Origin of the sequence: Candidatus Accumulibacter sp. ACC012 (genome assembly GCF_907163155.1) — a bacterium.
Lineage (GTDB): Bacteria > Pseudomonadota > Gammaproteobacteria > Burkholderiales > Rhodocyclaceae > Accumulibacter > Accumulibacter delftensis.
The window spans coordinates 515623-630965 of the sequence record NZ_CAJQUC010000002.1 but is presented as its reverse complement, the minus strand read 5'-3'; the positions used below and the strand labels follow the sequence as shown (position 1 = coordinate 630965).

Annotated in this window: 87 protein-coding genes, 5 tRNA genes, 3 rRNA genes, 5 pseudogenes and 1 CRISPR repeat array (2 of these 101 only partly in view); of the genes and pseudogenes, 60 read left to right on the top strand and 40 right to left on the bottom strand. The window is 62.7% G+C overall.

Annotated features, from left to right (window positions below; translation table 11 throughout):
• From QZ648_RS03360 to QZ648_RS03340, 5 genes are all read right to left on the bottom strand, one after another.
• On the bottom strand, positions 1–2118 hold the 5' portion of the coding sequence (locus QZ648_RS03360; RefSeq protein WP_169067672.1) for an FtsX-like permease family protein. Its footprint begins 543 nt before the window's first position; 2118 of the gene's 2661 nt are visible here — the first part of the coding sequence; its start codon is at positions 2116–2118; its stop codon lies off the left edge, out of view.
• Positions 2115–2798 (bottom strand): ABC transporter ATP-binding protein, encoded by a 684-nt coding sequence (locus QZ648_RS03355; RefSeq protein WP_169067673.1) that lies wholly within the window; start codon positions 2796–2798, stop codon positions 2115–2117. Before QZ648_RS03355 ends, QZ648_RS03360 begins: the two co-directional genes overlap by 4 nt.
• Positions 2799–3003: 205 nt before the next feature.
• The gene (locus QZ648_RS03350) at positions 3004–4215 is read right to left on the bottom strand and encodes a lytic murein transglycosylase (protein ID WP_169067674.1); all 1212 of its coding nucleotides are present in this window, start codon (positions 4213–4215) and stop codon (positions 3004–3006) included.
• Between the two features lie 177 nt (positions 4216–4392).
• Entirely contained in the window at positions 4393–4803 is a 411-nt protein-coding gene (locus tag QZ648_RS03345) for a hypothetical protein (protein WP_291996101.1), read from the bottom strand.
• A gap of 424 nt (positions 4804–5227) precedes the next feature.
• Positions 5228–5959 carry a hypothetical protein gene (locus QZ648_RS03340; RefSeq protein WP_169067676.1) on the bottom strand — a complete coding sequence of 244 codons (732 nt, stop codon included), beginning with the start codon at positions 5957–5959 and terminating at the stop codon, positions 5228–5230.
• A 311-nt stretch (positions 5960–6270) separates the two neighbouring features.
• Between QZ648_RS03340 and QZ648_RS03335 the strand changes: the two genes are divergently transcribed.
• From QZ648_RS03335 to QZ648_RS03320, 4 genes are read left to right on the top strand one after another with little or no spacing between them, the layout of a single operon-like run.
• A complete protein-coding gene (locus QZ648_RS03335; protein WP_291996100.1) occupies positions 6271–7725 on the top strand; it encodes a coniferyl aldehyde dehydrogenase in 1455 nt (484 codons plus the stop codon).
• A complete protein-coding gene (locus QZ648_RS03330) occupies positions 7722–8225 on the top strand; it encodes a hypothetical protein (RefSeq protein ID WP_291996099.1) in 504 nt (167 codons plus the stop codon). The genes QZ648_RS03335 and QZ648_RS03330 overlap by 4 nt, the downstream gene beginning before the upstream one ends.
• Positions 8225–9832, top strand: a complete 1608-nt coding sequence (locus QZ648_RS03325) for a GMC family oxidoreductase (RefSeq protein ID WP_169067679.1) — start codon at positions 8225–8227, stop codon at positions 9830–9832. Before QZ648_RS03330 ends, QZ648_RS03325 begins: the two co-directional genes overlap by 1 nt.
• Before the next feature lie 15 nt (positions 9833–9847).
• Positions 9848–10828 carry an alpha/beta fold hydrolase gene (locus QZ648_RS03320; RefSeq protein ID WP_291996098.1) on the top strand — a complete coding sequence of 327 codons (981 nt, stop codon included), beginning with the start codon at positions 9848–9850 and terminating at the stop codon, positions 10826–10828.
• Here QZ648_RS03320 and QZ648_RS03315 read toward each other — a convergent pair.
• A complete protein-coding gene (locus QZ648_RS03315) occupies positions 10825–11400 on the bottom strand; it encodes a VTT domain-containing protein (RefSeq protein WP_169067680.1) in 576 nt (191 codons plus the stop codon). The genes QZ648_RS03320 and QZ648_RS03315 overlap by 4 nt on opposite strands.
• 149 nt (positions 11401–11549) lie before the next feature.
• On the opposite strand from QZ648_RS03315, the gene QZ648_RS03310 reads away from it, so the two are divergent.
• The 6 genes from QZ648_RS03310 to lon all read left to right on the top strand — a co-directional run bounded on the left by QZ648_RS03310 (position 11550) and on the right by lon (position 21239).
• Positions 11550–12947: a sodium:solute symporter gene (locus tag QZ648_RS03310; protein ID WP_291996097.1), complete on the top strand. Its 1398-nt coding sequence runs from the start codon at positions 11550–11552 to the stop codon at positions 12945–12947.
• Positions 12948–14082: 1135 nt separating this feature from the next.
• Complete coding sequence (locus QZ648_RS03305) at positions 14083–14937, top strand: hypothetical protein (RefSeq protein ID WP_291996096.1); 855 nt, start codon at positions 14083–14085, stop codon at positions 14935–14937.
• A gap of 434 nt (positions 14938–15371) precedes the next feature.
• Entirely contained in the window at positions 15372–16730 is a 1359-nt protein-coding gene (tig, locus tag QZ648_RS03300; protein ID WP_291996095.1) for a trigger factor, read from the top strand.
• A 32-nt stretch (positions 16731–16762) separates the two neighbouring features.
• On the top strand, positions 16763–17392 hold the full coding sequence (clpP, locus tag QZ648_RS03295) for an ATP-dependent Clp endopeptidase proteolytic subunit ClpP (protein WP_291996094.1): 630 nt from the start codon (positions 16763–16765) through the stop codon (positions 17390–17392).
• Between the two features lie 59 nt (positions 17393–17451).
• Positions 17452–18723, top strand: coding sequence for an ATP-dependent Clp protease ATP-binding subunit ClpX (gene clpX, locus QZ648_RS03290; protein WP_291996093.1), 1272 nt, complete (start codon positions 17452–17454; stop codon positions 18721–18723).
• Between the two features lie 83 nt (positions 18724–18806).
• Positions 18807–21239: an endopeptidase La gene (gene lon / locus QZ648_RS03285; protein WP_169067686.1), complete on the top strand. Its 2433-nt coding sequence runs from the start codon at positions 18807–18809 to the stop codon at positions 21237–21239.
• Between the two features lie 134 nt (positions 21240–21373).
• Here lon and QZ648_RS03280 read toward each other — a convergent pair whose 3' ends face one another.
• Together QZ648_RS03280 and QZ648_RS03275 are read right to left on the bottom strand one after the other, a co-directional pair.
• The gene (locus QZ648_RS03280) at positions 21374–22048 is read right to left on the bottom strand and encodes an ISAs1 family transposase (RefSeq protein ID WP_291996092.1); all 675 of its coding nucleotides are present in this window, start codon (positions 22046–22048) and stop codon (positions 21374–21376) included.
• 38 nt (positions 22049–22086) lie between these two features.
• Positions 22087–23088, bottom strand: coding sequence for a Druantia anti-phage system protein DruA (locus QZ648_RS03275; RefSeq protein ID WP_291996091.1), 1002 nt, complete (start codon positions 23086–23088; stop codon positions 22087–22089).
• A 241-nt stretch (positions 23089–23329) separates the two neighbouring features.
• Between QZ648_RS03275 and QZ648_RS03270 the strand changes: the two genes are divergently transcribed.
• The 3 genes from QZ648_RS03270 to QZ648_RS03260 all read left to right on the top strand — a co-directional run bounded on the left by QZ648_RS03270 (position 23330) and on the right by QZ648_RS03260 (position 25491).
• A tRNA-Val gene (locus tag QZ648_RS03270) sits at positions 23330–23405 on the top strand.
• 23 nt (positions 23406–23428) lie between these two features.
• Positions 23429–23505: transfer RNA gene (locus QZ648_RS03265), tRNA-Asp, on the top strand.
• 75 nt (positions 23506–23580) lie between these two features.
• Positions 23581–25491 (top strand): SurA N-terminal domain-containing protein, encoded by a 1911-nt coding sequence (locus QZ648_RS03260; protein ID WP_169067687.1) that lies wholly within the window; start codon positions 23581–23583, stop codon positions 25489–25491.
• 374 nt (positions 25492–25865) lie between these two features.
• Here QZ648_RS03260 and groL read toward each other — a convergent pair whose 3' ends face one another.
• Positions 25866–27521 (bottom strand): chaperonin GroEL, encoded by a 1656-nt coding sequence (gene groL, locus QZ648_RS03255; protein ID WP_291996090.1) that lies wholly within the window; start codon positions 27519–27521, stop codon positions 25866–25868.
• 97 nt (positions 27522–27618) lie between these two features.
• On the bottom strand, positions 27619–27909 hold the full coding sequence (groES, locus tag QZ648_RS03250) for a co-chaperone GroES (protein ID WP_169067689.1): 291 nt from the start codon (positions 27907–27909) through the stop codon (positions 27619–27621).
• Positions 27910–28241: 332 nt separating this feature from the next.
• Between groES and QZ648_RS03245 the strand changes: the two genes are divergently transcribed.
• The 7 genes from QZ648_RS03245 (at position 28242) to rrf (ending at position 34713) form a co-directional block, all read left to right on the top strand.
• Positions 28242–28859, top strand: a complete 618-nt coding sequence (locus QZ648_RS03245; protein ID WP_169067690.1) for a hemolysin III family protein — start codon at positions 28242–28244, stop codon at positions 28857–28859.
• A gap of 427 nt (positions 28860–29286) precedes the next feature.
• Positions 29287–29363, top strand: a tRNA-Met gene (locus tag QZ648_RS03240).
• A gap of 161 nt (positions 29364–29524) precedes the next feature.
• Positions 29525–31062 (top strand): 16S ribosomal RNA (locus tag QZ648_RS03235).
• Positions 31063–31124: 62 nt separating this feature from the next.
• Positions 31125–31201 (top strand) — tRNA-Ile (locus QZ648_RS03230).
• Positions 31202–31285: 84 nt separating this feature from the next.
• A tRNA-Ala gene (locus QZ648_RS03225) sits at positions 31286–31361 on the top strand.
• A gap of 241 nt (positions 31362–31602) precedes the next feature.
• A 23S ribosomal RNA gene (locus QZ648_RS03220) occupies positions 31603–34493 on the top strand.
• A gap of 106 nt (positions 34494–34599) precedes the next feature.
• A 5S ribosomal RNA gene (gene rrf, locus QZ648_RS03215) occupies positions 34600–34713 on the top strand.
• The 16S, 23S and 5S rRNA genes sit together here with 3 tRNA genes alongside, the layout of an rRNA operon.
• 173 nt (positions 34714–34886) lie before the next feature.
• Here rrf and QZ648_RS03210 read toward each other — a convergent pair.
• The 7 genes from QZ648_RS03210 to QZ648_RS03180 are packed head-to-tail and all read right to left on the bottom strand — an operon-like array spanning position 34887 to position 41998.
• Positions 34887–35810, bottom strand: coding sequence for a 4-deoxy-4-formamido-L-arabinose-phosphoundecaprenol deformylase (locus tag QZ648_RS03210; protein WP_291996089.1), 924 nt, complete (start codon positions 35808–35810; stop codon positions 34887–34889).
• A 15-nt stretch (positions 35811–35825) separates the two neighbouring features.
• Positions 35826–36869, bottom strand: coding sequence for a bifunctional UDP-4-keto-pentose/UDP-xylose synthase (locus tag QZ648_RS03205; RefSeq protein WP_291996088.1), 1044 nt, complete (start codon positions 36867–36869; stop codon positions 35826–35828).
• Positions 36866–37846 carry a formyltransferase gene (locus QZ648_RS03200; protein WP_291996087.1) on the bottom strand — a complete coding sequence of 327 codons (981 nt, stop codon included), beginning with the start codon at positions 37844–37846 and terminating at the stop codon, positions 36866–36868. The genes QZ648_RS03205 and QZ648_RS03200 overlap by 4 nt, the downstream gene beginning before the upstream one ends.
• On the bottom strand, positions 37843–38781 hold the full coding sequence (locus QZ648_RS03195) for a glycosyltransferase (RefSeq protein ID WP_291996086.1): 939 nt from the start codon (positions 38779–38781) through the stop codon (positions 37843–37845). Before QZ648_RS03195 ends, QZ648_RS03200 begins: the two co-directional genes overlap by 4 nt.
• A gap of 28 nt (positions 38782–38809) precedes the next feature.
• Positions 38810–39949, bottom strand: a complete 1140-nt coding sequence (locus tag QZ648_RS03190; RefSeq protein WP_291996085.1) for a DegT/DnrJ/EryC1/StrS aminotransferase family protein — start codon at positions 39947–39949, stop codon at positions 38810–38812.
• A gap of 8 nt (positions 39950–39957) precedes the next feature.
• Positions 39958–40329 carry a 4-amino-4-deoxy-L-arabinose transferase gene (locus QZ648_RS03185; protein ID WP_291996084.1) on the bottom strand — a complete coding sequence of 124 codons (372 nt, stop codon included), beginning with the start codon at positions 40327–40329 and terminating at the stop codon, positions 39958–39960.
• A 1-nt stretch (position 40330) separates the two neighbouring features.
• Complete coding sequence (locus QZ648_RS03180; protein ID WP_291996083.1) at positions 40331–41998, bottom strand: glycosyltransferase family 39 protein; 1668 nt, start codon at positions 41996–41998, stop codon at positions 40331–40333.
• Positions 41999–42326: 328 nt separating this feature from the next.
• On the opposite strand from QZ648_RS03180, the gene cas3 reads away from it, so the two are divergent.
• From cas3 to cas2, 8 genes are all read left to right on the top strand, one after another.
• Positions 42327–44552 (top strand): CRISPR-associated helicase Cas3', encoded by a 2226-nt coding sequence (cas3, locus tag QZ648_RS03175; RefSeq protein WP_291996082.1) that lies wholly within the window; start codon positions 42327–42329, stop codon positions 44550–44552.
• The gene (cas5c, locus tag QZ648_RS03170; protein ID WP_291996081.1) at positions 44549–45298 is read left to right on the top strand and encodes a type I-C CRISPR-associated protein Cas5c; all 750 of its coding nucleotides are present in this window, start codon (positions 44549–44551) and stop codon (positions 45296–45298) included. Before cas3 ends, cas5c begins: the two co-directional genes overlap by 4 nt.
• The gene (cas8c, locus tag QZ648_RS03165; protein WP_291996080.1) at positions 45295–47052 is read left to right on the top strand and encodes a type I-C CRISPR-associated protein Cas8c/Csd1; all 1758 of its coding nucleotides are present in this window, start codon (positions 45295–45297) and stop codon (positions 47050–47052) included. The genes cas5c and cas8c overlap by 4 nt, the downstream gene beginning before the upstream one ends.
• A gap of 12 nt (positions 47053–47064) precedes the next feature.
• Positions 47065–47967: a type I-C CRISPR-associated protein Cas7/Csd2 gene (gene cas7c / locus QZ648_RS03160; RefSeq protein WP_291996079.1), complete on the top strand. Its 903-nt coding sequence runs from the start codon at positions 47065–47067 to the stop codon at positions 47965–47967.
• An 82-nt stretch (positions 47968–48049) separates the two neighbouring features.
• A complete protein-coding gene (locus QZ648_RS03155; protein ID WP_291996078.1) occupies positions 48050–48304 on the top strand; it encodes a DUF433 domain-containing protein in 255 nt (84 codons plus the stop codon).
• 96 nt (positions 48305–48400) lie between these two features.
• Positions 48401–49030, top strand: coding sequence for a CRISPR-associated protein Cas4 (cas4, locus tag QZ648_RS03150; RefSeq protein ID WP_291996077.1), 630 nt, complete (start codon positions 48401–48403; stop codon positions 49028–49030).
• A gap of 6 nt (positions 49031–49036) precedes the next feature.
• The gene (cas1c, locus tag QZ648_RS03145) at positions 49037–50068 is read left to right on the top strand and encodes a type I-C CRISPR-associated endonuclease Cas1c (RefSeq protein WP_291996076.1); all 1032 of its coding nucleotides are present in this window, start codon (positions 49037–49039) and stop codon (positions 50066–50068) included.
• A 5-nt stretch (positions 50069–50073) separates the two neighbouring features.
• A complete protein-coding gene (cas2, locus tag QZ648_RS03140; RefSeq protein WP_291996075.1) occupies positions 50074–50364 on the top strand; it encodes a CRISPR-associated endonuclease Cas2 in 291 nt (96 codons plus the stop codon).
• Positions 50365–50555: 191 nt separating this feature from the next.
• Positions 50556–52894: a CRISPR direct-repeat array (repeat unit 37 nt; unit sequence GACACGCTCCCCGGCGACGGGGAGCGAGGATTGAAAC).
• 361 nt (positions 52895–53255) lie between these two features.
• On the opposite strand, the gene QZ648_RS03135 is transcribed toward cas2, so the two are convergent.
• Both QZ648_RS03135 and QZ648_RS03130 read right to left on the bottom strand, forming a co-directional pair.
• Positions 53256–53639 (bottom strand): hypothetical protein, encoded by a 384-nt coding sequence (locus QZ648_RS03135; RefSeq protein WP_291996074.1) that lies wholly within the window; start codon positions 53637–53639, stop codon positions 53256–53258.
• A pseudogene (locus QZ648_RS03130) lies at positions 53623–54974 on the bottom strand (ISL3 family transposase). Before QZ648_RS03130 ends, QZ648_RS03135 begins: the two are co-directional and overlap by 17 nt.
• Before the next feature lie 906 nt (positions 54975–55880).
• On the opposite strand from QZ648_RS03130, the gene QZ648_RS03125 reads away from it, so the two are divergent.
• A complete protein-coding gene (locus QZ648_RS03125) occupies positions 55881–57251 on the top strand; it encodes a hypothetical protein (protein ID WP_291996073.1) in 1371 nt (456 codons plus the stop codon).
• Between the two features lie 176 nt (positions 57252–57427).
• On the opposite strand, the pseudogene QZ648_RS03120 reads toward QZ648_RS03125, so the two are convergent.
• The 3 genes and pseudogenes from QZ648_RS03120 to QZ648_RS03115 all read right to left on the bottom strand — a co-directional run.
• Positions 57428–57819, bottom strand: a pseudogene (locus tag QZ648_RS03120) (ISAs1 family transposase); the annotation flags it as partial.
• Entirely contained in the window at positions 57809–58126 is a 318-nt protein-coding gene (locus QZ648_RS24795; protein WP_366144047.1) for a transposase family protein, read from the bottom strand. The pseudogene QZ648_RS03120 and the gene QZ648_RS24795, both read right to left, overlap by 11 nt.
• Before the next feature lie 169 nt (positions 58127–58295).
• A complete protein-coding gene (locus QZ648_RS03115; RefSeq protein ID WP_291996072.1) occupies positions 58296–59144 on the bottom strand; it encodes a LysR family transcriptional regulator in 849 nt (282 codons plus the stop codon).
• Between the two features lie 100 nt (positions 59145–59244).
• Between QZ648_RS03115 and QZ648_RS03110 the strand changes: the two genes are divergently transcribed.
• Positions 59245–60474 (top strand): YbfB/YjiJ family MFS transporter, encoded by a 1230-nt coding sequence (locus tag QZ648_RS03110; RefSeq protein WP_291996071.1) that lies wholly within the window; start codon positions 59245–59247, stop codon positions 60472–60474.
• A gap of 331 nt (positions 60475–60805) precedes the next feature.
• Here QZ648_RS03110 and QZ648_RS03105 read toward each other — a convergent pair whose 3' ends face one another.
• The 5 genes from QZ648_RS03105 to QZ648_RS03085 all read right to left on the bottom strand — a co-directional run bounded on the left by QZ648_RS03105 (position 60806) and on the right by QZ648_RS03085 (position 63996).
• Positions 60806–61276, bottom strand: a complete 471-nt coding sequence (locus tag QZ648_RS03105) for a hypothetical protein (RefSeq protein ID WP_291996070.1) — start codon at positions 61274–61276, stop codon at positions 60806–60808.
• A gap of 91 nt (positions 61277–61367) precedes the next feature.
• On the bottom strand, positions 61368–61571 hold the full coding sequence (locus QZ648_RS03100; protein WP_291996069.1) for a hypothetical protein: 204 nt from the start codon (positions 61569–61571) through the stop codon (positions 61368–61370).
• Between the two features lie 130 nt (positions 61572–61701).
• Positions 61702–61917, bottom strand: a complete 216-nt coding sequence (locus QZ648_RS03095) for a glycine zipper 2TM domain-containing protein (RefSeq protein WP_169068435.1) — start codon at positions 61915–61917, stop codon at positions 61702–61704.
• 362 nt (positions 61918–62279) lie between these two features.
• Positions 62280–62975 (bottom strand): Crp/Fnr family transcriptional regulator, encoded by a 696-nt coding sequence (locus QZ648_RS03090; protein WP_291996136.1) that lies wholly within the window; start codon positions 62973–62975, stop codon positions 62280–62282.
• Between the two features lie 283 nt (positions 62976–63258).
• Positions 63259–63996 (bottom strand): Crp/Fnr family transcriptional regulator, encoded by a 738-nt coding sequence (locus QZ648_RS03085; protein ID WP_169068437.1) that lies wholly within the window; start codon positions 63994–63996, stop codon positions 63259–63261.
• 243 nt (positions 63997–64239) lie between these two features.
• Here QZ648_RS03085 and QZ648_RS03080 point away from each other — a divergent pair, with 243 nt between their 5' ends.
• The 7 genes from QZ648_RS03080 to QZ648_RS03050 all read left to right on the top strand — a co-directional run bounded on the left by QZ648_RS03080 (position 64240) and on the right by QZ648_RS03050 (position 68300).
• Entirely contained in the window at positions 64240–64530 is a 291-nt protein-coding gene (locus QZ648_RS03080; protein ID WP_291996068.1) for a hypothetical protein, read from the top strand.
• Positions 64531–64914: 384 nt separating this feature from the next.
• Complete coding sequence (locus QZ648_RS03075) at positions 64915–65133, top strand: osmotically-inducible lipoprotein OsmB (RefSeq protein ID WP_169068439.1); 219 nt, start codon at positions 64915–64917, stop codon at positions 65131–65133.
• A gap of 76 nt (positions 65134–65209) precedes the next feature.
• Entirely contained in the window at positions 65210–65380 is a 171-nt protein-coding gene (locus QZ648_RS03070) for a hypothetical protein (protein WP_291996067.1), read from the top strand.
• Between the two features lie 656 nt (positions 65381–66036).
• Positions 66037–66705 (top strand): carboxypeptidase-like regulatory domain-containing protein, encoded by a 669-nt coding sequence (locus QZ648_RS03065; RefSeq protein ID WP_291996066.1) that lies wholly within the window; start codon positions 66037–66039, stop codon positions 66703–66705.
• A gap of 238 nt (positions 66706–66943) precedes the next feature.
• A complete protein-coding gene (locus QZ648_RS03060) occupies positions 66944–67147 on the top strand; it encodes a general stress protein CsbD (protein WP_291996065.1) in 204 nt (67 codons plus the stop codon).
• 294 nt (positions 67148–67441) lie between these two features.
• Complete coding sequence (locus QZ648_RS03055; RefSeq protein ID WP_169065567.1) at positions 67442–67732, top strand: GlsB/YeaQ/YmgE family stress response membrane protein; 291 nt, start codon at positions 67442–67444, stop codon at positions 67730–67732.
• Between the two features lie 283 nt (positions 67733–68015).
• Positions 68016–68300, top strand: coding sequence for a hypothetical protein (locus QZ648_RS03050; protein ID WP_169065568.1), 285 nt, complete (start codon positions 68016–68018; stop codon positions 68298–68300).
• A gap of 293 nt (positions 68301–68593) precedes the next feature.
• On the opposite strand, the gene QZ648_RS03045 is transcribed toward QZ648_RS03050, so the two are convergent.
• The 5 genes from QZ648_RS03045 to QZ648_RS03025 form a co-directional block, all read right to left on the bottom strand.
• Positions 68594–69883 carry a cation:proton antiporter gene (locus QZ648_RS03045; RefSeq protein WP_291996064.1) on the bottom strand — a complete coding sequence of 430 codons (1290 nt, stop codon included), beginning with the start codon at positions 69881–69883 and terminating at the stop codon, positions 68594–68596.
• A gap of 109 nt (positions 69884–69992) precedes the next feature.
• The gene (locus QZ648_RS03040) at positions 69993–70805 is read right to left on the bottom strand and encodes a transglutaminase family protein (RefSeq protein ID WP_169065570.1); all 813 of its coding nucleotides are present in this window, start codon (positions 70803–70805) and stop codon (positions 69993–69995) included.
• Positions 70806–70859: 54 nt separating this feature from the next.
• A complete protein-coding gene (locus QZ648_RS03035) occupies positions 70860–71627 on the bottom strand; it encodes an N-formylglutamate amidohydrolase (protein WP_291996063.1) in 768 nt (255 codons plus the stop codon).
• Positions 71593–72321: a peptidase gene (locus tag QZ648_RS03030; RefSeq protein WP_169065571.1), complete on the bottom strand. Its 729-nt coding sequence runs from the start codon at positions 72319–72321 to the stop codon at positions 71593–71595. The genes QZ648_RS03035 and QZ648_RS03030 overlap by 35 nt, the downstream gene beginning before the upstream one ends.
• A 195-nt stretch (positions 72322–72516) precedes the next feature.
• Complete coding sequence (locus QZ648_RS03025; protein ID WP_291996062.1) at positions 72517–72720, bottom strand: CsbD family protein; 204 nt, start codon at positions 72718–72720, stop codon at positions 72517–72519.
• Between the two features lie 386 nt (positions 72721–73106).
• Here QZ648_RS03025 and QZ648_RS03020 point away from each other — a divergent pair.
• The 4 genes and pseudogenes from QZ648_RS03020 to QZ648_RS03005 all read left to right on the top strand — a co-directional run.
• Positions 73107–73211, top strand: a pseudogene (locus QZ648_RS03020) (GlsB/YeaQ/YmgE family stress response membrane protein); the annotation flags it as partial.
• Between the two features lie 124 nt (positions 73212–73335).
• On the top strand, positions 73336–73650 hold the full coding sequence (locus tag QZ648_RS03015; RefSeq protein WP_291996061.1) for a BON domain-containing protein: 315 nt from the start codon (positions 73336–73338) through the stop codon (positions 73648–73650).
• A gap of 158 nt (positions 73651–73808) precedes the next feature.
• Positions 73809–75005, top strand: a complete 1197-nt coding sequence (locus QZ648_RS03010; RefSeq protein ID WP_169065574.1) for an AI-2E family transporter — start codon at positions 73809–73811, stop codon at positions 75003–75005.
• A gap of 305 nt (positions 75006–75310) precedes the next feature.
• Positions 75311–78376, top strand: a pseudogene (locus QZ648_RS03005) (cyclic beta 1-2 glucan synthetase); the annotation flags it as partial.
• 95 nt (positions 78377–78471) lie between these two features.
• Here the strand turns inward: QZ648_RS03005 and QZ648_RS03000 are convergent.
• Positions 78472–80316 carry an IS1634 family transposase gene (locus QZ648_RS03000; RefSeq protein WP_291995907.1) on the bottom strand — a complete coding sequence of 615 codons (1845 nt, stop codon included), beginning with the start codon at positions 80314–80316 and terminating at the stop codon, positions 78472–78474.
• 160 nt (positions 80317–80476) lie between these two features.
• Here QZ648_RS03000 and QZ648_RS02995 point away from each other — a divergent pair.
• Positions 80477–86044 (top strand): annotated as a pseudogene (locus tag QZ648_RS02995) (glucoamylase family protein); the annotation flags it as partial.
• A 145-nt stretch (positions 86045–86189) separates the two neighbouring features.
• On the opposite strand, the gene QZ648_RS02990 reads toward QZ648_RS02995, so the two are convergent.
• The 3 genes from QZ648_RS02990 to QZ648_RS02980 are packed head-to-tail and all read right to left on the bottom strand — an operon-like array spanning position 86190 to position 89278.
• The gene (locus tag QZ648_RS02990) at positions 86190–87536 is read right to left on the bottom strand and encodes a GGDEF domain-containing protein (protein WP_291996060.1); all 1347 of its coding nucleotides are present in this window, start codon (positions 87534–87536) and stop codon (positions 86190–86192) included.
• Positions 87536–88468: a transporter substrate-binding domain-containing protein gene (locus QZ648_RS02985; RefSeq protein WP_291996059.1), complete on the bottom strand. Its 933-nt coding sequence runs from the start codon at positions 88466–88468 to the stop codon at positions 87536–87538. The genes QZ648_RS02990 and QZ648_RS02985 overlap by 1 nt, the downstream gene beginning before the upstream one ends.
• 15 nt (positions 88469–88483) lie before the next feature.
• Positions 88484–89278, bottom strand: a complete 795-nt coding sequence (locus QZ648_RS02980) for a transporter substrate-binding domain-containing protein (RefSeq protein WP_291996058.1) — start codon at positions 89276–89278, stop codon at positions 88484–88486.
• A gap of 149 nt (positions 89279–89427) precedes the next feature.
• Here QZ648_RS02980 and QZ648_RS02975 point away from each other — a divergent pair, with 149 nt between their 5' ends.
• Both QZ648_RS02975 and QZ648_RS02970 read left to right on the top strand, forming a co-directional pair.
• Entirely contained in the window at positions 89428–91995 is a 2568-nt protein-coding gene (locus QZ648_RS02975; RefSeq protein WP_291996057.1) for an FtsX-like permease family protein, read from the top strand.
• A 222-nt stretch (positions 91996–92217) separates the two neighbouring features.
• Positions 92218–93219, top strand: coding sequence for a histidine phosphatase family protein (locus tag QZ648_RS02970; RefSeq protein WP_291996056.1), 1002 nt, complete (start codon positions 92218–92220; stop codon positions 93217–93219).
• Between the two features lie 112 nt (positions 93220–93331).
• Here the strand turns inward: QZ648_RS02970 and QZ648_RS02965 are convergent, their stop codons facing one another.
• Both QZ648_RS02965 and QZ648_RS02960 read right to left on the bottom strand, forming a co-directional pair.
• Complete coding sequence (locus tag QZ648_RS02965; RefSeq protein WP_291996055.1) at positions 93332–94504, bottom strand: phosphoglycerate dehydrogenase; 1173 nt, start codon at positions 94502–94504, stop codon at positions 93332–93334.
• Positions 94505–94684: 180 nt separating this feature from the next.
• Entirely contained in the window at positions 94685–95800 is a 1116-nt protein-coding gene (locus QZ648_RS02960; protein WP_169065581.1) for a phosphoserine transaminase, read from the bottom strand.
• A gap of 311 nt (positions 95801–96111) precedes the next feature.
• Here QZ648_RS02960 and QZ648_RS02955 point away from each other — a divergent pair, with 311 nt between their 5' ends.
• The 11 genes from QZ648_RS02955 to QZ648_RS02905 all read left to right on the top strand — a co-directional run bounded on the left by QZ648_RS02955 (position 96112) and on the right by QZ648_RS02905 (position 107318).
• A complete protein-coding gene (locus tag QZ648_RS02955) occupies positions 96112–97743 on the top strand; it encodes an ATP-binding protein (protein ID WP_291996054.1) in 1632 nt (543 codons plus the stop codon).
• Positions 97743–97943: a hypothetical protein gene (locus QZ648_RS02950; protein WP_291996053.1), complete on the top strand. Its 201-nt coding sequence runs from the start codon at positions 97743–97745 to the stop codon at positions 97941–97943. Before QZ648_RS02955 ends, QZ648_RS02950 begins: the two co-directional genes overlap by 1 nt.
• Positions 97944–97945: 2 nt before the next feature.
• On the top strand, positions 97946–98395 hold the full coding sequence (locus tag QZ648_RS02945; RefSeq protein ID WP_169065584.1) for a response regulator: 450 nt from the start codon (positions 97946–97948) through the stop codon (positions 98393–98395).
• Positions 98396–98502: 107 nt separating this feature from the next.
• The gene (locus tag QZ648_RS02940; protein ID WP_169065585.1) at positions 98503–99825 is read left to right on the top strand and encodes a diguanylate cyclase; all 1323 of its coding nucleotides are present in this window, start codon (positions 98503–98505) and stop codon (positions 99823–99825) included.
• Between the two features lies 1 nt (position 99826).
• Positions 99827–102916, top strand: a complete 3090-nt coding sequence (locus tag QZ648_RS02935) for an EAL domain-containing protein (RefSeq protein ID WP_291996052.1) — start codon at positions 99827–99829, stop codon at positions 102914–102916.
• A gap of 229 nt (positions 102917–103145) precedes the next feature.
• Positions 103146–103832 carry a tRNA (adenosine(37)-N6)-threonylcarbamoyltransferase complex dimerization subunit type 1 TsaB gene (gene tsaB, locus QZ648_RS02930; RefSeq protein ID WP_169065586.1) on the top strand — a complete coding sequence of 229 codons (687 nt, stop codon included), beginning with the start codon at positions 103146–103148 and terminating at the stop codon, positions 103830–103832.
• Positions 103829–104305 carry a ribosomal protein S18-alanine N-acetyltransferase gene (rimI, locus tag QZ648_RS02925; protein WP_291996051.1) on the top strand — a complete coding sequence of 159 codons (477 nt, stop codon included), beginning with the start codon at positions 103829–103831 and terminating at the stop codon, positions 104303–104305. The genes tsaB and rimI overlap by 4 nt, the downstream gene beginning before the upstream one ends.
• Positions 104302–105189: a uracil-DNA glycosylase gene (locus QZ648_RS02920; RefSeq protein ID WP_169065587.1), complete on the top strand. Its 888-nt coding sequence runs from the start codon at positions 104302–104304 to the stop codon at positions 105187–105189. The genes rimI and QZ648_RS02920 overlap by 4 nt, the downstream gene beginning before the upstream one ends.
• A 104-nt stretch (positions 105190–105293) precedes the next feature.
• The gene (locus tag QZ648_RS02915) at positions 105294–105923 is read left to right on the top strand and encodes a LemA family protein (protein ID WP_169065588.1); all 630 of its coding nucleotides are present in this window, start codon (positions 105294–105296) and stop codon (positions 105921–105923) included.
• 13 nt (positions 105924–105936) lie between these two features.
• A complete protein-coding gene (locus tag QZ648_RS02910; RefSeq protein ID WP_291996050.1) occupies positions 105937–106821 on the top strand; it encodes a TPM domain-containing protein in 885 nt (294 codons plus the stop codon).
• The gene (locus tag QZ648_RS02905) at positions 106821–107318 is read left to right on the top strand and encodes a TPM domain-containing protein (RefSeq protein ID WP_169065589.1); all 498 of its coding nucleotides are present in this window, start codon (positions 106821–106823) and stop codon (positions 107316–107318) included. Before QZ648_RS02910 ends, QZ648_RS02905 begins: the two co-directional genes overlap by 1 nt.
• 204 nt (positions 107319–107522) lie before the next feature.
• Here QZ648_RS02905 and QZ648_RS02900 read toward each other — a convergent pair whose 3' ends face one another.
• Positions 107523–108050, bottom strand: a complete 528-nt coding sequence (locus QZ648_RS02900) for an Lrp/AsnC family transcriptional regulator (protein ID WP_169065590.1) — start codon at positions 108048–108050, stop codon at positions 107523–107525.
• Positions 108051–108171: 121 nt separating this feature from the next.
• On the opposite strand from QZ648_RS02900, the gene ipdC reads away from it, so the two are divergent.
• Complete coding sequence (gene ipdC / locus QZ648_RS02895; protein WP_169065591.1) at positions 108172–109788, top strand: indolepyruvate/phenylpyruvate decarboxylase; 1617 nt, start codon at positions 108172–108174, stop codon at positions 109786–109788.
• Between the two features lie 142 nt (positions 109789–109930).
• On the opposite strand, the gene lplT is transcribed toward ipdC, so the two are convergent.
• The gene (lplT, locus tag QZ648_RS02890; protein ID WP_291996049.1) at positions 109931–111193 is read right to left on the bottom strand and encodes a lysophospholipid transporter LplT; all 1263 of its coding nucleotides are present in this window, start codon (positions 111191–111193) and stop codon (positions 109931–109933) included.
• Positions 111194–111374: 181 nt separating this feature from the next.
• On the opposite strand from lplT, the gene QZ648_RS02885 reads away from it, so the two are divergent.
• The 4 genes from QZ648_RS02885 to QZ648_RS02870 all read left to right on the top strand — a co-directional run.
• Entirely contained in the window at positions 111375–112277 is a 903-nt protein-coding gene (locus tag QZ648_RS02885) for a LysR family transcriptional regulator (protein ID WP_291996048.1), read from the top strand.
• A complete protein-coding gene (gene alr, locus QZ648_RS02880; protein WP_291996047.1) occupies positions 112277–113389 on the top strand; it encodes an alanine racemase in 1113 nt (370 codons plus the stop codon). The genes QZ648_RS02885 and alr overlap by 1 nt, the downstream gene beginning before the upstream one ends.
• Before the next feature lie 2 nt (positions 113390–113391).
• Positions 113392–114774 carry a DNA repair protein RadA gene (radA, locus tag QZ648_RS02875; protein ID WP_291996046.1) on the top strand — a complete coding sequence of 461 codons (1383 nt, stop codon included), beginning with the start codon at positions 113392–113394 and terminating at the stop codon, positions 114772–114774.
• 253 nt (positions 114775–115027) lie between these two features.
• Positions 115028–115343, top strand: the 5' end (the start) of a protein-coding gene (locus QZ648_RS02870) for a DUF3365 domain-containing protein (RefSeq protein WP_169065593.1). The gene runs 557 nt beyond the window's last position; 316 of the gene's 873 nt are visible here — the first part of the coding sequence; it begins with the start codon at positions 115028–115030; its stop codon lies off the right edge, out of view.

The following is a 115343-nucleotide window of genomic DNA, read 5'->3' as shown; positions in this document are numbered from 1 at the left end:
GGTGGGCTGGAAATCACCGCCGAGTTGCTGATAATCCTCCCTGCTGATGACCACGGCGCCGAATTGCCGGCCGTAGTCGCGCCAGACGCCGCCAATGAAAACTGGAACCTGGCGTCCGAGCAGCGGCAGCTGTAGCGTCTGAGCGGGCGCCAGGCGGTAGATTTCGGCCATTGGTTCGCTGATCCAAACCGCGGGCATGGCGGCCGGCGGCGCCAGCAGCGGGCCGGTAAACGGCAGGCGTGCTGCCGGGTCGCGAGGCTCGATTTCGCGTATCAGGAGTGCCACCTGCGGTCGCTGCGGGTCGATGGTCAGCGCGGCATTGGCCATGCGCTCGACTTTGGCGAAGGGTGCGTCGGGCTGTGTCAGGGCGCCGAGCAGGTCCTGCGGCAGCGGCGTGGCCTTGCTGCGCAGGTAGAGCGGCGCCGGCAGGACGTGATCGAGCCATTCGTCGACGGCGATGCGAAAGCTGGAGACCATGATCACCATGCTCGCAGTCAGGGCGAAACTGACGATCAGCCCACTGGCCGCCACCTGCGCCATCAGCGGCGCCTGTGCGACATTCTGCAGCGCGATGCGTTGCGGCGCCGGCAGGGGCTGCGCGCTGAGCCAGCCGAAAAGCAGTTGCGTGAGCAGCGGCGCGCTGGCGATGCCGACGACCAGCACCAGGGCGATCGACGCATAGCCGGCGAGCGGCAGTTCGAACAACGGCGGCAGCTGCGCCAGCGCGAACGCGGCCAGCGCCAGTAGCGGCGGCTGCAAGGGCAGCGACGACAGAGTTCGCAGCCGCGCCAGCCAGGAATGCCGAGAATGCCAGGAAGTCCCGGAATGCGCGGCGAGCGCTGCCTCAGCAGGTGGCCGTTGTGCAAAGCCGGTCTTCAGTGCCTGCGCCAGCGGCTGCATGCGGTTCAGGTAGGCCGGGTAGCTGGCGCCGGCCAGGCTGGCCAGGCAACCGAGTGCCAGGAAGAGCAGCGCCGGTGCCGGCGCCGGGACGATCAGCGGGGCGCTGCCGGCGAAGTAGCCACCGCCGAGATCGCCGCCGAGCAGCTGGGTGAAGGCGACGGCCAGCGTGTAGCCGAGGGCCAGCCCGAGCAGCGCTCCCGGCACGCCGATCGCCACACCTTCGAGCAGGACCTGCAACAGGCGCATGCGCGGCGAAAGGCCAAGGACGCCGAGCAGGGCAAACTGCGTCGAGCGCTGGGCAACCGCGGTCAGCTGCGTGGCAAAGACCAGGAAGGTGCCGGTGAGCAGGGCGACCAGCGCCAGGACGTTGAGATTGACGCGATAGGCGCGTGAGAGGTTGGAGACGCGTGCGCTGTCGTCGTCGGCGGCGCGAATCAGCAGCCCCGCCGGCAGTCGCTGCGCCCACGCCTGGCGCCAGCTTGCCAGATCGGTATCCGGCGCCAGGCGCACGCGGCCCTCGCTGACTGCGTCGGCCGGGCCGAATCGCGCCTGCACCCAGGCAATGTCGGCGACCAGCAGCAGGTCGCCAGGGCGCGCCGCCGGCAGGTCGCCGGCGAGCGTCGCCAGCCACTGCTGCTCGCCACGCAGCAGCTTCAGGGTGTCCCCTGCGCGTGTGCCGGAGTCTTTGCCTTCCTTGCCCTGGCTGCCTTTGACTCCGTGGGAAAGCTGGTCGAGCAGGGCCGGCGAGGCGTAAACGCCGCCGTCGAGGATATTCGGCGCGGCGGCCTGCTCATCCTGGCGCGGCAGCAGGTCGGGCATTACCGCCGCGGCGCTGAAAACGTCGATGCCGATCAGGCGCACCGGGGTAGGCGCGTTGTCGATGCGCACGCGCGTTTCGATGACCGCGGCGACGAGCAGCACCGCCGGGTCGCGGGCGATGGCGTTGATTGTCGCCAGCGGCACGCTGCCAGCGCTGTCGCGCGCCGCGATGACCGCGTCGGGGTCGCCCTGGACGCTCTTCATCGCCCGTGAAAAGTCGCTCAGCGCGGCGTCGTTGATCAGATGGATCGCGTAGCCGAGCGCGACACCGAGCGCGATGGCCAGCATCGAGAGCAGGGTCGCTGCGCGCCGCGTCTTGAACTGGGCGCAGATCAGCCACCAGGAAAGCGTGCTCAGCGCCCGCATCCTGCCCGCTGGCAGCCCCTTACTGCTGATCATTCCCCGGCGCGCCGGCATCCCAGCAGGCCGTCCGGGGTCAGCGTCAGGATGCGGTCGCAGGACTGTGCGACGTGCTGCGAGTGAGTGACGACCAGCGCGCTGGTCTGTTGCTCGCGGACCCGTTCGAGCAGCAGCGCGAGGACCTCGTCGGCGGTGCGTGGGTCGAGGTTGCCGGTCGGTTCGTCGGCCAGTACCAGCGCCGGACGGTGCACCAGCGCGCGGGCAATGGCCACGCGCTGCAGCTCGCCGCCCGACAGCGACGCTGGCCAGCGCGGCCCAAAATCCGCCAGACCGACGCGTTCGAGCAGCGCCTGCGTGCGCGGCGTATGCTCGCCGGCGGGTACTCCGCAGAGCAGCAGCGGCACGGCGATGTTCTGCGCGACGGTCAGCGTGGGCAGGACATGAAAGGCCTGGAAAACGAAACCGATGCTGCGCGCGCGCAAGGCGGCGCGCGCCGTCTCGTCGAGAGCGACGATGTCGAGGGCCTGCGGGCCGATGGCGATAGCGCCGCGGTCGGCGGTATCGAGTCCGGCGATGCAGTTCAGCAGGGTGCTCTTGCCGACGCCTGATTCGCCGACAAGAGCGACGATTTCACCGCTGGCGATGGCGAAGGAGAGGGCGCTGAAGAGCGGCCGGCTGGCCCTGCGGTACTGTTTGGCGAGGTCGGCGACGCGCAGCATCGATCAGCCGCCGCCTGCCGCGGTGCTCGATCCAGGGGATCGGCAGCCGGACATGCACCCCCGCACACAGTTGCCTTGCGTCGATGCAGATCTCGCCGAGGTGCGGAGTGACAGCATCTTCTCCTCTCTGGTGCGCAGTGCGCTGTTCGGGTGCCCGGCGTGGTCCCGGACGTGGCTTGTCGCCGGCCGCCGGGTGGGCGACCGCCTATTTACTCGTCGAATTGGCCCGCAGGCCGCTCAAGATTTTCTGCCCGGCGCGGCCGTCGGCAGTCATGCCCAGGCGTTGTTGCTCGACCTTGATCGCTTCGCGGGACTTGGCGCCGATCATCCCGTCGGCTTCTCCGATCGGGTGTCCGCGGGCGAGCAGCAGGGTCTGTAACTCGCGGCGTTCGAGGCGCGACAGGCCCAGGTCATCAGTCGGCCAGGGGGTGACGAAGCCTTTGCCGCCCCTGATGCGGTCGGAAAGGTGGGCAATGGCCAGGGCGTAGCTTTCGGCGGCGTTGTAGCCATAGATTACGTCGAAGTTGCGGAACACCAGGAAAGCCGGACCCTCGGGGCCGGCCGGCAGGAGGAGTCCGGCGGCGCTATCGGTAGCGGCGATCGCTTGGCCGTCGGCACGGCGAACGCCGCGTGCCGTCCAGTAGGACAGCGGGCGCTTGTCGCGGCGGCCGGAAACGCTGCTGTCGAAGCCGGCCGGCAGCAGGACCTCGTAGCCCCAGGGCTGGCCTTCGCGCCAGCCGCCCTTGTGCAGGAAGTTGGCGGTCGAGGCCAGCGCATCAGGGACGTTGCCCATCAGGTCGCGCTTGCCGTCGCCGTCGCCATCGACCGCCAGGCGCAGGAAGGTGGACGGCATGAACTGGGTATGGCCAAAGGCGCCGGCCCAGGACCCGACCAGCTTATCCGGTTCGATGTCGCCGGAGTCGAGAATCTTCAGCGCACTCAGGAATTCGCCGCTGAAATACGATTGCCGGCGGCCGAAGCAGGCCAGCGTGCCGAGCGAAGTGAGCAGCGGGCGGCTGCCGAAGTTGCGTCCGTAGTTACTTTCGACGCCCCATACGGCAACAACCGTCGCCGCGTCGACCTGGTAGCGCTCACTGACAATGGCCAGGGTGTCGGCCCATTTGGCGCGCATTGCGAGGCCGTCGGCGACGCGTTCCTCGTCGACCAGGCCGGAAAGGTAGTCCCAGATCGGCGAGCGGAACTCGGGTTGGTAGTCGAGAAACTCGAGCACGCTGAGGTCGGGCGACAAGCCGCTGGTCAGACGGTCGAAGGAGGCTGTCGAAATGCCTCGCTTTGACGAAGCGACGGCACGCTGCGTCTTCATGCATGAGCTGAAGCGATCGTTCGGATCGACTTCCTGGGCGGCGACGGCGCTGGTCATCAGCGCCAGGGAAATGGCGAGGCAGGTGATTTTCATGGCAGGTCTGTGATCAGTGGGGACTTGGAAGGGAGGCTTGCGGCTAGCGAGTGCGTCAGGCTCGGCAGCTACCATGGAGAGGCGACAGCGAGGCAGGCGGTCGTGAATTCGCGCGTTCGATCGTGAGTGTCGCAGATTCAGCCGAAGTCAGGACTCGCGACTCGCGACCGGAAAAACTCAGGGCGTGCCGGGAGTGCGCGGACGACCCGTGGCGCGGCCCTGGTCGTCGTTCGACGACTGTGCGGGCGCGGTGCTCGCGCGGTACTCGTCCTCGCTGATGACTTCGCCCTCGATTACCCGTCCGCCCGCTGGTGGCGTTTGGTAGCCGCCTTGGCGGCCGGCCTGCTCCTGCATGCGTTCGTGCAGGTCGCGCAGGTGTTGCGGCAGGTGGCGCGTTTTCCACTTGAGGTAGGCGAAGATCAGCACGCCGACGACGAGCACGACGCCGAGCGCGAGGATCGAAAACATGAAAGCGACGACCAGAATCAGAATGCCGGCTGCAATCGTCAGCAGCTTGCCGACGACGCTCGTCGGGGGGCCTGCCAGCGGCGCTCGGTAGGCGCCGGATTGTTGCTCATTGATTTTCATCGAAATCCTTGTGGGTACGTTCCGTGAGGAAGCGCTAGGTCTGCTGCGCATTGTAAAGTGTCCGTGGCGCGGCGGCCAGTCACCTCTCCTGGACCGCGTCGGCGGCTGGCCACGGCGGATGGAGTGGCGTTGGCTCTCCACTCAGGGCAAAAAAAAGGCCCGCCAGGGGGGACTGGTCGGGCCTGTGCTGCCGCCGTTGCAGTATTCCCAACGAGGGGAGGGGAGGAGGAACACCGCAGCGACAAACGAATACTATCGGTACCCGTGCCCCGAGTCTGTGTGCTCTCTGTCTCGCTATGTGACAGCGTGTAAGAAGTCGCTTCAAAACTTCAAGTGATAGGCGAAATAAACACCACAAACTACTGATGCAAAGTATAAGAAAGACTCGTGCTATCTCGATTCGGTGAGGGTTTCGGGGCTGTGCCTAGATCCGAAAGGGATCGTCGACGCCGTCAAAAAGGCGGCTCAGGACTTGCTGCTCCCTGTCTTCGATGGCGTCCAGAAAGTCGCTGCTCGAGCCCATGCCCCGAAAGGCATTGAAGCCGCGGTCCAGGAACTGGTGCAGGTCGCCGAGACCAGCGAGTTGCGCGGGGTGACGCATCATTTTGAGAAGACTGCTCAGCAGCGGCTTTTTTGTCAGCCTGTCGAGTGCTTGGCCGGTTTCGCGAATCAGGACGATTTGGCGCTGGCGCTCGGCCCGGCAGGCGACGGCACGGTAGGCCGCGGCGTAGGCGGCTTCGTCGATGTGCTCGATCTGCCCGGCGCGACAGAGTTCAGTGACCATCGCCGAGTCGAGTTCTTCGGTCAAGGCGTCGAGTTCGACAGCCAGCGCGATGGTGCGCAGCGCCGACGCCGGCAACATCTTGATCAGCAAGGGCAGGATGCGCTCGACTTCCTCGTCGCGGCAGCTGAAGTCCTTGGGCCCGTAGAGGTCCGAGATGAAGAAGCTGGCGGCGGGTCCGAAGCGCGGACTGCCAAGCAGTTGGCGATGGCTGCGCACCAGGCGGTCGGCCTGCCATTCCCGCAGGTACAGGCGCGCGCGTGCTGCCGCCGGATCCACCTTCGCCTGCTGGCGCAGATTCTTCGCTGCTTTCAGGTGTCGGCGCAGTGCTGCGGCGCTTTGCTGTTTCTCTATTGAGGCTGTCGGATCGTTCATGGAGAGGATTATGCCCGGCCGCGCGGAGGCTGTTTAGAGGGCTTCGCCTAACGAGAAGCGCCGCTGCAACATACACTAGCTCTGCACCACAGCTTAGTGTGGAAGTAGTGTACGCGACTCACCAACCTTCCTTCGCCCGTCGTGGGAGAAGGGTCCGGGGTGAGGCGGGGAGTTCAGGAAGCATGCTCCCTGCCCGGCGAACGATTCCGGCGTGCAAGCCGGAATGCGCACTGCAAGTGAGAGGAGGGCGGTCATGACTTCCATGATCCGGTGTTTCTCGGCAGGTCATGATCGTTAGCAAGGAGTACTTGATGCCTCATTCTGAAACGTCGACCGCGCGCTTGGCCCAGCTCCAGGCGCAGCCGCTGGCCGAGCGCTTTGCCCTGCAGCAGGGTGCGGCACGCGGTGACCCGAATCCGCAGCGCGCGGTCCGCGAACGCCGTTTGGCGGCTCTCGATCAGATGCTGCGTGATAACGCGGTGGCGATTGGCGAAGCGGTCAGTTGCGATTTTGGCCACCGCTCGCCGGCTGAAACGCGTTTGCTCGAGCTCTTCCCGAGTTACGAAGCGATTCGCTACGCACGCCGCCACCTGCGCCGCTGGATGCGTCCGCAGCGGCGCTCGGTGTCGCTGTGGTTCCAGCCGGGGCGGGCAGAAGTTCGCTATCAGCCACTCGGCGCCGTGGGCATCATCGTCCCCTGGAACTATCCGATTCTCCTGGCCATCGCTCCGCTTGCCGCGGCACTGGCAGCCGGCAACCGGGCGTTGGTCAAGATGTCCGAGATGTCGCCGCATACCGCCGCGCTGTTCGCCACCCTGGTCGCGCAGACTTTTTCTGCGGACGAGTTGTCGGTGGTCGAAGGCGACGCCAGTGTCGCGCAGGCGTTTTCGCAACTGCCTTTCGATCATCTGCTATTTACCGGTTCGACTGCCGTTGGCCATCATGTCATGCGCGCGGCGGCCGATCATCTGACGCCGGTGACGCTTGAACTCGGTGGCAAGTCGCCGGCGATCATCGCTCCCGGGCTGGCGGCGAGCAAGGATTTCGCGCGCGCCGTCGAGCGCATCCTGATCGGCAAGTGCATGAACGCCGGCCAGACGTGCATCGCGCCGGACTATGTTTTGCTGCCGGCCGGTGACGAACAGGCGTTCATCGATTGCGCTCGCGCCGTCGTCGCCAGCGCCTATCCGCAACTGGCGACGAATGGCGATTACACGACGATCATCGACCCGCGCCACTACGCTCGCCTCAGCGCTTACGTTGACGAGGCCCGGGCGAGCGGCGCAAAGATTATCGAACTGGCCCCCGCTGCGGCTGCCGACGCGGCGAAGCGCTGCTTGCCGCCGTTGGTGCTACTCGGCGTCGGCGACACGCAACGCGTCATGCAGGAGGAGATCTTCGGGCCGCTGTTGCCGCTTCGGCCCTACCGGCATCTCGACGAGGCGATTGCTTTCGTGAACAGCCGGCCACGCCCGCTGGCGCTCTACTACTTCGATAGCGATCGCGAGCGTATCGAGCGAGTGCTCAATGAAACAGTTTCCGGCGGTGTGACGATCAACGACACCATCCTGCACATCGCCCAGGACGACCTGCCTTTCGGCGGTGTCGGCGCCAGTGGTATGGGCTGCTATCACGGTTTCGAGGGCTTCGAGACCTTCTCCTCCAGGAAGGGCGTCTTCCGGCAGTCGCGGCTGTCCGGCATCGGCCTCTTCAAGCCGCCGTATGGCCGCCTGTTCAAGCTCTTGACGCGGATCATCATGCGATGACTTACGGGCGTCGACAGTTTATCCAGACCGGGCTCGCCGGCGGCCTGCTACTGTCCTTTTCCGGTTGGCTCAACGCCGCCGGGCCGCGGCGTTTCAGCGCCGCCGAACGCGAGATGCTTGGCGCGGTGGTCAACGCCATGCTCGACGGCGTCCTGCCAGCGCAGGGCGGGCAACGGCAGCCACTGCTGGCGCAAACCGTCGACGGCATTGCGAAGGCCGTGGCCGGTCTTTCTGCAGCCAGCCAGCAGGAGATCGGCGAGCTCTTCGGACTGCTGGTGATTGCGCCGGCGCGCAGGGTACTTGCCGGCGTCAGCACGCCGTGGCGTGAGGCCAGCGTCGCCGAGGTTGGCGAATTCCTGCAGTCCTGGCGGTTCAGCCGCCTCAGCCTGCTGCAGAGTGCTTACGGGGCTTTGCACGATCTCACCTACGGCGCCTGGTACGGACGTCCGGAGGCCTGGCAGGCGATCAGCTATCCCGGACCACCGCGAGGGTATTTCTGATGGAAGATCCGATCAAGCTCGGCCTGGCCGGCGGCTGGAAACATATTGACGCGTCGGCATTGCCGCACAGCCAGACGATCGACACCGATGTGGTGATCGTCGGTACTGGTGCCGGCGGCGGCGTTACCGCCGATCTGCTCAGCGCTGCCGGTCTGCGCGTCGTCCTTGTCGAAGAGGGGCCGCTGCGCTCGTCAAGCGACTTCAATATGCTTGAAAGCGAGGCCTATCCCGAGTTGTACCAGGAATCGGCGGCGCGCAAAACGGCCGACAAGGCGATCAACATTTTGCAGGGCCGCTGCGTCGGCGGTTCGACGACGGTGAATTGGACCAGCAGCTTTCGCACGCCGCCCGAGGTCTTCGACTTCTGGCAGCGCCACTACGGTCTGCACGAGCTGAGCGCCGAGTCGATGAGCTCATGGTTCGCGGTCATGGAGCACAAGCTGTGGGTGCGTCCCTGGGATACGCCGCCGAACCCGAACAATGCGCTCCTCGCCGCCGGTGCCGCGAAGCTCGGCATTGCGGTCGGCCATATCAAGCGCAACGTCAAGGGCTGCTGGAACCTTGGTTATTGCGGTATGGGCTGCCCGACCAACGCCAAGCAGTCAATGTTGCTGACCACTATCCCGGCCGCCTTGAACCGCGGCGCGACGCTTTACACTCGCCTGCGCGCCGAGCGTTTGCGTTGCGATGGCAGCCAGGTCGTAGCGCTTGACTGCAGTGCACTGCAGTCCGACGGAATTCACCTTTCCGGCCGGCGACTGCGTTTTCGTGCTCGCCACTTCGTCCTTGCCGCCGGTGCCATTGGCAGTCCGGCGCTGCTCATGCGCAGCAGCGTTCCCGATCCCTACCGGCTGCTCGGCAAGCGCACTTTCCTGCACCCGGTGGTGATTTCCTCGGCACTGATGGACGATCGCGTCGACGCCTACGCCGGTGCGCCGCAGTCGATCTACAGCGATCACTTCCTGCACCAGGCGCCGATCGACGGTCCGCTGGGCTTCAAACTCGAAACGCCGCCGTTGCACCCGGTGCTCTATTCGACGACCCTGCAGGGCCACGGCGAGGCGCACGCTCGTCTGATGGGCGACTTCACCAAGGTCAATGTCGTGCTGGCGCTGTTGCGTGATGGCTTCAACCCCGCAAGCCGCGGCGGCCAGGTGCGCCTCGGCGCCGGTCGCCTGCCGGTGCTCGATTATCCGCTCGACGCGGTGATCTGGGAGGCCGCGCGCCGTGCTTTGCTGGCGATGGCCGAGATCCAGTTCGCCGCCGGTGCTCGTTGGGTGACCCCGGTGCACGAGACGACACCCGACTATACGAGCTGGGCGGCAGCCAGGAAAGGAATCGCCGAACTGCCGCTCAAACCTTTCCTTTGCCGGGTGGTCAGCGCGCACGTGATGGGTGGTTGCGGCATGGCCGATGCTCCGCAGCGCGGCGTCGTCGATCACCGCGGACGACACTTTTGGCTCGATAATCTTTCAGTGCTCGACGGTTCGGTTTTTCCGACCAGCCTGGGCGTCAATCCGCAGCTTTCCATTTATGGTCTGGTTGCTCGCAATGCCAGTCTGCTAGCCGCGGAGTTGTCGGGCCGGCCGCTTCCCGCCATCCCCTGAAGGAGTCATACCGCCATGCTCGCACGCGCCCTTCGCCTTTCGCATGTGCTGGAAATCACGTTTTACGTCATCCTGGTGATGAGTATTGGCGACACCTCGTTTGCCGCCGCCGTTCCTCTTGCGCTGCTGATCATGCTCGCGTTGCGCGCCGTGGTGATCGCCGTCAGCTACGCCTTTGCCCGGGCCTACGGCTTGTTGGCACCTCGCTTGTCGGCGCGGAAAAGGCTTTTGATGGCGCTTGGCGAGTACGCGAGTTTTGTCGTCACCTTCACCGTCATCATGCCCTTCGAGCGCTGGTGGATGGGCGACGATCGTCTGCAAGCGCCGACTGACGAAGGGAGAACAGCGGCTGCTGTGGCTAAGCGCAGGCGGCCGCCGATCCTGCTGATACACGGCTATGGTTGTTCGCGCGGTGCATGGTGGTGGCTGCGTGGACACCTCGAAGCGGCCGGCTGGACCGTGGCGACGATCAGCCTGGAACCGATCTACACGAGCATCGACAATTACGTCGATCCCGTGGCCAGGCGGGTCGACGAGCTGCTCGCCGCGACCGGTGCCGCACAGGTGATCCTCGTTGGCCACAGCATGGGCGGGCTGGTTTCACGTGCCTATCTGCAGCGCTATGGTGACGCGCGCGTCGCCCGGCTGGTCACCCTTGGGACTCCGCATCAGGGCAGTGAACTGGCGCGCCTCGGCCTCGGTGACAACGGTCGCCAGATGCGCCCGCACAGCCCCTGGCTGCAGGCCCTGGCCAGTCCGCCAGCGAGCGTCGACGCAGTGGCCCTCTACAGTCCGCACGACAATTTCGTCATGCCGCCAGCGCTGCTCGAATTGCACGGTGCGCAGGAGCAGAGGATTGACGGCGTCGGACACCTGGCGATGCTTTACTCGCCGCGTGTCATTCAGGCGCTGCTGACGGTGCTCGAGCAGACTGCGGCGCGTCGCCCGGGCGCAGTGAGCGATACCGGCGAGATCTCTAATGCCGCAGACGCCTAGCCGAGCCGCAGCAGCCGCGCCAGAAAGTCAAAAAACAGGCAGTACAGGGCGATCGGCAGCGGCAGTCCGAGCAGGGTGGCGATCATGTACTCGCGAAAGCGCACACCCGACATCGCCAGCGCGTAGTTGAGCGCCGGCACGGTCTGGAAGATGACTCTCAGGACGACCATGCTGCCAATTGGCCGGGCATCGAGCTGTGCCAGCAAGCGCGTGGCGAGGGGACTGTGCAACTGCCGCAAGGCATCGCCGCCAAGCAGGCGAATGCTCAGGAAGGTGAGCGCACACGACAGGCACGCGGCAAGGTAGGTCACTGCGCCACCCCAGATGCGGCCGAGGGCGAGCACTGCCGCGGCCAGGAAAATCCACCCCGGAATCTGGATGAGATTGCCGAGCGCAAACAGCGCCACGAAGATCAGCAGTCCGCTGAGCTTGTTCTCCAGGAAGCGCTCCTGCAGAAACTGGAGACTGAAGTGATCGCGCAGCCCGGATAGTTCGAAGCTGGCGAAGAGCACGCCGAGAAACAGGACCACGGCCAAGAGGCGCGGCCAGGGGATGGCGCGCTGCTTCAGCATGCGGCGGTTGAATTCATGGCTCTTCCTGGCACAAAAAAATACTTCGGCTCGACTGTAAGCCATCGCCGACATGCGACGACCATAGCATTGCTGGCCACGAAAACCATGCTTCCACTCCCTGCTACTGTGTAAAACGTGAGAACAACAAGATGAACGAACTGCACGGACTATTCTTCTGGGGTTTTCTGCTCCTCTTCGGCGCCGCGATGTATCTGATCTCGCCGCGCAGCAGCGACGCTGCCGGTTTTTTCCGTGGCCACGACGCACAGGGGCGTGAACCTTCGGAGTGGGCCTTGATGATGAGCGTTTTCATCAGCTGGATCTTTGCCAAATCGGTGACCAATGCCGCCAACCTCGGTGCCGCCTACGGTATCGTCGGCGGGCTGGCCTACGCCACCTACTGGCTGTCGATTCCGCTTGCCGGCGTGGTCATCTACCGCTTGCGCACCCGTGAGGGGGCGACCGGACTGGTCTCGTTTCTGGTCGGAAAATACGGCCGCGGTGCGGCGCTGGCGTTTTCATTAGCCATCCTCGTTCGCCTGTTCAACGAGGTGTGGAGCAATACGGCCGTCGTCGGTGGCTACTACGGCGAGTCGGGATCGGCAGCCTTCATCGGCGCTGCGCTGCTGTTCACCGCCGTCGTCCTGTTCTACAGCCTCAAGGGCGGCTTGCGCAGTTCGATTTTCACCGACGTCATCCAGGCCGTCGTCTTCCTGCTCTTCCTGGGCGTCGTCGTCGCCCTGGTACTGCCGGCACACTCACCGACGCAACTGCTGAGGGAAGGCAGCTTCACGCTGGCCGGCGGCGTCGACCTGCTGCTGGTCGCCTTGCTACAGGTTTTCTCCTACCCCTTCCACGATCCGGTGCTCACCGATCGCGGCTTCATCTCGCGCGAGAAAAGCATGTTGCGCGCTTTCATCGTCGCTGGCGTCCTGGGCTTCCTGGGTATTGTCGCCTTCAGTCTGGTCGGTGTGCACGCGCGCCTCGAAGGCATCACCTCGGGCAGCAATATCCCTGCCGACGTCGCCCGCGGGCTGGGTTTTGCCGGCTTCTTCGCGATGATCGCGGTGATGATTTCCTCGGCCGCTTCGACCCTCGACTCGACTTTCTCCTCGCTGTCGAAGTCGGTGGCGCAGGAGCTGCCAATGCTTGCCCGACGCGCCCCCCTGCCGCGTGCGGTGCGGGTCGGCGCGCTGACCATGATCGTCTTTGCGCTGCTCGGCAATCTGCCGATGCTCGCCGGCACCGACATCCTCAAGGCGACGACGATCAGTGGCACCATGGTCATCGGCCTGGCGCCGATCTTCCTCTTCTCGCGCTGGGTCGGCTACTCACCGCTGTCTTTCCACCTCGCCTTCTGGAGTGGCATGCTGCTTGGTATTCTGCAAGTCATGCAACTTATTCCGGCAAGCTGGGCGATCGGTGACGGCAAATACGCGATCCTGCTCGGTACCAACCTCTACGGCCTGGCGCTCTGCTCGGCAGTGTTCTTCCTGCCCTTGCTGCTGCCGAGCCATCGCCTGCGAAGTTGCGGGAACGCGGCTTGAGGAGCGCCGGATTGCCGCGCATGCACACCGCGATTTTCGCGTGCAAGGCGGATAGCGGGGTAGCTTGCGCTTGTCGTCGGAAAGCTGGTGGTAGCGTGTCGCCCGATGAATCGGGCTCCTACATTTGGCCTTTTATCTGGCTACGATGCAGATGTGGAATCGCTTCGGGCTTGCGTCGTCACTCCCAGCTGTGGGGATGCCTTCGGCTAATGATAGCCGTCGAAGCTTCAAGTGGAGGCAAACCTGCCCATCGAAGTTGAAACGGGTCGGCGCGGCTGATGTCAGGAGTCAGCGGCGAGCGAAGCGAGTCCGTCGCAAGGTCGCGCTAGGCCCTTCGCGAGTTCAACGCTGAGCGCAGTGATGTCGAGTAGTGGTATCCCCGCGACAGCGCGTCATGCCGCTTGTTTGCCGCCATGGGATCTCCGGCATTACATTCCATGACCACGAGTTCCGAGGCGACCAAATCGAATTGGCTACACCGATCCCAGAAGAGGTCGGTGCTCTGCTGATGGCCAGCTTCAATGACGTTCTTGCTCGGCCGAGCAGTCAGGTAGCAAATTACGGATGTTTCAACGTATATCTTGCGCTTCATGGACTCAGTCCTGGCTCGAATAGCATCGTTGCAGCCTTGGAGGATTGTAAGGTCGCAACGCCAGTGGTCAATCGTTTTTAACTTGCAGGTCAGCGGACTGCGGCATGGCTGGTGGGCCTGGATGCGAACTGGAGGCGGTCCAAGCCGAGGCGTAGCTTGTGAAAGGCCAGTTCCGGGTTGGAGAGTCAAGTGTAGGAGCCCGAGTCATTGGGCGATGACTCTACGACCACGTTCGTCACGACAGCAAAAGCCCTCTCCGAGCACACAATCATCGAAACGCCAAACGCTCTCGTGGTCCTACCTTATCCGTTGGGTACTCTCTCCGCTGCGGTGTTGCCTCAACGCTCAGCGCGTCTCGCCGCACGACTTCTCATACTAAAAGCCGAATGGCGCGATCGCTTGGTGCAACCCTGATGATCCGTGGTCACGCTCACGACAGCGCTTGCCAGACCAGCGAGGCAGGTCGATACTGGGTGCATCTTCCGGCCATGCAAAGACTTCCCGATGCGACAGCGGCCCTTAACGGTAACGGCACCTCAAAAAATGCCAGCGATCGTCAGGTTCGCACAGCTGGCGATCCATGTTTGGTCGCGCGCCGTTTGCTCGCCCGCCATAGATGTTCTGGCGGCGCAGCTCTGCCTCCTGTTTGCGCTTCCCACCTTGGCGGCCGAGCAGGAAGTCTTCGTTACTCGCGGTGCCGGCAGCCCCGTCTTCTCTGATCGGCAGCAGCCTGGCGCCAAGGCGGTGACCTTGCCACCGATCAATGTTGTCGAACCCGTTCCTGTATCGAAAGCCGATGCCAGCCCACGATCACCTGAGGAAGAAGGCAGAACACAGGCAGCGACGCTCGCTTACCGCAGCTTCCGCATTGTCTCCCCGGAGGACAACGGCAGCGTCGTCGCCAACAGCGCGCTCTTCGACGTGCGCGTTGCCATCGAGCCGCCGCTGCAGCTCGGCGCCGGGCATGCGATCGAAGTCAGGGTCAACGGCCAGGCCGTCGGGCAGCGCTTTACGGCCAGCGAATTCACGATTCCTCCGGAGTTCTGGGGCGATGTACTGCCGCCAGCCAATCAGCGCCAGCAGCTCGACGCGACGATTGTAGACCGCTACGGCGCGGTGCTTGAACAGGCCGCGCCGGTGACCTTCATCCTGCGCCATGTTTCCGGCGGCTATCAGCGACCGTGGCACGGGCCAGGTTACAGGCCGGGCTATGCTCCGGGACACCGACCAAGGCCGACGCCTCTGCCAATTGAAAAGCCACAGCCGCCGCCGGCGCAGCCATTTGACCCGTGGGAGGAGAAATTCAAGCAGGAGGGGTTGCGTTTCTACGACCCGCAGGCGCAGCCAGGGCGGGATAAGCCTCGCGGGGAGCTGCCGAGACGTAGCGATGGTCATTGACGCCGCGAAGCCGCTGGCCGTCTTGCGCATGGGCCTCGGTTAGGGCGCCCGACGCCAACCACCAGGCGCCCAGCACGGCCCGCCGATCGTCTACCGGCCCCCAGCCGTGCGCCACAGGTTTCGAGCCACTAATTATTGCTGTAGAATCCTGTGCTTTTCGTATGCGACGCGGCGGAATGACCGTGCGAGCGCGAATGCGAAGCTGAAGTGAGTGGAAGTTTCGCGAGGATGTGTTCGCTCGCTTGCGGGTGCTTGGCGAACACTCATCAAGACCGCTTGCATCGTGAACGCTGCGGCTGTCGAACGCTGACGTGCCGGCAGCATGGCCTCTGTCACTTCGCTCTGGCAGCTCAGTGCCGTATTGTCCGGAGGCTCGGGTTCTTTCGGCCGAGCTGAACACACACACCTTTTTGCCCGTATGACAAGGATTCTTAATGGAAACGAACGCCGCCAACACTGACACTGACACCGACGCAGTCGCCGAGACCGGCGCTGCCGCCGAAGCAGCCGTAAACCCACTTGAGCGCCGACTCGATCTGTCGATCGCTCTCGCCGATCTCGACAAGGAAGTCGATCAGCGTCTGAAGCGCCTTGGCAAGAATATGAAGATGTCGGGCTTTCGCCCCGGCAAGGTTCCGGCGAGCATCATTCGGCAACAGTACGGTGACCAGGCTCGCCAGGAAGCGCTCAGCGAGGCGCTCGGCAGCTTGTTCAGCGCGGAGGTGACGAAGCAGCAGTTGCGCGTTGCCGGCAGCCCGAAGATCGAGAACGGGAGCGGCGAGAGCACGACGCACCTGCAGTTCTCGGCAGTCTTCGAGGTTTTTCCAGAGATCGTGGTCAAGGATATTTCGGCTATGGAAGTCGAGCGTCCGGTTCTTGACGTCGGCCCTACGGAGGTCGACGGCACGATCGAGATCCTGCGCAAACAGCGGGTGCGCTATGAGCCGGTCGATCGGGCGGCGGCGAGCGGCGACCGGGTGAGCATCGACTTCCTGGGCAAGAAGGATGGCGTGCCTTTCCAGGGCGGGGAGGGCAAGGATTATCAGTTCGTTCTCGGTGAAGGCAAGATGTTGGCCGACTTCGAGAGTGCCGTGATCGGTACGCCGGCGGGCGAAAGCAAGTCCTTCGAGATGACTTTTCCGAGCGAGTATTTCTCCAAGGAACTCGCCGGTCAGACGGTGAGCTTTGAGATCACGGTCAAGGAAGTTGGCGCTCCGGTGCTGCCAGAAGTCGATGCCGAATTTGCCAAGGGACTGGGCGTGGAAGATGGCGACCTGGTCAAGATGCGTGCCGAAATCGAGGGCAATCTCAAGCGCGAGGTAAAGAAGCGCCTGCAGGCGAAAATTACCAGCCAGGTCATGGATTCACTGCTCGAGGCCAATCCGGTCGCCGTGCCGGGAGCGCTGGTCGACCGCGAGATCGAGCGTCTGCAGGACCTGGCCCGCCAGGATATGGAGCAGCGCGGGATGAAGGTCAAGGACCTGCCGATGCAGCGCGAATGGTTCGTCGATCAAGCGACGCGTAGGGTCCGGCTGGGCCTGGTGCTTGCCGAGATCGTCAAGCAGAACGAGCTGCAGGCGAAGCCGGAGAAGGTGCGGGCGCTGGTCGAGGAGGCCGCGCAGAGCTACGAACATCCCGAGGAAGTCGTCCGCTGGTACTATGCGCAGCGCGAGCGCTTGGGCGACTTCGAGAGCGCGGCAATCGAGGGCAATGTGGTGGACTGGATGCTGGCCAGCGTGAAAGTGGTCGACAAGCCGGTCGCCTTCGGCGAATTGATGGGGCAATCATCCTGAACACGCAACACTCGCGCAGCAGAGGAGCCGAAATGAACATAGACCATGGCAGCAGCTGGGATCCGCAGGCGCTGGGTCTGGTCCCGATGGTGGTCGAGCAGAGCGGTCGTGGCGAACGCGCTTACGACATCTACTCGCGCCTGCTCAAGGAGCGCGTCATCTTCCTGGTCGGTCCGGTCAATGATGTGACCGCCAATCTGGTGGTGGCGCAGCTGCTTTTCCTGGAGGCGGAGAATCCCGACAAGGATATCCATTTCTACATCAATTCGCCTGGCGGTTCGGTTTCGGCTGGCCTGTCGGTCTATGACACCATGCAGTTCATCAAGCCCGCAGTGTCGACCTTGTGCATGGGACAGGCCTGCTCGATGGGGGCGTTTCTGCTCACGGCTGGTGCGCGCGGCAAGCGCTTTGCCTTGCCCAATTCGCGAGTGATGATTCACCAGCCAATGGGTGGCTTCCAGGGCCAGGCTTCCGATATCGCGATTCACGCCAAGGAAATTCTTTCGCTGCGTGCCAAACTCAACGAATTGATGGCGCATCACACCGGCCAGCCGATGGAGCGTATTGAACGCGACACCGACCGTGACAATTTCCTTTCGGCCCAAGAAGCGGCAGAATACGGTCTGATCGACAAGGTACTGGCCAATCGGGATGCGGTTTGAGCTCGCATCCGGGCGGTGTCCATAGGTGTCCATACGGATTGACAGTGAGGTAGGTCGAGATGTCAGAAAAGAAAAGTGGCAGTGAGAAGCTGCTCTACTGCTCGTTCTGCGGCAAGAGTCAGCATGAAGTAAAAAAGCTGATTGCCGGGCCGTCAGTGTTTATCTGCGACGAGTGTATCGAGCTCTGCAACGACATTGTGCGCGACGAGATCGCCGGTGAGCAGGGCGGTAAGGGCGCCGACGGCGAACTGCCGACCCCGAAGGAAATTGCGGCTCTCCTCAACCAGTACGTAATCGGTCAGGAGCAGGCCAAGCGCATTTTGTCGGTGGCCGTCTACAACCACTACAAGCGCCTGCGTCATCATGGCAAGAGCAAGGATGAGGTTGAACTCGCCAAGAGCAATATCCTGCTGATCGGTCCGACAGGATCGGGCAAGACCTTGCTCGCGCAGACGCTGGCGCGGATGCTCGATGTGCCGTTCGTGATGGCTGACGCGACGACCTTGACCGAGGCCGGCTATGTCGGCGAGGACGTCGAGAACATCATTCAGAAGCTGCTGCAGAAGGCCGACTACGACACCGAAAAAGCGCAGCGTGGCATCGTCTACATCGACGAAATCGACAAGATCTCGCGCAAATCCGACAATCCGTCGATCACCCGCGACGTTTCCGGTGAAGGTGTGCAGCAGGCACTGCTCAAGTTGATCGAAGGCACGGTGGCTTCGGTGCCACCGCAGGGTGGGCGCAAGCATCCGAACCAGGACTTCGTACAGGTCGATACGACAAACATTCTGTTCGTCTGCGGGGGGGCTTTCGATGGCCTCGAAAAAGTCATTCGTGACCGTTCGGAGCGTGGTGGTATCGGCTTTGGCGCCGAGGTCAAGAGCAAGGACAGCAAGAAGGCGATTGGCGAAGTGCTGCGCAGCGTCGAGCCCGAGGATTTGATCAAGTTCGGTCTGATTCCCGAGTTGATCGGTCGTTTGCCGGTGCTTGCCACGCTTGAGGAGTTGTCGGCGGCTGCACTGGTCGACATTCTCGTCGAGCCCAAGAACGCGCTGGTGAAACAGTATCAGAAGCTTTTCGCAATGGAAGGCGTGGGGCTGGAAATCCGCCCGGCGGCGATGATGGCGATCGCCAAAAAAGCGCTGCAAAGGAAGACCGGCGCACGTGGTTTGCGCTCGATTCTCGAGTCCGTCCTGCTCGATACGATGTACGAACTTCCCGGTATGGACAATGTCTCGGAGGTCGTTGTCGACGAGAATGCCATCGTCGGCGATGCCCAGCCGATCCTGGTCTATACGGATCAACCCAAGGTTTCTGGCGGCAACTGATGTCCTGGCCGCAGCCTGCGGCTTGAAATACGGGTCCGCGCCACCATCTGACGGCACGAACCTCAACCTGAAGGACACAATCGATGTCTGCAACCCCCAAGTTGGCTACCGAGCCAGTCGAACTTCCGCTGTTGCCCCTGCGCGACGTGGTGGTTTTCCCGCACATGGTCATTCCGCTCTTCGTCGGGCGGCCGAAGTCGATCAAGGCTCTCGAAGTGGCCATGGAAGCGGGCAAGAGCATCCTGCTCGTCGCTCAGAAGTCCGCCGTCAAGGACGAACCGGAAGCCGAGGACCTGTATGACATTGGCTGTGTAGCCAACATCCTGCAGATGCTGAAGCTTCCCGACGGGACCGTAAAAGTGCTGGTCGAAGGTGTCCAGCGTGCGCGTCTGGAGACCATAGAATCTCGTGATGAGATGTTTTTCGCACGTGCTCGCTCAGTGCTTGCCGATGACGGCGTCAATCATGAGGTCGAGGCGCTGCGGCGTGCGGTGATCGCTCAGTTCGATCAGTACGTCAAACTCAACAAGAAGATTCCGCCGGAGATCCTGACCTCGATCGCTGGCATTGAAGAAGCTGGCCGCCTGGCGGACACCATTGCCGCGCACTTGCCGCTGAAACTCGAGCAGAAGCAGGAAGTGCTCGAGATGTTCGATATCCGCGCGCGTATCGAGCGCCTGCTGACGCAACTCGAAGCCGAGATCGATATCCTGCAGGTGGAGAAGCGGATCCGCGGGCGTGTCAAACGCCAGATGGAAAAGAGCCAGCGCGAGTACTACCTCAACGAGCAGGTCAAGGCGATTCAGAAGGAACTCGGCGAGGGTGAAGATGGCGCCGATATGGAGGACCTCGAGAAGAAGGTAAAGCTTGCCGGGATGGGCAAGGAAGGGCTCGCCAAGGCACAGGCAGAGCTCCGCAAGCTCAAGCTGATGTCGCCGATGTCGGCCGAAGCAACAGTGGTGCGCAATTTCATCGAAACGCTGATCGGACTGCCGTGGCGCAAACGGACGCGCACCAGCAAGGATCTGGCGGCAGCGGGAAAAGTCCTCGACACCGATCACTGGGGCCTTGAAAAGGTCAAGGAACGGATCATCGAGTATCTCGCCGTACAACAGCGCGTCGACCGCCTCAAGGCGCCAATTCTGTGCCTGGTCGGTCCGCCTGGTGTCGGCAAAACGTCGCTTGGGCAGTCGATAGCGCGTGCGACCGGTCGAAAGTTCGTGCGCATGAGCCTGGGTGGCGTTCGCGACGAGGCCGAAATCCGTGGCCATCGGCGCACCTACATCGGCTCGATGCCGGGCAAGATTCTGCAGAACATGAGCAAGATCGGCGTCAAGAACCCGCTCTTCCTGCTCGACGAAGTCGACAAGATGGGGCAGGATTTTCGCGGCGATCCGAGTTCGGCCTTGCTGGAGGTGCTCGATCCCGAGCAGAACTCGACTTTCGTCGATCACTATGTCGAGGTCGAGTACGACTTGTCGGAAGTGATGTTCGTCGCTACCGCCAACACCTTGAACATTCCGGCACCCTTGCTCGACCGCATGGAGGTAATCCGGCTGTCAGGCTATACCGAAGATGAGAAGGTCAACATTGCGCAGCGCTATCTGTTGCCCAAACAGATCAAGAACAATGGCTTGCGCGCTGGCGAATTGACTGTCGCCGAGAGCGCGCTACGCGATATCGTTCGCTACTACACACGTGAGGCGGGCGTGCGATCGCTCGAACGCGACATTTCGAAGATCTGTCGCAAGGTGGTGAAGACGCTGCTGCTCAGAAGCAGTCAGCAGAAAGTTGCCGTCAGCGCGCGCAACCTGGACAAGTTCCTCGGCGTTCGGCGCTTCAACTACGGCGTCGCCGAGCGAGAGAACCAGGTTGGCCAGGTGACCGGGCTGGCGTGGACCGAAGTTGGTGGTGAACTGCTGACCATCGAGTCGGTGGTCCTGCCGGGCAAGGGCAAGACGACGACCACCGGCAAACTCGGCGAGGTGATGCAGGAGTCGGTCCAGGCGGCCGTTTCGGTGGTGCGCAAGCGCGCCGGATCGCTGGGCATTGATCACGACTTCTACCAGAAGAGTGATATCCACATCCATTTGCCGGAAGGCGCGATCCCCAAGGATGGCCCCTCCGCCGGTGTCGGGATCTGTACGGCACTGGTTTCGGTGCTCACTGGTATTCCGGTGTGCTGCGATGTGGCGATGACCGGCGAGATCACGCTGCGTGGCGAGGTTCTGCCGATCGGAGGCCTCAAGGAGAAACTCCTGGCAGCGGTTCGCGGTGGCCTGGCGCGGGTCTTGATCCCTGAGGAAAACGTCCGCGATTTGGCCGAGATCCCGGACAACATCAAGAACAAGCTGGAGATCATCCCGGTCAGGTGGATTGACCAGGTCTTCGCGCACGCACTCGAGCGCAAGCCGGAGGCTCTGCCCGGCGAAGCGGCGCCGACGCCAACACCGGCTGTCGCCGGGACCGCGTCCGAGGGAACTTCGCCAGCCGGGCAGGCGGTGCTCAGGCACTGAGTGGGCACGGCAGCCGGGTTAGGGTTTGAGGTGGGAAGTCTCCAGTTTTCTGCTTCTCCGCTTTTACGACGCGGCGCCAGCGGACTTGAACCTCTTCGAAGGTCCGCCACGGTAAATTTGTTCTCGCACTGAACTCAAGGCGAGACGTGGCCGGTAGAGTTCTTGGTCATGCGCAGATAGTCGAAGACCAAGCGGATGTTACGGTTGAGGCGGCGCATTTTCTCGGCAAGGCTGGTTTTGCCATCGGCGAAGTGGTGGAGGATGCCGACGGCGAAGCGGCGCAGGCGTGACATATTCTCGGGACCGTGACCGGTGCGAATCCGGCTGCGGTCTTCGTCGTAATTCCAGTCAATGACGTAGTGACAACGGTTTTCAATCGACCAATGGCCGCGATTGATGGCGAGGAGGCGCTGCGGGCTGGCCTGTTCTGGAGGGCGACTGGTGACACCGAGAGCGGTTTCGAGCGTACGCTTGCCACTCTTCTTGTGCACCACCTCGCGCTCGATCAAGAACACCTGGCCCACATGCGGGAAATCGAGATACGCGTTGAGGGCGTCGCTACACCAAATGCGCCGGGTTTCGATCCGACCATGGTCAGGTGGCGAAATTGCCACGTAGTCTGGCGCCTTGCGATTCTGGAACAGGACTGCGATGTCGGCTTCCAGTGTTGGCTGATTGCCTTTGGCCGTGAAATGGTAGTGCGCCTTGCGCTCCACCAAGTAGGTTGCCAGCTTGCGCTGTGTCAGCAGCGCGTCGGCGGTGATGTCCTTGCCCTGAATTTCGATCGCATCGAGCAGGGGCATGAACATCCCGATTTCATTGGTTTGCTTGAGCTCTTCCCCGCCATTTACGGGCAAAGTTCCGACTTTTTTTGGGTGTGGCACACGCCGGTCTGATGCCCGACCACGCTCATGATGTGCGTTTGCTGCCCGTTCTCGTCATGGGCATTGCGCATGGTCTTGCCGTCGACGGCAAGGCTGGGATCCTCTTGAGCGTAGGCCTTGTTCCACTGCTGATACGCTTGGTCGAGTGCCGTGGGATCGACGCGGATCAGGACGTCACGGATGATGAACTCACTCGGTACGCGGTAAATTCCCTGCTCGCGGCGACAGCGGAAGCGTTCGCGCGCTTTGGGTTTGAGGTCTTGTGCCCAACCGGCGATGGCCTTGTAGCCACGCATTCCGCACAACACCGCCGCGGTGGCGATGGCCAGAACGGCAGGAAGGGGGTGGCGCCTGCCTTGCGCGCGACGCGGATCGGCGATGTCAGCGAAGAAATCGGGGAGAGTGCGCATCTGTTCGGCGGTGAGCATCATCCTTGGCGCTCCTATACGATAGCGGGGGTTGAGTATCGAACGGGAAAGTTGGGCGCGAGCATCGGCCTGCAATGGGCGAACGAAGACGACTTTGGGCGACGCAGGGTGGGCGCTGTAGCCTTCTCGGGTCCGGCGAAAGCCTTGGGTCAGCCCCAGAGGCGCCCAGTTCGCGGCCCGATAGACGGTCCCCTGGAAGCGCGACGGATCCACAAAGGTCTCCAGCAGTAACAGCGGTTTCCCGAAATGGGCCTGCCAGTCCTCTGCGAGCCGTCGCTCACAGAGCGAGAGCACCTTGGAGCCAAGATTGGCGTAATGCCAGTCGGGAAGGATCAGAAAGCGACTGTTGTTGGCGACCAGGCCCAGGCGATCGTACTGATGCCGATAGTCCCAGCCAATCCAGCGGTCACGAACGCCGCATTTCCAGGCCGCCGCGGAGAAACTCAGCAAGGCCGCCCACTCTTCGCCGTGCGTAGCCACGTACCAGAGCGTGTGCCCGATCTTCGCCAGATCGCCCAAGTAGTGATGCTCTGCCATCAATTCTCGATAGCGAGCCTCTTCGCTCTTCCTCACCAAGCGAACACGCAATGCACACACAACGCCTTCCATGTGCCATTTATACGGGCTTTCTGCGCGGATGTCCAGGGGGACGAACTAACTGCTTGATTGCCCGTGCGTTGCCTGAGAGGACAAATCCACCCTGGAAGGTCCGCAATGCGGTCTGGCCAAGCGACGGCGGATGCGATAAACTCGCATCTCTTTGCTTGGATCATACGACGGGTGCTTAGCTCAGTTGGTAGAGCGCTAGCCTTACAAGCTGGATGTCGGCGGTTCGAGCCCGTCAGCACCCACCAGCACCAGAGGTTCTGCAGCGATTGGAGTGGTAGTTCAGTTGGTTAGAATACCGGCCTGTCACGCCGGGGGTCGCGGGTTCGAGTCCCGTCCACTCCGCCATTGCCAATAGGGCGAACGCAAGTTCGCCTTTTTTGTTGTATCGACAATATTTCAATGAGTTAACAGGCTACAACCATGATCTTCGATGCCGTTCGCAATAACAAGAGAGTCGTCCAGGTGTTTCTTGCCCTGATCACCTTGCCATTTGCCTTCTGGGGTGTCGACTCCTACGTCCGCGATTCCGGCGCCGGTACGGACTTGGCCAGCGTCGGTGACTCGAAGATCACCATGCAGCAGTTCGATCAGGCATGGCGGGTGCAGCAGGATCGCTTGCGGCAGGCCTTGGGTGCCAATTTCGATGCGGCAGCCGTGAATACGCCGGAAGCGCGTTTGGCGGTGTTGAACGCGTTGGTGGACCAGCGTCTGCTGCTGCTCGAAGCGTCCAAAGGCGGACTGGTTGCGAGCAACGATCAGTTGCGGGATGTGATCAGCAAGATTCCGGCCTTGCAGGAAGACGGCCAGTTTTCGATGGCGCGCTATCAGGCTGCGCTCGCGGCGCAGGGCATGTCGCAGCCACAGTTCGAAGCGCAACTGCGTCAGGACCTCACCTTGCAGCAGCTGGTGGCTGCGGTTGGCGATACCGCCATCGTCGCGAGCGGGACGAGCGACGAGATGCTGCGCATTCAATCCGAGGAACGCCAGGTCGCCGAGCTGCGTTTCGCTCCGGAGCAGTTCGCTGGCCAGGTGAAAATTGATTCCGCGGCGCTCGAAAAATACTACGAAGAAAACAAGCAGCGCTTTGAAATCCCGGAACAGGCGAAGGCGGATTACGTCGTCCTGTCGCTTGAAGCGCTGATGGACAAGCTGACGCTCAGCGAAGTCGAAGTCAGCGCCTGGTACGAAAGCCACAAGGATCGCTACCAAACGGCCGAAGAGCGGCGCGCGAGCCACATCCTGATCCTCGTCGATGCGAATCTGGATGAGGGAAAGGCGAAAGCCAAAGCGGATGGCATTCTCAAGGAGCTTCAGGAATCGCCGGGCAAGTTTGCAGAACTGGCCAAACAGCATTCCCAGGATCCAGGTTCTGCTCAAAAAGGCGGCGATCTCGGCTTCTTTGGCCGCGGCATGATGGTCAAGCCCTTTGAAGAGGCCGTTTTCAAACTTCAGGAGGGCGAGATTTCCGGTGTCGTGCGCTCGGAGTTCGGCTTTCACATCATCCAGCTGACCGGAAGCAAAGCGGGGGCACAACGCGCGCTGGCCGAAGTCCGTTCGGAACTCGAGGACGAGCTGAAGCGTCAGGCAGCATCCCGCCAGTTCGCCGAAGCCGCGGAGGCGTTCAGCAACATGGTCTATGAGCAGCCCGACAGCTTGCAGCCGGTCGTCGAAAAATTCGACCTGAAGATCCAGCATTCGGGCTGGTTGCCGCGCGACTCGAGTCCAGCAGCGCTGGCGGCACTGGGTGAGCTCGGTAATCAGAAGGTGCTGACGGCCTTGTTTTCGGCTGACTCGCTGAAAAGCAAGCGTAATACCGAAGCGATCGAAGTCGCGCCGAATGTACTGCTGTCGGCCCGCGTAGCAGAGTATCAAGCGGCGAGCAGCAGGCCCTTTGTCGAGGTGCGGGGAGACATCGAAGCCGCTCTGAAGACTCAGGAGGCGGCGGCGCTTGCCCGCCAGGCGGGTGAGACGAAACTCAGTGCTCTGCAGCAAGGGGGAACCGAGGCCAAGGCTGACTGGGGCCCGCTCAAAATTGTCTCGCGACTCGAACGCCAGCAGTTGCCGGTGGCGGCGCTACAGGCCGTTTTCCGGGCGGACGTGCAGAAATTGCCCACCTATGTTGGCACCGAGGTGGCGGGCGGGACCTACGTACTCTACCAGATCAGCAAGGTCAGCCAGCCGGCCGTGGTCGATGAAAAGCGGCGCGAAGCGCTGCAGCGTGAGTACAGTACGATTCTTGGTCAGGAGGACTTTGCTGCTTATCTAGCCGGGTTGCGCTCGCGTTACAAGATCGATATCAATAAGTCGGCGCTGGACAGCAAGCAGCGCTAGGCGATTGTCGGAAGAGGACGAGCTGCCACATTGCGCCGCATTTTCGATCGCCCGCGAGGCGCGACAACAGGCGCATAGTCCATTAATGTGAAAGTCGCGAATGCGACTCACGAACCTCCCGACTCACGAACCTCCCTTCGCCCCCTGCGCGAGAAGGGCCGGGGGAAGAGGGGGGGCGGTTATGACTTTCATCATCCGGGGTATGTCGACTGTCATGATCGTTAGCCTGGGGCTGCCGGCTCAGGCAGGCGCTCCGCCGTCGGCGGATGGATTTACCGGCGTCGCGACCTCGTGGCTGCCCTGCAAAGGGTCCAGGACGAAAAAAACCCCGCCGAAGCGGGGTTTTTTGTTGAGCGGTTAAGCTCGGGCGGGACTTACATGTCCATGCCACCCATGCCACCCATGCCACCCATACCACCCATGCCGCCGCCCATGCCGCCGGCTGGCTTGTCTTCGGGCAGTTCGGCGACCATGCAGTCAGTGGTCAGCATCAGGCCGGCGATCGAAGCAGCGTTTTGCAGCGCGGTGCGGGTGACCTTGGTCGGATCGAGGACGCCCATTTCAACCAGGTCGCCATACTCGCCGGTGGCTGCGTTGTAGCCAAAGTTGCCGGTGCCCTGCAGCACTGCATTGACGACGACGGAAGGCTCTTCGCCAGCATTGGCGACGATTTCGCGCAACGGTTGCTCGAGCGCGCGCAGCACGATCTTGATCCCCGCCTCTTGGTCGTGGTTGTCGCTCGTGACCGCGGCCAACGCACTGCGGGCGCGTAGCAGGGCCACGCCACCACCAGGAACGATGCCTTCTTCAACAGCGGCGCGAGTGGCGTGCAGTGCATCTTCGACGCGTGCCTTCTTCTCCTTCATTTCGACTTCGGTGGCCGCACCGACTTTGATCAGGGCCACGCCGCCGGCAAGCTTGGCGACGCGTTCCTGCAGTTTTTCCTTGTCGTAGTCGCTGGTCGCGGTCTCGATCTGCGCACGGATTTGCTTGACGCGTGCTTCGATGGTGCTCGAAACGCCGGCGCCGTCGATGATCGTCGTGTCTTCCTTGCCGATCTCGATACGCCTGGCTTGACCCAGTTCTTCGAGGGTTGCTTTCTCGAGCGTCAGGCCGACTTCTTCGGCAATCACTTGGCCGCCGGTGAGCACGGCGATGTCTTCGAGCATGGCTTTACGACGGTCGCCGAAGCCCGGTGCCTTGACGGCGCAGGTCTTGAGGATGCCGCGGATGTTGTTGACCACCAGGGTGGCGAGTGCTTCACCGTCGACGTCTTCGGCGACGATGAGCAGCGGACGGCTGGCTTTGGCAACCTGTTCGAGAATCGGTAGCAGGTCACGGATGTTGGAGATCTTCTTGTCGAAGATCAGCACATACGGATTTTCCAGGATCGCGTTCTGCTTTTCGTTGTTGTTGATGAAGTAGGGGCTGAGGTAGCCGCGGTCGAACTGCATGCCCTCGACGACATCGAGTTCATTGTTCAGCGACTTGCCATCTTCAACGGTGATGACGCCTTCCTTGCCGACCTTGTCCATGGCGCGGGCAATGATGTCACCGATGTCGTAGTCAGCGTTGGCCGAGATTGCTCCGACCTGCGCGATTTCCTTGTTGGTCGAGCAGGGCTTTGAGAGGTTCTTAAGTTCTTCGACGGTTGCCGTTACGGCCTTGTCGATGCCGCGCTTGAGATCCATCGGATTCATGCCGGCGGCGACGAACTTCATGCCTTCACGGACGATCGCCTGGGCCAGCACGGTCGCGGTGGTCGTACCGTCACCTGCGATGTCGGAAGTCTTGGAAGCGACTTCCTTGAGCATCTGGGCGCCCATATTGGCGAACTTGTCCTTGAGTTCGATTTCCTTGGCCACGGAGACACCGTCCTTGGTGACGGTCGGAGCGCCATACGAGCGATCCAGAACAACGTTGCGACCCTTCGGGCCGAGGGTGATTTTGACTGCGTCGGCAAGAAGGTTAACGCCTTCCACCATGCGCGCGCGTGCGCTGTCGCCAAACTTGACGTCTTTAGCTGCCATAGAGGTAACTCCTAGAATTCTTTAATGATTGGATTCAGAACCGGAAAGCCGATGGGGATTCCCGGGGTCGGTGCAGAGAGCTGCCGTGCCGGAGGCTCTAGGCCTCGACGACGCCCATGATGTCTTCTTCACGCATGACGAGCAGTTCCTCTCCATCGATCTTGACGGTCTGGCCAGCGTACTTGCCGAACAGGACGCGGTCACCCACCTTGACTGCGAGGGCGCGCACGGAGCCATCCTCAAGCAGCTTGCCATTGCCAACGGCGCGGATCTCGCCTTGATCGGGCTTTTCGGTAGCCGCATCGGGAATGACGATACCTGAAGCGGTCTTGCGCTCCTCTTCAAGGCGCTTGACGATCACGCGATCATGCAACGGACGAATTTTCATGCAGTTTCTCCTTCGGTTAAGCATATAGGGGTAACAAAACTAGCGGACACCACCTGCTGCGCTTACGCAACTCGGTGGCAGGGTGTTAGCACTCAACGCTAGCGAGTGCTAATAATAGGGGCGGGCCGGGTGAATTTCAAGGGCTAGTGCGCTTCTTTGTCATCAAGCCGTGCGCACGGAGGCCTGCGCGACCACCGTCGTCACTCTCGTTGCCGGCGATTGACCCGCGCCAAGCGATTCCGCGACAATGCAGATCCTGCTCTTCAATACGCTGCGCATCCTGCGGTCCAAGGTGTTCGCGCGGGGTAGCCCACCGAGTCAAGGCGGATTCTATGTACTACGGCGAAAAACTCAACGCCTGGACTCATGTTGTCGGGGCTGTGCTCGCTCTCGGCGGTGCGGTGCTGCTGATCGTTGTCGCGGCGCGTGACGGCGACGTGTGGAAAATTGGCAGCGTATCAATCTACAGCCTGACCCTGGTGCTGCTCTACAGCTTCTCGGCGCTGTATCACAGCTTTCGAGGACGTGCCAAGGACATCCTGCGCAAGCTGGATCACCAAGGCATTTACCTGCTCATCGCCGGCAGTTACACGCCGTTCTGCCTGGTGACCTTGCGCGGCCCGTGGGGCTGGTCCTTGCTCGGCACCGTGTGGGGGCTGGCTATCCTTGGCAGTCTGCAAGAGTTGCGCCCGCGCAACGAGGCTCGTCATCTCTCGTTGGTGATTTATATCGTGATGGGGTGGGCCGTGCTGGTGGCACTGGTGCCGCTGCTCAAAGCGCTGGGCACGGCCGGGTTCGTGTGGGTCGCTGCAGGTGGCGTCTTCTACACCGTTGGTATCATCTTCTATGCCCTCGATACTCGCCTTGCTCATGCGCACGGTATATGGCATCTGTTCGTGATGGCCGGTAGCACCGCGCACTACTTCGCAATTCTGAATTACGTTCTATGATCCGGGCGGCGGTGCGCCGCATGGTCATGGCGGGAAAGCGGCTGTGCCTGACGCTGGCGTCGCTGGACGCCGCCGGCGACGTGTGAGCCGCAGTTTTCACGTGTGGCAAAGAGGGTCGCACGCCACTGTGAGAACACTGGTGCAGCCGCGCGCAGCGGCGGGGTCGGCAGTCGGCAGCACTGATCGGGCTTGCTCTGGCGGCCTTGGGGCTTGCTGGGGTGACGCACGCGGCTGCTATCTGGTGACCCGGTGAAGGGCTTGTGAAACAGCGAATACGCAAAAAAGCCGAATAAGAGTTGACCAGGTCCTGCCGGCTCGCTACAATGCTTCCTCTTCGCAGCACGCAGGGCCAGGCAGGGCAGCTTCATCGCTCAGGTCGAGGCAGTAAGTGCCGCGAAACAGAGGTAGAAATTTCTATCTTCAGTGTCGCGGGGTGGAGCAGTCTGGCAGCTCGTCGGGCTCATAACCCGAAGGTCACAGGTTCAAATCCTGTCCCCGCAACCAGCTCTTTAAAAATGAGACAACCGATAGGTGTGGGTTCTTGGTCTGGGGTGATCTGCTTATGCGGATTGCCAAAAAGATGGAGTAACTTGCACGGAAGTAAAGCTGTTGGTCTGAGGGAACTTGGGCTGATGGAAGAACGTCGAGCGAGGGTTTCAGGATTTGAACTGAAGAGTTTGATCCTGGCTCAGATTAAACGCTGGCGGCATGCCTTACACATGCAAGTCGAACGGCAGCACGGGGGCAACCCTGGTGGCGAGTGGCGGACGGGTGAGTAATACATCGGAACGTGCCCTGGAGTGGGGGATAACGTAGCGAAAGTTACGCTAATACCGCATATTCTGTGAGCAGGAAAGCAGGGGATCGCAAGACCTTGCGCTCTGGGAGCGGCCGATGTCGGATTAGCTAGTTGGTGGGGTAAAGGCCTACCAAGGCGACGATCCGTAGCGGGTCTGAGAGGATGATCCGCCACACTGGGACTGAGACACGGCCCAGACTCCTACGGGAGGCAGCAGTGGGGAATTTTGGACAATGGGCGGAAGCCTGATCCAGCCATGCCGCGTGAGTGAAGAAGGCCTTCGGGTTGTAAAGCTCTTTCGGCGGGGAAGAAATTGCTTGGGTTAATACCCTGAGTAGATGACGGTACCCGAATAAGAAGCACCGGCTAACTACGTGCCAGCAGCCGCGGTAATACGTAGGGTGCGAGCGTTAATCGGAATTACTGGGCGTAAAGCGTGCGCAGGCGGTTTTGTAAGTCAGATGTGAAATCCCCGGGCTCAACCTGGGAACTGCATTTGAGACTGCAAGACTGGAGTTTGGCAGAGGGGGGTGGAATTCCACGTGTAGCAGTGAAATGCGTAGAGATGTGGAGGAACACCGATGGCGAAGGCAGCCCCCTGGGCCAATACTGACGCTCATGCACGAAAGCGTGGGGAGCAAACAGGATTAGATACCCTGGTAGTCCACGCCCTAAACGATGTCAACTAGGTGTTGGGAGGGTTAAACCTTTTAGTGCCGTAGCTAACGCGTGAAGTTGACCGCCTGGGGAGTACGGCCGCAAGGCTAAAACTCAAAGGAATTGACGGGGACCCGCACAAGCGGTGGATGATGTGGATTAATTCGATGCAACGCGAAAAACCTTACCTACCCTTGACATGTCAGGAATCCTGGAGAGATTTGGGAGTGCTCGCAAGAGAGCCTGAACACAGGTGCTGCATGGCTGTCGTCAGCTCGTGTCGTGAGATGTTGGGTTAAGTCCCGCAACGAGCGCAACCCTTGTCATTAATTGCCATCATTGAGTTGGGCACTTTAATGAGACTGCCGGTGACAAACCGGAGGAAGGTGGGGATGACGTCAAGTCCTCATGGCCCTTATGGGTAGGGCTTCACACGTCATACAATGGTCGGTCCAGAGGGTTGCCAACCCGCGAGGGGGAGCCAATCTCAGAAAGCCGATCGTAGTCCGGATCGCAGTCTGCAACTCGACTGCGTGAAGTCGGAATCGCTAGTAATCGCGGATCAGCATGCCGCGGTGAATACGTTCCCGGGTCTTGTACACACCGCCCGTCACACCATGGGAGCGGGTTCTGCCAGAAGTAGTTAGCTTAACCGCAAGGAGGGCGATTACCACGGCAGGGTTCGTGACTGGGGTGAAGTCGTAACAAGGTAGCCGTAGGGGAACCTGCGGCTGGATCACCTCCTTTCTAGAGAAAAGCTGGATCGAGAGCTCACAACCTATCGGTTGTCACAAGAAGCACAAGCGGATGGGTCTGTAGCTCAGTCGGTTAGAGCATCGTCTTGATAAGGCGAGGGTCGTTGGTTCGATTCCAACCAGACCCACCAGCGTATCTGGCGGAAGGCAACGGTGAGCAAGGCCATTGAGGCCCTTCTGGCGGGATGTTGGGAGGTGTAGTCACCCGATAGATTGGGGGATTAGCTCAGCTGGGAGAGCACCTGCTTTGCAAGCAGGGGGTCGTCGGTTCGATCCCGTCATCCTCCACCACCCGCAACTTGTGAGATGTCAGGCCTGAAGAGTTTTAGGAGTCTTCAGGCCTGACCCCTTACGGGGCTCGTGCTCTTTAACAAAATGGAAGAAGGTTCGTATCACTGGTTAAGCGCAGTCGGTTTGATGCGTGGAGAGGCTGGTGATACGGTTGTGATTGCATCGATCCTCCTGTTGATTTGGGGGGAGCACAAGAAGTTGCCTGTAGCTTGAGGTCTCGCAAGAGAGCTTAAGGTTATAGGATCAAGTGAATAAGTGCATGTGGTGGATGCCTTGGCGATTACAGGCGATGAAGGACGTACAAGCCTGCGAAAAGCTCTGGGGAGCTGGCAATGAAGCTTTGATCCAGAGATATCCGAATGGGGAAACCCACTCCGCAAGGAGTATCCCACGCTGAATATATAGGCGTGAGGAAGCGAACCCGGCGAACTGAAACATCTAAGTAGCCGGAGGAAAAGAAATCAACCGAGATTCCCAAAGTAGTGGCGAGCGAACTGGGAACAGCCTGCAAGTGATAGCAGTTGTGTTAGCGGAAGCCTCTGGAAAGTGGAGCCGTAGTGGGTGAAAGCCCCGTACGCGAAAACATGATTGTGGTACTAAGTTTGCGACAAGTAGGGCGGGGCACGAGAAATCCTGTCTGAACATGGGGGGACCATCCTCCAAGGCTAAATACTCGTAATCGACCGATAGCGTACCAGTACCGTGAGGGAAAGGCGAAAAGAACCCCGGGAGGGGAGTGAAATAGATCCTGAAACCGCATGCATACAAACAGTGGGAGCCCCTTCGTGGGGTGACTGCGTACCTTTTGTATAATGGGTCAGCGACTTACGTTCAGTAGCGAGCTTAACCGAATAGGGGAGGCGTAGGGAAACCGAGTCTGATAAGGGCGACTAGTTGCTGGGCGTAGACCCGAAACCAAGTGATCTATCCATGGCCAGGATGAAGGTGCGGTAACACGCACTGGAGGTCCGAACCCACTAATGTTGAAAAATTAGGGGATGAGCTGTGGATAGGGGTGAAAGGCTAAACAAACTTGGAAATAGCTGGTTCTCTCCGAAAACTATTTAGGTAGTGCCTCAAGTATCACCGACGGGGGTAAAGCACTGTTATGGCTAGGGGGTCATCGCGACTTACCAAACCATTGCAAACTCAGAATACCGTTGAGTGCGAGCTTGGGAGACAGACATCGGGTGCTAACGTCCGGTGTCAAGAGGGAAACAACCCAGACCGCCGATTAAGGTCCCCAAGCCATAGTTAAGTGGGAAACGAGGTGGGAAGGCTTAGACAGCCAGGAGGTTGGCTTAGAAGCAGCCATCCTTTAAAGAAAGCGTAATAGCTCACTGGTCGAGTCGTCCTGCGCGGAAGATATAACGGGGCTCAAACTATGCACCGAAATCGCGGATATGTAATTTATTACATATGGTAGGAGAGCGTTCTGTAAGCCGTTGAAGGTGTCTTGAGAAGGATGCTGGAGGTATCAGAAGTGCGAATGCTGACATGAGTAGCGATAAAGGGAGTGAAAAGCTCCCTCGCCGAAAGCCCAAGGTTTCCTGCGCAACGTTCATCGGCGCAGGGTGAGTCGGCCCCTAAGGCGAGGCTGAAAAGCGTAGTCGATGGGAAACAGGTTAATATTCCTGTACCTCTTTGTAATGCGATGGGGGGACGGAGAAGGTTAGGTCGGCCGGGTGTTGGACGTCCCGGTTCAAGCGTGTAGGAAGGTCTTTTAGGCAAATCCGGAAGATCAATTCTGAGGCGTGATAACGAGTGGTCTTTGACCGCGAAGTGATTGATACCATGCTTCCAAGAAAAGCCTCTAAGCTTCAGTTACAGAGAGACCGTACCGCAAACCGACACAGGTGGGCAGGATGAGAATTCTAAGGCGCTTGAGAGAACTCAGGAGAAGGAACTCGGCAAATTAGCACCGTAACTTCGGGATAAGGTGCGCCCTGATAGGTTGAAGCCCCTCGCGGGTGTAGGCTGAAAGGGTTGCAGTGAAATGGTGGCTGCGACTGTTTAATAAAAACACAGCACTCTGCAAACACGAAAGTGGACGTATAGGGTGTGACGCCTGCCCGGTGCCGGAAGGTTAAGTGATGGGGTGCAAGCTCTTGATCGAAGCCCCGGTAAACGGCGGCCGTAACTATAACGGTCCTAAGGTAGCGAAATTCCTTGTCGGGTAAGTTCCGACCTGCACGAATGGCGTAACGATGGCCACACTGTCTCCTCCTGAGACTCAGCGAAGTTGAAATGATTGTGAAGATGCAATCTCCCCGCGGTTAGACGGAAAGACCCCATGAACCTTTACTGTAGCTTTGCATTGGACTTTGAACCAATCTGTGTAGGATAGGTGGGAGGCTGTGAAACTGGGACGCTAGTTCTGGTGGAGCCAACCTTGAAATACCACCCTGGTTTGTTTGAGGTTCTAACCATGGCCCGTGAATCCGGGTCTGGGACCGTGCATGGTAGGCAGTTTGACTGGGGCGGTCTCCTCCTAAAGTGTAACGGAGGAGTACGAAGGTACGCTAGGTACGGTCGGACATCGTGCTGATAGTGCAATGGCATAAGCGTGCTTGACTGCGAGACACACACGTCGAGCAGGTACGAAAGTAGGTCATAGTGATCCGGTGGTTCTGTATGGAAGGGCCATCGCTCAACGGATAAAAGGTACTCTGGGGATAACAGGCTAATACCGCCCAAGAGTTCATATCGACGGCGGTGTTTGGCACCTCGATGTCGGCTCATCACATCCTGGGGCTGTAGTCGGTCCCAAGGGTATGGCTGTTCGCCATTTAAAGTGGTACGTGAGCTGGGTTTAAAACGTCGTGAGACAGTTTGGTCCCTATCTGCCGTGGGCGCTGGAAATTTGAAGGGGGCTGCTCCTAGTACGAGAGGACCGGAGTGGACGAACCTCTGGTGTACCGGTTATGACGCCAGTCGTATTGCCGGGTAGCTAAGTTCGGAAGAGATAAACGCTGAAAGCATCTAAGCGTGAAACTCGCCTTGAGATAAGATTTCCCTGGGGACTTGATCCCCCTGAAGGGTCGTGGTAGACCACCACGTTGATAGGCTGGGTGTGGAAGCGCAGCAATGCGTTAAGCTAACCAGTACTAATTGCCCGTGAGGCTTGATCCTATAACCTTAAGCAGCAACTCAGAAACGAAGTGCAATCACAACGCTGCACAAAAACCTTCTTCCCATTTTGCGCACCCCGCCAACCGCGGTGTGCGAGACAGTTATGCTTGGCGGCAATAGCCCTTTGGACCCACCCCTTCCCATCCCGAACAGGACCGTGAAACGAAGGTACGCCGATGATAGTGCATACTTCATGTGTGAAAGTAGGTCACCGCCAGGCTCCCCATTGACAAAGCCCCCGACAACTTCCCGTCGGGGGCTTTGTGCGTTGACGGCCAGGAACGGAAGCCTGGCCCACCGCCGGGAGCGATTGCGGCCATGCGGCGGCAGATGAGTGGTGCATATCGCCCATCGACCATGACTGCTGGCTCAGCGGCGATCCGGGCACTGTCCTCAGACGGTAATCTCGCTCAGGAACTCCGTTCCCTGGACCAGCAGCTCACCGGATCGGCCGGGGACGCCTCCCCAGAGGATTTCGTGGCGAGGCAAGTAGTAGGGGTCGAGGCTGGCGGCGAGGTCGCGCAGAGTGGTCAGTTTGTAGCCCTGCGCCTGCCAGCCAAGCAGCAGCTTTTCGAAGGCCGGCAGCAGTTTCATGCCTTCCAGTTCCGCGTGCAGGGTGAACACGTGGCCGTTGGCCGGGGCTTCGCGGGTTAGCGCCAGGAGCCGTTCATGCACGTTGTGCTCGTCGATCCCGTCGACGCCGATCAGTTCGTCAAGCGTCGGTAGGGTGGTTGGTAGTTGCGGGCAATTGACGATTTCCGCGTTCCACACCGGTAGGAAGGGGTGCCTGCCCCGGCAGTCAGAGCTGTAGCTGAAGCCTAAACGCTGCATGAGGCGCAAGGCATGCGGATTCATCTGCCAGCCGGCGGCACCGTGTACGGATGCCGCTTCGCCGAAGATTTCCTTGTAGCGCTCGGCGGCGAGTTGCAGCTCGCGCTCGGTCCAGCGCGCGTCGGCATGGCGGACGCCATCCTGCCAGCGGATGTGGTCCCAGCAGTGAATGCCCGTCTCGAATCCGGCGTCGCGGACGCTGCGCAGGATGCCGGAGCAGCAGCGACCGATATCCGGACCTGGCAGCAGCGTACCGTACATCAGTGTCTTGAAGCCATAATGCGAGAGTACCGAGGTTCGCGATACCTTTTGCATGAAGCCGCGACGGAAGACCCGCTTGATCGCTCGGCCGGTGTGGTCGGGACCGAGCGAAAACAGGAAGCTGGCGTCGGCGTGGTGGCGGAGCAGGAGTTCGACCAGGCGCGGCACGCCGATCAGCGTGCCGCGGTAGGTGTCGACGTCGATCTTGAGGACGAGTGAGCGCATGGATCGGCCTTGGATTCAGTCCATCAGGCGGCGGGCGGCGCTGACGTCGTTACGGTAGGCATCGAAGATGCCACGCAAGGCGTCCTCGAAAGTCACTTGCGGCGCCCAATCCAGGTCGGCCATGGTGTTGGTGATCTTCGGCACGCGGTGCTGGGTGTCCTGGTAGCCTTTGCCGTAGTACTCGGCCGATGTCGTTTCGAGGACCTTCACCTTGGCCGCCGAGTCGGCGTATTCCGGGTAGTGCTTGGCCAGGTCGAGCATCAGGCTCGCCAACTCGCGAATCGAGTAGTTGTTTTTCGGGTTGCCGATGTTGTAGATCTTGCTGTCGGCAATACCCTCCTTGTTGTCGATGATCTTCATCAGCGCGTCGATGCCGTCGCTGACGTAGGTGAAGGAACGCTTCTGCGCGCCGCCGTCGACCAGCTTGATGGCTTCGCCACGGACGATGTGGCCGAGAAACTGGGTGATGACCCGCGACGAGCCTTCCTTGGGGGTGTGAATCGAGTCGAGGCCGGGGCCGATCCAGTTGAACGGCCGGAAGAGCGTGTACTGCAGGCCTTCCTGCTGGCCGTAGGCGTGGATCACGCGGTCCATCATTTGCTTGGCGCAAGCGTAGATCCAGCGCGGCTTGTTGATCGGGCCGTAGATCAGGGGCGAGCTCTCGGGATCGAATTCCGGATCCTGGCTCATCCCATAGACCTCCGAGGTTGATGGGAAGACCACCCGCTTCTTGTACTTGACCGCGTGCCGGATGATCGGCAGGTTGGCCTCGAAGTCGAGCTCGAAGACGCGCAGCGGCTCGGTGACGTAGGTCGCCGGGGTGGCGATGGCAACCAGCGGCAGGACGACATCGCACTTGCGGACGTGATACTCGATCCACTCCTTGCTGATCAGGATGTCGCCTTCGAAGAAATGAAAGCGCGGGTCGTCGAGCAGCTCGCTGACTCGCTCACGGTTGATGTCCATCCCGTAGACTTCCCAGTCGGTCGTGGCCAGGATGCGTTGCGAGAGGTGATGGCCGATGAAGCCGTTGACGCCGAGGATGAGGACTTTTTTCATGAGGGTTGGACCAGTGGGATAGGGTTTTGGCCCAGGCGGGCGGGCAGGGCAGCGGGCGCGATGGCCTCGCCGTCCACTTCAACTGACAGGATTTTGAGCACGCCGCCGTCAGCGCAGCGGGCGAACAGGTGAGCGCCGTCGGAATACAGTTCAGGCCGTCCGCCCGGGCCCCTGGCAGCGGGCCAAGCCAGGCTGCGGGTGATGACCACGCGCTGCGCGCCGAAGTCGAAGAAGGCGCCGGGGTAGGGCGGGGCGACGGCGCGGATCAGGTTGTGCACCACCGCTGCCGGCTGCTGCCAGTCGATGCGCCCGTCCTCCGCTTTGCGAGCGCCAAAATAGCTGCCGATGCGCAGGTCTGGCTGTAGGTGCTCGGCAGTGCCGGCGAGCAGCGCCGGCAACACCCCGTGCAGCGCCAGTTCGGCGGCCAGGGTTACTTTGCCGAAGACGTCGCCGGCGGTGTCGTCGGGCAGGATCGGCACTGCCTGTTGCGCGACGATCTCGCCGGCGTCGGGTTTCTCGACCATGCGATGCAGCGTGGCGCCGGTTTCGCGTTCGCCATGTATCAGCGCCCAGTTCACCGGCACGCGGCCGCGGTAGCTGGGCAGCAGCGAGCCGTGCATGTTGTAGCCGCCGCGCGTCGGGAGAGCCAGCAGCGCCGGCTTGAGCAGCAGCCGATAGTAAAAGGAGAAGAAGAAATCCGCCCCCAGCGCAGCCAGGCGGGCGGCGAATTCAGGGGTGTTGGGGTCATCCGGGGTGGCCACCGGGATAGCGTAGTCGCGGGCCAGGTCGGCCACCCGCTCGAACCAGATATTCTCGGCCGGGTTGTCCGCGTGCGTCACCAGCAGTGCCACGTCTACGCCGTGCGCGAGCAGCACGCGCAGGCAGCGGGCGCCGACATTGTGGTAGGCGAAGACTACTGCTCGTACCGCTCGTACCTCCCGCCCGGCCGGCCGCGCTCCTGGAGTGCAGCTGCTCATGGCTTTCCTTCGAGGATGGCTTCGATGAGGTAGCGCGGGCGGTGGCGGACCTGCTGGTAGACCCGGCCGACGTATTCGCCGAGCAGGCCGATGCCGAACAGCGCCAGCCCGATCAGGAAGAACATCAGCGCGAAAAGGGTGAACAGGCCTTCGGCCTCTGGGCCAACGATCAGCCGGCGAACCATGAGCAGGACAAACAGCGCCGCCGAGCCAAGGGAGACGACGATGCCGAGCATCGAGAACCATTGCAGTGGCACCAGCGAGAAGCCGGTCATCAGGTCGAAGTTGAGGCGGATCAGGCTGTAGATCGAGTACTTGGATTCACCGGCCGCACGCTCCTCGTGTTCGACGACCACTTCGGCCGGGTGGCGCGAGAAGGTGTAGGCCAGCGCCGGGATGAAAGTGCTGACCTCCTTGCACGAGTTGATGGCGTTCACGACGCTGCGTGAATAGGCGCGCAGCATGTTGCCCTGGTCGGTGATGCGGATGCGGGTGATTTTCTCGCGCAGGTAATTCATCGCCTTCGAGGCGCTGCTGCGGAAGAAGCTGTCCTGGCGCCGGCGACGAATGCTGCCGACGTAGTCGTGGCCTTCGCGCATTTTGTCGATGACCTTGGCGATTTCCTCGGGGGGGTTTTGCAGGTCGGCGTCGAGAGTGACGATGATCTGCCCGCGCGCGTGTTCGAAGCCGGCCATGATCGCCATGTGCTGGCCGGCATTGGCGGCGAGCAGAATGGCGCGGGTGACGTCCGGGCGCCGCTGGTACTGTTCGCGGAGCAGCGCCGCCGAGCGATCACGGCTGCCGTCGTTGATGAACACCACCTCGTAGGGCGTCTCGAGCTGGTCGAGCGCCGGGTAGAGGCGGGCGAACAGGGTCGGCAGGCCGTCCTCTTCGTTATAGACGGGAATGATGACGGAGATTTCAGGGGGGATCATGGCGGGCTCGGGACTCTAATTCAGGACTTTACTTCTTGATTTTCAAGCTGCGGCTCAGGGCGGCGCAGACACGCTCCACATCGCCATCGCTCATCGTCGGGAAAAGCGGCAGTGTAACCGTTCGGGCGCCGACATCTTCGGCCTGCGGGAACTGTCCGGGGTGAAAACCGAGTTTCCGGTAGAGGCTGAAGAGGTGCAGTGGCGGGTAATGCACGCCGATGCCAATACCCTCTTCTTTCATCGCCGCGATGAAGGCGCCGCGGTCGCTGCCGGCTGGCAGCAGCGGCTGAAACATATGCCAGTTGCCGTTGCTGAAGTCCGCCGGAGGGAGAGTCAAGCCGAGCGCTGGCTCGATCGCCGCAAAGTAGCGCCGCGCCAGCGCGCGACGTCGCTCGGTGAATTCCTGCAGGTGCCGGAGCTGGCCGAGGCCGACCGCGGCGGCAAGGTCGGTGAGGTTGAACTTGCCGCCGAGGACGTCCACGTCCATCGTCCCGTCGGCCGCGCGCTTGACCCCTTGCAGCCGGCGCCGCTCGCAGAGTCCGAGGTCGATGTCGGCCGGCAGCACCAGCGCGCCGCCCTCGCCGGTGGTCAGGTTCTTGTTGGCATGAAAGCTGAAGGAGACGAAGTCGCCAATGCTGCCGATGGCCTGTCCCTTCCACGAAGCGCCGAATGATTGCGCCGCGTCCTCGACGACGCGCAGGCGATGGCGGTCGGCAATCGCGTACAGCCGATCGCGGTCCACCGGCAGGCCGGCCAGGTCGACCGGAAGCAGCGCCCTGGTGCGTGGGGTGATCGCCGCTTCCAGCTGTTCGAGATCGATGTTGCGCGTCAGCGGGTCGATGTCCACCAGCACCGGCGTGGCGCCGACTTCGAGAATCACATTGGCCGTCGCCACCCAGGTCAGCGGCGTGCTGATCACCTCGTCGCCCGGGCCGACGCCGGCCAGGCGCAGGGCCACCTCGAGCGTCGCGGTACCGGAATTGAAGGCGCGCACCGGGCGGCCGCCGCAGATTTCCGAGAGCGCCGCTTCGAAAGCCTGCACCTTCGGGCCGCTGGTGATCCAGCCCGAGCGCAGCACATCGCCGACCGCGGCGATGGTTTCCTCGTCGATCGACGGGCGGGTGATTGGCAGCATTGGCAGTGGCAGGCTTGACGGATTCTTCGCCATCGCGGCACTCATGAGTTGGCCACCAGGATCACCCCGATGATGATGAAACCGATACCCAGCGCTTTTTGCATCACCAGCAGCTCGCCGAACCAGAAGTGGGCGATCAGCGCGTTGATCACATAGCCGATCGACAGCATCGGATAGGCGATGCTCACCGGCACTCGCGACAGGGCCATGATCCACACCACGACGCTGACCGCGTAGCAGGCCAGGCCGGCGATGATCGTCGGTTGGCCGGCGACCTTTAGGCCGATCGGGATGATGTTGGCGAGCGCGAAGTCGAAATGCCCGATGGCATTGGTGCCGGCCTTGAGAAACAGTTGCGCGGCGGCGTTGAGCAGCACGCCGGTGAGCACCAGGGCAAAAGCGACCATGCTCATCTCAGTGCAGCGCTCCGTCCTTGCCAGGCGCGCTGAGCGGCGCGGCCGGTTTTTCGACGATCACATAGCGCCGGTTGCGGGCGATCTCGGTCATTGGCAGGCCGGTGGCAGACAGGCGCTCGAAAATGTCGTGCGTCATGATTGCGAAGGCCTCGCGGTCGTCACCCCAGCGCAGGGCAAACTCGTCGATTGTCCGAATCCACTTGTGCGGCTCCTGCGCGATGCCGAAGGACAGCTCGTTCTGCGTGGTGACCATGGTCAGCGTGCGCTTGATGTAGAAGGGCAGCGTCTGCTCGTAATCGTTCACGCTGTAGAAGGGAACGCCCGGCTTGAGCCGAGGCTGCGCCTGCGCCGCCAGACCTCGCGTGGAATTGTAGGGTGCCAGGTGGTCGTGGCCGAGCAAGCCGGCGCTGGTGCTCAGCAGGCCGCCGATGGCCAGAATGGCGACCGCGGCACTCTTGTGCTGCCGCCATACCAGAAACAGCGCCGCCAGGATGCTGGCCAGCGATAGCGCCGCCGCACCGGTCAGCCAGTCGAGGACGCCTTGCAGCATTTCCGGCGAGAACGATTCTCCGGCCAGGCGCAGCACCCGTGGCGCCACCGCCAGTGCCGCCACCGCCAGCAACGCAAGCAGCGCCAGATGGATCAGCCAGGTACGCCGCGACAGGCTGGCGATATGGCGGCCACCGAGCAGCGCCAGGGCCGGGAAGAGCGGCAGGATGTAGGGCGCCATTTTCGAGCCGGAGACGCTGAAGAAAGCGAAGCTGCTGACGATCCACACCAGCAGGAAGCGATCGGCGCTGAAGCGCCCCGCCGTTCCCTGGCTCCACGACTTGAGCAGGGTATGCACCAGCAATAGCGACCAGGGCAGCGCACCCAGCGCATACACGGCAAAGAAATACCAGCCCGGCTCGTCGCGGCGGTGCACCGTCGATAGAAAGCGCTCGAAGTGCTCGTGGATGAAGAAGAACTGCGGAAATTCAGGATTGGCCAGCGACACCGCGACGAACCACGGCGCGGCAATGAGCAGGAACAGCAGCAGCCCGCGCAGTGGCGCCAGTCGCTTCCATGGCGAGAGGTCGCGGTTGAGCAGCGTGTAGCCGACCAGCGCGGCGCCGACCAGCACCAGCGCCACCAGGCCCTTGGAAAGCACCGCCAGGGCCAGGGCGCCCCAGGCGAGCAGCATCCAGCGCCGGCTGACGCTGCGCTCATCGTTCTGCGCGAAGAGGAAAGCGGTCCACGCCACCTGTAGAAAGAACGACAGGCCCATATCCAGGGTAATCAGGTGGCCGAGAACCACGAACAGCAGCGAGCTGGCGAGGATCGCCGCCGCCAGGTGGCCGGCCAGCGGCCCCCACAGGCGCCGTCCCGTCCACCAGGCCAGCAGGATGCTCAGGAAGCCGGTCAGCGCCGGCCACAAGCGCGCTGTCCATTCACTTTCGCCGAAAAGCTTGTAGCCGGCAGCGGTCGCCCAATACTGCAGCGCCGGTTTCTCGAAGTACTTGAATTCGTTCAGGCGCGGTGTCAGCCAATCGCCGCTGGCCACCATTTCGCGCGGGATTTCTGCATAGCGGCCCTCGTCCGGGCGGACCAGCGCGCGCTGGTCGAGCGTGCCGAACCAGACCGCCACCAGGGTCATCCAGAGAATCCAGATCAGACGGCTGCTCATGCGTCTTTCAGCGCCCGCGCCACGCCCGGCCGGCGCCGCAAGCGGCCGGCAGGTAGCGACCGCAGTCGTTGTCGGGGCGAGGTTTCATGGGGGTGGGCCTGTGTTCTGCGAGCGGGGCAGGGGACCAGCGCAACGTGCGCTGCCATGGGGCGGGATTATACACGCTCGGCCTTGGCCGCTTGGCAGGCGCACGCACGGCGAGTGGTGCTACCATGCCTGTGTTGTGGAAATAGAGGTGCATGCTTTCCGGGGAGGAAACGAGAAAGCACGCGTAGGGGCCTGTGCTGCTCCACCATGATGGCCATCGCCGACCGAGGGGGGCTTTTCGATGACTGCTGCCGCGCACGTTCGCCAGCTTGCCAGCGGCGAGTTCGTCGTCCATGCGCTCGAAGATCATTTGCTCTCCGTCGCGCGGCTGGCCGGCGAATTTGCTGGAATTTTCGATGCCGGGTCGTGGGCTGAACTGTCCGGTATCTGGCACGACCTTGGCAAGTATCAGGCCACGTTCCAGAAGTACATCGCCTCCGCCAGTGGTCTTGACCGGCACATCGAAGCGCCGGGCAGGGTGAAGCACGCCATTGCCGGGGCGATTCACGCCGCCGCAGCGCGGGGATCCCATGGTCAGTTGCTCGCTTATCTGATTGCCGGTCACCATGCCGGTTTGCCCGACTGGCATCCCGGGGAAGCGGGCGGGGCGGCGCTTTCCCAGGAGCTGCGCGATGAACGCTCGACGCTCGCACAAGCAATCGCCGCTGGCCCGCCACCGGGCATTCTCGCGCCGGCCATCACCCTCACCCGGCCGGGCATTCACCGCGCCGAGGATCTGCATTTCTGGCTGCGCATGCTCTTTTCCTGCCTGGTCGACGCCGATTTCCTCGACACCGAGGAATTCATGGCCGACGGGCGTGCCGAACTGCGGGGTGCTTATCCGGAAGTCCCGGCGCTCGGCGCGGCATTCTCGCGGCACATGGCGAGTCAGTTCGCGCTTGCCGATACGCCCGTCAAGCGCTTGCGCGGCGAGATCCTCGCCAGCTGTCTCGAACGCGCCGCGCTGCCGCCGGGCCTTTTTTGCCTGACGGTTCCGACCGGTGGTGGCAAGACGCTGGCTTCGCTCGGCTTTGCCCTGCAGCATGCGCAACGGCATGGCTTGCGACGCATCATCTACGTCATTCCCTACACCAGCATCATCGAGCAGACGGCGGATGTCTTCCGCGGCGTTTTCGCTGATCTCCAGCCGATGCCGGTCATAGAACACCACAGCAATCTCGAGGCGGCCAAGGAAACTGCCAGGAGCCGCACGGCCTGCGAGAACTGGGACGCGCCGATCGTCGTGACCACCAACGTCCAGTTCTTCGAATCGCTTTATGCCGCCCGGCCGTCACGCTGCCGCAAGTTGCACAACATCGCCAACAGCGTCGTCATTCTCGATGAAGCGCAGCTGCTGCCGCCCGAGCATCTGGCGCCGATTCTCGATGCTCTGCGTCAGCTGACCGAGCACTATCGGGTTTCGGTCGTGCTGTCCACCGCCACCCAGCCCGAGCTGCACAAGACGCGGAGCGATGCTTTCGGTCGCCTGCAACTGCAGGGACTGGGTGCAGCGCGCGAACTTGCGCCCGATCCGGCACGGCTTTACCAGCAGCTGCAGCGCGTCAGGCTGACGCTACCCGAGTCACCGCAGCAGCGTTGCAGTTGGCCGGATATCGCCGCCGAGCTGGCTGAGCACGAACGCGTCTTGTGCATCGTCAATCGCCGCGACGACGCAGCGCTGCTCTGGGGCCTACTGCCGCAGCGTGAGGGCGCCCTGCACCTCTCGGCGCGCATGTGCGGCGCCCATCGCGCCGAGGTGATCGCCACCATCCGCCGTCGCCTGGCGGCCAAGGAGCCGCTACGGGTGGTGAGTACGCAATTGGTCGAAGCGGGCGTCGATCTCGATTTCCCGGTGGTCTATCGGGCGATGGCCGGGCTGGACTCGATCGCCCAGGCCGCCGGCCGCTGCAACCGTGAAGGCCGCCTGCCGCAGCAGGGGCGGGTGGTCGTCTTCAATCCACCGAAACCTTCGCCAAGCGGCTTGTTGCTGAAAGCGGAGCAGGCCGCGGAAGTCGTCCTGGCGACTTCGTCCTGCGAGTCGCTTGCCCCTCAGCACTTCGCCGCTTACTTCGATCATTTCTACAGCGGCGTTAACAGCTACGACAAGGAGCGTGTTCTGGATCTCTTGCAGAAAGACGCCGCTCGTGGGCAGATCCAGTTTCGCTCGGCGGCACAAGGCTTCCGCTTGATTGCCGACGAGGGTCAATGCCAAGTGCTGGTGAGCTGGGGTGAGGGACGCGAGCTGATCGAACTGCTCAAGCAGATCGGCCCTAAGCGCGAGCTGATGCGCAAGCTGCAACGGCATACGGTTTCCCTCTACGAATATCAGTGGAAACGCCTGCTCGCCAGCGGCGACCTTGCCTGGCACCAGGACTTTCTGATTCAGACCAGCGACACGCTCTACGATCCGGCGCTTGGACTACTGCCCGAGATTCCGGACTACGCGCCAGCGAGCCTGGTGTTATGAAAGGAGTTCGATTGAAAAGCTATTGTCTTGAGATCAGGGGCGACTTTGCCTGTTTTACGCGCCCGGAAATGAAGGTCGAGCGGGTGAGCTACGATGTCATTACGCCGTCGGCAGCGCGTGCGGTTTTCGAATCAATTCTCTGGAAGCCGGCCATTCGCTGGCAGGTGACACGCATCGAGGTGCTCAAACCGATTCGCTGGATCTCGCTGCGGCGCAACGAGGTGGCCGCGGTGGTTCCGGTGAATAGCGTCAAGAGCGCGATGAACCGGGGCAGCGGCGCGCTCGGCCTGTACGTCGAAGAGCAGCGCCAGCAGCGCGCGGGTCTGTTTCTGCGCGACGTCGCGTACCGCATTCATGGCGGGTTTGAGCTCTGCGATGCCTCCCGTCACCGGTCCAACTTTCCCCATCTCGTCAGACAGCCGATCAGCGATGCGGACGAACAGTGCTTTGCTGATGAAGCCAACAACCTGCCGAAGTTCATGGCCATGTTCGAGCGGCGTGCGCGCAAGGGGCAGTGCGTGAACCAGCCTTATCTGGGTTGCCGTGAGTTCGCCTGCGACTTTCGCCTCGTCGAAGAGCTCGGCGCCGCCGCCTCTCCGATCGCTGAAAGTCGCGACCTCGGCTGGATGCTGCACGATCTCGATTTCGATAATCCCGCCGACCCGAAGCCGCGCTTCTTCCGCGCCGAGTTGAAGAATGGCGTGCTCGCGGTTCCCAACGGCGCTGACCCGGAGCTGCGCGGATGATTCTCCAGGCACTCAATGACTACTACCTGCGCAAGGCCGCCGATCCGCAAACGAGTCTGGCGCCCGAGGGTTTCGAGCTCAAAGCCATCCCTTTCGTACTGGTCCTCGATGCGCAGGGGCGCCTGCTGCACCTGGCAGATCGGCGCGAGGGTAGCGGCAAGAAGAAGGAGGCCAGGGGCGAGCTGGTGCCGCAGGGCGTCAAGAAGACTTCTGGAGTCGCGGCTAACCTTTTGTGGGATAGCGCCGAATATGTGCTCGGCGTCGACACCCGCGGCAAGCCCGAGCGGGTCGCCGAGCAGCATGCGGCTTTCGTGCAGCGATTTGCGGAAAGTTTCGGCGTGCAGCCCGCGGATGCAGGCTTGCGTGCCGTCGCAGCTTTTCTGGCCCGGGAACTTTGCTCCGCTCGCGAAGCCCTGGCACTGCATCCGGCCTGGCCGGAAATCATGGAAACGAATCCACTGCTGACTTTCCAGCTGGCTAGCGACACGGTGCTGCTTTGCCAGCGGGCAGCGGTGCTGGCTGCACTGCGCGCCATGGACGCAGGGCCGGGGGCTCCGGCGGACGGCATCTGCCTGGTGTCCGGCGAGCCCGATTCCATCGCGCGGCTACATCCGGCGATCAAAGGCGTGTGGGGGGCGCAGACCTCGGGGGCGAACATCGTTTCCTTCAATCTCGATGCCTTCAGCTCCTATGGCAAAGCGCAGAGCTTCAATGCGCCGGTCGGCAGCCGCGCGGCTTTTGCCTATACGACGGCGCTCAATCATCTGTTGAGCAAAGGCTCGCGGCAACGCCTGCAAGTCGGCGACGCATCAACGGTGTTCTGGGCGGAGCAGGCGAGCGGGGCGCCTTTCGAGAGCGCTTTTCTCGACTTCCTCGATCCGCGTCGCGATGATCCCGATCCCGATCGGGGTACGCAGGCCGTGGCCAGCCTCTACGCCAGCGCCCGTGACGGCCGGCCCTTCACCAGCGATGACGGGCAGCGCTTCCATGTGCTCGGCCTGGCGCCGAATGCCGCACGGATTGCCATTCGCTTCTGGCATGTGGCGAGCATCCACGAGCTGGCCGGGGCCTTCCTTCAGCATTTCGAAGACCTCGATATAGACCGACCCGCCTACGAAACGGCGGCGCCGCTGTCGCTGTTCCGCCTGCTCAGCAGCACCGCCCTGCAGGGCAAGGCCGAGCATATTGCGCCGAACCTCGGTGGCGATGTGATGCGCGCCATCCTGAAAGCCCTTCCGTATCCAGAAACCCTGATGCAGGGCGCCTTGCGGCGCATCCGCGCCGAACGGGAAGTGAGTTTTCCGCGCGCGGCGCTGCTCAAGGCCTACCTCATCCGCAACTGCCAAGACAAGGAGATCCGTGTGTCACTCAACCCCGAAAATGCCGATCCCGGCTACCGCCTCGGCCGCTTGTTCGCTGCTCTTGAGCGGGTCCAGGAACGCGCCCAGGGCAACCTCAATGCCAGTATTCGCGATCGCTACTACGGCGCCTTCTCGACGACCCCGACAACCGTCCTGCCAATGCTGATGCGACTGAAGAACCACCATCTCGCCAAGCTTGCCAATCGCGGCGAAGCCGTCAATCTGGAGAAGTTACTGGCGGCGATCGTCGACGGGCTGGCCGACGTGCCGCCTCGCCTGAGCCTCAGCGAACAGGCCCGCTTTGCCGTCGGCTACTACCACCAGCGGCAGTCCTTCTTCAATCGCAGCGACGCTCAGAGCGCCGATCAATCCGCCACCTCTCTTGCCGAATAAGGAACAGAAACCATGAGCCTCAACCACCGCTACGACTTCGTGCTGCTGTTTGATGTCAGGGACGGCAACCCGAACGGCGATCCCGACGCCGGCAACCTGCCCCGGCTCGATGCCGAAACCGGGCATGGACTGGTCACCGATGTGTGCATCAAGCGCAAGGTGCGCAACTACGTCGGTATCGTCCATGGCGAGCAGCCGCCCTATGAGATCTACGTCAAGGAAAAGGCGATTCTCAACCGGCAGCATGAGCGCGCCTACGCAGCCATCGGCAAGAGCGATCTGCTGAAAGGCGACGACAAGAAGCGCAAAGGGGGCGACGCCGTCGACGAAGCCCGCCACTGGATGTGCCGGAATTTCTTTGACGTGCGCACTTTCGGGGCGGTGATGTCGACCGGAGTCAACTGCGGCCAGGTGCGTGGTCCGGTGCAGCTGACTTTTGCACGCTCCGTCTCGCCGATCGTGGCCCTGGAGCATTCCATCACGCGCATGGCGGTGGCCACCGAAGCCGAAGCCGAGAAGCAGAGCGGCGACAACCGCACCATGGGTCGGAAGTTTACCGTTCCCTACGGCCTTTATCGCGCGCATGGCTTTATTTCCGCGCATCTCGCGCGGCAAACGGGTTTTGGCGAAACGGATCTGGAACTCTTCTTCAAGTCCCTGGAAAGCATGTTCGAGGAAGATCGCTCGGCCGCGCGCGGCGAAATGGCGACGCGCGGGCTCTACGTCTTCAAGCACGACTCCGAACTGGGCAATGCGCCGGCACATGCCTTGTTCGATCGGCTTACGGTCGAACGGCAGGGCGATGAGGTGGCGCGCAGCTTCGCCGCCTATGCCGTGCGCTTCGATGGCGGCGAGGTCGCCGTCGCGCAGGCGACGACCGTCGCCCCCGGCGTTGGTCTGGTCAGGCGATGCTGACGGCTGCGGGGTGGAAAAATGATCTCTTGTCGGGCGCCCTGGCTTGGCAATCATTCCCGGTTTCTTGACGAGGAGTCGGGCCATGGACTGGCATGAGCGCATTGTTGCCGATCCGGACACCCTGTTCGGCAAAGCGCGCATCAAGGGCACGCGCATCGGGGTCGAACTGATCCTTGAGCTGATGGCGTCAGGCTGGAGCGCGGCGCAAATCCTGGCCAGCTATCCGCAGCTGCAAGCGGCAGATCTCCAGGCCGTGTTCGCCTTTATTCGCGACTGCCTGAAAGACGAGACCTTCATCATGCGCGCCACGATTGGCGCTGCGGGGAGTACGGCATGAGGCGAGGGCTGGCCAATGCTTCTGGCCGCGACGAAATTCCCACGCCAGCACTGACCGCGGTGCGCCGCAAGGTCCGCGATGCCGGGGATGTCGGTAATGCCTGAACCCGTCGAGCCCATCCCCATTGCGGCCCTGCAGCACTGGTGCTACTGCCCGCGCCAGTGCCTGTTGATCCACGCCGAGCAGGCTTTCGCCGAGAACGTGCACACCCTGCGCGGGCAGGCGGTGCACGAGCGCGTCGATCAGGCCGGAATGGATCTCCGCGCCGGCGTGCGCAGTGCCCGCGCCGTGCCCTTGTGGTGCGACCGGCTGGGTCTGGTCGGCAAGGCCGATGTCGTCGAGTTTTCCCCTGCCGGAACGCCGTATCCGGTCGAGTACAAGCATGGCCGCAAGGGCCGCGCCGCGAAAGGCCTGCATGACCACCTGCAACTTGCCGCGCAAGCGCTGTGCCTCGAAGAGATGACCGGCCAAGCGGTGCCCCTCGGCGCCATCTACCATGCCTCTTCGCATCGTCGCCGCGAGGTCGTCATCAGCGCCGAACTGCGCGTGCTGGTCGAGCACAGCGTGCTGGCCATCCGCGCGGCTCTGGCAGCGGCGATGCTGCCCGAGCCCGCCAACGACTCGCGCTGCCGCGAATGCTCGCTGATCGACCTCTGCCAACCGGCGCCGCTGGCCGCGCGGCGAGCGCCAGCGAGCGCTCGCCGCGCAGCTTTTCCTGACGGATGACTGACGATGCAGACCCTGCTCAACACCCTCTACGTCAGCACTCCCTATTCCTACCTGCATCTCGACAACGACACCATTCGCGTCGAGGTCGAGCGGGAAACACGCCTGCGCGTGCCGCTGCATCACCTCGGCGGGGTGGTGCTGTTCGGCAATGTGCTGGTTTCGCCGCCGCTCATCCATCGTCTCGCCGACGAGGGCAAGAGCCTCGTCCTGCTCAGCGAGCACGGCCGCTTCAAGGCGCGCATGGAAGGCCCCGTTTCCGGCAACATCCTGCTTCGCCAGGCGCAGCATGCGCGTGCCGCCGACGCCGCTTTCACGCTTGGCATGGCGCGCGCTTGCGTGGCCGGCAAGATCAAGAATGCGCGCCAGGTCCTCCTGCGTGGCGGGCGCGAGGCCAGGGACGGCGACGATGGCGCCAGCCTGGCACGGCGCGCCGACGACCTCGCCGCGGCGCTGCGCGCCTTGCCTGCGGCCAGCAATCTCGATACCGTCCGTGGCCTCGAAGGCGAGGCCGCACGACAGTATTTTGCGGGCTTGAACCGCGTGCTGCGGGCCGATGCGCGGGCCGTGTTTGCCATGGATGGCCGCAGCCGCCGCCCGCCCCGCGACCGCATGAACGCCTTGCTCTCCTTTCTCTATGCGATGCTGATGAACGATTGCCGCTCGGCCGTCGAGGCCGTCGGCCTCGATCCACAGCTGGGTTTCCTGCATGCCGTTCGCCCTGGCCGAGCCGCCCTGGCGCTCGATTTGATGGAGGAATTCCGGCCCTTGGCCGATCGTCTGGCGCTGACCCTGGTCAACCGCGCGCAACTGCAGCGCGGCGATTTCGTCGAGCATGACGGCGGCGCGGTAAGCCTGGGCGATACCGGCCGCAAGACGGTGATCGTTGCCTGGCAGGAGAAAAAGCGCGAAGAGCTGGCGCATCCGCTGCTGCAGCAAGCGGTGGCTATCGGCCTGTTGCCGCTTCTGCAGGCACGCTTCCCCGCCCGCACTCTGCGCGGCGAGATGGAGAGCTACCTTCCTTTCATATCGAGGTGAGGCCAATGTTGGTGATTGTTTGCTATGACGTCAGCACCGAGACCCGCGAAGGCCGTCGCCGCTTGCGCCGCGTCGCGAAAGTCTGCGAGAGCACTGGCCAGCGGGTCCAGAAATCGGTTTTCGAATGCCAGGTCAGCCTCATGCAGCTTGAAGCCCTCGATCGGCGGCTGCTCGCCGAGATCAAGGTCGAAGAGGATTGTCTGCGCCTCTATCGGCTGGCCGAGACCCGTGGTTGCGAAGTGCGCGAGTACGGCCACTTTCGCGCCCTCGACTACGACGCGCCGCTGGTCGTGTAGATTGTCCGCTGCGCTGCGCGAACCCCCAGCTGTGAAGAATTGCCGGGAGGATCGCGCGGCCTGCTCGTTGTTGTTTTTCAAGGGAAAGTAGTAGTGGAGTCTCCTGGTTTTGAAAGCAGTACCCCGTTCTCGTCGAGGTTCGCGGAAAGCGATCAGGAATCGCTGCCGGTACAAGGGCTTAGACGCGAGCGGACACGCTCCCCGGCGACGGGGAGCGAGGATTGAAACAGGCATGTGGGCGTGTCGCCGATGTGTGCCGGGTCGGGACACGCTCCCCGGCGACGGGGAGCGAGGATTGAAACGAGGCAGTGAGCAAGGCGGGCACGGTGCTCGGCCTGACACGCTCCCCGGCGACGGGGAGCGAGGATTGAAACCCGAATGTGCCGACGGCGAGCACCTATGCCCAGGGACACGCTCCCCGGCGACGGGGAGCGAGGATTGAAACACCGCCGCACCCGCCGCAGACGCCCCATGACCACGGACACGCTCCCCGGCGACGGGGAGCGAGGATTGAAACACTCAATGTGTCGCCAGATGACGGGGTGGTCACGGGACACGCTCCCCGGCGACGGGGAGCGAGGATTGAAACCATACGCCCAGAGAAGGCCTTAACAGGCTGCAACAGACACGCTCCCCGGCGACGGGGAGCGAGGATTGAAACCCCTATAAAACATTGTAGTGCAGTCAGACTAGGAAGACACGCTCCCCGGCGACGGGGAGCGAGGATTGAAACTGTCAGCGGGGCGTTGTAGGCCGAGGGGAGAGCGATGACACGCTCCCCGGCGACGGGGAGCGAGGATTGAAACTGCAGCGCAGCGCGCGCGAAGTCGCGCTGCAGTGGACACGCTCCCCGGCGACGGGGAGCGAGGATTGAAACCATGTGGTGGTCGTGGCGGTGTCGGAGACGAGGGCGACACGCTCCCCGGCGACGGGGAGCGAGGATTGAAACCGAGGCCAGCTTGACAAGCGCTTTGCCGAGGTCTTGACACGCTCCCCGGCGACGGGGAGCGAGGATTGAAACTGCATCGGTGCTGCCGCCGTTGGCGTCTCGCCCTTGGACACGCTCCCCGGCGACGGGGAGCGAGGATTGAAACGCAGTAGAGGCGCAATGACTGCGATCTGAAATCCCAGACACGCTCCCCGGCGACGGGGAGCGAGGATTGAAACTCTGCTATCTACACTGCCACACGCGCAGCCTTGACGACACGCTCCCCGGCGACGGGGAGCGAGGATTGAAACCCCGACCCCGTGTCCTGCGCCGTTGCCTGCGAGCGACACGCTCCCCGGCGACGGGGAGCGAGGATTGAAACGAGCCCGAAGTCTGGCCAAACCATCGCGTAGATGGACACGCTCCCCGGCGACGGGGAGCGAGGATTGAAACGCCGTTGCCGTCACGCATGGCGAAAACACCTTTGCGACACGCTCCCCGGCGACGGGGAGCGAGGATTGAAACGAGATCAGCTTCACGGAGGAAGAGAAAAAGCTCCGACACGCTCCCCGGCGACGGGGAGCGAGGATTGAAACATGCGGATGTCGAATGGCCAGGAATCGCGCAGCACGACACGCTCCCCGGCGACGGGGAGCGAGGATTGAAACGTCGACAATCCCTGGCTGGGTGCGCAGATCGGCATGACACGCTCCCCGGCGACGGGGAGCGAGGATTGAAACACGATTCGCAAGGAATTTGCGGAAAGCTTCAATGGACACGCTCCCCGGCGACGGGGAGCGAGGATTGAAACCCAAAAATGGTCTTTGTTCCATCATCAATAGCCGCGACACGCTCCCCGGCGACGGGGAGCGAGGATTGAAACTTTTGGCCAACCATACCACGGCCTGTGCACCCCCTGACACGCTCCCCGGCGACGGGGAGCGAGGATTGAAACTACTCCCTGCCAGCCGTCGGCAACACTTATACCGCGACACGCTCCCCGGCGACGGGGAGCGAGGATTGAAACGTATAGCAAGGCCGCCAAGCCAATACGCAAGACGAGACACGCTCCCCGGCGACGGGGAGCGAGGATTGAAACTCCGGCAGGCTGACAAGGCTCCACGTGACGCCATTGACACGCTCCCCGGCGACGGGGAGCGAGGATTGAAACGCGCATGGGGCGGGCCTTTGGCTGCGCTCAGCCGCGACACGCTCCCCGGCGACGGGGAGCGAGGATTGAAACATGGGGATGAATGAGGCGTCGTCGGCATCGAGGAGGACACGCTCCCCGGCGACGGGGAGCGAGGATTGAAACTGTCCATGTCAGACCGTCTACCGAGGTGGCACAAAGACACGCTCCCCGGCGACGGGGAGCGAGGATTGAAACGCCAACGGCGGTGTCTTCTCCGGTGCGCCGAGCCTGACACGCTCCCCGGCGACGGGGAGCGAGGATTGAAACCAGGGCGGCGCGGATGGTGCCGAGGCTGCCGATGGACACGCTCCCCGGCGACGGGGAGCGAGGATTGAAACGACTCGAAGCGGACAATGTAGCCATCGTTGATCACGACACGCTCCCCGGCGACCGGGAGCGTGGCTTAAAACTATGGATTGCCGCAATCGGCGCGAGCTCATCGGCACTCAACGTCATGACCCGGACAGTCAAGCCTGACTCTCAAAGACTCAATTTCATGACTCAGAGCGTCAAAGCTGACTCTCGAAGACTCAACTTCATGGCTCGGAGAGTCGAAGCTGACTCCCAAAGACTCAACTTCATGACTCGGAGAGTCAGCTGTGAGGCGCAAAGACTGAGTCTCATCTCTCGGGCGGTCAGCTGTGAGCGCCAATTACGCAAAGTCATCACGGCGCGAGTCAGCACTGATCGGCGCAGCGTCGCCGGCAAGGCGCTGAGGCTTGCGCGCCGGCTTGCAGCAGCCGGTGCGCCCCTTGCCGAGCGGCGCAGTGTTTAGCTGACGGGTGCCTTGCTGGCTTTTCTCCGGTGACCGTAGCGTTGGGCCATCGATTCGCGCATCGCATCGAGCGCCGCGCCCTTGCCGACTGCCTTGGCCAAGGCATAACCTTCCAGCGCCGAACTTAGAATATCACTGCCCAATGCCATTTCGCTGTCGTCGATCTTGTTGGCCAGTTGCCTGATACGCACGGCCAACGGTCGTAGTTGGTCGAGCGCGACGAGGTCACGCTGGGCTTCGGCAAGATCGAAATTCGGCGGCAGAATTTGCGGATTCTGGGCGAGAACGACCAGCGTCTGGCGGCACGCGGCTTCGCTCTTGTCGCCCATTTTATTGAGTTCGCGCCTCTCGTCGATCGACAGTTCAACGAGTCGGGCCAATTTCTCTTCCAGCGTGGCTACCGCAGCATGAATGGGGGTTTAGGTCGTTTCCTGTGGAACGGGCAAGAACGGGGCGAAGGGCGAGGCGGGCAAATGAGTGAGCTTCCCAGCGATAAGGTAGGCCATGGCGATGAAGTTTTCGACGCGGCGATAGCCGCGCGCCCGTGCGCGCGCCTCCTGGAGCGATCGATTCATCGCTTCGACGCGGCCGTTGTGTTTGCCGGCGTTAAAACCGTTGAGTACGCCAGGAAGATGCTTGCTGATCGTCCTGCCGAGGCGCTTGAATGGTTCGAGTCGGCAGCGGCTGGCCCAGCTGAGCCAGCGCTTGAGCAGGGGCGTGGCCTCGTCAGGTGTCGTGGCGGTGGCGTAGATGGAGCGCAGCGCCTGCTTGATCCGCCAGGCCCGTGCGGTCTTGAGGTTCGAGCGCTGCAACCAGTGCATGGTCTCGGTTTGTTTGACGGTCCAGTCGGCGGGCTTCTTGTGCAGGCCCCAGCGGGTGCCCTTCAGTTCGGGTTCGCTCTTGACCTCTGCTCGTCGCACCTCGTCCAGCGCCGTGCTGCTCAGAGCAACGACGTGAAAGCGGTCAAAGCAGACCTCGGCTGCTGGAAAGTGCTCGGCGGCGCCGGCCTGGAACGAGCCGCTCATGTCCATGCTGACATGGGTGATCGCGGTCGGCTGACCACCATGCTCGGTAAGGTCGCTGGCGAACTTCCCGAGCGTGGCCTTGTCCCGTCCCGGCGTCGCAAACAGCAAGCGCTGTGCATCAAGATCATAAAAAACAGAGATGTACGTCTGGCCGCGCTTACTGGCGGTCTCATCGACGCCAATCACGCGAACCTCGGCATGACTTTCCTGCGCACGCGCTTGGCCCACATGATGATTGATCACGCGCCACAGTCTGCGACTGCGCACACGCAGCAGTCGGCCGGCCGCCAGGACCGACATGGTCGGCGCCAGCATCAGCGTCAAAGCCTCGAACAGCAGGGTGAAGCGACTGCCTTCTCGCGCCCAAGGCACGGCGATCTGCGTGACCTTGCCGCAACCGGCACAGGCCACTCGCGGCACCTCGGCATGCAGGTGGGCTTCGTACTGAAAGAAATCCATATGGCGCCAGGAACGCGCCAAGCGGTCATGCAGCGGCTGCGCTGCCGCACCGCAAGCCGGGCAAGCATGATTGGCCGCGCCAAATCGGACCTGGAAATCGATCCGTCCCGACTCTGGCTTGAAGATGACTTCAGCTACCTGCCAAGGAGCAACGAGGCCCAGAGCCTGGGTGAACAGCGTTTCAATCATGAGGAAGAGGCCGCGAGAGGAAAGGCCGCTATTGTCCTCCATGCCGAGGGCGGCAGACTGCCTTCCTCGGCCCGGAGGAAGCGTAAGCGAGCGGGCAGCGATGTAAAGGGTTCGGCTGCGCCCGGACTGCGTCCGCCCTTGACATCGCCGCCCCCTCAAACCGCCAAAACCAGCGCCCGTTCCACACGAAACGACATAGAGCCATGAATGGCAGCGAGATCATCGGTGCTAAAAGACATCGAGATTAGATTCTGTGTCATGAGAGCTTCTCCTTCGCAGTAAGGAACCAGGGGACATGCGCTGAAAGTATCCACCGGCATAGTCGCAGATGTCAATTAACTTCCCGCTCCCATACTAAACTTGCTCGTTGCCGACTGATCAGGCGCAGTTCGCGAAATTTTGAGCGGTGGCACGAAAGAGGCGCGGTGACGTGCTTGGCGCATTCAGAGGGCTGGCATGGCCATCGGACGACGCATCGAAAGACCGCGAAAACCCTCTGGCGCTTTTCATTCGGTGCTCGTAGAATGGTTATAGGGAAACGGGGAGGCGGTTATCGGCAGCTCGCCAATTACACTGACTCAAACTTGTCGATGCTTTCGACGCCAGGCCATGCAGGACAGCGCTTACGCCCTTGGCGGCGGGACAGCGTGCGTATGAATGATACGGAGGTGAGCGCCGGGCTTGGAGTGCCGAAAATCATGCAGTCGTCGGGACATGCGGTCAGTGGACTGGTGAGCATGATCTGGATTCCGTGCCGCGCTTATTGAATCAGTGTGTAACTACAATGTGAGAGCAAAAAAGCATCCTCAAGGCTGCTGAATTTTTATCGTCGTCGTGTGTTGCCATGTGCAGACTACGCGACGAGAGCTTCGGATGTGGCATGCGCGGGGCATTCAAGTTTTTCCGATGGTTTGGCGCTTCTAATGGCAGATTGAAAGGAGTTTCGTCGTGAGCAAATTGATAAAGGACATAAATGACCGATTGGACGACGATAAGCTCAAATCAGCGAAAGAGAAGTACAGGCTGGCAAGGCAATTGGATGCGCTAAAGACACTCGTGGCAAGCTGTAGCGTGCTGGAAACCCATGCCTCATCGTATTTCAAGCCGCCGGAAGCCGAGGTTGAAACAAAAATAAGCGGACTACAACTCGCCGACGAAGTCCAGAGCATCTCTTCCGGTTTCAAGACCTGCGTTTCCTACGACTGGATGAAACTTGATATGAAGGACGAGGCCGCGGAATTGCAAGCGGCCATCAACCGGCAGAGCAATGAAAAGGTTCCACGTAGCCTTCCGGCAGAGGAGGCTAAAGCAGTTTTTTTTCAACACTTGGCGGCTCTAATAAAGATAGTAAAGCTTGCCCAAGAGGCAACCTATGATGAGATCGCACGAGCAGCGGCCAAGCTGCCTCTACCGCACCGAGTTGCTTACCGGATAGTTATCCTAAGTGTTTCTGCTGCACTTATTGCTTTTATTGCGGTTCTGGGTGATCTTTCGTACTCGCGAGGTACAAAAAAAAACACGACCGCGCCGACGGAAAGCTCCGCGTCAGTTGGCGACGCGACGCACAAAAACCTCCCCAAGGCCGTGCCCGGCCCCGACAAAGGAACCGCGTCAAACGCCAAAGACAAGGTGCCCGACTTGACATTGATAGCTTTGCTAGTCATTGGCATTTCAGCATTCCTGGCGACTCTCTGGGCGATACAATCGTATTGGCGCCTGGCCATTGTGGATCGGGAAGACAAGTGGTGGCACCCGCCAGAAACGGACAGTGACTGGTCTGGTCCCTATACTTTCCATGCACTCGCACAGTCACATAAGGAATGGGCGCAGCTTTGGTTCAGCTGGTGCGTGGCAATATTCCTCGGCGGCGTGACCTACGCAGTTTACAACAGTGCGCACAGTGACAAGCTCCCCCATGGGGATTGGCCAGAAATGTTACTACCGATGCTGAATAGCTATCTACACCATGGTCTGGTCTACGCCTTGTTTGGTTTTTCATGGTATTGGGCTTCCAAGCACTACCGCTCACACTGGCATAATTACGTGGCAAATGCCTATCGGCACCGCTCCCTGTATCGCTTCGAAATTCTGCGTCGCGAGATACCCAATAGTATGATTGGGGAAACGGCTGCCTCTAAAATAGAAGCCAACAAGACGATACTCGAGCTTTTCAGGCTTTCCGGGATCTTGCTGCTTATTCCCGGTGAGTCTTCCTATCTCGACAAGCCGGCCGGGGAGGAGGTCTCCAAGGCTATCTTGCGGATGGAAGAAGTTGCCAACGCCTTTTCGCACCGGAGTGAGGGAGGCGGCAAACACTGAATCGCTGCGAGCGGTCAATAAGAGCCAAACCTCTGGATTGCCGCGTCGGCTGCGCCTCCTCGCAATGACGGGGGGACTGGTGTGGCGCCGCGTTAGCCATTCACCATGCACCATTCCCGACGCGGCCTTCAGCACGCATGACAGCGGGGCGAAACCAGGGCCTCGGCACTCGGCTGTCATAGCTTGATGAGGCCCATGATCGTCACCCGGAAGTCGTCATCCCAGGCGGCTGCCTTGCGCTTCAGGCGCAAGCTGGTTTTCTTCTGGTCGGTGCTATCCAGCCGAATCAGATTGAGAACGATCTTCTTCAGGAGCGACAGGTTCTGGGGAGCGTTGTCCTTGCGGACGGTGCTGGCATCCTCGCCGAAGCTGACGTCGAGCACCCAGTGAAGTCGATTCTCTACGGCCCAATGGCCTCGCACGGCGAGGGCAAGTTGTTCGGCGGTCAACTCGCGAGAGCTGATGTAATAGCGCCGCTCGAAGTTCGACTCTTGATCGCCGACCTTGCGCAGGGAGTCACCAGACCGAGGGTCTTGCACTTGGGCCAATCGGCCAGGTCAACGGTCCCTTGCCACCTCGAATTGCTGCGGGTCCAGCGCCCGGAAGATCCTCAGAAACGTCTTCTCGGACGCGACGCCGTTCTTGGGCGGCAGGAACTGAGGCAGCCAATCCTTCTTCTGGTACGCCCAATTCCAGACCTTGTGTCTGGCGATTGCCGGCCACGGCGAACGAGCGGCACGGTTCGAGGACAGAGAAGATGCAGAGCAGGCCTTCGCTGATGCCGTCTTGCTCGGCGATGGCCCGGGCCATCGCTTCCTTCGATCGACCGCTGGCGTGCGTGTGCGCGGAGGCGAGAAAGAGCTAGGGACGCCCATCCGGCGGCCAACTTATGCTGAGTGAGTTGTGTATCACGAGATGCCCTATATCCGGCGAGTGTTCGGGGACAGACCGGTGCTGTGGCCATTGTTCGAGACTTTTGCAAGCGCAGCTTTCATGCGTTTGTTTTAACGAACGTATCTGCGGCGCTGGCTGACACCGGGGTCTCTATCTGGTGGCGCCGGCAACAGCCTGGGCAAGCGTCTGCAGCGCCGCCATCGGCGGCGCCTCGGCAAGGTAGATCAGGCCGGTGGGCACCTGGCTGATCTCCTCAGGAAGTGTCTGCACGACCAGGTCGGCGGCATGCGTCGATTGTTCGACGACCCGCCGCGGCATCAGGGTCCATCCCAGACCGACGGAAACGCAACCGAGAATCCCGTCGAGGGTGCCGAATTCCATGGCCTCGGCGACGGCGTGGCCGCTGCTGCGTTGCCAGGCGAGGGCGCGGGTGCGGTAGGCGCAACCTTCGCGGAAGAGGATCAGCGGCTGCAAGCGCGGATCGGCGTCGGCGGCATGTACGAGCACCAGTTCCTCGACGAGCAGTTCATCAAAGCGCAGATCCGGGTGCTCGATCGGACCGGCGACGATGGCGCAATCGAGCTTGTGGGTCAGCACCTTGTTGACCAGCGTCGCACTGGTATCGGTTTCGATGCGCAGTTCCAGGCGCGGATGTCCGACGCGGACGGCCTTCAGAGCCTGTGGCAGATGCAAGGCGGCAAAGGTCTCCATGCTGCCGATGCGCAACTCGCCAACGCCATCGCCGACCAGGCGAACGGCGGCGCCGCTCTCGCGTTCGAGGTGCAGCATGCGCCGCGCGTAGTCAAGCAGTACTCGTCCGGCGGGCGCCAGCGCCACCCCGCGGCCGCTGCGGAAGAAGAGCGTAGCGCCCAGTTCTTCCTCGAGCCGGCGGATGCGGCTGGTGACGTTGGACTGGACGGTGTTCAGCTTGCGCGAGGCGGCCAGAATGCCGCCTTCATCGACGACGGCGGCGAAAGTACGAAGGGCGCTCAGCTCCATCCATATATCTCCTTTAGAGAATGAAACGTTCTTGACTATTCAATTGTGCAGATAGTTTAGAGCAGTTATCGTGGCGCCATCAACTCGCGAGGATCTGCACATGAACGAGCAGCAAAAACGCCTGGAACGTATGGAACGTCTACACGTGCTTGGCGCCGGCATCTGCAGCCTGATGCTGGTGCTCGGCGTCGCGCGCTTTGCCTACACGCCGCTACTGCCGCTGATGCAGGCACAGGCCGGGCTTGGCGTCGAGGCCGCGGCCTGGCTGGCGGCAATCAACTACGCCGGTTACCTGAGCGGCGCCGTGGTGGCGTCGCTGATCAGCGACCTGGTGCTCAAGGATCGCCTCTACCGGATCGGCCTGGTGGTCGCCGTGCTCAGCACCGCGGTCATGGGCCTGACCACTGACGTGACGATCTGGGCACTGTCACGTTTCATCGCCGGGTTGAGCAGCGCCGCGGGCATGCTGCTCGGTACCGGACTGATTCTCAACTGGCTGATTCGCCACAATCATCGCAGCGAACTCGGTATTCACTTTTCTGGAATCGGCCTGGGCATCGCCGGTTGTGCGGCCGCGGTGGCGCTGATGAGTGATTGGCTAGACTGGAGAGAACAGTGGTTCGCTTTCACTCTGATCGGCAGCCTGCTGCTGATCCCGGCGCTGCGCTGGCTGCCGCCACCCGATCGCAGCACGGTCACCAAAGGCGGGCAGCAGATGCTCGACAAGCCGCCGAGTGCGGCTTTCATGCGCCTGCTGATGGCCGCCTATTTCTGTGCCGGTTTCGGCTACGTGGTCAGCGCGACTTTCATTGTCGCCATCATCGACCACCTGCCCGGTCTGGCCGGACGCGGCACGCTGGTTTTCCTGGCGCTTGGTGCGGCTGCGGCGCCGGCGTGCATCGTCTGGGACCTGATCGCCCGCCGTACCGGTGAGCTGAACGCGCTGATTCTGGCGGCCCTGCTGCAGATTGTCGGCATCCTGCTGCCGGTGATGGCCGACGGCCTGGTGGCTGCGCTGGCCGGTGCCTTGCTCTTTGGCGGCACCTTCATCGGCATGGTGAGCCTGGTATTGACCATGGCCGGGCGTTACTATCCGACGCGTCCGGCGAAGATGATGGGCAAGATGACGCTTTCCTACGGTGCGGCCCAGATCATCGCCCCGGCAGTCACCGGCTGGCTCGCCGGCAGCCTCGGCAGCTACGCCGCGGGCCTGTACCTGGCGGCCGGGGTGATGGCCGTGGGTACGCTTCTGCTGCTGATGCTCAAGTTTGTCGAGCGGCGTGACCGGTCGCGGAGTACTGCTGTTGCGAGGGCCTGTCCGCAGAACTGAACCAGCGGTCGCGAAGGCAGGTGCGCGGAGGAGGGGAGCAGGGCTCACTTCAGAAATCGGATCGCCAAGCACGGTCCGCTTTCCGGCTTCTGGCTAACGGTCATGACACGTGGAGACACCCCAAATCATGAAAGTCATGACCGCTTCCCCTCCACTTGCAGTGCGCATTCCGGCTTGCATGCCGGAATCGTTCGCCGGGCAGGGAGCATGCTCCCTGAATTCCCCGCCTTACCCCCGGCCCTTCTCCCGCAAGGGGAGAAGGGAGTTTCGTGAGTCGCTGGCGCGACTTTCACATTAACGATGTCGACCGCAATGTCGTCGCTCGGATGGCTCAGTGTCCCCGGCCCTGGTTGTCGTGCTTGTCGTGCTTGTCGTGGCCCTTGTTCTTCTGCTTGCCGCGATCCTCGTCCCGGTCCTCGCCGCCGTCGCGGCGGCCGTAGTCGCCGCGATATTTCTCACGACGATGACTATTCCGCTCCTGGTACTGCGGAACATACTCGCGCTGGTACCAGCTGTTCTGCACAAAATAGACCCGCTCGCCGCAGGCCTTGTAGGCGCGACAGTGTTTGCGCCAGTTCTTGGCGTGGCCAGGGGGCACGTTCAGATAGATCGGGCGCCGTGAAGGCGCCGCCTGCTCGATGATGATCGGCTGCCGGTAGATCAGCTGCGGTTGCGGATAGCCACCGATGTCGAGGTGACCATAGAAGCCGGGTTGACCGATGCTTACCGACAGGGCCACATCGGCCGCAAGCGCCGGGGCGAGCGCTGCGGCGAGCGCTGCGGCGAATAGAAGACGTTTCATTTTTGGAGCCTCTTGCTGTCCGTGTTTCTGCCAGATGCGCTTGACGGCAACGGGGGCGTCGCGGTTCACCGCGGCGCCCCCGTTGCCGAGTCTATTTCTTGTCGCTCTTGGCCGCGTCCTGGACGCTCTCACCCGCTTTTTCGATCTGCTGGCCGATCTTGTCGACCGCCTTGTCCATTTCCTTGCCAGCTTTCTCTGCCGGGCCCTCCTCTTTCTGGCAGGCGGACAAGCTCAGCAGCAAGGCACTGAGACTGATGAGCAAGGCTGTGGCGAGGGATTTTTTTTCGAGTTTCATTGCTGCGCTCTCCTGGCGGACCATCTGCCCTTGACGGGTGTGAGCAACTGCTCGAGGCCGTGGCGGAGCAAGGATGATGAGCGGCCGATTTGCGCCGGGTCGCAGGGCGGTGGGCGCTGCAGGTCGATTGTCATTTGCTGACTTCGTGGCCGACAACACCGCCAACGGCTGCGCCACCGACGGTTCCGAGCACACTGCCGCCCGTAAGAACGGCCCCTCCGACGGCACCGACACCAGCACCAATGGCGGTGTTCTTGCCCTGCGTCGACATGCCGGAACAACCACCGAGGGCAAGCAGTACTGCTGTGGCCACTGCACCGAGCGTGACTCTCTGCGTCTTTTCCATGGAATTACCTCTTTCTTGAATGTTGTCTTACTGGTCCTTCGCACCCGCTCGAGCATTACGCACTAATGGCTTCCCCGAGCGCGATTTCGGCCGCTCCAGACAGCCATCCTGCGGACATCGATTGCAGGCATGCTGACGCGGATGGTTGAGCGTACGGTGAAGCGCCTTCGGCGTCTGTCTGCTGGGGCACATAGTCGGCGATCGAGCGGCGTGCTGCCGTTTGCCTGGCCAAGGCGATTGCGAACCTGCCGCCCACAACAAGCCCTGGCCGGACGAAGCTGTGTTCGCCACTCTGGCGTCGCCGCGGTACTTCCGTGCACGACCGCAGGGAACCTGCATAAGGATGCAGGGGGGTCCCCCTATTAAGCCATTCCTCGCGCGTAAGTGGCGTTGTCGGCTTCGTAGCACCCGCAGGAAGCGGCTTCCAGGCCGCCGCGGTCGAGAATCGTGATATGCCCGCGGCTGTAGCTGATCAGTTTGCGGTTGTGCAGTGAGGTGGCGGCCTTGGTCACACCGACCCGACGCACTCCCAGCATCGAGGCCAGGAATTCGTGGGTGCCATGAAATGCATCCGACTGCGCCCGGTCATGCGTCATCAGCAGGCAACGGGCGAGACGCGCTTCCACGACATGAAAGCGGGCACAGGCGGCGGATTGCGCGAGTTGGCCCATCACCACATGCAGGTAGCGCTTGAGTATCCACTGCAGTGGTGGACTGAAACCGAGTTCGCGGCGAAACGGCGCTGCCTCCATCCGCAGCGCAAGGCCGGCGCCCTGGACCAGCGCGCTGAGCGGCGAAATATCCACCCCGAGGATGAGGGAGATCCCGAGCATGCCTTCGTCGCCGACCAGACCCACCTCCAGGCTGGCGCAAGCATCAATCGGCGTGACCAGGAAAATGTAGCTCGTCGTGGGAAAGAAGACGTGGTGAATGCGCTCGCCGGGTTCGGCGAGAACGTCGGCAAAGGTCAGTTCGACTGGCTCGCAGGCCGCCAGCAGACGTCGCCGGTCTTTGTACGGCAGCGCCTCGATGAGTCGATTAACGGCGGCAGGGGCCATGGCTGTTGGCACGTCGCTCCTCTCGATGCAGGGAAGAATCCGGCAACCGGAGGGATCGTGCTACCTCGGTGTCGGATGGGAAGCAGAAGCGAACGGTCGCGCCCGGACGAAAACGTCATGGCACGAAGTGTGGAGTGAAAGCTGACGACTGTCCGGGCGGTAGCGCACACAGCAGGGCTGCCTCGTGCTGCGTGCGATGCCACACGTGCTGCGTGCGATGCCACACGTGCTGCGTGCGATGCTACAGGAGCGGCGGCGAAGACACTCGATCCTGCGCTTTGCCCTAGCGGGCGATCACCTCCGGGAGCAGACGCTCGAATTCCTTCCTGACCACTGCGTAGCACTCGCAACAGCGCGCCTCCAGAGCCGCCCGGTCGAGTATGGTGATGTGCCCGCGCTGATAAACGATCATCCCGGCCCGCTGCAAATTGCCGGCGGCCTCGGTAACGCCTTCGCGGCGCACGCCGAGCATGTTGGCGATCAGTTCCTGCGTCATGATCAGCTCGTTCGAGGGCAGGCGGTCGTGGGAGAGCAGCAGCCAGCGGCACAGCTGCTGGTCTAGCGAATGATGGCGGTTGCATACTGCCGTCTGCGCCATCTGGGTCAGAAGCGCCTGCGTATAGCGCAGCAACAGGCGCTGCATCGGGCCGGCGCGATAGAACTCATCCTTCAGCAACTGGCCTTTCAAGCGGTAGGCGTGACCGGCGCTTTGCACCACGGCCCGGCTCGACGTGCTTTCGCCGCCCATGAACAGGGACACGCCGACGATCCCCTCGTTGCCGACGACGGCGATTTCAGCCGAGGAGCCGTCCTCCATGACATAGAGCAGGGAGACGATCGAGGTGGTGGGAAAATAGACATGGCGCATCTGGATGCCGGACTCGTAGAGCGACTCGGCGAGTGGCATCGGGACCAGTTCCAGACTGGGAAGGAGGCGCGCGTATTCGTCCGCCGGCAGGGCGGCGAGCAGGTGGTTCTGGCGCGGGTCATGGGTGGCAGAAGTTAGGGGGCGCAGGGGCATGGCGGTTCACGCAGTCATCGGCAGCGCTTGGACGAGCTCGCAGACGCACTGGCATTGAAGGTTCGAGGGGTGTTGAGTATACACGCCCCGTATTGGCTATGTGCAGCAGCGCACGGACGCAGCCGGGCGTTCGGCGCAGGCTCTTTGCACGCTCATGGCGAGAAGCGGTGGATCGGCCTTACGCGTGCCACCGCCGCCTGCTTCGCGCCTGTTGCGCATTGTCAACCCATCACCGGAACCCGCATGGACAAGCATCAATTCACTGTCGAAGTCGCTCTGGAGTTTCATCGGCGCATGGCGACGATCATCGCCGCCGTCCAGGCTGGAATGTGCAAAAACGGCGTGCACGACCTGCTCGGCTACGCCACCGACTTCGCATCGGGTGAGGCCCGTGGACGGCAAACTCTGGTGCTGAAGAGCCGCAGCCGTTCAAGCTATGTGCGCCTTCAATGGGAGACCATCCTCGGCGACGGCGCCGCTGATCGGCAGCTCGTGGACGACGCCATCCAGAGCGCGATCAACGAACTCGCCTGAGCGCTGGTAGCCGTCGACGAAGCACCAGGCGCGCCAGCGTGCAGAGAAGGTTCTCTATTCGGTGTTCTCTATGCGCTGGCTGATTGCTGGCCTGGCCGATCGCCCCGGTCCCGGTGCCGCCTGGCACAAGCCAGCACTCGCCCGGATGGCGACTGTGTGCGCTGGCAGACAGACCGAGACAACGGTTCGGCGTAACCTGAAATGATCCGGGCCGGCACATGCGTGGCAAAATGTGTGGCAAATGTGCGGCAATTGCGCCGTGGCGATGCGCAACGCTTGCAAGCAGCGACCGCGTGGCCGAACGAACGCTTTGTTCCGCAGTTCGTAGCGGTAGCGGACGGCAAGACCCGCCAGAAACCCCCTGTTTCACCACGAGGCAAGCCCATGAAAACGATTCGGAGAGTTAGGTTCAGCGCACTCGCGGCGGCTGTTCTGTTCGGCCTTGCTGCTTGTGCGGACATGGTGGCGCTGGACAAAGATACCAGCATCGACGCCGGCGCCGACGCCATCGGAGTCGAAAATCTTCCGGATGGCAGCAGCGTCGGAACCGTCGGCGGCGCCCCGGTCGGCGGCGTGATCGGCCACGACGTCGGCAAGAAGTGATGCCCGGCGCGATTCACTTGGCCTCCCCCCGCAGGTGCCTCTCGCCCGCTTGTTACCCTGATCAGCCAGCCAACTTGTGATCCTGCTGGCGGACATCGAACAAGCCCGGGATGCGGCCGATGTCGTCGAGAAGTTGCGCGCGGCTTCCGCCGTGCCGTACCTTATCGGCGGGTGCTGGCTTTTGGCGTTCGCGTCCCGACTGCGGGCGCGGCTTGTGGAAGCTGTGGCGAACGCCGTGATTCCTTAATGTGAAAGTCGCGAATGCGACTCACGAAACTCCCTTCTCCCCTCGCGGGAGAAGGGGCAGGGGAAGAGGGAAACGGTCATGACTTTCATGATTTGGGGTGTCTCCACGTGTCATGACCGTTAATGTGAAAGTCGCGCAAGCGGCTCACGAAACTCCCTTCTCCCCTTGCGGGAGAAGGGCCGGGGAAGAGGGGGAAACGGTCATGACGTTCATGATCCGGGGTATCCCGACATGTCATGACCGTTAGCGAAGGCCAAGAAACGACAAGACGAAGAGGACGATGACGACTAGGCCGACGAGATAAATGATGCTGTTCATGTAGCTTCCTCCGGAATGGGTCCAATGACCAATTTGCACGATTCGCGCGAATAGGGCGAATCGTGCAAATGGGGTGACGCAAAGTCACCGGTTCCCAAGCTACTCGTATCAGGCTGAACGGTCTGTACGTTGGCGTACACAAAAATGCGTTCCATGCGCCACGCAGCCCCTTTTTCCGCTCGCCTAGCGCGGCTACTTTTCGTGGCCCACAGGGCGCCGTTGATGCGTATCAGCAGCAACGTTCTCAGCCCACTGACCTTTTTTGGCGCCAGCGCAGTCGTCAAGCGCCCCCCCGGCTGGCCGGTGATGGCCTCGATCGGAGCCGGCACAATGGAAGGATGTCCGGCGACGGCGGGGAAACGCATCTGCCGACCGTCACCGCGGCGTTGGCCGAAGCACAGGACGCTCGCCCCGCCGCAATTGTCTCCGTCGGTTTTCTGTGTGCTAACGAACAGACGACGGGGGCTTCGTCGCCACAACATGGCACTCGATCGGATTTTGCCATGCGCACTGCAAGCACGACGCGGCGCAACTTCCTCCTGACATGCACAGCAGGGCTTCGGCCCATCAATCGGAGTTTCGACATGAACAAAAAATTTCTCCTCCCCGGCCTGGTGATCGCTGCGATCACCTTTGGATCATTCGCGACCGGTGCCAGAGCTGGCGATGGACCCATTGTCCACGAGGCTGGTGGTTTGTCCTATGTGTCGGGCGGTGTGGGCGATGAGTCGCTGCAGCGGCTCAGGGAACAGGTCAGTGAGTTCAATCTGAAGCTGGTTTTCGCCATGGCGTCCGGGGCATTTCTGAGCAACGTGCGGGTTGCCATCGCTGACGGGAACGGCAAGACGCTTCTCGAGGCGATCGCCGATGGGCCGTGGTTCCTGGCGAAATTGCCGGTGGGCAAGTATCGGGTGGTCGCCACTTACGCCGGCAAGGCGATCGAGCGCTCCGTTGCCGTTGACGCAACGGCGCTCAATACGGTCGATTTCCGTTGGGAGCACGAGTAATAGCGGCGGTACGGTCGCTGCAAGCTAGCCTGGTACGCCACTGTACAGACTGCGCCGGGTCATGCGCCCAGACTTACCGTCTCAGCTGGCGTGGCCAGGAAATCCGTCCACCTGTGTGGGTTGTTCCCCGCTGGTCGCCGTGTACGCGGCCTTGGTGGCGAAGCACCTGCTGCGACGCAGGATGATGATGGCCGGTCGGCCATTTCGCCGTTCGGGTAATGAACACTAGGGGCTTGATATGGACTGGAAGGTCGTCGAAGGGAACTGGAAACAGTACAAGAGCAAGATAAAAGCGCAGTGGCGCTGCCTCACCGAAGAGCAGCTCGATTTGATTGCCGGCAAGTGCGTCGAACTCGTGGACAGGATTCAGGAGACCTACGGCACTAGCAAGGACGAGGCCGAGGCGCAGATCAAGCGCTTTGAAGAGCGTAACAAGGACTAGCGACCATAACAGCTCGCCTGATCCGATCAAGGCCATGCGCCGGGCGGCATTGCCCATTACGTCAGGTCGCCGAGGCAGGCGCTTTCTTCACCGGACTCATATCGCGACCGACTCTGGACCCTGCACCGGCTTCATTTCGCCAGCGTCGCGTGTCAAGTCCTGCGGGGGAATTTCATTGCGGCGTGCGGCTGACAGGCGTGCGAACGGGTGTGGTGATGCTTCAGCGATTGTTGGGCCCCGTCGCTGGATTCTGGAAATCGTGAGGCCCGACAGCTGCAGATACAGGAGGCAATCATGTCTTTACTACTATGGGCCGTACTGGGACTCATCACCGGGCTCATCGCCGCCCGAATCGTTGGCGGAAGCGGGCAGGGCGCCGTCATGGACATCGTTCTCGGGGTTGTCGGCGCGCTCGTCGGCGGCTGGCTCTTCAATACTTTCGGGATGGCCGGCGCCGGGGCATTCAAGCTTCCCGGCCTGCTTGTGGCCGTCGTCGGCGCGAGCACGCTGCTGCTGGTGTACCACGCTGCCTTGCGCGGCGTTCGGGATGCTCTGTTCAACCTCGATCTGGACAATCAATCATGAACGGACTTGGCAAGCATCTTGCCGCATTCTTGCTGGCGGTCATGCGGGTGTCCGCCGCGGCTTGCGCGTCCACCGCCAAGTAGGAGGGGAGCGGCGGGCATGTGGACGACAGCCAAGGCCTCGCTCGCATATGTGCGCCAGCGTACCGAGTCCTTCTTTCCTTCCGATTAAGCTGAACAGGGTGCTCAAGTGCACCAGCAGGCGCGCATCGGGGCAATTCACGGTTTGCCCGAATACTGAACACGAAATCCTTTCACGTTTTTCCATCACAGGAGCCATTGCCATGTCAAAGAGAGATGACTACATCGAAAAAATGAAACTTCAACTCGATAAAACGAATACAAAGATGAACGAGTTGGACGCCAAAGCCAAAGTAGCGAAGGCCGATGCACGCGAGAAGTACGAGGAGGAAATGGGCAAGCTACGCCAACAGTCCCAACGCGCTCTCGCCAAGCTCGAAGAGCTGAGAGTTGCCGGCGAAGACTCCTGGGACACCATGGTTGCAGAAATGGAAAAGATTCGCGACGCCTTCGTTCATTCCTTCAAGTACTTCAAGTCGCAGCTATAAACTGAACCGCAGGAGCGACGAATGAAAAGCCTTCTCGCATCAGCGCACGCGGCCACTGGGCGGCGCGCCACTGTTAGCAGCTAGCCGGACCGGTAGTCCAGGTCCGGCGCCTCCGCTTGCGCCCGGCATGGTAGCCGGCGCGGTGCGCGCACGACGCACCAACGATGTGAGCAGGTGATTAAGGGCCACCTTCCAGTATTCAGGCGATTCGGGCGCGGCGCACACAGCGCCACACAGCGCCAGGCTTTTCATTCCGTCTTCGCTGCCAGGGGCGATCACAGCAATCGCATCCCTCAGCCAGCTCGCCAGAAGCGGTTCATCAGGGGCTTTACGCTGGCACCGTGGACAAGGATGGACATCGTAACCACGATCAGGGTCATGTGGATGAGTTCCAACGCCATCTCTTCCGGCAAGCCGTGTTCAATGGCGTACATCAGATAGTAGAGCGAGCCGATGCCACGTACCCCGAACCAGCCGACCATGCCGCGAACGCGCGCCGGCGCGTGCGAACCGAGCAGCCCGATGGCAACGCTGAGCGGGCGAGCGACGAGGAACAGGAACAGCGCGAGGCTCACCGCTCGCCAACTCCACGAATCGAGAAACAGCGAGCCGCCGACGAGCAGGATCAAGAGCAGTTCCGAGAGCCTCTCAAGATGTTCCTTGAAGATCAGCGAGCCTTCGCTGACGGTTGGCACGGGATCGCCGCCACCTGACGTGGCGACCGGGTCGTGCCCGGCAAGCCCTTTTTCCACGTTGGCGGCCCTGGCACTGATCAGCCTGACTTCGGTCTGTCGAAGCGACACGGCGGCAAAGAACACCGCGAGAAAGCCCCATGCATTGACCAGTTCGCTGAGGCCGTAGACGACGCCGATCAGTCCCAGGCCGAGGAAATCGTCCATCAGCTCGTGGTCAAGGCGTCTGCTGCGCAGAGTCCAGCCGAGCCGACCGAGAGCGGAACCGAGGACGACGCCGATGGCGATCCCGGCAACGGTCGCCCACAACACATCGACGAGCACCCAGCGCAGGCCGAAATCGCCGAGGTCGTGCAAGCCGAGCAAACCCAGGCCGAGCATTACGAACGGGAAGGCGCTACCGTCATTCATGCCGGCTTCGCAGGTGAGATTGAAGCGCAGGCGGTCGCGGTCGCCGGGATGGCGGATTTGAACGTCGGTGGCGAGGACCGGGTCCGTTGGCGCCACGATGGCGCCGAGAAGCACCGCTGCGCCGATGGACAGCCCGAGCACGTAGTGGGCGAAGGCGGCAACCATGGCCACGGTCAGGACCATCGATGTCGATGCCAGAAGGAGCGGTGTGCGCCAGCGGTCGAGTTGCATCGGGGCAGGCATCTTGACCCCGGCGGTGAAGAGGGAAATCAGCACCGCCACTTCGGTCAGCACTTCCAGCAGTGCCGATTCCTTGAGCGGGTTGAAGTGAAAGGCGTTGAGCAGCGTCGGCCCGACGAGCAGGCCGATGGACAGGTAGATGATCGCCGAGGTGACCGGCAGACGCTTGATGAACGACGGGGTCAGACCCATGACCAGCAACAGGCCGCCCACCAGCAGGAACCACAGTGGTCCAGTCATCGCAGCGTTCCCCTTGCGAATGTCGCGAATGCTGTGCTGCCCCTCGCCGCCCTTGCCGGCGGACGGAGCAGGTCAACGATACGCCAGGCATGGCAGCGCCGCGCGTGCACTAGGCCGTGGACACTTCGTCGGTGCGCACGAGAAAGCTCTTGAGGACGCTCGGTCCGAAGCTGGTGACCATCGCCACATCGGCGGCATCGCGGCCGCGCGCCATCAGGATGCGTCCGATGCGAGGAACGTTGTTGCGGGCGTCGAAGGTGTACCAGCGGCCGCCGAGGTAGACGTCGAACCAGCCGGAGAAGTCCATCGGACCGGGCACCGGCGTGATCCCGATGTCGCCCAGATAGCCGGTACAGTAGCGGGCCGGTATGTTCATGCAGCGGCAGAAGGTGATCGCCAGATGAGCATAGTCGCGGCACACGCCGGCGCGCTCGTTGTAGGCATCCCAGGCCGTCTTGGTCGAACGGGCGAACTGGTAGCCGAACTGGATGTGCTGGTGCACAAAATCACAGATCGCCTGCACCCGCGCCCAGCCGGGCGGCGTGTGCTCGAACAGACGCCATGCCTCGGCGGACAGTCGATCGGTTTCGCAATAGCGGCTGCCGAGCAGAAAGACCAGCGTCTCTTCCGGCAGGTCCTGGAGGGCGATCTGTTGCGCCTGCGCAGCGATATCGTCCACCTGGCCCGAATCGCGTACGACACCGTCGGCAAAGATGCGGATCTCGCCGGGCGGGGCGACGATTCGGCTACACCAGTTGCCAAAGCCGTCGCGATAGGCAACCACTGGTAGCGCGGGATCGGTCATCAGGTGGGCAGGCACCACGACGTCATTCATCCGTGAGTAGTGGATGTCGAGCATCAGGATCATCGGGGTCGGTTGCGCGCACGCATAGACGATGTCATAGCCGATGCGAATTTTCATGGGAGCTTCCTGGTGGTAGGTGAGTTCATGGAGAGCAAGGCACGCCGTGGGTCGTCAGCGTAGTGCCGACGCCAGCGTCGTCACTACGGCGCGGCGCAATTGCCGCCACAGGCGCGGCTGGGCGAGCACCAACGCCTGGTTGAGTTCAATCTCGATCCCGACATACTCGCTGGGCGCGAAGCAGCGGCGCATGGCAGTGGTCAGTCCGTCGTTCTTCCCATGGTACGGGTAATTCCGGCGCACGCGCAATTCGGCCGAATGTTCGGCCAATGCTGCCTTCCAGCGGGCCGCCAGCGCCACCTCTCCTGGTCGTGCCGGGTCATATAACAGGCCGATGTCGGCGTTGCGGACCTGGCCGTCGAGGACCGGGGTGAAGCTATGCGACGAAACATGGATCACCCGCTGCCCGGCCGCTACCGCTTCCGCCACCGTGTTCATCAGCCGCTGCCGGTAGGGCGCGTAATGGCGCGATACGATCGCCTGCTTGCTCGTCGGCGATAGCGCCCGCGTCGCATCCGACCACGCTTGTGGACTGGACAGCGATCGATTCAGATCGACCAGCAGGCGGCTCACCGTCGATGTCACCAGGGGTGCCTGCAGGGCCGCGGCGAGATCGCGCGCCATGATCAGGGCGCCGCGATCGTAGCCGCGATGGCTGGACAAGCGGGCCTGCCAGCCATGAAAGAGGTCGACGTAGGCGGCGGGGATGCGCTTGCCACCATGCTCGCAGGTGACGACATGGAAGTCGCGCAGGTGCTCCGGGATGCTGGCTGGCGACCGCAATGACTCACCAGACCAGGGCTGGAAGTTCTCGAAACACACGGCGAGTGCCTTCGCTCCAGCTCTGGTGCAAGGAGGTGAAGTAGGTGTCGCCTTCGGCAAAACGGCGTCGCATTCGGATTTCGAGGCTGTCACGTTCGTAGCAGATGAGGTCGATCGGCATGCCAACCGAAAGGCTGCTGCGCATCGTCGAGTCGAACGACACGAGAATACACTTTGCGGCGTCCGCAAGGTTTGTCGAACCGACGATGACGCGGTCGATGAGCGGCTTGCCGTATTTGGTTTCGCCGGTCTGAATATAGGGTGTGTCGCCACCGGCCTCGATGAAGTTGCCTTCGGCATGGATGCGGAACAGGCGTTGCCCTTCGCCGCGGATTTGCCCGCCGAGGATGAACGACGCGTTGAAGCTGATGCCGCTCGCTTCCAGAGACGGACCATCACGCCGTTCGATGTCGCGCATGGCGTCGGAAACCAGATTGGCCATGTCGAACATGGTGCGCGCCTTCCACAGCGACGCCTTGTTGTCCGGATCTTCGCCGCGCTGGGTCAGGACGCTGATGATCGCCTGGGTGCCGGCGAGATTGCCAGAACTCAGGAGGACTATTGCCCGCTCGCCCTTGCGCTCGAATACCGTCATCTTGCAGAACTTCGCGAAATTGTCGATACCGGCATTGGTTCGAGAATCCGACGCAAAAATCATGCCCTCGTCCAGCAGTACGCCAACACAGTAAGTCATCCTGCCGTCCCCGAGTGAGTGCGGTCACCTGAATCGAAATGTCAGAGTGACGCTGCAGATAGCTTTGCCATGAACAATGATTTCGCCTCGCAGCCTGGCCTTGATAGCGCGTGCCGCGCCTATGAGCACAGGAAACGAAGAAGCCGGCAATGGCGGCTTCTTCGTTCAAGCGAAGGGCAGCGATGCCCATAGCGGCTACGGTTTCAAGGAGTCCTTGACCGCGTCCCTGGCGTCTTTGAGGTTCTCTTTCAGGTCGCCGAGATGTTCCTGGAGTTCGCCTTCAGCCTGGTTTTTCAATCCCTTTGCCTGCTGCTCGGTACTGCCGACCAGTTTTCCGACCTCTTGCTGAATCTTGCCGCCCAGGTCTTTTGCTGCGCCCTTGACTTGATCTTTGTTCATCGTGAACTCCTGACTTGTGGTTGATACTTCTGATAGGCGAGCCAGCTTCGGTTCGTCTTGCGACTCCTGGTCATCAAACAGGCGATGCCTGGTGTCGATGTAGGGAGTCTGATCGCAAACGGGGGTCAAGTTCTGTGCGCTAGGAGACATAGGCGCTTGCGCGGGTGTCGGTGCCTGCATGTGCGGTTCGCCCTGCGCGTCGGGCAAAGTCCGCACGCAGCGCTGGTCGGCGCGACGGACGGGCCGTCCGCTTCAGGGCGTGACACCACCCCGGGTCGCTCGCCACGCGGGCCTCCCCCCACTGCCGGATGTGCGCCACCGCACAGACGGTGTTCGTCATTTTGACTACGCTGCGGTTGAGAACTCGACCCGCTGCCGAGTCGGGCGGCGGCTGGCTCTTCAATACTTTCGGGATGGCTGGCGGCGGGGGATTCAACCTCTACAGCCTGTGGGTAGCGGTTGTCGGCGCAAGCGTGCTGTTGCTGTTGTAGCACGCGGTTTCACGCGGCCTTCGCTAGGCCGAAAGTCCTGGCGAAGGTCGCTGTCGAGGCGCGGCGTATCGATGGCGCGCCGGAATCTGGAAGTTCTGTTCAACCTCAATCAGGAGAATCAATCATGAAACAACTTGGCAAGTATCTTTCCGCACTGTTCCTGGCGGTAACGCTGGTCTCCGCCGTGGGATGCGCGTCAACCGCGAAGCAGGAGGGGACCGGCGAGTATGTGGACGACAGCGTCATCACCAGCAAGGTCAAGGCCGCCATATTCAACGAGCCCAGCCTGAAGTCCGCCGAGATCAACGTCGAGACCTTCAAGGGCACGGTTCAACTGAGCGGCTTCGTGAGTTCGCCGACGGCGATCAGCAAAGCGGTTGCGGTGACCCGCAGCGTCGGCGGCGTCACCTCCGTCAAGAACGACATGCGGGTCAAGTGAGCGCTGGCACGATGAGCATTCGCGGCCAGCGCCGGAGCATGCAATCCGGCGCTGGCCGCGGAGCGCCGGCCGCGCTCGAAAGAAGTCGCGCAGCCAGGCCGATGAGTGACTAGCGTGCGCTCAGCCGGCAAACACCCGCAGAATCCGGGGCCCTAGCGATGCCTTTGCACTTGCCTGCCGCGCGATCCACCGCGGACCGCGATGCCGAGTCCCCGCCCAGCGAAGTTGCGGCGGCGTCCGACGCGTCCCAGCCGACGCTTCGTATCGGGTCGGGCACGCAGAATCTGTCGCTGGCCGTCCTCGCCACGCTAGCCGTGGTCTTCGCACTGGAATGGGCGCAACTTTTTGTCATCACCCTGCTGCTCGGACTCCTTTTCGCCTACACCCTGAATCCTCTGGTCGTCTGGCTGGAAAGGATCAGGGTCCCGCGCGCACTGGGCAGCAGCGTGGTGATGGTGGGGGTCGTATGTGCGCTCACTCTGGGGGCCTACTCCTTGCGTGGGCAGTTTCAGACCATCCTCGATCAGGTACCGGCGGCGGTGAGCAAGTTGTCGACCGGCCTCGCCAGTGTGCGCAAGGGCGAGACCAGTACCATGCAGAAGGTGCAAACCGCTGCCAGCGAGATCGAGAAGGCGACCAGCCAGGCGGCAGGTATTGATTCAAACCCCCGACGGCCGGCAACGCGCGTCATTATCGACACGCCCGGCTTCAAACTCGGCGACTTCCTGTGGGCCAACTCCGTCGGCGCCGTGGGACTGATCGGCCAGGCAGCGATGGTGCTCTTCCTGACTTTCTTTCTCTTGCTGTCCGGCGACACGTACAAGAGGAAGCTGGTGCGACTCGCGGGTCCGACGCTGGCGAACAGGAAGATCACCGTTCGCATCCTCGATGACATCAACGCCTCGGTCCAGCGCTACATGTCCATGCTCCTGGCGACCAATGTGCTGGTGGCGCTGCTTACCTGGCTGGCACTGCGCTGGATCGGTCTCGAGAACGCCGGCGCCTGGGCCGTGGCCGCAGGCCTGCTGCATGTCATTCCCTACTTCGGTCCGGCGCTTACTGCCGCCGCCATCGGCATGGCCGCCTTCCTGCAGTTCGGCACCCTGTCGATGGCGCTGCTGCCCGCCGGTGCGTCGTTGGCGGTCGCCACTTTCGTCGGCACCTTCGTCACCACCTGGATGACCGGCCGGATCGCCAGGATGAATACCGCGGCGGTATTCGTCTCGCTGCTCTTCTGGGCCTGGCTGTGGGGCATCTGGGGAATGCTGCTGAGCATCCCGCTGACGGTCATCGTGAAAGTGGTGGCTCAGCATGTGGAGCAACTTGAGCCGGTGGCGGAACTGCTCGGAGAGTAGGCGGCACACATCCCTCGCCGTGCTGCCGTGCTTGACGATTTCGTTTTAACGGTCATGACCGTTTGTGCGCAGTAACAGCAGTAAGTCTAGCTCCCCCGGCCCTTCTCCCGCAAGGGGAGAAGGGAGTTTCGTGAGTCGCATGCGCGACTTTCACATCAAGAATAGGACCCCTTCAATTGAACGTCGACAGCAAGCGCAGCAGCTTTTTGCGGCCATTGAAAGCCCGGCTACTCGGTGATGGGGGGCTACGGACCTTGCCTGACGCAGAACCCCCGTTGCGCTCCGAGTTGTACAGCGCCGATCAAATGGCGCTGCACGGCGAGGTGCTCGCGGCCGCGCACACGCTGATTGCTGGCCAGGCACCGGACCGGCTCCTGGCTCGGCTGGCAGACAACGAAAGAACCCTGGTTGACGTGTGCCAGCTGCTGACGACGGCGGCCACCGAGAGCCGCCGGATGATGCCGGCCGGGGAATGGCTGCTCGACAATTTCTATCTCATCGAAGAGCAGATCCGCACGGCCAAGCGGCACTTGCCAAAGGGCTACAGCCGCGAACTCCCGCGCCTGGCGCACGGGCCTTCGGTCGGGCGTCCGCGGGTGTACGACATCGCGCTGGAGACCATTGCGCATGGCGATGGCCGCGTGGATATTGACAGTTTGAGCGGCTTCGTGGCGGCCTACCAGGGCATCAGCCCGATGCGGCTGGGCGAGTTGTGGGCGATCCCGATCATGCTCCGCCTGGCAGTGATCGAGAATCTGCGTCGCGTCGGCGTGCGCATCGCAGCCAGTTGGGCCGAGCGAAACCTGGCCGCTACCTGGGCCGAGCGGATGGCGGAGACGGCAGTCAGCGATCCCAAGAGCCTGATCCTGGTGATCGCCGAGATGGCGTCCTCGGATCCTCCGATGGTCGGCGGCTTCGTCGCCGAACTCGCGCGGCGCCTGCAGGGACGGGGTCCCACTCTGGCACTGCCCCTGACCTGGATCGAGCAGCGCCTGTCGGAATCGGGTCTGACCATCGAGCACCTCGTGCAAGCGGAGAACCAGCAGCAGGCCGCCGATCAGGTCTCGATCAGCAACAGCATCGGCAGTCTCCGGGTCCTCGGCGCGACGGACTGGCGCACCTTCGTCGAAATCCAGAGTGTCGTCGAGAACACCCTGCGTGAGGATCCGGGCGGCGCCTATGGGCGGATGGATTTCGCCACCCGCGATCGATACCGCCATGCCATCGAGAGGATCGCGAAGAAGGCTTGCCTATCCGAGGGCGAGGTCGCCCGCAAGGCGGTCGAGCTGGCGCGCATGGGCGCAGTCGCGATCGCTGCTGGCGGCGGCGCTGGCGATAGCCATCGCGCCGGGCACGTCGGCTACTACCTGATCGACAAGGGTTTGCCACAACTCGAGCGCGCGGCGCAGGTGCGCCGTTCCGGCGCCGAGGCCTTGCGCAAAACGGCAGCTCGCTTCCCCTCACTGGTGTACCTGGGCGGCATCGCGCTGATCACGGTGATCGTCGGGGCAAGCTTGCTGGCGCAGGCGTTTGCCGCCGGGGCGCCGGGCTGGCTGCTGGTGCCGATCGGCATCGTCTCGCTGCTGGCTGCCAGTCAACTGGGCGTAGCGCTGGTGAACTGGCTGGCAACGCTGCTCGTGGCGCCGCATCCCCTGCCCAGAATGGATTTCAGCGAAGGTATCCCGGCCGACGCACGCACTCTGGTCGTCGTCCCGACGATGCTTACCAGCGCTTCCGGCGTGGAGGATCTGGTCGAGGCGCTGGAAGTCAGGTTTCTGGCAAATCGCGATGAACGCCTGCACTTCGGCCTGCTGACCGATTTTCGCGATGCCCGGCAGGAGTCGCTCCCCGAGGACGATGCGCTGGTCATTCTGGCCGGGACGAGGATCGGCGAGCTGAACGCGAAGTACGGCGGTGACGGGACCAGGATCAGGGGTGACCTCTTCTTCCTCTTCCATCGCCCGCGACGTTGGAACCCCGAGGACCGGCTGTGGATGGGTTACGAGCGCAAGCGCGGCAAGCTCGCCGAGCTGAACGCGCTGCTCCGCGGGGGCACCGGGAACGGCTTTGCGCTTGTCGTCGGCGATCGCGCGCTCCTGTCGTCCGTCAAATACGTGCTGACGCTGGACACCGATACGCAACTGCCGCGCGATGCGGCGCGGCAATTCGTCGGCACCATGGCACACCCGCTGAATCGCCCTGCCTACGATGCAGCGAAGCGGCGAGTCACCGCGGGCTACGGTATCCTGCAGCCGCGCGTGGCGATCGGCCTGCCGGCGACGAACCGCTCGCGTTATGCGCGCCTGTATGGAGGCGAGCCGGGCATCGACCCCTATACGCGCGCGGTCTCGGATGTCTACCAGGACGTGTTCGGCGAAGGCTCGTTCATCGGCAAGGGAATCTACGACGTCGATGCCTTTGAGCAAGCGCTTGGCGGGCGCTTCCCCGAGAATCGCGTCCTTAGCCACGATCTTCTGGAAGGGTGTTACGCACGCGCGGGACTGCTCAGCGATGTGCACCTGTACGAGGATTACCCGATCCGCTATAGCGCTGACGTGAGCCGGCGCTACCGCTGGATCCGCGGCGATTGGCAGCTGGCGGGGTGGCTGCGCAGGCGCGTTCCGGGCGCGACTGTCGGGGCGGACAACAGGCGGCAGAAAAACCCGCTCTCGATGCTGTCGCAGTGGAAGCTCTTCGACAACCTGCGGCGCAGTCTCGTCCCCGCGGCGCTGACGCTGCTCCTGCTTTCGGGATGGACGCTGCTTGCGCCGGCCTGGTTGTGGACCCTGGCAGCGATCGCCATCATGCTGCTTCCGCCCCTCTGCGCCACTCTCCTCGACGTCTTCCGCAAGCCCGAGGAGGCGCTCCTGAGGCAGCACCTGGCAAGCATCACGCGCTCGGCTTACCGGCACTTCATGCAGCTCCTGTTCGAACTCGCCTGCCTTCCGTACGAGGCATTCTTCAGCCTGCAGGCGATTACGCGCACGGCCTGGCGGATGCTGGTGACACGCTCGCGATTGCTCGAATGGAATCCGTCGGGGGAAGCGGATCGCGAGGCGGGCGAGCGCGACCGTGGCACGCTTGCAGCCTGTTTTCGGACGATGTGGTTTGCCCCGGCGATGGCCGCGGTGACGACGATGTACCTGGCGGCATCGAGCCCGGCGGTGCTGGCGGTGGCCGGGCCGATCCTGCTCCTGTGGTCCGCCTCGCCGCTCATTGCCTGGTGGATCAGCCGCCCGCTGGCGCCTCGCAAGGCCAGCCTGAGCGGCGAGCAAACGCTCTTTCTACGTGCGCTGTCGCGCCGCACCTGGGCGTTCTTCGATCGCTTCGTCGGCCCGGACGAGCACTGGCTGCCGCCGGACAATGTCCAGGCCCGTGTTTAACATTCTCAAAAAAACCTCTTGCATAATCAACTGCTTGCAAGGCACTTGAATCTCTAATGGCACAACAAGCGCGTAATTTCGTGTCAGGCGACCAGTTTTCGGGTTCCTCCGGGGTCTGAGTTGACGCCCAAGGCGCGATAGATCGCCATCAGCTCGGGCTCGGCGGCAGTGGCCTTGCGGACGTGCAGCGTGCGGCCATCGCGTTGCCGGAAAGTCGTCGTCACCCGGCGCTGGATCGAGAGGGTTTCGCGCAGGGTCGCCCAACTGTCGGGAATGCCCGCCGCCTTCAGCTTTAGGCGAAGGAACTGCACACACTGGTAAGCCAGCACGGTAATGAACAGATGGCCGTCGGCGCGCTCTTCCTTGTGATGAAAGACCGGCCGCAAGCCCAGCTCACTCTTGAGGCTGCGAAACACACTCTCCAGGTCAGTCAGCAGGGTGTAGGTGCGCCAGAGCCGCTCCTCGTCCCAGTCGAGTTCATTAGTGCGCAAGCAATAGACGCCCGGGTGCGTCGCTTGGCTCCCCTCGCGCGGCACCTTCTGCCAGGTGATCCCGGTGACCCGCTTGCCCGATTCGTCCGTCACCAGGTCCACCGTGTAATGCTGGCTGGTGCCGCGACTCTTCTGCTTCAGCCGGCCGAGTCGTTCGTGCAATTTGTCGGGGCGCTTCTCGGCACGTGGTTTGGCCAGGCCGTCCTGCATTTGCTGCAGTCCGGCTTCGAAGCGCTGGCTGAAGGATTCGAGCATGGCCTCCTCCTTGAGCTGCCGACCCGGTGAATGGCAAAACAACTGCAGCTCTTTCCCGTCTTCACTGAGCGCCTTTTGCAGCCGCAACGGTTGCTCGTCGGCGGTCTCGATCGTGACCGCCTGTGTTTCATCGAACTGCCGGGTCCCCCCGCGACGAACGACCAGGTAGCGATAGCCATGTTCGACCAGCCAGGCGATGTTGGCTTCGGTAGCGATGCCCGCGTCCATGATCACCAGCGCCCCTGCCGGGGCGTCCAGTCCGGTCAGCATGCCAGCAAGCGTGCCGGCTTCGCTGACATTGCCTTCGAAGGTCTGCGAGCGGCGCACAAAGCCACTGCCGTCGAGCACCAGGCCGAGCGTCACCAACGGGCAGTCGCTGCGCTTCTCCTTGGAACGGGCACGCTTGGCCTTGCGATTACTCGGAACTTCGCCTTCAAAATACGTGTTGGTCAGGTCGTAGAGCGTGATCGTCTCTTCCAGGCCAAAGAGCGTGCGAACGGTGCCGAACAAGCGCGCTTCAATCACTTCCCGATGCTTCATCAGGACGTCCGAAGCACGGTAAAGACTCATGTGCGACATCGACAGGAAGTCGACGTCGATCAGCTCGCCCAAGGCGCTCTGCTTCTGCAGCCAGCTCCAGGTCGCCCGCTCGGAGCCCGGGCGGCCCATTCTCCCGATCAGGTTGCCGATAATCGACGCCCGCAGCACGCCATTGACGCCCAACTCTCGCAATTGGTCGATGATGCCCAGTTCGGTCAGCGCATGCAGACCGACGTGCTCGACGCCAACCGAGCGCGGCTGCATCACTTGCAGCGAGTCAATATCGACTTCCTCGAACGTCACCGGCGGACGCGGCTTTCCGCAGGGCTCACTGGCCTCCGCCGCCGGCGGCGAGTCGCTCATCGGCGACCGCACGATCAGTTGCCCCGCGTAGCGCTGGGCTGCGCTTTCGATAGGGCCCGTGCAGGGCAGTGGCAGGAGCGCTTCCTGGGGATGCAGAAGCTGTTCGATGCGACGACACAGCACCGGCCAGTCCTCCTGCTTGATGGCGAAATTACGCCCGAGATTCAGCAGGGTGATCTGACGGACCTTGCCTGCGACGCGTTCGCCCCGCACCAGCCGAAAGGTGAAGTAGCCCTCGCCGGTGACCTTGTTGTTCGTTCGTGTCTGTCGGATATACATGCCCACGATCGTACAAGAAATGCAAGGGGAAAAACTAGGCTTGAAAAACTATTATGGCACAACATTGCGCCTCAGAAATGCGGCCTATTGAGAATCAATGACTTACAATCGCCGCAGCCCGGAAAAGGCCGCAATATGACAAAGAGTTGTTAAAGAGGGGCAGGAGTATCGCGTTGCCGCGGTGGCGCATCGCACATCGCCGACCAACATCGGGCTGGCGCTGCTGGCCAATCTGTCGGCCTACGACTTCGGCTACCTGGTGGCCGGAAAAGTCCTCGAGCGTGCGGCGAATACGCTGAATACGATGGACGCTCTGGAACGACACCGCGGGCACTTCTACAACTGGTACGACACGCAAACGCTGCAACCGCTGCTGCCACGGTATATCTCGACGGTGGACAGCGGCAACCTTGCCGGCCATCTGCTGACCCTGCGCGCGGGTCTGCTGGCCCTTGCCGACGACAGGATACTACCGGTGCAGCTGTTCGAAGGCCTGGGCGACACGCTCAGGATTCTTCTTGGCGAGGCGGACGAAGTGGCTGCGGCGCAGGCGACGGCATTTCGGAAGGAACTGGAATCGGCGTCGGCTGCCCGTCCCGAGAGCCTCACGGCGGCGCGCGCATGCCTCGCGCGTCTGGCGAGCAGCGCCGCCGAACTTGCCGCCCTGGTCGCGGGACGTCCGCATGGCGGGGAGATCACGGCGCCCGAGCAGGAAGAAAAAGCTCGCGACGAGGGCTGGGCGCCGGCGCTTGCGCGTCAATGCCGCGAGGCCCTGGACGAGCTTTGCTTCCTTGCTCCGCGGCAAGTTCTGCCGTCGCTACCGGGTGCGCAAGAGGGGCTTGCCGCTGGCGCTGCAATACCGACGCTGCGCGAACTGGCCATGGCAGGTAATGGCCGGGCCGGCGACAGGATGGCAGTGATCGAGCAACTGGCACTGCAATGCCTGCAATTCGCGCGCATGGAATATGACTTCCTTTACGACAAGTCACGCCATCTGTTGAGCATTGGCTACAACGTCGCCGAGCGGCGTGTTGACTCGGGCTACTACGACCTGCTGGCCTCGGAAGCGCGCTTGTGCAACTTCGTGGCGATTGCGCAGGGTCAACTGCCACAGGAGAGCTGGTTCGCCCTGGGGCGCCTGCTCACCGGCAGCGACGGAGAACCGGTTCTGCTGTCTTGGAGCGGTTCGATGTTCGAGTACCTGATGCCGCTGCTGGTGATGCCGACCTACGACAACACGCTGCTCGACCAGACCTGCAAAGGGGCGGTCGCCAGGCAGATCGAGTATGGGCAGCTGCGCGGCGTACCCTGGGGACTGTCGGAATCGGGCTACAACACGGTCGACGTGCATCTCAACTACCAGTACCGTGCCTTCGGGGTACCCGGCCTGGGACTCAAACGCGGACTGGCAGACGATCTGGTTATTGCCCCCTATGCCTCGGCCCTGGCGCTGATGGTGGCGCCCGAGCAGGCCTGCCTGAATCTGCAGCGGCTCGCCGCCGAGGGCTTCATGGGCAGGTTCGGTTTCTTCGAAGCGATCGACTACACGCCTTCACGGCAGCGCCGCGGGCAATCGCACGTGGTGGTACGTTCCTTTATGGCCCATCACCAGGGCATGAGTCTTCTCGCGCTGGCCTATCTAGTGCTGGAGCGTCCGATGCAGCGGCGGTTCGAAGCGGAGCCGCTGTTCCAGGCGGTCATGCTGCTGCTTCAGGAGCGCATTCCCAGGACGACGGCCCTGTTTACGCACACCGCCCAACTCTCGGCGATCCGCTTGCCGTCGCTTGCGGCGGAAACGCCGATCCGGGTGTTCAGCAGCCCCGACAATCCGATCCCGGAGGTGCAGTTGTTGTCGAACGGCCGCTATCACGTAATGGTCAGCCAAGCAGGCGGCGGCTACAGCCGCTGGAAGGATCTCGCCGTCACGCGCTGGCGCGAAGATCCCAGCGGCGATCACTGGGGCACTGTCTGCTACGTTCGCGATGCCCAGAGCGCTGCCTTCTGGTCGACCGCCTATCAGCCGACGGCCAAGCGCCCGCAGCACTATGAAGCGATCTTTTCCGAGGGGCGAGCCGAGTTTCGCCGCCGCGATTCCGTTGCTGCCGTTGCTGCTGGTGCTGAAGACGGCGAATTTGAAACGCACACCGAGATCATCGTCTCGCCGGAGGATGACATCGAGTTGCGCAGGGTGCGCATCACCAACCGATCGCGACAACGCCGGGTAATCGACGTCACGAGCTATGCCGAAGTGGTGATCGCGCCGCCGGCCGCCGACGTCCTGCATCCGGTCTTCAGCAATCTGTTCGTGCAGACCGAGATTCTGCGCGACTGCTGCGCGATCCTGTGCACCCGTCGGCCCCGCTCGCGCGGCGAGCAGGCGCCCTGGATGTTCCACCTGATGACCGCGCACGGGGCCGATATCGGCGAGGTGTCCTACGAGACCGATCGCCTGCGCTTTATCGGCCGTGGCAGAAGTTCTGCTGCGCCCCTGGTGATGAGCGACCCCGCGGCGCTTTCCGGCAGCGAGGGTTCGGTGCTCGATCCGATCGTCGCCATCCGCTGTTCGCTGGCGCTTGATCCCGAGCAAACGGCCACTATCGACATCGTTTCTGGCATCGGCAGCTCCCGCGACATGGCCTTGAGCCTGGTCGAAAAATACCAGGACCGGCACCTCTCGGACCGCGTCTTCGATCTGACCTGGACGCACAGCCAGGTGGTGCTTCGCCAGCTCAACGCCAGTGAGGCCGATGCGCAGCTCTACGCGCGTCTGGCCAGCTCCGTCATCTACGCCAACCCTTCGCTGCGCGCGGACGCGGCTGTGCTGAGCACGAATCGCCGCGGGCAGTCGGGGCTGTGGGGTTACGGCATCTCCGGTGATCTGCCGATCGTGCTGCTGCAGATCGGGGATGCTGCCAATATCGATCTCGTGCGCCAGTTGGTACAGGCGCACGCGTACTGGCGCCTGAAGGGACTGGCGGTGGACCTGGTGATTTGGAACGAGGATCACGCCGGTTATCGCCAGCGCTTGCAGGAACAGATCCTGGCATTCATCGCCTCGGGCGTCGAAGCGAGCGTGATGGACCGGCCGGGCGGCATCTTCGTGAGGTCTGCGGAGCACCTAAGCAGCGAAGACCGCGTTCTGCTGCAGTCGGTCGCGCGTGCCGTCATCGCCGACGGCCGGGGAACGCTGGCCGAACAACTCGACTATCGTCGGCTCGCAGAGCCGCGCGTACCCCGGCTTGTGGTGACGCGCGCCCAGCGCAGTGAGGATCGGCCCGACACGACTGGCGCCAGTGAGACGGCGCGCAGCGATCTGATCCTGTTCAACGGGCTGGGAGGATTCACCCCGGACGGGCGCGAATATGTCATCACCCTGGCGCCCGGCCAGGTGACGCCGGCACCGTGGGTCAACGTTCTGGCGAATCCGGGCTTCGGGACGGTTGTCTCGGAGAGCGGCGTCGGCTACACCTGGAGCGAGAACGCGCACGAATTCCGTCTCACTCCGTGGCACAACGACCCGGTCTGCGACGCCAGCGGTGAAGCCCTCTACCTGCGCGACGAAGAGAGCGGCCACTTCTGGTCGCCGACGCCCTTACCCGTGCGTGCCGCGGCGCCCTATGTGAGCCGGCACGGATTCGGCTACAGCGTCTTTGAACATTGCTCCGGCGGCATTCGCTCCGAACTATGGATCTACGTGGCCATCGACGCCGCGGTCAAGTTCTCGGTGCTCAAAGTGCGCAACGAATCGGGGCGGCCGCGCAAACTGTCCGCGACCGCCTATATCGAGTGGGTGTTGGGGGATGTGCCCGCGAAAACGGCCATGCATGTCGCCACCGAGATCGATCGGCGCAGCGGCGCCCTGTTCGCCAGAAATCCCTATAGCGCGGAATTCGCCGATCGGCTTGCTTTCTTCGACGTCGATGACACGCAGCGCAGCCTGAGCGGCGACCGTACGGAATTCCTCGGGGGCAACGGCACGCTCGGCGATCCGGCTGCCATGCGCCGCGCGCACCTGTCCGGCAGGGTGGGCGCGGGTCTGGATCCCTGCGGCGCGATCCAGGTCGGCTTCGAACTGGCCGACGGGGAGGCGCGTGAAATCGTCTTCCGGCTCGGCGTCGGGCGCAACGCCGATGACGCCGGCGAGCTTGTGCAGCGCTTTCGCGGCCCATTGGCCGCGCGCGGCGCACTCGAAGCGGTGTGGCAGTACTGGAAGCACACGCTCGGCGCGGTGCAGGTGGAAACACCCGACGCGTCGGTGAATGTCCTGACCAACGGCTGGCTGGTGTACCAGACACTGGCCTGCCGTCTCTGGGGGCGCAGCGGATACTACCAATCCGGCGGCGCCTTCGGCTTCCGCGACCAGTTGCAGGATGTTATGGCGCTGATCCACTGCGCGCCCGAGCTGGTGCGCGAACATCTGCTGCTCTGCGCCAGCCGGCAGTTTCAGGAGGGAGATGTCCAGCACTGGTGGCATCCGCCGTCGGGCCGTGGCGTGCGCACGCATTGTTCGGATGACTACCTGTGGCTGCCGCTGGCAGTGTGCCGCTACGTGAGCAGCAGCGCGGACACCGGGGTGCTCGATGAAGAGGTGCATTTCCTTGAAGGCCGTCCGGTAAACGCCGGCGACGATTCCTACTACGACCTGCCCGGGCGCTCCGCCGAGGCGGCCAGCCTCTACGAGCACTGCGTGCGCGCCATCCGGCACGGTCTGCGCTTCGGCAATCACGGCCTGCCGCTGATCGGCTCGGGCGACTGGAACGACGGCATGAACCTGGTCGGCATCGGCGGCCAGGGCGAGAGTGTCTGGCTCGGCTTCTTCCTTTGTGAAGTGCTCGGACATTTCACCGCCCTGGCGCGTGCGCGCGGCGACGCGGTCTTCGCCGAGCGTTGCACGGCCGAGGGCGCGCGGCTGCGCCAGAATCTCGAACGTCATGGCTGGGACGGCGCGTGGTACCGTCGCGGCTACTTCGACGACGGTACACCGCTCGGCTCGGCAAGCAACGCCGAATGCCAGCTGGATTCAATCTCGCAGAGTTGGTCGGTGCTCTCCGGGGCGGGCGACGCGCTACGCGCGCGCATGGCCATGCAGGCGGTGGACCTGCGGCTCGTGCGCCGCGAGCACGGGCTGATCCAGCTTCTCGATCCGCCCTTCGACAAGTCGAATCTCGACCCCGGCTACATTCGCGGCTACGTACCGGGCGTGCGGGAGAATGGCGGGCAATACACGCACGGCGCGATCTGGGCAGCCATGGCCTTCGCCGCCCTGGGCGACGCGCGGCGCGCATGGGAACTCACGGCCATGATCAACCCGGTGAATCATGCCACTACGGCGCAAGGTGTCGCCACCTACAAGGTTGAACCCTACGTCATGGCAGCCGACGTCTATGCGCTCGCGCCGCACACCGGGCGCGGTGGATGGACCTGGTACTCCGGCTCGGCCGGCTGGATGTATCGGCTGATCGTCGAAACCCTTCTCGGCGTCAGGCTGGAGGGGGACAGGCTGACTCTCGCTCCGTGCGTGCCGGCGAACTGGCCGGCATTCAGGATTCACTACCGTTACCGGGAGACGGTTTATCACATTGCCGTTACGCAGGAAGGTATTGGCGAGCAGGGTGCGCAGGTTCCGATGACCGTCACGGTTGATGGCGAAGAACGAGGCGAGCAGGGCATTCATCTGGTGGACGATCATCGCGAACACCTGGTCGAGGTGGTCTTGCGTGCCGGGTGAGACGGTGCTTCTCGCAGTGCACGCCTGCGGATAAGGCGAAGCCTCGACGACCACTTTTAGGCCTTTTTTTTCGCTGCCAAGGCCCGGGCGTCTGGCGACCGGGCGGGCCGATCCAGGCACAGCGTCGCCTGGTGCCGCACTCGGCTCAGATAAGCCAGCGTTCCTCTGCCGGCTCAAGGTCGTCGCCGTTCTCCTGCGCTGCTTCCGGGGGCGTGGTCGTCGCCTCACCGGCAGTGACTACCCGGTTGCGCCCTTGTTTTTTCGCCTGGTAAAGAGCTGCATCGGCGCGCTTGAGAGCCGCCTCGAGCGAGCCGCCCGAAGCGTCTGCCAAACCCAGACTCAGAGTCACCGGCAGGCTGTTGTCTTCGCCCAGGTCGATGCAGTTGTCCGCCGTACGCTGACACAGCCGCTCGGCAAGGCGATGTGCTTCCTCGAGCGTTGTTTCCGTAAACAGGAAGGCGAACTCCTCGCCGCCGTAGCGACACACCCAGTCCGACTGGCGCAGGGTGTCGCCAAACAACTCGGCGAGGGACTTCAGAACCCGGTCGCCGACGGCGTGTCCGTGGCGGTCGTTGATGTCTTTGAAGTGATCCATGTCAGCCATGCCGACGCAGATCGGTCGCGCGTAGCGGTGGGCACGTTTGAGCTCTTCCTCGGCAAGAGCCATGAAGTGTCGGCGGTTGAACATCCCCGTCAAGCTGTCGGTCGTCGCCTGAACGTGCAGTTCCTGGCGAGCCTGCTGGTTCTCGTGCATGACGTCACGCAACTGGCCGATGGCGCCCTCGAGGGCCCTGATCTCGGTCATCGAGGCGCTTGCAAAGGGCGTTGGCGCATGCCCGGAACGCAGCTCGCACAAGGCCTCGTCCATCTTTTGCAGGGGACGGATCAGATGACGATGGATGAGGAACAGAAAACCGCCAACGAAGACGGCGACCAGTGCCAGCACCAGCGCCAGCTTGAACTGGCTGCGCAGCATGGTCGCCGACATCAGCTGCAAATCGTCGGTGGCCAGGTTGGCGCCCTCGATCGAGAAGTCGTCGGCCAGGAGGCTCAAGCGATTGGAGAGCGTTTCCCATTCGGCGTAACGCTGCTCGGTCATGCCCTCGCGTGCGGCGAGCACGAGAAAGCTTTCAACTTCACTGGCCAGCGTCGCTGTTCTGCGGTCGGCGAGCATGGCCGGGTGGCTGCTCAGCAGACTGACGATGAACAAGGCCTGTTGGCGGGCGACGGGCGTGCGGCCGGAAAAAACGCGCTCGCCGTCGAGGCGCAGCTGTTCGATGTTACGCGCCAGGCGAAACTGTTCCAGCGTACTCGGGACGGTGTTGTTCAGCAGGCGCGCCGAACTCGCCAGCACCTGCCGCTGATCGCTCGCCAGCCAGACGATCTGTGCCACGAAAGCAAGCCCGAAGAGCGCGCCAAGCAAGGCAAGAGCCTTTCCGGCAGGCCAGCTACGCTGCGTCCAGTGACGCAGCGATGTTCGCCAGTCGCTCATCAGTACATGTCGAAGGGAAAATACCGCCGCCAGAGGCGAGGGTAGCTGCCATCCTGGCGCATCTCATCAAGCGCGAGATTAAGCTGCTGGCGCAACTTTTCGTCCGTGCGCGCGAGGACGATATGCACGCTGCCGCCCAGTTCATCATCGACTAGGCTGGGGCCAACGAAGATGGGCGTCGACGTTGCGCTGGGGTCGAGCGCAAGATAGGCCAGCAGGGTTGGCACGAATGCAAAATCTGCTTCTTGATTGTCAAGGGCCAGGAGGCACTCGCTGACCGTCCCCAGGTCGATGAGCTCGAGGGCCTGCGTTTTCGCGATGCGGCGCAGATAAGCGTGCTGCTGGGAACCGCGGACAGACGCCACGCGAACCTCGCGCAGCGTCTGGATGGTGAGCTCGCCTGTGGATTGGCGGGCATGGCGGGCGATGCGTAGCGCAGTGTCTGGAAACGCCAGCAGGCGGCTGGAGGAACGCCAGATGGGATGGCTGAACGCGACCTGCGCCTCGCGAGCCGCGGTGCGCAAGTGATTCCCGAAGCCAAGTTCGAAACGCTTGCTTTCGATTCCGGGAATGATCGCGGCAAATTGGGCGTAGGAATAATCGCACCTGGCCTTCAAGCGGCGGCAAACTTCGCGCGCCAGGGCGAGATTGAAATCGGCGAGCAGTGTCGATCGGCTGGCCGTCGCTTGCCCAGCGACCGGCTGCGGGTTTACCGCCGCCTGCGAAATAACCACCCGCAATTCGAGCGCCAGCGCGCTGCCCGCTGCGAGGAGAGCGGCGCAGCAAAGCGCCAGCAGTGGGCCATTAAGTGTTCTGGCGAGCGCCTTTGCAGCCGCCTGTGGCAACGCCGAGAAGCGAGGCGAATCGTAGCCCCGTCGCAAGCCGGCGATCCGGACAGGGCTGCAGATCGGCGGGCGGAGGAGAGCGGTCAACGGTCGTTTCCTGGACTACTGCAAGCGGAAGGGAAGGTGCTCGGTGTTCAGGCGATCGAAGCGCCCATCGCGCTTGATCCGGTCGAATGCAGCATTGATGCGGTCACGCAGTTCCGGATTCCGCGGATCGACGCTAAAGCACACCTCGCCACTCAGTTCGGGCGCCTGCAAGACGGTGGTCTGCAGGCCGAGGGGCTGGATCAATGGGTCCTCCCGTAAGGTCAAGGCGGTGGCCATCGGCATCAGCACCGCGTTGACCTTCCCCCCGCTCAGCAGCGCCGGAAGTTCGGAGTGATGATTGACCGTGCTGACCTGCCAGCCCTGCGCCCTGGCATAGCGATGCTGCGCGCTGCCGGCGACCGCCGCCACCCGAGCGGTCGCCGCACCTGGCTCGACGCCAGGTTTGGCAAACCAGATGCTGTTCGAGTGGTAGTACGGTTTCGAGAAGAGGACCCTGGCCTGACGTGCCGGCGTGGCGAGTAGACTGACCGCTGAAAAATCGAACTCTCCGGCAGCCACCGCATCGACGACATCAGCAAGTTCGACAACGGTCAGCTCGCAACGGACTTTCATTTCCTCGCACAAGGCGCGCGCCACGCCGACGTTGAAACCCGCCGGCTTGCCCGTTTCATCGGTGTAGGACATCGGTGGAGAGTTGCTGAGAATGGCGACGCGCAGGGCACGTTCGCCGGCCTGTGCCGGCACGCCCGAGGCAAGAGCCAGGAGCAGCAAGCCGCAGGCCTGGCTACGTATCCGGGTCTTCATCACCGCGCTCCCCCTGATGTCGCAGACTTCCAGTCTAACACCCACCAGGGCCGCGTGCTCTCGTGGCACGCCACAACAGACATTCTCGGCTGCCGGCCCTCGGCAAGACGCAGGCTTGCGCACCGGCTTGCCGGACGCGCTACGCATGGCTTTTCCGCTTGTGCCGCAAGCGCTGAATCTTGTACCTTGTCGGAATGAACCTCAGCTCGCTGCTTTCCTTTTCCTGGCGCATGCTGCGCCGTGACGCGCGCGGCGGCGAGTTGCGCCTGCTGGCGGCGGCGCTGGTCGTCGCCGTCGCGGCGCTGACCGCTGTCGGCTTCTTTACTGATCGCGTGCGCCAGGCGCTCGAACGCGAGTCGCACCAGTTGCTCGGCGCCGACCTGCTGTTGGTCTCCGACCAGCCGTGGCCGGCGACGTTTGCCGACGAGGCGCGCGCAGGTGGCCTGCAGGTGGCCGAAACATGGACTTTCCCGAGCATGGTCAGTCATGGCGACGCTGCCGACATGCGTTTGCAGTTGGCCGAGGTCAAAGCGGTCAGCGCCGCTTATCCCTTGCGCGGCTCGCTGCGCGTTGCGCCAGCACTGAACGTCCCTGACGCAGCGGCCGAGGGCATCCCCGCGAGCGGTGAGATCTGGATCGACGAGCGTCTGGCGTCGGCGCTGGCGGCGCGTGTCGGCGACCAGCTAAGCGTCGGGCAATCGTCACTGCGCGTTGCTGCCGTGCTGACCCTGGAACCCGATCGCGGCATCAATTTCTTCAGCGTCGCCCCGCGCTTGCTGATGAACCTCACCGATCTGCCAGCGACCGGCTTGCTGCAGGTCGGCAGCCGCGTTGGCTATCGCCTGCTGGTGGCCGGCGACGCGGCGCTCGTCAAGCGCTATCAGCTGGACATCGAAACGCGCCTGCAGCGCGGTCAGCGCATGGAAGACGCGCAGAACGGTCGGCCGGAGATTCGTACCGCGCTCGATCGGGCACAGAAGTTCCTCGGCCTCTCGGCCTTGCTGACCGTGGTGCTGGCGGCGGTGGCCGTGGCCCTTGCCGCCCGGCGCTATGTGCAGCGGCATCTCGACCCCTGTGCCGTGATGCGCTGCCTGGGGGCGACGCAGCGGCTGCTCCTGCATCTCTATCTCGGGCAGTTCGCCGTCCTCGGCCTGCTCGCCGCCGGGGCCGGCTGTGGCATCGGTTATCTGGCGCATTTCGCGCTGCACGCCTGGCTGGCGCCGTTGTTGGCGACATCGCTGCCGCCACCAGGCGGGCTACCAGTCGTGCAGGGCGTGGCGGTGGGCCTGTTGTTGCTCTTCGGTTTTGCCGTTCCGCCCCTGTTGCAGCTGAAGAAGGTGTCCACGCTGCGCGTCCTGCGCGGCGAGTTGGGAAGCCCGCAAGCCGGCTTGCTGGGTGGCTATCTGCTCGGTTTCGTGGCTCTCGCGGCGCTGATGTTCTGGATCGCCGGCGAAGTCGCGCTGGGTGCCTACGTGGTCGGTGCTTTCACTGTCGCCTTGGCCGTGTTCTCCTTGATTGCCCGTCTGGCAATCCGCCTCGCAGCGGCAGCACGCGGCGGCGCCGGCAGGTCTGGCGGCATCGGCTGGCGCTATGGTTTGGCCAGCCTCGAACGACGGGCGTCCGCCAGCGTCGTGCAAATCGTCGCCCTGGCCCTCGGTTTCATGGCCCTGATGTTGCTGACCGTGATCCGCGGCGATCTGCTCGAGGCCTGGCAGAAAGCCGTTCCGCCAGATGCGCCGAACCGTTTCGTGGTCAATATCCAGCCCGAACAGGTGGCGCCAGTGCGCGCCGTGCTGGCCGCAGGGGCCTTGTTTCCAGAGCTGGCGCCGATGGTTCGTGGACGCCTGATCCGCATCAACGGTGCCAAGGTCAGTGCCGCCGACTACAGCGACGATCGCGCCCAACGCCTGATCGAACGCGAATTCAATCTGTCGATGCGTGCCGACCTGCCCGAGGGCAACAGCGTGAGTGGCGGACGCTGGTTTTCGGCCGCTGATCTCGCGGCCGATGGCCAGGATGCTCAGGTGAAGGCCGGGGCGAATGACGAGGCCGCGGCATCGCTGGAGGAGGGGCTGGCGAGAACGCTGGGCCTGGCCGTCGGCGACCGCATCGACTTCGAAGTCGCTGGCGAGACGGTCGCCATGCGCGTGGTCGGCCTGCGCCACGTCGACTGGGACACGATGCGCGTCAATTTCTTCGTGCTGACGCCGCCGGCAGCTTTGCAGGGCTATCCGGCGAGCTGGATTACCAGCTTCCACCTGCCCACCGAGAAGGCGGAGCTGATTACGCAACTGCTGGCCGATTTTCCCAATCTGACGGTCATCGATGTCGCCGCCATTTTGCGCCAGCTGACGTCGATCATGGACCAGGTAGCGCAGGCGGTGCAGTTCATTTTTCTGTTCACGCTTGCCGCCGGGGTCATCGTTCTCTACGCGGCGCTGGCTTCGGCGGCGCAGGAGCGACGCTACGAACTGGCGGTGATGCGCGCCCTCGGCGCCCGTCGTGAGCAGCTGCGACGCGCCTTGCTGGCCGAGTTCGCAGCGGTCGGCGCGCTGGCCGGCCTGATCGCCTCGCTGGGAGCCATCGCCATCGGGCAGTTTCTGGCGCGCGAGGCCTTCAACTTCACGGTGGCGATCAATTTCTGGCTACCGCTGGCGGCCATTGTCTGCTGCGCGACCCTGGTCACTGCGGCGGGCTGGTTTGCCGCGTCGCGACTGTTGCTGACGGCCCCGCTGGAGACGCTGCGTGCCGGTAGCGCCTGAGTCAGCGGTGCACCAGCCGTGCACCAGCCTCGGCCACCCTCCGGCTGACACGGTGACACGCGCCGACGCCAGCGCAGGCTTGGCTGCTGCCGAGAGTAGTGATGCTTTTCGTTATCATGGCTGTGCCAGCGGCACGACCGCGTGGCGCTGCTCGGGGTTCGCTCGGCGACCCATTTCTTTGCCAATACGTTACCAATCGCTGCACGCAGAAGGAGTTTGAGAATGAAGGGCAAGACATTACTGGTGTTGCGACACGGGAAATCGGACTGGAGTACCGGCGAGGAGGATTTCGATCGCCCGCTGGTTGGCCGCGGTCATCTCGGCAGCAGGAAAATGGGGGCCTTGATCAGGCACCTGAAGCTGCGTCCGGATGTCGTCCTCAGTTCGCCCGCCGCGCGCGCACGGGCGACCACCGAAGCGGCTTGCCAGGCGATGGGGCTGGCGGCGAAGAAGATCAGCTGGGACGAGCGCATCTATGCCGCACCCACCGAGTTCCTGCTGGCGGCGCTGGCTGATTGCCCGCCGGGCGCCGAGCGCGTGATGCTGGTTGGACATAATCCCGGCGTGGAGGATCTGGTCGCCTACCTGGCGGAAGGCGAGCTCGACATCCCGGACGACGGCAAGGTCCTGCCGACGTCGGCGCTGGCGCAGCTGGAAGTATTTGCCGATTGGTCGAAGCTGACGCGCGGCTGCGCGACGCTGGTCGCGCTGACCCGACCCGGGCAGGTACCCGACGACCTGCCGGCCGCCGATGACGAAGACGACCCGGAGGAGGAGGACGATAGCCGGCCCGTTCCGGACTATTTCTACACCCAGTCGGCGGTCCTTCCTTATCGCCTGCTCGACGGCAAGTTGCAGATCATGCTCATTGCCTCGCGCAAGGCGACGCGCTGGGTAATCCCGAAAGGGGTCAAGGAGCCCGAGCTGTCCTTGCGCGACTCTGCCGAAAAAGAGGCCCTGGAGGAGGCGGGTATTCGTGGCCAGCTCGACGACGAAGCAATCGGCGACTACGACTACAAGAAATGGGGTGGCGTGTGCAAGGTCACCGTCTTCCCAATGGCGGTCAGCGAAAGCGTGCCCGAAGAAGAGTGGGAGGAGAGCCACCGCGAGCGGCAATGGCTGGAGCCGAAGAAGGCCAAGCGCCTGATCGCCGAGCCGGCCTTGCGCAAACTGGTCGACACCTTGGCGAAAAAGATAGCCAAAGGGCTGGCCAAGGAACGCTGAGGATGTCCTGAAGCGGCCGCGCCGCCAGGTGGCGCCGCTGGCGGCGGCTCCTGGCGCCGGCCTGCGGGCAAGCGCGATGTTGGCCCACCAAGGCTGTCGGTGGGCCTGCCGATCAGATGACCCGGATACGGATCACGTGCTCGACCTTGGCGATGGCGCGGAGCACGTCGTCACCGGGTAGCGTTTCGACGTCCACAATGTTGAAGGCCAGTTCGGCACGGCTCTTGTTCACCATGTCGACCACATTGACCTTGTTTTCGGCGAGCACCGAGAGGACCTGACCAAGCACCCCGGGGACATTGTCGTTCGAGAAGATGATGCGCGCGGTGCCCGGGCTGCGCTCCATGCTGATCTTCGGGAAGTTGACCGAGTTCTCGATGTTGCCGTTTTCCAGGTAGTCGACAAGCTGGTTGGCGGCCATCACCGCGCAGTTCTCTTCGGATTCCTCGGTGCTGGCGCCGATGTGCGGCAGGGCGATGATCTGCGGGTTTCCAAGCAGAGAGGGTTCGGGAAAGTCACAAACATACTTGCCGAGCTTGCCGGCGGCGAGACTCTCCAGCACGGCCGCTGCGTCGACGATCGTGTCGCGCGCAAAGTTGAGCAGGACTGCGCCGGGCTTGATCGCCGCCAGGGTGTCATTGTTGATCATGTGCCGGGTGCCATCGACTGCCGGCACATGCATCGAAACGTAGTCGGAACGTGCCAGCAGCGACTGCAGGTTCTCCATGCGGCTGACCTCGTTGGAGAGGCGCCAGGCGGCGTCGATCGACAGCACCGGGTCGAAGCCGACCACTTTCATGCCCATTGCCAGGGCCATTTCGGCGACCATCGAGCCAATCGCCCCAAGGCCGACGATGCCCAGGGTCTTGCCCTTGAGCTCGTTGCCGGCAAAGCGCGATTTTTCCTTCTCCACGCGCGGCGACATTTCCGCCGGATCCTTGAGATCGGCGAGCGATTGAACGAAGTTCATGCTGTCGACGATGGCACGCGAGCTCAGCAACATGCCGGCCATGACCAGTTCCTTGACCGCATTGGCATTGGCGCCCGGGGTGTTGAAAACGACGATGCCGAGCTTGCCGTACTCGGCGACCGGCACATTGTTGACCCCCGCGCCGGCGCGCGCCACCGCCAGGAGCGACTGCGGCACTTCGATGCCTTGCAGCTTCTGACTGCGCAGGAGGAAGGCGTCGGGGTGGGCGATGTCGCTGCCGACTTCATACGCCTGACGCGGGAAACGATCGAGACCGCTGAGCGCGATCTTGTTGTAGGTTCTGACCTTGTACATGGAAGTGTCGCTCGCAATTGGAGGTTGGGTGATGAAGCTGCCCTTACTGTGAAAGTCGCGTCCGCGACTCACGAATCTCCCTTCTTCCCCCTCGGGAGAAGGGCCGGCGGAAGGGGGGGCAGTCATGATCTGCGGTATCTCGACAAATCATGACTGTTAGCCGGTTCGCGACTCCGCGGCTCAGGCCGCGACCTGCGCGTAGGCCCAGGCCAGCCACGGCATCAGCGCTTGCAGATCGGCGGTCTCGATAGTGGCCCCACACCAGATGCGGATTCCCGCCGGGGCGTCCTTGTACGAGCCGATGTCAAAAGCGACGCCTTCGCTGTCGAGCAGCTTGACCAGCTTCTTGACGCGCTCGGCGTCGAGTTCGAGACTCAGGCAGACGCTGGTGTTGGAGCGCGTTGCCGGATCCTTGGCGAGGAAGGAAATCCAGTCATTGGCGGCGACGAAATCGGCAATCACGGCGAGATTGGCTTCACTGCGGGCAATCGCTCCCTGGACGCCGCCGATGCTTTCGATCCACTGCAGGGCGTCGAGGTAATCGGCGACACACAGCATCGACGGGGTATTGATCGTCTCGCCGCGGAAAATACCTTCGTTGAGTTTGCCGCCGGAGGTCAGCCGGAAGACTTTCGGCATTGGCCACGCCGGGGTGTAGGACTCGAGGCGGGCGACGGCGCGCGGGCTCAGGATCAGCATGCCGTGCGCACCTTCGCCGCCGAGGACTTTCTGCCACGAGAAGGTCACCACGTCGAGCTTGTCCCACGGCAGATCCATGGCGAAGACGGCCGAGGTGGCGTCGCAGATCGTCAAGCCGGCGCGATCGGCCGGGATCCAGTCGCCGTTTGGCACTTTGACGCCCGAAGTCGTGCCGTTCCACGTGAACACCACGTCGTTGGAAAAATTGACCTGCGCGAAGTCGACGATATCGCCATAGTCAGCCTTGAGTGCATTCACGTCGGCAAGCTTCAACTGCTTGACGATGTCGGTGACCCAACCCGAGCCGAAGGACTCCCATGCCAGAACGTCGACGCCACGTGCGCCAAGCAGCGACCACATCGCCATCTCGACGGCGCCGGTATCTGATCCGGGAACGACGCCGACACGGTAACCCTCGGGCAGTCCGAGAATTCGCGCGGTCTCCGTACACGCCAGCGCCAGTACCTTCTTGCCAAGCGCCGAGCGGTGCGAGCGGCCGAGGGTGTCTAGCGACAGGGCATTGACGTCATAACCGGGACGCTTGCTGCACGGTCCCGACGAGAAATTGGGGTTTTTCGGTTTTGCTGTGGCTTGCATGATGGCCTCTATTCGGGAGAAGAAAACCGCTGAACACGGGCTTGGCCAAGCGCTGGCAGCCAGCGTCGAACAAGAGCGAGATTGTAACAGAGTGTCTTTTCCCAGGCAGCAGGCGCGCGCTGCTCACAGGATTGTGCGCGGGTGCGCACAAGCGGGTCTCTGCCGGCCCGGAAAATTCGCCACAATCTGGGTCGTCCTTTTCCGGCCATCGCCTAAAGAAATCTGCGCTGGTGTCGTAATAGTCTGCAGTGTACCGCCGCCGGTCCCTCTGTTCCCCGCCAGCAGACCGGTTTTCTACAGGAGTCTTCGCAATGCCCGAGATGATCGATGATGCCAACTGGCTTGCCGGCTTGCCCGCCGCGGCGTCGGTTGACCTGGCGCCCGCTGGTGAACCCTGGAAAGTGCTGTTGGTCGACGACGAGCCTGACGTGCACCCCGTTCTCCACCTGGCCCTGGACGACGTACGCATTGACGGACGTGGGCTGCGGCTATTCGATGCGCTCTCGGCGGAGGAGGCGAAACTGGCGCTGACTGCCCACGCGGACATCGCCCTGATCCTGCTCGACGTGGTCATGGAAAGCGACCGCGCCGGTCTCGATCTGGTGCGCTACATCCGCGACGAGCTGGCCCGGCGTAGTGTGCAGATCGTTCTGATTACTGGGCAAGCGGGTTACGCGCCACAGCGACAGGTGGTCAGCGACTACCAGATCGACGGCTATCTGCTCAAGTCGGAACTGAGCGCCGAGCGGATTTTCGTTGCCGTGCATTCCGCCATCCGCGCACATCGCTTGATGCGCGAGCAGGAAAGCCTCCAGGCAGACCTTCATCAGAAGGTGCAAGAGCTGGACGCGACCCTGGTGGTTCTGCGCGAGAGCGAGAGTAATTTGATCCGTGCCCAGTCGGTCGCCCATGTCGGCAGCTGGACTTACGAGCTGGGCCGCAACGAAATGCGCCTGTCGGCGGAAACCTGCCGCATCTTTGGACTGTGCGCCGGGACGGTGGGTAGTTACCAGAGCTATCTGGCGCGCGTCCATCCGGACGACCGCGCCGCGGTCGAGGAGGCATGGCAGGCGACAATGGCCGCGGGCACGGTCTTCCAGCACGAACACCGGATCATGGTCGGCGAGACAGTGCGCCATGTTCGCCAACAGGCGGATCTGAGCCGCGCCGCCGACGGCGCTCCGCTGCGTTGCCTGGGAACCACTCAGGACATCACTGAACGCAAGCAGGCCGAGGAGGAGTTGAAGCGCTCGAACGCCGAACTCGAGCAGTTCAGCTATGCCATTTCGCACGATCTGCGCCAGCCTTTGCGAATGGTCGCCAGTTACATGCAGTTGCTCGGGATCAGTCTCGCCGAGCAGCTCGACGGCGAGCAGCGCGAGCATTTCAAATTCGCCATCGACGGTGCCCGCCGCCTCGATCAGATGCTGGTTGCATTGCTCGAATACTCGCGTGTCGGTCGCTTGGGTGAGCCCCCCGCGTGGCTGGAAACGCGAGCCATCGTCGACGAAGCCCTGCTTTTCCTGCAGCCGGCGATCGCCGAGGCGCAAGCGAAGATCAGTGTGCGCGGCCATTGGCCACGCGCCTGGGTGCGTCCCGACGAGATCCTGCGCCTGCTGCAGAACCTGATCGCCAACGCCGCCAAATTCCGCCTTGCCGGGCGCTGCCCCGAGATCCGGGTGGCCAGCCGGGTGGCGCGCGGGCAGTGGTGCCTGAGCGTTGCCGACAATGGCGTCGGTATTTACCCGGGGCAGCTCGGCCGACTGTTTCAGGTATTCCAGCGCTTGCAGAGCCGCGCCAATTACGAAGGCAGTGGTGTGGGCCTGGCGCTGTGTCGCAAGATTGCCGAGCATCATGGGGGACGTATCTGGGCCGAGTCGGCGGGTGACGGGCAGGGGAGCCGCTTCTGCGTATCCTTGCCCCTCGCCGGGGATGGCGGCTGATGACCGCGGCTGAGCTGCCCGCCATGCGGCAACAACGCTATCTCGCCGCCGATCAGGCCCGTGGTACGATTGCCAGCTGCGCTGTCGAGCCGCTGCTGCAAGCACTGTTGTCGACCCTCGCCAATCGCCTCGCCGCCGCCAACGCCTTGTGCAGCATGGTCGCTGCGCACGGCCGCTGCCAGCCGCATAGAGGGAAATGAAGATGATCGGCAAACGCAGTTTCCCCTTTGTTATTCTCCTCGCCGAGGATGAGCCGGCTGACGCGCATCTGCTGAGTTTGGCATTGACCGAAAACCGCATTTGCGTCGATCTGCAGCACGTTCTTGATGGTCGTGAGGCGCTCGAGTATCTGCACCGGCAGGGTCGGCGTTTTGCCCTGGCTGTCCGTCCTGACCTGATTTTGGTCGATCTGAATATGCCGCGCATGAACGGCCGCGAGTTCCTTGCCGCGATCAAGGGCGATCCTGTCTTGTGTGACATCCCGGTCGTCGTCCTGAGTACCTCGGAAGTCGATCGCGACGTTCGCGACAGCTACCGCCTCGGTGCCGCTGGCTACATCACCAAGCCCCTCGACATCAGTGAATTCATCGTCGAGATCGGTCAACTGACCGACTACTGGCTCTCTCTGGTAAGGTTGCCCGAAAATCGATGAGCAATGAGCACTGACCAACGCGCAGCGGGCATCGCCATGATGAACATCGAGCATATGTTGCGGATCAGCCCGGCGATGCTCGACGAGGGAGAGACGGAGAGTAGCGGATGAACAAGTCGACCCGACGGCCCATCTCGATTCTGGTGATCGAAGACGATCCCGGCGATCTGGGACTGATCCGAACCAATGTGCGCCTTGCTGGCCTGCGCAGCATGGGCCAGGACGACCCCGTGATCTGGGCGTCAACACTCGCCGACGGGATGGCTGCCGCCGCGGTCAGCAAACCCGACGTGATACTGCTCGACTTGTCCTTGCCCGATTCGTCCGGAATCGCCACCGTGGAAGCGATGCGTGCGACGGCTCCCGCTGTTCCGATCATTGTCCTGACCGGTCAGGATGACCATCAACTCGCCGAGGCCGCTCTGCACGCAGGGGCGCAGGACTATCTGGCCAAGGGGCAGTTGTTCCAGCAGGATGCACTGGGACGGGCGATACGGCATGCGCTGGTTCGCCAGAAACTCGAATCACGCCTGCGCCTGTTCGACGCGGCCCTCAACGCTGTGGCCAGCGGCATCATGATCACCGACGTGACCGCGGCGATCACGTGGGCCAATCCCGCTTTTACGGAGATCACCGGCTTCACGATGTCGGAAGTCGTCGGCCGTAATCCCGGCGCGATGCTCAACTCCGGGAAGCAGGACCGGCGCTTCTACGAGGGCATGTGGCAGACCATTCTGGTCGGGCGCGTATGGACCGGCGAGCTCGTCAACCGGCGCAAGAACGGAAGCCACTTTGACGCGGCGCTGACCATTTCCCCAGTGACCGGTGGCGACGGAAATATTCACCACTTTGTCGCCGTCATGCAGGACATCTCCGCACGCAAGGCCACCGACGAGCGTGTTCAGCATCTTGCCCACCACGACCAGCTCACCGATCTGCCCAATCGCATGCTGCTCAGCGACCGTTTGTTCCAGTCGCTGGCACAGGTGCGCAGGGAGCAAGGAACATTGGCGGTGATGTTTCTCGATCTGGACGATTTCAAGCCGGTCAACGACACCCTGGGTCATGATATCGGTGATCTGCTGCTCAAGGAGGTCGCCCTGCGTCTGCGCGGCTGCGTGCCGAGGAATTCGGACACCGTTGCACGTCTCGGCGGTGACGAATTCGTGGTCCTGCTGGCGCAGATCGACCAGGCTGCCGATGCTGCAGTGGTGGCCCGCAAAATCCTCACGGCGGTCATGCGTCCGTTCGTTATCGGTCCGCACCACATCACGATCTCGACGAGCATCGGCATCGCCGTCTATCCGCAGCACGGCGACGAGGTCAGTGGGCTGTTGAAGAACGCTGATACGGCGATGTACCACGCCAAGAAAGCAGGTCGTGGCTGCTACCGTTTCTTCCGCGAACTCGCTGAAACGACAAGGGCTTAACTTGGCCGACACGCAGCGACAGGCTGACCCCCCGGACATTCGCCGAGCGCCATCGGCAAACGGTGGGGAGGGGCCGTTCTCGCGCTTGCTCGAACAAGACGATGAACAGCCACGGAGCTGGCTTCCTTCGCTAAGCTTCCTCAAGTACACCGCCTGGGCCATTGTTCTTGCGGCAGCATGCATGCTGCTGACCATGCTGCTGCTCATTCCGGATCAGCCCCGGCGGGCTGTTGGGCCAGCAGCCATGGTGCTGCTGGCAAGCACTGCCTTGTGGCTGCTCAACAGCGGTCGGGTGCGCGCTGCGCTGGCGGCATTGATCTGGGGCATGTGGTTGGCCGTGACCGTCCTCTCGCCGTTCTTCGGGGGAGTCCGGGCGTTGCCGATAATTGCCTACCCGGTGCTGATTCTAATGGGTGGTTGGCTGCTGGGCACACGCACGGCAGTCGTTCTCGCGGCCCTGACGGCGACCGTGATTATTGGCTTTGTGGCGGCCGATCTCTCGGCACTGCTGCCGCCCCAGCCGCCAACGCCAAGCATCCTCTACGGCCTGGTGCAGATCACCTGCGTCGTCGTGGCGATGCTGTTGATCATCTTCCTGACGCGCTCGTACCGGCAACGCATTGATGACGTGCGCCGATTGGGCAGCGATCTGGCACAGCGTACCGCCGAGGTCCAGGGCAGCAAAGCCGAGCTCGAGCGCGCGCAGGCGGTCGCCCGGGTTGGTAGCTGGGTCATCGACCTGGGCAGCGGTCAGATCAGAATGTCCGCCGAGACCTGCCGCATCTTTGCCGTTCCCGAAGGCACAATCGGCAGCATTGAAGCGTTCATGGCGCGGGTGCATGTCGATGATCGCCAGGCGCTGCAGCAAGCCAGCGAAAAGGCCTTGGCGGGGAAACCCAGCGCCGTTGAGTTGCGCATCGTGGTCGCTGCGTCGGAGCGCTGGATCGCACAGCACGCCGAGGTCGAGTTCGACGACACCGGCAAACCGCTGCGCAGTGTCGGTACGACCCAGGACATTACCGAGCGCAAGGAGCTGGAAGCCAGCCTGCGTGAGCAACGCGAGTTCTTTCGACTGATTTCGGAGAGTATCGGCGAACACATCGCGGTCCTCGATCTCGAAGGGCGACGGCTCTACAACAGTCCTTCGTATCGGCAGTTCTTTGGCGCTAACAGAGACTTGCTGGGCAGCGATTCATTCGCCGACGTCCATCCGGATGATCGTCAGCGGGTGATCGAAGCGTTCAGGCTGACGGCAAGGACCGGCGTTGGCCAGGAACTACAGTACCGTCTGATGCACCACGACGGCACCGTTCGGCACATGGCGTCGGCCGGAAAAGTGATCAACGACAAGAGCGGTCAGGTGAGCCGCGTGGTCGTCGTATCGCACGACGTGACCGACAAGAAGCAGGCCGAGCAACAGGAGCGGATTGCCGCAACGGCCTTCGAGTCGCAGCAGGGGATGTTCATCACCGATGCCTTCGGCGTCATTTTGCGCGTCAATCAGGCGTTTACCGAGATCACCGGCTACAGCGCTGACGACTGTGTCGGGCGGACGCCCAAACTGCTCAGTTCGGGCCGCCACAAGGCGACCTTCTATGCGGCGATGCGCGACACGCTCGAGCGCACGGGAACCTGGCAGGGCGAGATCTGGAACCGCCGCAAGAATGGCGAGATCTACCCCGAATGGCTGACCATTTCGGCAGTCAGGGACAGCGACGAGCAAGTGACCAATTACGTGTCCACGCTGACCGACATCACCATGCGCAAGGCGGACCAGGAGGAGATTCGGCATCTCGCCTTCTACGACGCACTGACCGGCCTGCCCAACCGCCGCCTGCTGCACGACCGTCTGCGCCAGGCGCTGGCGGCCAGCGCGCGCAGGGGCCGGCAAGGTGCTCTGCTGTTCATCGACCTCGACAACTTCAAGATGCTCAACGACACCCTCGGGCACGACATGGGCGATCACCTCCTGCAGCAGGTTGGCAAACGGCTGAAGGCCTGCGTTCGCGAACGCGACACCGTTGCCCGCCTGGGTGGTGACGAGTTTGTCGTCATGCTCGAGGATCTTGGCCAGCGTGCGCAGGAAGCCGTTGCTCAGAGTAGCCACATCGGCGAGAAAATCCTCGCCGCGCTCTACTGCCCCTACGATCTGGACGGCCACGAGTATCACAATACGGCGAGCGTTGGCATCACCCTGTTTGGGAGCGCGCACCACGGCGTCGACGAACTGATGAAGCGGGCGGATCTGGCGATGTACGAAGCCAAGAACAAGGGCCGCAATACCTTGCGCTTCTTTGATCCGCAAATGCAGGCAGTGGTGACTGAGCGCGCCAGCCTTGAGAAAGACTTGCGCGAAGCGCTGCAAAAGCGGCAGTTGCTTCTTTTCTACCAGCCGCAGGTGGATGCCGCCGGCGCCGTCATCGGCGCTGAAGCGCTGCTTCGCTGGCGGCATCAGCAGCGTGGCTTCGTCTCACCGGCCGAGTTCATTCCCCTCGCCGAGGAGACAGGGCTGATTCTGCCACTGGGCCTGTGGGTGCTGGAAACCGCCTGCGCACAGTTGGCAGTCTGGGCGGCGCAGCCGGGACGAGAGCAGTTGACGGTTTCGGTCAACGTCAGTGCGCGGCAGTTCCGGCAGCCGAACTTCGTCGACCAGGTACTGGCCGTTCTGGCCAGCAGCGGCGCGAATCCACGGCAGCTGAAGCTCGAACTGACCGAAAGCATGTTGCTCGACAACGTCCAGGAAATGATCGTCAGGATGAGCACCCTGAAAAGCCACGGTGTCGGTTTTTCGCTGGACGATTTCGGCACCGGCTACTCGTCGCTGTCGTACCTGAAGCGCCTGCCGCTCGATCAGTTGAAGATCGACCAGTCCTTTGTGCGGGATTTGCTCACCGATCCCAATGACGAGGTGATCGCGCGCACGATTATCGCGCTGGCCAGCACGCTTGGCCTGGCGGTGATCGCCGAGGGTGTGGAAACGATCGAGCAACGCGACGCGCTGGCGGCGCAGGGCTGCCACGCCTATCAAGGCTACCTCTTCAGCCGGCCGCTACCGGTGGCCGATTTCGACGCCTTCCTGAGGGGCTCGTAAGGCAAGCGGGTGCGATTCCCGGCGCGCACATTAACGGTCATGACACGTGGAGACACCCCAAATCATGAAAGTCATGACCGTTTCCCTCTTCCCCTGCCCCTTCTCCCGCAAGGGGAGAAGGGAGTTTCGTGAGTCGCTTGCGCGACTTTCACATTAAGCGAAGCAAACGGGCATCGGCAGTGCGCCACGCCGTGCGACTCAGGCGACGTCGGCGAGCAGTGCGAGTAAAATGCGCGCCATGAATCTGCTTGCTATCGAGACCTCGACCGAGCTTGGCAGCATCGCCCTGTGGCGCGAGGGCGAGCTGTTGCGCCGTGCTTGCCCGATCGGCGTTGCGCACTCTGAAACGCTGCTGCCGCTGATCCGGGCGACGCTGCACGAAGCGGGGCTGCGCCTTGCCGACTTGAACGCGATCGCCTTTGCGGCCGGCCCCGGCTCGTTTACCGGTCTGCGGGTCGCCTGCGGTGTCGCGCAGGGGCTGGCCGTTGCCCATCAGCTGCCGGTCGTTCCGGTTGGCACCCTCGAGGCGATGGCCTTGAGCAGCGCGGGCCAGCGCGTCATCGTCGTGCTCGACGCACGCATGGGCGAGGTCTATTACGCTTGCTATGCGGATGGCGTGGCCTTGGCGACGGTCGCTGTCGCTCATCCGTCGGCTCTGCCGCTTCCGGAGTCCACCGGCTGGCTGGCGTGTGGCAATGGACTGAAGGCGTATCCGCTCTTGCGCGAGCGTCTGGCGCCGTACGTGCAGGAGTGGCAGCCGGAATTGATGCCCGACGCGGGGGCTGTGGCACGCATCGCCGCGCTACGCCTGGCGCGCGGGGAGATGGTCGACGCGGCCGACGCGGCGCCGCTGTATGTGCGCAACAAAGTGGCGCAGACGGTGGCCGAGCGCCTGGCCAATGGTGGCAAGGCGTGAACGCGGTGCTGGCGGCACAGGTGGAGGTACTGCCGCTGAGGCATGGCGATATCGACGAAATGCTGGCCGTCGAGCAGCGCATTTATCCGTTTCCCTGGACGCGCGGCAACTTCGTTGATTCAATCGCCGCCGGCTACAGTGTCTGGGGCTGCCGACTCGCCGCCGAACTGATCGGCTATTTCGTGGTGATGTTGGCGGTGGATGAAGCGCACCTGCTCAACCTGAGTGTCAGCGAGAAATGGCAAGGAGCGGGTTTTGGCGCGCATCTGCTGCGCCACGCCATTGCTTCGGCGCGTCGGGCCGGAGCGACAGTGCTGTTGCTCGAAGTGCGGCCGTCAAACGCCAGGGCCCTGGCTCTCTATCAGCATTTTGGATTTCAGCAGATCGGCGTACGGCGCGGCTACTACGCGGCCGAAGCCGGACGCGAAGACGCGCTGGTACTGCAGCACATCCTTGAAGAGGTCTCGGCATGAGCGACGGAAATCCTCACGGCACGGGTTTGACGCGCCGGCAGTTGTTGCACGAGATGGGCCTGTCGTCGCAGTGGCGGCTGCGCGAGCAAGCGCTGGCGGGGCGAGCAGGCAAGGCAGCGCTCGCTCCACCGCCAACTGCGATTCTGGCCGTGGCAGGCGACGCGACAGCGGCGGTTGAGGTGTTTGAAGTGGTCGAGGCGGTCGAGGCGGTCGAGGTGCTCGCCCCAGCGCCGGTCGCCAGTAGTGCGGCGCTGCCGGCCGTCGACCGGGAGCAGCAGATTGCGCGTCTGGACTGGGACGGATTGCGGCACAGCGTTGCCGAGTGTCGCGCCTGCGGCCTTTGCGAGGAGCGTCGGCAGGCGGTACTTGGCGTTGGCGACAGGCGTGCCGAGTGGTTGTTCATCGGCGAGGGCCCGGGGGTCGAGGAAGACGCTCGCGGCGAGCCCTTTGTCGGACCCGCCGGCCAACTTCTCGATGCCATGCTCGCGGCGATCGACTTGCAGCGCGGCGAGAACGTCTACATAGCCAACGCCGTGAAGTGTCGCCCACCCGGCAATCGTACGCCGGAGAGCGCCGAGATCGCCACCTGTGCGCCCTATCTGCGGCGCCAGATCGCGCTGATCCAGCCACGTCTGATCGTTCTCCTGGGGCGGGCGGCGGCGAATGCCGTGCTCGGCGATAGCGGTTCGCTGGCCAGCATGCGCGGCAAGACCTTCGAGTATCGGGATGCGGACAATGCCGAAACGGCGATCCCGGTCCTGGTCAGCTATCATCCGGCCTATCTCTTGCGCACCTTGCAAGACAAGGCCAAGGCCTGGGAGGATCTGTGCCGGGCGCGGATGTTGATGCGCGCCGCCACGACTCCTGCTTCTCTACCGGCCTAACGATCATGACCGGAATCGTTCGACGGGCGGGGAGGGTAGGGAGCACACCCCCGAATTCCACGCCTTGGTCTTCAGTCTGTCTATTCCCGTAAAAGGAAACCGTCATGCGCATTCGTTTTCTGGCTGTCCTCGTCCTGCTTGCCAGCCTGCTCTCGGGCTGCGGCTACAACACCTTTCAGAGCGCTGACGAGGCGGTGAAGTCGGCCTGGTCGGAAGTCATCAACCAGTATCAGCGGCGAGCCGACCTGGTTCCCAACCTGGTCAGCACCGTACAGGGCTACGCCAGCCACGAGAAGGAAGTCTTCACGCAGGTGACACAGGCGCGGGCGCAGGTGGGCGGTATTCAGGCAACGCCGGAATTGGTCAATGATCCGGCTGCCTTTGCCAAATTCCAGCAGGCGCAGGCCGGCTTGTCCAGCGCCCTGTCGCGGCTGCTGGTGGTCGCCGAGAATTATCCGCAACTGAAGGCGGACGCCGCTTTCCGTGACCTGCAGGCGCAGCTCGAAGGAACCGAGAATCGGATTACGGTGGCGCGCAATCGCTACATCAAGGCGGTCGAGGGCTACAACGTCTCGGTGCGCACTTTTCCGAACAATCTGACGGCGATGATTTTTGGCTACGCGGTCAAGCCGAACTTCACGGTCGACAACGAGAAAGCAATCTCGACGGCCCCGAAAGTTGATTTTTCGGCGCCACTGGGTGCCGGCAAGCCTGCGCCGGCAGGCGTGAACTAAGGTCTGTCGAGCAATGTCCCGTCTACCTGCCTCCTGCCTGCCAGGCTGGCTGCTGAGCCTGTTCTTGCTGTTTGGCGCCGCTTTTGCCGCTGGCGCAGAGCAGGCGATACCGGTGCTGGCGGCGCCGGTCACCGACCTGACCGGCACGCTGACCGGCGAGCAAAGGGCCGCGCTCGACGGCAAGCTGGCAGCGCTCGATCGTCAGAAAGGGGCGCAGATCGCAGTCCTGATCGTCGCCTCGGTCAAACCCGAGGCCATCGAGCAGTACGCGCTGCGCGTCGCCGAGGCCTGGAAACTGGGTCGCCAGGGAATCGACGACGGCGCCTTGTTGCTGATCGCCAAGGAGGACCGACGCCTGCGTATCGAAGTGGGCTACGGCCTCGAGGGCGCGCTCAATGACGCGACTGCGAAACGCATCATCAGCGAGCTCATCACGCCGCGCTTCAAGCAGGGGGATTTTTACGGCGGCGTTGATGCCGGCATCGAGGCGATGCTCAAGGTCGTCGCCGGCGAGCCCTTGCCGGCTCCCGTCGCGCGCGCGTCCAAGTCCGACAGCGGCGACCGTTTCGAGACCCTGCTCTTTGCCGGCTTTATCCTGGTGTTTGTCGTTGGCGCTATGCTGCGCGCCATTTTCGGGCGTTTTCTGGCGGCCGGGATGGTTGCTGCCGCCGCTGGCGTGATTGCCTCCTTCTTGCTCTCGTCGCTGCTGGTCGCGGCGATCATCGCCGTCGTCGCCTTCTTCGTTTCGCTGCTGGTCGGTATCGCCGGCGCTCGGGGGGGAATTCCGGGCGGCGTGTCGTGGGGTGGTCGGCGAGGGGGCGGGAGTGGCAGGGGCGGCGGTGGCTTTTCAGGCGGTGGTGGGGGTTTTGGTGGCGGCGGCGCTTCGGGGGGCTGGTGATGGAATTGACAAGACTGCTGCGCCACACGATCCTGCCCGACTGGTGGGTCCGGCGCGTGTTTTCGCGACCCCTGTTGCAACGGCTCGAAAGCGTGATCGCGACTTCCGAGTCAGTGCATCTTGGCGAATTGCGGCTGGTGGTTGAAGGCAATCTCTCGCTGCCCGACCTCTGGCGCGGGCAGACGCCGCGGCTGCGGGCGATCGATCTGTTTTCGCAGCTGCGTGTGTGGGATACGGAGCACAACAGCGGCGTACTGGTCTATTTGCAACTGATCGACCGGCGGGTCGAGGTCGTCGCTGACCGGGGCATCGATCGCCGCGTCGGTCGGCCGTTCTGGGATGCGGTCTGCCGGCAGATGGAAGACGCCTTCCGCGCCGGGGATTTCGAGAACGGTGTGCTGCTGGCGCTGACAACGATTACCGAAGCCTTGCGTGAGCACTTCCCGGCGCCGGGCGACAACGCCAACGAGCTGCCCAATGCGCCGCTGCTGCTTTAGGCGATTTCTGTAAAAGAACAGTCCGTCCCTTTCCGGCAATCGTCTTAGGCGATTGCCGGAAAAGAACGTACCAGATTGCGCCGGATTTTCGGTCGGCTTCAAGGCGCGACAACAGGCACATAGTCGAACTATGTAACTGTTGTCGCAACACAGAAGACGGGCGAAAAGACAAGCAAGATGGTATGTTCTTTGACAGAAATCGCCTTAGTTCTCGGCGTCGGCGTAGCGGACGCGCTGGCGGGGCTTGCTGGGCTGTGTCAGGTGACCGAGCGGCAGGACGTGCGTCTGTTTGACATTTTGCAGGGCGATGCTGGTCTTGATGCGCGCGACACCGGGCAGGCAGAGCAGGCTTTTCATCATCAGTTCGGAAAACGAAGCCAGATCTGGAACGAGGATACGCAGCATGTAGTCGGCGTCGCCACTGATCGAGTAGCAATCGATGACTTCCGGCATTGCCGCTACTGCGCTTTCAAAGGTTTCGCTGGCGCTGTCGCCATGGCTCTCGAGGATCACCTGCGCAAAGGCAGTGACGCCAAGGCCGAGTGCAGCGGGGGCGAGCAAAGCGACGTAGCCGGCGATGATGCCGTCTTCTTCGAGCCGCTGGATGCGACGGCTGATCTGCGACGCGGACAGCTTGATCTGCTCGCCGAGAGTTGCGTTGGTGGCGTTGCCTTTCCTCTGTAGTGCGTCGAGAAGTGCAAGATCGTAGCGGTCGATGGTGATCTTTGACATGAATTGCCCAATCTATGCATGAAGTGTGCGCATTATAAGGATGTCCGGAAAAATATCCAACACTTCATGCGTGCTGTTGCGGTCATCAGTATTATCTTGTGACGACATCGGAGACCTGCTCATGAACCTCACCGAATCCCTGCTGCTGGCTCTCAAGGCGCACGGCGCCCGCCAGATCTTCGGCATCCCTGGCGATTTCGCGCTGCCCTTCTTCAAGATCATCGAGGAGTCGCAGATCTTGCCACTGTACACCCTGTCGCACGAACCCGGCGTTGGCTTCGCGGCCGATGCTGCGGCGCGCATCCTCGGTGGGCTTGGCGTCGCGGCGGTGACCTACGGCGCTGGCGCGCTGAACATGGTCAACCCGGTGGCGGCAGCGTACGCGGAAAAGTCGCCGCTAGTGGTCCTCTCCGGTGGGCCCGGCAAGAACGAGTCGAGGGCCGGGCTGCTCTTGCACCATCAGGCCAAGACGCTCGACTCGCAGTTCCAGATCTTCCGGGAAATCACTTGCGACCAGGTACGACTCGACGATGCCGAGCGGGCGCCGAGTGACATCGCGCGCGTGCTCGCCAATTGTCGGCGCTACTCGCGGCCGGTATACATCGAACTGCCGCGGGACATGGTCGCTCAGGCCTGTGCGTCGGTAGTGGCGATGCCCGCTGCGGCGGTCGACGACGAGGCGCTCGATGCCTGCGTCGAGGAAATTCGCGCGCGCCTGCAGCGCGCGAGCAGGCCGGCCTTGATGGTTGGCGTCGAGGTGCGCCGCTTTGGGCTCGAGGCGCGCGTCGCCGAACTGGCACGCCGTCTGGAACTCCCGGTGGTCACCAGTTTCATGGGGCGCGGCCTCCTGGCGGACGCCGATGCGCCACTGCTCGGTACCTACATGGGGGTTGCCGGCCTGCCCGAGGTGACCGAACTGGTTGAGACCTCGGATGGCCTGTTCCTGCTCGGGGTGATCGTCTGCGACACCAACTTTGGTGTTTCGGCGAGCAAGATCGATCTGCGCAAGACGATCCAGGCGCTCGATGAGCAGGTGACCATCGGCTACCATAGCTATGCGCAGATTCCCCTTACGGCGCTGGTCGATCGTCTGCTCGACAGGGTTCCTGCCGCGTCGCGCAGCTATTCGCTAGCGGCGCACAGCTTCCCGTGCAAGATGCTTGCCGATCAGGCGCCGTTGACGCCGACCGATATCGCCGCCGCGGTCAATGATCTCATGGCCGAGCACGGCAAGTTGCCGATTGCCTCGGACATCGGTGACTGCCTGTTCACCGCCATGGACATCGAACACACGGCGCTGGTCGCGCCGGGCTACTACGCGACGATGGGCTTCGGGGTACCGGCCGGACTGGGCTTGCAGGCGGCAACCGGGCAACGGCCGCTGATCCTGGTCGGTGACGGGGCTTTCCAGATGACCGGCTGGGAACTCGGCAACTGCCAGCGCTATGGTTGGGATCCGATCGTGCTGCTGTTCAACAACGCCAGTTGGGAAATGCTGCGCACTTTCCAGCCGGAGTCCCGGTTCAACGACCTCGGGCACTGGGGGTTTGCCGAAATGGCGGCCGGACTTGGCGGTGACGGGCAGCGGGTGGGCAGCCGCGCCGCATTGAAAGCCGCGCTTGACAAGGCGGTGGCGACGCGTGGTCGCTTTCAGCTGATCGAGTTGAGCATTCCGCGCGGTGTCCTGTCGGCAACACTGACGCGCTTCGTTGCCGGCGTAAAGAAGCTCAACGCGTGAAGTAGAGTGGCTTTCTGTGTAAGTCGCGCACGCGACTCACGAACCTCCCTTCTCCCTCTGCGGGAGAAGGGCCGGGGGCGGTAAGAAGTGGTCTGGGCAGCGAAGGGTGGCTGTGCTGCTGCGGCCCGGCGCGTCAATTAATTCAGTGCGCGCTATCGTCGAGGTGAATCACATCATCATGCTGCCGTTGGTTGGCCTGGTGACGGACTTTGACGAGGAACATTGAGGTGCTGAGGAAGAGGCCAAAAAGCGTGATCACCAGGTAGATCGACATCTCCGAGCGAATCATTACGTAGTAGATCCCGGTCATCGCCAGGATCGACAGGTTCTCGTTGAAGTTCTGTACCGCGATCGAGTGGCCGGCTCCCATCAGGATGTGGCCACGGTGCTGCAGCAGGGCGTTCATTGGCACCACGAAGAAGCCGGAGAGGGCGCCGATCAGGATCAGCAGCGGTACCGCCAGCCAGGTGTGGTGCACGAAGTTCATCACCATGACGATGATGCCCATGGCAATGCCCAGCGGAATTACCCGCACCGCTTTGCGCAAGGTGATCATTCGTGCGGCGCCGACGGCGCCGAGCGCGACCCCGACCGCAACCACCCCCTGCAGCATGCTCGACTTCGAGAGGTCGAGTTGCAGGGCGCTTTCCGACCACTTGATGACGATGAACTGGAGGGTGGCGCCGGCACCCCAGAAGAGAGTGGTGACGGCCAGCGAGATCTGGCCGAGGCGGTCTCGCCAGAGCAGGAGCAGGCAATGGTTGAATTCGCGCAGCAGGTACAAGGGGTTTTTGTGCAGCACGCGGTGGTCGACGCCGGTATCGGGGATGTAGAGGTTGAAGAGCGAGGCGAGGACGTAGAAAACGGCAACAAAACAGATCGCCATTTCGCCAACCGTATCGACGCCGGCGTTGAGCAGCGGAAAATCCAGGCTCAGTAGGGCCTCGGCGATGTCCGGTCGGATCAACAGGCCGCCGATGACGACGCCGAGAATGATGGCGCCGACGGTCAATCCTTCGATCCAGCCGTTGGCGACGACCAGCAGACGGTGCGGCAGGTATTCGGTCAGGATGCCGTACTTGGCCGGCGAGTATGCGGCCGCACCGAGACCCACCACCGCATAGGCCAGCAGGGGGTGCACCTGCCAGTACATCATCGCGCAGCCGACGATCTTGATGGCATTGCTGATGAACATCACCCGCCACTTCGGCATCGAGTCGGCAAAAGCGCCGACGAAGGCGGCGAGGAGCACGTAAGAGACCGTAAAAAAAGTCTTCAGCAGCGGCTCATATTCGCTCGGCGCCTGCATGTCGCGCAGCAGCGAGATGGCTACAATGAGCAGGACATTGTCGGCCAGCGCGGAAAAAAACTGCGCGGCCATGATGATGTAGAAACCGAAGGGCATTGAGCGTTCTGGAAGGGCTGTTCTTGATATGCTGGGCTTATACCATGAAAGACCGTGACTTGTTAGCGCGGCGCTCGGCAGCGAGGGCGCGCGTCGTACCAGGGCGAGCCCGCTCGCTCTGGCCGGCGCCTCGGTTTTGTGTTTGAATACAAAAAATAACCCGTGAGGGGGGAGAGGACTTATGGCGGATCGTCGCCTGCAGGTTTTTCACGCTGTGGCCAAGCGGCTGTCTTTTACCAAGGCGGGCGAGGCGTTGCACATGACCCAGCCAGCCGTGACCTTTCAGATCAAGCAGCTCGAAGAGCGCTTCAACACCCGCCTCTTCGATCGCGGTGGCGGGCGCATCTCGCTGACTGCGGCGGGCGATCTGGTGCTCGACTACGCCGAGCGCATCCTCGGACTGTCTGCAGAACTGGATATTCGTGTCGCCGAAATGACCGGGCAAATGAGCGGCAGCTTGCTTGTCGGAGCCAGTACGACGATTGCCGAGTTCATGCTGCCGCCGATCCTCGGCGAATTCAATGTGCGTTATCCACAGGTGCGCGTCCGGCTGACGGTTGGTAATTCGGACGTGATCAGCAACGCCATCGCTACGCATACGCTCGATATCGGCCTGATTGAGTCGCCGGTGAGCCTGCCGAGCCTGCAATGCGAAAGCTGTGGCGACGACGAACTGCAAATCGTGTGTACCCCCAGCCACCCCCTGGCCAGCTGCCGCGAAGTCGAGGCGCGCAGCCTGCTGGCGCACGACTTCGTCGCTCGTGAGCCGGGTTCGAGCACGCGCGAAGTGACCGACGGCTACCTGCGCGCCTGCGGCGTCGAGCCCGAAGAGCTCAAGACGGTCATGGAGCTGTCGAGTCCGGAAGCCCTGAAGGGGGTGGTGGCGACCGGGCTGGGCTTCTCGATTGTCTCGCGGGCAAGTTTCGAAAAGGAGCGGCAGCTGGGGACGCTGGTCGCCATTCCCTTGCGGCCGCGCCTGACCCGCAGCCTGTCCTTGGTCTATCCGAAGGAGCGCTTCCGCTCGCAGGTGGTTTTGAGCTTCGTCGAGTTTGCCCGCAACAAGCTCAAAGAGCTGCCTGCCTGATGCCGCGCCCGATCGAGGCGCGCATCGACCTCCCGGCGTTGCGTCACAATTATCTTGTTGCCAGACAATACGCGTCTCGTCAGCACCGCGAGGCGAAAGCCTGGGCGGTGGTCAAGGCCAACGCCTACGGGCATGGCCTGCTGCGCGCTGCTGCTGCACTCGGCGACGTCGCTGACGGTTTCGCGCTGCTTGATCTCGACGAGGCCATCGCCCTGCGCCAGGCCGGCATTCGGCAGCCGATTCTCCTGCTCGAAGGCTTTTTCGAGGCCGCCGATCTGAGTGTTTGCGCGGCCCACGACTTGAGTGTCGTTGTGCACCGCCTCGAGCAACTACAGATGCTGCGGCAGGCGACACGGGCGACGCCGAGCATGCACCTGCCGATCTATCTGAAGCTCAACAGCGGTATGAATCGCCTGGGGATCACGGCGGCCCAGTTGCCGGCCGTGCGGCGCGAACTCGAGGCTGCGCCGGCACTCGGCCCGCTGACTCTGATGACCCACTTTGCTGAAGCGGACGGCGTCGCTGACGAGCGCTGCATCGCCTGGCAGCTGGAGCGTTTCCTGGCGATGACCGCGGACTGGCCGGCAGCTGCGAATTTTCCGGTCTCGCTGGCCAACTCGGCGGCCATCCTGCGCTACCCGCAGACCGCGCACGACTGGGCACGGCCGGGGATCATGCTCTACGGTGGCAGTCCGTTCGCCGATGAGGACGCTGCGAGCTTTGGCTTGCAACCGGTAATGACGTTGCACAGCCGCATCCTGGCGGTGCAGGAAATCGGCATTGGCGAACGCGTCGGTTACGGTGGCAGCTTTGTCGCGCCAGGGCCGACGCGAGTCGGTATCGTCGCCTGCGGCTACGCCGACGGCTACCCGCGGCACGCCCCGGGCGGCACGCCGATCATCGTCGCCGGCCGGCGCACGCAGACCCTGGGGCGGGTGTCGATGGACATGCTCGCTTGCGACCTCACCGAGTTGCCCGACGCCGGGGTGAATAGTCCGGTCGTCCTTTGGGGCGAGGGCTTGCCAGCCGACGAGGTTGCCAGTGCCGCCGGGACCATCAGCTACGAGCTGTTCTGTGCTCTGGCCCGGCGTGTGCCGGTCGTCGAAGTTTGAGCGTGGCCAGGGTAGGGGGGGGTGCCCGGAAGACGGTTTTTTCGTGTACCGAATGCGGTGCCAGCGCCGCCAAGTGGCAAGGCCAGTGTCCGGGCTGCGGCGTCTGGAATACGCTCGTCGAGACCATTGCCGAAGCTGTCGCTGCTGGCCAGCAGCGGCGCTTCGCGGCGCTTGGCGGCACGGCAGGACTACAAACCCTCTCGGCCATCGAAGCGCGCGAGGAAGATCGCCTGCCGACCGGCATCAGCGAGTTTGATCGTGCTTTGGGTGGCGGACTGGTTGCCGGCGGGGTGGTGCTGATCGGCGGCGATCCCGGAATCGGCAAGAGCACGCTGTTGCTGCAGGCGCTTGCGGCCTTGGCTCCGGCGCGCAATGTGCTCTACGTCAGTGGCGAAGAATCGGGCCAGCAGATTGCCATGCGTGCGCGGCGGCTGGCGCTGGAGACCGGCGACTTGCGCCTGCTCGCCGAGATCAATCTTGAAAAAATCCTCGCCACGCTGCAAAGCGAACGGCCGCAGGTGGCGGTGATCGATTCGATCCAGACGCTGTGGTCGGAGCAGCTCAATTCGGCGCCGGGATCGGTCGCCCAGGTGCGCGAATGCGCTGCGCAACTTACCCGTTTGGCCAAGCAGACCGGGATCACGGTGATCCTCGTTGGGCACGTGACCAAGGAGGGCGCTCTGGCCGGGCCGCGGGTCCTCGAGCACATCGTCGACACGGTGCTCTATTTCGAGGGTGATACGCATTCCAGCTTCCGCTTGATTCGCGCCGTCAAGAATCGCTACGGCGCGGTCAACGAGATCGGCGTCTTTGCCATGACCGACCGTGGGCTGAAAGGTGTCAGCAACCCGTCGGCGATTTTCCTGTCGCCGCACGGCAGCGAGGTTCCCGGTTCCTGCGTGCTGGTTACCCAGGAAGGTAGCCGGCCGCTGCTGGTCGAGATCCAGGCGCTGGTTGACCAGGCGCACGGCAATCCACGGCGACTGACGGTGGGTCTCGATGCGCAGCGCCTGGCGATGCTGCTGGCCGTGCTGCACCGCCACGCCGGTATCGTCTGTTTCGATCAGGACGTTTTCGTGAATGCGGTCGGCGGCGTCAAGATCGCCGAGCCGGCTGCGGACCTGGCAGTCTTGTTGGCGATCGTCTCTTCACTTAAAAACAAGGCATTACCAGAGAAACTTATTGTGTTTGGTGAAGTTGGTCTGGCGGGTGAGATACGTCCGGCGCCACGTGGCCAGGAACGCCTTCGCGAAGCGGCCAAGCTCGGCTTTACACGCGCCGTGATTCCCGAAGCCAACGCCCCCAGACAGCCCCTGGCCGGCATCGAAGTGATCGCCGTGCGGCGGGTTGAAGAGGCCGTACAGCGTCTGCGCGACCTCGAATAAGAGCGCAATGCGGAGTGGGGGAAGCGCGCTGCAAGTGAGACCGTTCGAGCACAGGAAGGCGCAGGCTTCACCGGGCGGAACGATTCTCCTTGCCTTTCCCCCCCGCTAGCTTGTACCTTGCAGCCACGGCGGACCGCAGTCCGCCGTGGCACGAAAAATGCGCATCTGCGCGCCCGAGACCGACAGACAGAGCTGCCCCGACTCGCAGTGCGCGCTGATTTTCCTTTGCTCATTTGTACAAGGGGAAGCGATCATGGGTCTGCGACTGAAATTCAATCTGGTGCTGTTGCTGGTCTTCGGCGCCGGCATGGCGGTATCGGCTTACGTATCGCACCGACTGCTGGACGAGAACGCCAAGCAGGAAACATTGCGCAGCGCTGGCCTGATGATGGAGTCGGCGCTGTCGGTGCGCAGCTACACCGTGGCGCAGGTGAAACCGCTGCTGACAGCGCAGCTGGAGACGACTTTCCTGCCGCAGACGGTACCGGCCTACGCGGCCACCGAGGTCTTCAACAAGCTGCATAGCAAGTACCCGGATTTCAGCTACAAGGAGGCCACGCTCAATCCCA

What these genes read in the sequence shown, in the direction of transcription:
- QZ648_RS03355 (WP_169067673.1), bottom strand. Translation starts at nt 2,798, where the DNA reads ATGCTGCGCGTCGCCGACCTCGCCAAACAGTACCGCAGGGCCAGCCGG.
- QZ648_RS03275 (WP_291996091.1), bottom strand. Translation starts at nt 23,088, where the DNA reads ATGGCAGAGCATCACTACTTGGGCGATCTGGCGAAGATCGGGCACACG.
- cas3 (WP_291996082.1), top strand. Translation starts at nt 42,327, where the DNA reads ATGACTGCTGCCGCGCACGTTCGCCAGCTTGCCAGCGGCGAGTTCGTC.
- lplT (WP_291996049.1), bottom strand. Translation starts at nt 111,193, where the DNA reads ATGCCCTTCGGTTTCTACATCATCATGGCCGCGCAGTTTTTTTCCGCG.
- clpX (WP_291996093.1), top strand. Translation starts at nt 17,452, where the DNA reads ATGTCAGAAAAGAAAAGTGGCAGTGAGAAGCTGCTCTACTGCTCGTTC.
- QZ648_RS03330 (WP_291996099.1), top strand. Translation starts at nt 7,722, where the DNA reads ATGACTTACGGGCGTCGACAGTTTATCCAGACCGGGCTCGCCGGCGGC.
- QZ648_RS03060 (WP_291996065.1), top strand. Translation starts at nt 66,944, where the DNA reads ATGGACTGGAAGGTCGTCGAAGGGAACTGGAAACAGTACAAGAGCAAG.
- QZ648_RS02975 (WP_291996057.1), top strand. Translation starts at nt 89,428, where the DNA reads ATGAACCTCAGCTCGCTGCTTTCCTTTTCCTGGCGCATGCTGCGCCGT.
- alr (WP_291996047.1), top strand. Translation starts at nt 112,277, where the DNA reads ATGCCGCGCCCGATCGAGGCGCGCATCGACCTCCCGGCGTTGCGTCAC.
- QZ648_RS02900 (WP_169065590.1), bottom strand. Translation starts at nt 108,050, where the DNA reads ATGTCAAAGATCACCATCGACCGCTACGATCTTGCACTTCTCGACGCA.
- QZ648_RS03155 (WP_291996078.1), top strand. Translation starts at nt 48,050, where the DNA reads ATGGACTGGCATGAGCGCATTGTTGCCGATCCGGACACCCTGTTCGGC.
- cas7c (WP_291996079.1), top strand. Translation starts at nt 47,065, where the DNA reads ATGAGCCTCAACCACCGCTACGACTTCGTGCTGCTGTTTGATGTCAGG.
- QZ648_RS03090 (WP_291996136.1), bottom strand. Translation starts at nt 62,975, where the DNA reads ATGGCCCCTGCCGCCGTTAATCGACTCATCGAGGCGCTGCCGTACAAA.
- QZ648_RS03085 (WP_169068437.1), bottom strand. Translation starts at nt 63,996, where the DNA reads ATGCCCCTGCGCCCCCTAACTTCTGCCACCCATGACCCGCGCCAGAAC.
- cas4 (WP_291996077.1), top strand. Translation starts at nt 48,401, where the DNA reads ATGCCTGAACCCGTCGAGCCCATCCCCATTGCGGCCCTGCAGCACTGG.
- QZ648_RS03325 (WP_169067679.1), top strand. Translation starts at nt 8,225, where the DNA reads ATGGAAGATCCGATCAAGCTCGGCCTGGCCGGCGGCTGGAAACATATT.
- QZ648_RS03050 (WP_169065568.1), top strand. Translation starts at nt 68,016, where the DNA reads ATGTCAAAGAGAGATGACTACATCGAAAAAATGAAACTTCAACTCGAT.
- QZ648_RS03320 (WP_291996098.1), top strand. Translation starts at nt 9,848, where the DNA reads ATGCTCGCACGCGCCCTTCGCCTTTCGCATGTGCTGGAAATCACGTTT.
- QZ648_RS03195 (WP_291996086.1), bottom strand. Translation starts at nt 38,781, where the DNA reads ATGATCCCCCCTGAAATCTCCGTCATCATTCCCGTCTATAACGAAGAG.
- QZ648_RS03315 (WP_169067680.1), bottom strand. Translation starts at nt 11,400, where the DNA reads ATGCTGAAGCAGCGCGCCATCCCCTGGCCGCGCCTCTTGGCCGTGGTC.
- QZ648_RS02940 (WP_169065585.1), top strand. Translation starts at nt 98,503, where the DNA reads ATGAACAAGTCGACCCGACGGCCCATCTCGATTCTGGTGATCGAAGAC.
- QZ648_RS03245 (WP_169067690.1), top strand. Translation starts at nt 28,242, where the DNA reads ATGTACTACGGCGAAAAACTCAACGCCTGGACTCATGTTGTCGGGGCT.
- QZ648_RS03185 (WP_291996084.1), bottom strand. Translation starts at nt 40,329, where the DNA reads ATGAGCATGGTCGCTTTTGCCCTGGTGCTCACCGGCGTGCTGCTCAAC.
- groES (WP_169067689.1), bottom strand. Translation starts at nt 27,909, where the DNA reads ATGAAAATTCGTCCGTTGCATGATCGCGTGATCGTCAAGCGCCTTGAA.
- QZ648_RS02970 (WP_291996056.1), top strand. Translation starts at nt 92,218, where the DNA reads ATGAAGGGCAAGACATTACTGGTGTTGCGACACGGGAAATCGGACTGG.
- QZ648_RS03025 (WP_291996062.1), bottom strand. Translation starts at nt 72,720, where the DNA reads ATGAACAAAGATCAAGTCAAGGGCGCAGCAAAAGACCTGGGCGGCAAG.
- tsaB (WP_169065586.1), top strand. Translation starts at nt 103,146, where the DNA reads ATGCGCGCCATGAATCTGCTTGCTATCGAGACCTCGACCGAGCTTGGC.
- QZ648_RS03080 (WP_291996068.1), top strand. Translation starts at nt 64,240, where the DNA reads ATGGACAAGCATCAATTCACTGTCGAAGTCGCTCTGGAGTTTCATCGG.
- QZ648_RS02950 (WP_291996053.1), top strand. Translation starts at nt 97,743, where the DNA reads ATGACCGCGGCTGAGCTGCCCGCCATGCGGCAACAACGCTATCTCGCC.
- QZ648_RS03280 (WP_291996092.1), bottom strand. Translation starts at nt 22,048, where the DNA reads ATGTTCATGCCCCTGCTCGATGCGATCGAAATTCAGGGCAAGGACATC.
- groL (WP_291996090.1), bottom strand. Translation starts at nt 27,521, where the DNA reads ATGGCAGCTAAAGACGTCAAGTTTGGCGACAGCGCACGCGCGCGCATG.
- QZ648_RS03095 (WP_169068435.1), bottom strand. Translation starts at nt 61,917, where the DNA reads ATGGAAAAGACGCAGAGAGTCACGCTCGGTGCAGTGGCCACAGCAGTA.
- cas1c (WP_291996076.1), top strand. Translation starts at nt 49,037, where the DNA reads ATGCAGACCCTGCTCAACACCCTCTACGTCAGCACTCCCTATTCCTAC.
- QZ648_RS03015 (WP_291996061.1), top strand. Translation starts at nt 73,336, where the DNA reads ATGAAACAACTTGGCAAGTATCTTTCCGCACTGTTCCTGGCGGTAACG.
- QZ648_RS02990 (WP_291996060.1), bottom strand. Translation starts at nt 87,536, where the DNA reads ATGAGCGACTGGCGAACATCGCTGCGTCACTGGACGCAGCGTAGCTGG.
- QZ648_RS02920 (WP_169065587.1), top strand. Translation starts at nt 104,302, where the DNA reads ATGAGCGACGGAAATCCTCACGGCACGGGTTTGACGCGCCGGCAGTTG.
- QZ648_RS03000 (WP_291995907.1), bottom strand. Translation starts at nt 80,316, where the DNA reads ATGTATATCCGACAGACACGAACGAACAACAAGGTCACCGGCGAGGGC.
- tig (WP_291996095.1), top strand. Translation starts at nt 15,372, where the DNA reads ATGGAAACGAACGCCGCCAACACTGACACTGACACCGACGCAGTCGCC.
- QZ648_RS03010 (WP_169065574.1), top strand. Translation starts at nt 73,809, where the DNA reads ATGCCTTTGCACTTGCCTGCCGCGCGATCCACCGCGGACCGCGATGCC.
- QZ648_RS03260 (WP_169067687.1), top strand. Translation starts at nt 23,581, where the DNA reads ATGATCTTCGATGCCGTTCGCAATAACAAGAGAGTCGTCCAGGTGTTT.
- cas8c (WP_291996080.1), top strand. Translation starts at nt 45,295, where the DNA reads ATGATTCTCCAGGCACTCAATGACTACTACCTGCGCAAGGCCGCCGAT.
- QZ648_RS03030 (WP_169065571.1), bottom strand. Translation starts at nt 72,321, where the DNA reads ATGACTTACTGTGTTGGCGTACTGCTGGACGAGGGCATGATTTTTGCG.
- QZ648_RS02910 (WP_291996050.1), top strand. Translation starts at nt 105,937, where the DNA reads ATGTCCCGTCTACCTGCCTCCTGCCTGCCAGGCTGGCTGCTGAGCCTG.
- QZ648_RS03105 (WP_291996070.1), bottom strand. Translation starts at nt 61,276, where the DNA reads ATGAAACGTCTTCTATTCGCCGCAGCGCTCGCCGCAGCGCTCGCCCCG.
- cas5c (WP_291996081.1), top strand. Translation starts at nt 44,549, where the DNA reads ATGAAAGGAGTTCGATTGAAAAGCTATTGTCTTGAGATCAGGGGCGAC.
- QZ648_RS02955 (WP_291996054.1), top strand. Translation starts at nt 96,112, where the DNA reads ATGCCCGAGATGATCGATGATGCCAACTGGCTTGCCGGCTTGCCCGCC.
- ipdC (WP_169065591.1), top strand. Translation starts at nt 108,172, where the DNA reads ATGAACCTCACCGAATCCCTGCTGCTGGCTCTCAAGGCGCACGGCGCC.
- QZ648_RS03065 (WP_291996066.1), top strand. Translation starts at nt 66,037, where the DNA reads ATGTCCGGCGACGGCGGGGAAACGCATCTGCCGACCGTCACCGCGGCG.
- lon (WP_169067686.1), top strand. Translation starts at nt 18,807, where the DNA reads ATGTCTGCAACCCCCAAGTTGGCTACCGAGCCAGTCGAACTTCCGCTG.
- QZ648_RS03040 (WP_169065570.1), bottom strand. Translation starts at nt 70,805, where the DNA reads ATGAAAATTCGCATCGGCTATGACATCGTCTATGCGTGCGCGCAACCG.
- QZ648_RS03340 (WP_169067676.1), bottom strand. Translation starts at nt 5,959, where the DNA reads ATGAACGATCCGACAGCCTCAATAGAGAAACAGCAAAGCGCCGCAGCA.
- QZ648_RS03305 (WP_291996096.1), top strand. Translation starts at nt 14,083, where the DNA reads ATGCCAGCGATCGTCAGGTTCGCACAGCTGGCGATCCATGTTTGGTCG.
- QZ648_RS02885 (WP_291996048.1), top strand. Translation starts at nt 111,375, where the DNA reads ATGGCGGATCGTCGCCTGCAGGTTTTTCACGCTGTGGCCAAGCGGCTG.
- QZ648_RS03180 (WP_291996083.1), bottom strand. Translation starts at nt 41,998, where the DNA reads ATGAGCAGCCGTCTGATCTGGATTCTCTGGATGACCCTGGTGGCGGTC.
- QZ648_RS24795 (WP_366144047.1), bottom strand. Translation starts at nt 58,126, where the DNA reads ATGGGCGTCCCTAGCTCTTTCTCGCCTCCGCGCACACGCACGCCAGCG.
- QZ648_RS03115 (WP_291996072.1), bottom strand. Translation starts at nt 59,144, where the DNA reads ATGGAGCTGAGCGCCCTTCGTACTTTCGCCGCCGTCGTCGATGAAGGC.
- QZ648_RS03075 (WP_169068439.1), top strand. Translation starts at nt 64,915, where the DNA reads ATGAAAACGATTCGGAGAGTTAGGTTCAGCGCACTCGCGGCGGCTGTT.
- QZ648_RS03200 (WP_291996087.1), bottom strand. Translation starts at nt 37,846, where the DNA reads ATGAGCAGCTGCACTCCAGGAGCGCGGCCGGCCGGGCGGGAGGTACGA.
- QZ648_RS03210 (WP_291996089.1), bottom strand. Translation starts at nt 35,810, where the DNA reads ATGCGCTCACTCGTCCTCAAGATCGACGTCGACACCTACCGCGGCACG.
- QZ648_RS03350 (WP_169067674.1), bottom strand. Translation starts at nt 4,215, where the DNA reads ATGAAAATCACCTGCCTCGCCATTTCCCTGGCGCTGATGACCAGCGCC.
- QZ648_RS03335 (WP_291996100.1), top strand. Translation starts at nt 6,271, where the DNA reads ATGCCTCATTCTGAAACGTCGACCGCGCGCTTGGCCCAGCTCCAGGCG.
- QZ648_RS03045 (WP_291996064.1), bottom strand. Translation starts at nt 69,883, where the DNA reads ATGACTGGACCACTGTGGTTCCTGCTGGTGGGCGGCCTGTTGCTGGTC.
- cas2 (WP_291996075.1), top strand. Translation starts at nt 50,074, where the DNA reads ATGTTGGTGATTGTTTGCTATGACGTCAGCACCGAGACCCGCGAAGGC.
- clpP (WP_291996094.1), top strand. Translation starts at nt 16,763, where the DNA reads ATGAACATAGACCATGGCAGCAGCTGGGATCCGCAGGCGCTGGGTCTG.
- QZ648_RS03310 (WP_291996097.1), top strand. Translation starts at nt 11,550, where the DNA reads ATGAACGAACTGCACGGACTATTCTTCTGGGGTTTTCTGCTCCTCTTC.
- QZ648_RS02945 (WP_169065584.1), top strand. Translation starts at nt 97,946, where the DNA reads ATGATCGGCAAACGCAGTTTCCCCTTTGTTATTCTCCTCGCCGAGGAT.
- QZ648_RS03100 (WP_291996069.1), bottom strand. Translation starts at nt 61,571, where the DNA reads ATGAAACTCGAAAAAAAATCCCTCGCCACAGCCTTGCTCATCAGTCTC.
- QZ648_RS03205 (WP_291996088.1), bottom strand. Translation starts at nt 36,869, where the DNA reads ATGAAAAAAGTCCTCATCCTCGGCGTCAACGGCTTCATCGGCCATCAC.
- QZ648_RS02915 (WP_169065588.1), top strand. Translation starts at nt 105,294, where the DNA reads ATGCGCATTCGTTTTCTGGCTGTCCTCGTCCTGCTTGCCAGCCTGCTC.
- QZ648_RS02905 (WP_169065589.1), top strand. Translation starts at nt 106,821, where the DNA reads ATGGAATTGACAAGACTGCTGCGCCACACGATCCTGCCCGACTGGTGG.
- QZ648_RS02965 (WP_291996055.1), bottom strand. Translation starts at nt 94,504, where the DNA reads ATGTACAAGGTCAGAACCTACAACAAGATCGCGCTCAGCGGTCTCGAT.
- QZ648_RS03190 (WP_291996085.1), bottom strand. Translation starts at nt 39,949, where the DNA reads ATGGCGAAGAATCCGTCAAGCCTGCCACTGCCAATGCTGCCAATCACC.
- QZ648_RS03345 (WP_291996101.1), bottom strand. Translation starts at nt 4,803, where the DNA reads ATGAAAATCAATGAGCAACAATCCGGCGCCTACCGAGCGCCGCTGGCA.
- QZ648_RS03110 (WP_291996071.1), top strand. Translation starts at nt 59,245, where the DNA reads ATGAACGAGCAGCAAAAACGCCTGGAACGTATGGAACGTCTACACGTG.
- QZ648_RS02960 (WP_169065581.1), bottom strand. Translation starts at nt 95,800, where the DNA reads ATGCAAGCCACAGCAAAACCGAAAAACCCCAATTTCTCGTCGGGACCG.
- QZ648_RS03055 (WP_169065567.1), top strand. Translation starts at nt 67,442, where the DNA reads ATGTCTTTACTACTATGGGCCGTACTGGGACTCATCACCGGGCTCATC.